The sequence below is a fragment of the Blastocatellia bacterium genome (assembly GCA_025054955.1).
In the GTDB taxonomy this organism is placed as follows: domain Bacteria; phylum Acidobacteriota; class Blastocatellia; order HR10; family J050; genus JANWZE01.
In genome coordinates, this window is the sequence record JANWZE010000030.1 from 1 (window position 1) to 115,343 (window position 115,343).

Genomic DNA, 115,343 nt, shown 5'->3' on the forward strand with positions numbered 1-115,343 from the left:
CTCATCGTCTTGACCACCGCGCGCGTCTCAGCGACGAATTTGCTCCACACGTCGTCTACTACCTTAACGGCCAGCGGATCGGGAATCACTGAGAAATAGGTCTCCGCCGGGTTAGGAAAGCTCACCCAATCGCGCATCGGCGCGTTCAAGTCCTGTTGAACGGCGCGGGGGAAATCGTCTGCGTCCAGATGGTGTCGCTTCAAGAAAGCAATGTATTCGGTGCCGGCCATGAACGTGACTGGCCCTTGCAGTGGGTGAGCCGGTGGACCAGGCACGTAAATCATCACGGCATCGTCGGCGTGAAACTCGCGGTGAAGGCGGTCGGATTGACGCGCCGGTTTCTGATAGAGCACCTCGTTGATCACCAGTTTGTAGACCGTGCCCGTCGTATAGCGCGACCGCCGGCGCGGATCATAGCCGCCGCGCTCTTCGCGTTCGAGACGGTACTTCTCGATGTCAATGATCGGATAGGTGGCCTGCGCTGTGGCCACCACAACCAGATCGCTTTTTTTGAGCAAATCCTCGATCTGCTCCTGCCGCTTCTTGCTCTGCGCGGCGACGGAAGCGGTCAGTGCCGCGATCAACACGGTGAGCCACGCTCTCTTCATGCGCGTCCCCTCAATCTACAATTTTGCCGTGTAGTGTTCCGTGTCGTAGTATCGCTCGACATCAACCAGCTTCAATTGACCGACTGCCTCTGCCAGCGGCACCATCGAAATCTCGCATGCCGGCGCAATGCCGCGACTGCTGACCATCATATCGAATCGGCCTTCCATGACGGCTTGCACGGCCGCCGCGCCGAACAATCGCCCCATTAATCGGTCTACTGCGCTGGGCATACCCCCGCGTTGCGCGTGACCGGGAATGACGGCGCGCGATTCATAAGGCGTATTCTCGCGGATGCGTTTGGAGAGGACTTCGCCGATGCCACCCAAATGAACGTGACCAAAGGCGTCGCGTTCTTTGTCAATGGTGACGACTTCCTCGTCAACGGCTGTAGAGCCTTCGGCGACGACAACGACCGCGTAGCGGGGGTAACGCCGGTCGCGCGCGCCAAGGCGCAGCCGCGTGTCGAGCAATTCGTAGACACGTTCATAGCGGAACGGACATTCCGGGATGAGCGTCATCATTGCGCCGCCGGCCATGCCGCTCCACAAGGCCAGATGGCCAGTGTGCCGGCCCATCACTTCGACGACCTGGACCCAATGATGCGACCCAGCCGGCGTGCGAACGCGTTCGATGATGTCCACACAATTTCGTATCGCCGTATCAAAGCCCAATGAGTAGTCGGTCGCTGACAGATCATTATCAATCGTCTTGGGCACGCCCACGATCGGCGCGCCTCGCCCACACAGCGTGTGAGCAACGCCGAGCGTGTCCTCACCGCCCATCGCAATGAGCGCATCCAGGCCGAGTCGCTCAATGTTGCGCAGCACTTCATCGGAACGGTCCGTCGGCTTGCCGCCGCCCGGCGGCTTGACGCGAAACGGATTGGTCCGTGAAGAGCCGATATTGGTTCCACCGTCTCGGTCCCATCGCCTGACCATGTATGGCTCCAGCACCAACGTCTCTTCACAGTAACCATCCAGCAGACCTTGCCAGCCGTCGTAAATGCCCACGACCTGAACATTCACTTCGGCTGCCTTGTAAACGACCGCTTTGAGCGCCGGATTCAATCCGGGCGCATCGCCACCACCTGTGAGAACTCCTATTGTTCGAATCGCCATAGCCCTTCCAAAGGTGCACAGTATAAACCAAAATCCTACACAGAGACACGGTCGGCGCGGAGATTTTTCCGCCGGTCGCTTTCCCGGACCACCGACAGCTCACCGTTGAGGACGCCAAACCACCGACAGCTCACCGCTGTGGATGCTGGCCTGCGCATCGTTTGTTATACTCTGGCGCGAGCATGTCCGAACTGACTCTCCAATTTGACGCAGGAACGCTCGTGCTGGATGGAGCTGAGCAAACCAGCTCTCTGCCAACGCCGTTTCACTGGGATGAGCGTGCGCGCTGCTGGCGCGCGCCGGCAATGGCGTATCGTCAAATCATTGAAGAATTGATCCGCCAAAAAACGGCCTATTGTGATCAAGCTCGTTGCTACCAGACGTTCCAGTTCCGCGTCACGCTCGACATTGAGCCGCGCCCCTATCAAACCGAAGCAATAGCCCGCTGGCAGCAGAGCGGGCGACGGGGTGTCGTCATATTACCGACCGGCGCTGGCAAAAGTCTGGTGGCGCAGATGGCCATTGAACGCGTCGGGCGCTCAACGCTCATCGTCGTGCCAACAATTGACCTGATGAACCAGTGGTATGACTTGCTGCTTGCCACATTCCAAGCAGAAGTCGGCTTGATCGGCGGCGGCTACTTTGAACTCGGCGCGTTGACGGTCACGACGTATGCTTCAGCCTTTCGCATCATGGAGCGGATGGGCAATCAATTTGGCTTGATCATTTTCGATGAATGCCATCACTTGCCCGGCAGCGTCTACCGGTATGCTGCCGAGATGGCCATCGCGCCATTTCGACTCGGATTGACGGCGACGCCGGAGCGTTCCGATGGCGCCGATGCCTTGCTTGAGCAGTTGATCGGCCCGATTGTCTATCGGAGCACAGCCCGCGAGCTGGCCGGCGAATACTTGGCCGATTATCTGGTTGAGCGTATCCACGTGCATCTGAGCGCCCAGGAACGCGCGGCCTACGAACGCGAGCGGGCGATCTTGCACGCCTTCTTAGACCAACACGGCATCCGTTTGAGCAGCCTCCAGGGATGGCAAGCATTCGTCGGCGCCAGCGCCCGCAGCGAAGCCGGTCGCCGCGCCATGATGGCCTATCGTGAATCGAAGCGAATTGCGCTGGGCACGAACGCTAAGCTGCGGGTGCTGGCTAAGCTGTTGCAGCGGCATCGGCGAGACCGGGTGCTGATTTTCACCGCCGAAAATGAAATGGTCTATCGCATTGCCGAGCAGTTTCTGATCCCGGCGATCACTCATCAGACGCCCATTAAAGAACGTCGTCATTGGTTACACGCGTTCAACCAAGGCGACGTGCTGGCGTTGGTCACGTCGAAAGTCCTTAACGAAGGTGTGAACATCCCTGATGCCTCTGTGGCTGTCATCTTGTCAGGTTCCGGCTCATCGCGCGAACACATTCAACGACTCGGACGCATTTTGCGCAAACGTCCTGACAAGCACGCCGTCATGTATGAAGTGGTGACGGCGAACACAACAGAGGAGCGCATCAGCGAGCGCCGCAGCAGCAGTGTGTAACGCTCAGGCAACTCACCGAGCTCCTAGTCCAGCATCCATCTCTAGCGGGTTAGGCGCAGCAGCGCGTGTAACGCTCGTGCGACTCACCGACGGCTTGGAAGGGACATCTTCTCGACGGCCCATGAACGATGAGATGCCAGCGGCCTGCAAATGAGCAACGTGCGTCGCCCTCGTCGTTGGCGGTTCCATAAGAGCTTGCTTTGACAAATCGCGCAGGTCAAGCCATACTACTTGTCCACTCAGTTCCCAAGGAGGCTCCATGAAGAAATCAATTGTGTTGGCAGCGATGGTGGTTGTTGGTTTCTGGATGACCGAATCACGTCCATTGATTGGACGAAGTGCAGCGCCAAGTCAGGCGACACCGACATTCAACAAAGAGGTCATACGAATTTTGCAAAACAACTGTCAGGTATGTCATCGCCCCGGTGATATTGCGCCGTTCTCGCTGATGACCTACGAAGAAACGTGGCCGTGGGCTGAACGCATCCGCGAGGTTACCGAGTCACGCTATATGCCGCCGTGGAAACCGGCCGATGGATGTGGCGATTTTCAATTTGAGCGTAAGCTGACCCAGCAAGAGATTGACACGCTGGCACGATGGGTCGAAGTCGGCGCGCCGGAAGGCGATCCGGCAGACTTGCCGCCGCCGCTTGAATTTCCTGACCAGTGGCGGCTGGGCCAGCCTAATGTGGTGTTGGAGCTGCCAACAGACTTCATGCCTGATCCCTACGGACAGGACGTCTACCGCTGCTTCAGCTTGCCCACGCCGTTCACCCGCGATCAATGGATCAGCGCCGTTGACATTCAGCCCGGCAATCGCGCGATTGTGCATCATGTGCTGCTGTTTGTGGATCGGCGTGGACAATCCGCCGCGTTGGATGAGCAAGATGTCGGGCCAGGCTATTCCTGCTTCGGCGGACCGGGCGTCGAGCCGGCGAATGAAACTGAAGGCGTAGAATTTCTGCTCGGCGCGTGGGCACCGGGCGCGCAACCGCTCGTAGCCCCTGATCAGGTGGCCTTCAAAGTCCCAGCAGGCGCGCGCATTGTCATTCAGATGCACTATCGCCCCAACGGCCGACCGGAAAGCGACCGCACCAAAGTCGGATTGTATTTCCCCACCACGCCTATCAAGAAGCAATTTCGCACGCTTCCTATTCTCAATCGCAATTTCACCATTCCGGCCGGCGCTGAACGACATCGCGTGACCGCCACATTCCGTATCCCGTCGTTCATTGATTTCCACGGCTGGCTGATCGCGCCACACATGCATTTACTGGGCCGAGAAATCAAAGTGACCGCCAAGCCGCTCAATCGCCCGCTTCAATGCCTGATCCATATCAAAGATTGGGATTTCAACTGGCAAGACGGCTATTGGTTTGAGAAACCGGTGCCGCTGCCGAGGAATACCACGATTACTGTTGAAGCCTACTATGACAACTCGGCTAACAATCCGCTCAATCCGAATTCGCCGCCGCAGCCCGTCAGTTGGGGCGAGCGAACCGTTGACGAAATGTGTCTTGTCTTTTTGGGCTTTACGGTGGATGCCGAGCAATTAGGCCCAAATGGCGAATCGAATCTCAGTGAAGATGCCAAGCAATTTCTTAAAGCGATTGAGGAACAATCGGTGTTTTGCCGTCCACAGTGAAAGAGCATGACGCTGCGCAACGAGGCGCCCGCCAGCTTGCACATCAGCCGAGGCGCCTCGTTGCCAACGCCATTGTTGATAGGTATGGCGCGCGTTGACTCAATCGAATCAGTTAAGCACGCCGCTTAGGAAGGCTCACACACGCGAGCCAGGCCATGACCGACTCTTGATCGGTGGATTGGCATGTTGGCATGCACAGTGACCAGTGAAAAATCCGTTGATACGACCAATCAATTTGGGTACGGGCGCAGCGATGCACGCACAGCGCGCCCTTGACATTTGTCAACAGGGAGGAAGCACCTTATGCAACTGAACAAAATCGCTTCAGCGATCATCATGAGTTTGATGTGGACCGGCGTCGCCTGGGGCGCCGACAACTATGTCATTGACCCTGTGCACAGCACTGTTGGGTTTGCCGTCCGGCATTTGGTCATTAGCAACGTCAAGGGCAAGTTCAAAGAGTTCTCAGGAACGATTGCTTATGATCCGCAAGACATCACCAAATCATCTGTCACGGTGACCATCAAAGCTGCCAGCATTGATACCGGTGATAATGAGCGAGACAAGCACCTGCGCAGCGCCGATTTTCTCGCGGCTGATCAATATCCAGAGATCAAATTCGTCAGCAAACGGATTCAAAAAAAGGGCAGTGGCTATATCTGCGTGGGTGACTTGACAATTCGCGGGGTGACCAAAGAAGTCGCCATTCCGTTCAAGATCACCGGCACGATTAAAGACCCATGGGGAAATACCCGCTTAGGCGCAGAAGGCAGTTTGTCTATCAACCGTCAGCATTACGGCGTCTCGTGGAATAGGAATTTAGACGCCGGCGGGGTGGTCGTTGGCGATACAGTCAATATCGAACTGATCGTCGAGGCGATCAAGAAAAAATAGCCGGAAAAGATCACACAACCAACATCACGGACCGTGCTGAAGCGGGCAGGTCGTGGAGCCTCTCTCAGCCTTAGAAGGATTTTCACTGGCCTTTACTCGGGCAGCGCCCGCTTTGCTGGCTCATGCACGCTGGAAGTGCGCACCCCAGGGTAGATTGATTCGGAAACCGCTCTAGAGCGATTTTCACTTGGCCTAGTGGCCGTGCATCTTGCTGGGTAGTGCGCGCTGCAAGCGTGCGCTCCCAGCGTCAACCCGTTCACAAACCGATCTAAGTAGGTGGACAAAAGTTCTGGGACACGTTGGGGGGACGGGAGATTTTGGCGTACGGTGACGTGTCACCGCTTTCCGGCCAAAGCTGCGACACGTCGCGCCACCCCAAAAACGCCCCAAACTTTTGTCACATCACTTAGCATCTGCTTCAGAACCCACCACCGAGGCACGGCCAATGCCGAGGGTGACGGTTTACTGCCGGTGTTGCTCTGTGTTCTACATCTCTCGGTGGTGAAAAAGAGGCTTTGAAGAAGCCCGCAGTGAGCTCCGACCATTAGCCGAAATAGACTAACGGTCGGAGTCTATATGACTGCACCTTCGGGGCGTCAATGAACACGCTCAGGCCGGCCACTCAACGCGACGAAGGCTCGCTGCGCTTGAACACCAACGTTGATGTGTGCGTTCCTCTGGGGGTCTCGCTGGTGCGGTGAACCGTCAAGGTTTGGCCATCGGCAGATAGCTCCCATCGCTCCACTGTGGTGAATGTAAACTCACCGTCCGGAGTGCTCATCTGCCGAATTTGAGATAGTTCCAAGACCGTTTGGTTTTGTTTCCACTCGGCCTTCAACAGGACGCGGCCACGCCCATTGTGCTCAACAGTGGTAGTTGTACCGTCGAGTTTGTATGTAGCCGTCGGAAGCGCCATGCCGAACGGTCCTGGCCCGCCGCGTGGTCTGCCCGGCGGACCAGGTCGCGGCGATTGATCAACATCGGCTGGATGACGTCGCTGCGCGGGTTTCCGACCGCCTGTGAGAGTGACTTGCAATTGTTCGCCGTCTTGAGTGACGACCATCGTGTAGCCTTCCAGGCGGAGTGGCCGATCCGCAGTTTTCTCTTTGTCTAAAACCCATGTGCCGGAATAATTCGTTTGAGTAGTTGCCGCGCTGCCAATGTAGACAACGAGGGCGGGCAAGGTCACCGACAGGTAAATAAGCCATAATCGTTTCATAAGTTTGTTTCCTCCGAAAAGGTAGGCACAGATGCTTGATCAACAGATTTTCAATCGGTCAATCAGTGGGTCTGTGCTTGTTTTTCATCGTTTCTCCCGCGTCGCCACGGGCGACATGAATAACTCCTGTCAACGTTCCGAGTGTTGTTCCATCAGGCGGTTGGTCCCGCTAGGAACCGCTATGGCGATTCTGCTCAGCGGAGCCGAACCCAATGGGTGTTTAGCTCATTCTGAGACCAATATCGAACGTCGCCACATAACCTTCAACGCACTTGTTCAGATTAAGCAGCAACTGGGCCCCAGAATTGTTCTGCGTATAGATGCCATCTCGATTATTTCGTGTGTCGCGCGGGCCTTTGGTGTTATACGGAGGCTGCGCATGGACCACATCGGTGATGGCATCGTCAAAGTAGAGCTGTGAAGTAAACTCAAAGGTTCGTTGTGTGCCTGCAAACAACCGAACTTTGAAGTGAATGTGAACAGTCCGACCGCTGTACCATCCTGGATAAATGGTGATGAATTCCACGTGGCCATTTTGGTCGGTGATTTGATAACCGCGCAAGAACATCTGACCTCTGGTATCAAACGAGCGATCGCGTACGTCCGAATAAAGACCTAACGCATCGCAGTGCCAAACATCCACGTAAGCGCCCGTCAGCGGCGTGCACGCACTGCCGTCCACTCGATAGACGGTCATCGCCAGCCGCAGCGGCACGCCAGGTTTCACCATGTTGGTCATGGGGTCCGTCCGGATGTCAGAGCGCTCAAGCCGCTCATCAACGAAGAATGGCCCTTCGGTTTGCGAAGGTCGCACCACGCAGGGAATCTGGGCAGGGGTGAGAAGAGCAGCGGCATGGGCATCGTCTCCCAATCGGCCCTTGCCTGAATCGCTCAGCCCGACCAAGGCAGTGGCGCCCGCTCCCCCAATGAGGCGCAGCGTCGCCCGTCGGTTCAGCAACCGCTCAGTCTTTGAAGGCGCTACAATCCGATTGCCAGAGTGATCAGTTTGTGTCATAGCTATGCTCCTTGATGATAAATCTGCTCCTTAGTTCTAAAGATTGAGTCGGCGAAACTCGAACATCGCTCTCGCCGTCCGCGTCTATAGATGAGCAATATGGTGAGCTCAGACGTAAAGTCTGTGTAAATTGTGAAGCCCAGTGCTGGTCATGCTGTCCCTTGTTATTTTTCAACAGGCTCTCGCCCATGGCTCGATTTACCGTTTCATAACCAAGCTGGCCGCGCTTACCAAAATATGACCGTCATTTTCCCCTCTCTTATGACTTCGCCCTCCGATTCACGTTATATCTCATGCCGTCATGAATGAATGTGAATGAATGAATGAATGAATTGATAAGCCTCGGCGAACGAGTCCACAGGCTGAACGTCTGGCTATCTGCTGCTGCGGCGTTTGCCGACGCCGCAGAACGAAATTCATCCCGCACACCGTGAGACTCCATACCCAGATTGTAAAAACCCGGTAAACTTTGCCTGCCTCCGATTGAGCCAACATGCCAACAGGGCGCGTGATCATTTATAATACAAGCGATGCAACGCATACGATGGAGACCAAACCTACTAGGAATTCTGTTTGGCATCTTACTTGCCCTGCTGATCGTTTCTGGGTGGTTGGTCTATCGCTGGGTTAATCGCGTGAGCGTGGCGGATCGCCTCCAGCAGAAAGAGCTTGTGGAGACGGCGCTCCACAATGTTGATCGTGAATTTTCTGGGGCGCTTCAGGAGGCGCTCTCAATGTTTCGGCCCGTTTCTCGGCAGCGGACCATGAGCGATGTAGAGTCGGTGGTTGCCGAAGCGTATGCCCAATGGCGCAGCACGGCCGCGCATCCGCAACTGATCAAACAAATCAGCGTGGTCACCATTGAGCCAGATGATAGCCTCACCTATCGCCGCTTCGAGCTTGAAGGGCGTCAGTTCAACCCGCAACCGTGGCCTGAGCCGCTGAATGATCTTCGCCATCAGTTGCAGGAAATACAGCAGAGGCGCGTGCCGCCTCGACCGGTTCGCTCGCCTCATCCCCCGCTTATGTTTTCTCAGGACACGCCGGTGATGGTGTTTCCGCTGCTGACCGTTGCAACCGGCACGGCGCGGCCACTGACGCATCGCAATGAACGAGTGGATTCGCCAGCTTCTATCAGAGTAGCGCATCGTCACGGCTTGGGCTCGCCTCGTCAAGAGCAGTCAGGGCCGCCGGCGGCGGCAAGGCAAACTCAGCATGAACGACGGCAAGACGGTGAACGAGAACGACCGGGCGGGCCCCCACCGCCACGAGCAGGCCACCCACCGCCGGCTATTGAATTGATGGGGTGGTGCCTTGTTGAACTGGACGCCGCCTTCCTGCAACAGCAATTTCTCCCAGAGCTGGTCAAACGACATTTCAGCAGCGCCGAGCTGTCGAAGTATCGGCTGGCTGTGGTCACTGGCAATTCGCCGCGCCTGCTTTACACTTCAGACACGGCGCTGACCTCCGACGAGCTACTCTCGGTAGATGCTGCTACCATCTTGATGAAGCCGATGTCACCAGTGGCGACGAACCAGCCCGATGCACGGCGCGAAAACGAGACAGCGGCAGCCGCCAATGCGCCAGCCGATGCTTGGCAACTGGTCGCCAAGCACACGGCCGGTTCGATTGACGCGGCCGTGAACGCGACCCGGCGTCGCAATCTAGGCATCGGCTTTGGACTGCTCGGTCTTGTTGGCAGCGGCACAGCGTTGCTGATGTGGACAGCGCACCGCGCGCGGGCCTTAGCACAACGCGAAATGGAATTGGTGGCCGGCGTCTCGCACGAGCTGCGCACGCCGTTGTCGGCCATTCAGTCGGCTGGATTCAACCTGTCGAGCGGGCGCGTCAAAGATGCTGACCGCGTCCAGCAGTACGGCATGATGATTCAGACGGAAAGCCGCCGACTCTCAGGGATGATCGAGCAAATGCTGAGCTACGCCGGTATTCAATCAGGCCGTAAGCAGTACGAATTTGTCCCGACATCGGTCGCCGAGCTGATCCGTCGTCTGCTGGCCGAGTACGCACCGGTCTTTGAGGACGCTGGCTGGCACGTTGAGACGCAGATTCAGGAGCCGCTGCCGCTCATTGAGGCTGATCCGCCAGCGTTGGAAAGCGCGATTAAGAATTTGCTTGAAAATGCCCTGAAGTATGCCGCCGAAGGAAAGTGGCTTCGCTTGAGCGCCCGCGCCGTGTCAAAGGCGAATCGGCCGGAGATCGAAATCAGCGTTGAAGATCGTGGCCCGGGCATTGACCCGCAAGATAAGCCTCACCTGTTCGACCCGTTCTATCGTGGTCGAGGATTGGCTGCATCGGCCATTCCCGGCGTTGGCCTGGGGTTGAGCCTCGTGCAACGCCACGTGCAAGCGCATCGCGGGCGGCTCAGCGTCAAAACTGCGCCCGGACATGGAACCACATTCACGATCCATCTGCCGGCTCTACCGGATTCAGGTGAATGAGAACGCATCATGAATAAGACGTCACGTCGCCTGTTGCTGGTTGAAGACGAATTGGGACTGGTCATGACGTTGACCGATCTGTTGACCAGCGAAGCGTATCAGGTCGAAACGGCGCATGATGGGCAGAAAGCCCTCGACATGGCCTTGGATGGGCGATTTGATCTGATCATTCTCGATATCATGTTGCCGGGAAAAAACGGATTTGATGTATGCCGTGATTTGCGTCAGCGCGGCGTGCAAACGCCGATTCTGATGCTGACCGCGCGTGGGCAGATTGTAGACAAGGTGCTGGGATTCAAACTGGGGGCTGACGATTACCTGACCAAACCGTTTGATCCTTCGGAACTGCTGGCCCGCATCGAGGCGCTGTTGCGCCGAGCGCCGGCAGCCGATACAGCCAAGATGCCTGAGACATTTCAATTCGGGTCTGTGGTGGTGGATGTGCCTCGCACCAGCGTGCAGCGGAACGGTCAACCGGTAGAACTCTCGGCGCGCGAGTTTGAGCTTCTCTGTTATTTCATTCAACATCGCGGCCTCACGGTCTCGCGCGAGCAATTATTGCGGGACGTGTGGGGCTACGACGCGGCTGTCGTGACGCGCACGGTAGATGTTCACGTCGGCTTGCTGCGTCAAAAGCTCGAAGATGATCCCAAAAATCCTCGTCATTTCTTGACCGTGCGCGGGTTCGGCTACAAGTTCGTGGACGAAAATCCATAGCAAGACCGGTGTGACATCCGCGCGCCGTATGACGCGCCAGAGAAACGTTGTCATACCGATAGACTGGAGAAAGGCCCATGTTTGATGAGCGGCATGGAGAGCAGCAGCAGGACGCCCCAAGCGGCCGTCTCCGATTTTCTGCGCGCGTTTTATCACATCGTCATGATGATGGGTCAGCATCCAGAGGCCGCACAAGCGGTCTGTGACAACGTAGGCAGACGCGCAACGTCTGGAAGGCAGAGGTCCCAGCTCAGCTCGTGCCGGAGGCGCAAACAGCGGGTAGCCAGACGTGCAACGTCTGGAACAGCAGAGCTCCCAGCTCAGCTCGCGCCGGAGGCGCAAACAGCAGGTAGCCAGACGTGCAACGTCTGGAACAGTAGACCGAACAATCGTGGCGCGTTGGAGACGCGCCGAGATGTGCGCGCGCGTGGCCAGCGACCAGACAGCATAAACGAGCCGATGGTAGAGCGAAGTGGCGCCCCTTCAGGGCGCGAGCTTAACCAGACGTTTCACGTCTGGCTCCCCTCTGATGGGCGGCTGCTGCCGCCGCTGCTCGGAGCTCGGTCGGTTGCACCACACCTCAGCGGGCACCCACACGGCGACGAGCTACAAAGAACATGGTTTTTTCCGCAATTGGCATACCCGTGCATGGAGCCGTGCGAGACTTGCCGATTATGCTATGATTGCGCCTTGTGAAATACATTGCTTATGGAGGAGACACTCATGACTGAACAAAACGGGCATGCGTCGCCCGCGCCAGATCTTTCTGCGTTCGCTGCCATTGATTTTTCTGCTGCTGAACATCGCACGGTGATCATCATCGGCACCGGCCCAGCCGGACTGACGGCGGCGCTTTACGCAGCGCGAGCGAATTTGAACCCGCTGGTCCTGAGAGGCCCGGAGCCGGGCGGGCAATTGATCACCACGACCGAGGTGGAAAACTACCCTGGATTTCCCAACGGGATACTGGGGCCGGAGTTAATGCAGTTGTTTGAGCAACAGGCCGCGCGCTTTGGCGCTGACCTGCGCTTCGGAACGATTACGGCTGTGGACTTCTCACAGCGGCCATTCCGCTTGTTGCAAGACGGCAAGAAGCCGCTGCTGGCCGATGCCGTGATCATTGCCACCGGCGCGTCAGCCAAGTATATCGGCTTAGAAAATGAGAAACGGCTGATCGGTCGTGGCGTCTCAGCGTGTGCCACATGCGACGGCGCATTCTTCAAAGGATTGGAGCTGGCCGTCGTCGGCGGCGGAGATACGGCGATGGAAGAGTCGCTCTTCCTGACCCGATTCTCGCCCAGAGTCTACGTCATCCATCGGCGTGACCAATTGCGTGCGTCAAAGATCATGCAGGAGCGCGCGCGGGCTAACGAGAAAATCACGTTCATCTGGAACACCGTCGTTGAGGACGTATTGGGAGATACGCAGGTCGAAGGAGTGGTCTTGAGGAACGTCAAAACAGGCGACATCTCGACGCTGCCTGTGAAAGGCTTATTCGTCGCCATCGGGCACAAGCCCAACACCGATATTTTCCGCGGCTGGCTTGACATGGATGAGATCGGATATATTCGGACCCGTCCCGGCTCCACATACACCACTATCCCCGGTGTCTTCGCCTGTGGCGATGCGCAAGATCGAGTGTATCGCCAAGCCGTCACCGCGGCGGGGAGCGGCTGCATGGCTGCTATTGATGCGGAGCGATGGTTGGCCGAGCACTTGAACGCATAGTTCAAGCGTAGTTGATGGGGCGTTGATGGGGCAGCGACGCGCTGAATTTTTTCCCGTCCCACTCACCTGAACCGGCGTCTTTAATAGTGTGAGAACACAGACGGCACAGCGCACCGGTGAGAACCGGTGCACAATGGAAAATGAAGGAGGACTTATTATGAAGAACAAGATCATGATTGCCCTGAGCTCGATCCTGTTGCTCACTTCCGGCGTAGTCTATGCGGCAACGGACGTGACTCAAACGAGCGTCGTCAAGCCGGCTACCGTTCAGGATGAACATGCGCCTGGCTATGGCCCCGGTGGACGGCGTCACCGGCGCCTGGCAGCTCGCATTGCTCGCCGGTTGGACCTGACGGAGGCGCAAAAAGAACAAATCAAGGCTATCCATCAAGCGGAAAAGCAGACCATCAAACCGTTGCTCGACCAGCTTCAGGCGATTCACCGTCAACTGCGCGCTATGACCGGCAGCGAGCCGTTCAATGAAGCGCAGGTCCGCGCACTGGCCGAGCAGAAGGCGAAAGTCATCGCTGAGCTGACGGTCGCACGCGAGCGCATCAAATCAAAAGTGATGGCCGTTTTGACGCCGGAGCAACGAGCCAAACTCAACCAAATGCGCGAGCGGGCACGTGAGCGCTTCCTCAGACACCTGTCTAATTGAAGGTTCAGGTTCACCCTGCATCATCAGTGATCAGGACGAGCGACACCCGCTCGTCCTTTCTTTTTCCACAAGAGCCGAAACAGACCTGCCAGACCCGCTGACGAGACAACCCGGTTCATACATCCTTGGTGACGAGCGTGGGAGCAGAGAGAAAAATCCAAACTCCTCAGAAAAAGTGGCACGCATTCCTGCCTGTGGCGTTTTTCATCGTTTCTGGGCGTCGTCCGGACGGCATGCAGAACTTCTCTGAAAAATGCAGGCACAGATTCACTGACGAACAGACTTTTCAATCAATCAACCAGTGAATCTGGTGCTTGTTCTCTATTATCTCCGGGTATCGTTGCTAACGACAGAGACCTCTGCTCAAACAGCTCGCATCGTAGACAGGCCGTCGAGCGCTTGCTACACTACCCGCTCAATCTGATGGCGAGTAGAACCCATGATGAAGCAAGCTTTGGAAGGAATTTGCATCGTTGATCTATCGCGGCTGCTGCCCGGTCCCTATTGCTCGATGCTCTTGGCCGACCTGGGCGCTGAGGTGATTAAAGTGGAAGACCCGCATCTGGGCGACCCAACACGTTGGACACCGCCTCAGACGCACGACACCGGCATTGTATTTCTCAATCTCAATCGCAATAAGCGCAGCTTGACGCTCAATCTGAAAGACCCGCGTGGCGTCGCCATTTTTCATCGGCTCGCCGAGCGGGCTGATGTCATCCTGGAAACATTTCGGCCGGGCGTCATGGATCGTCTGGGCATCGGCTACAAGGCGATTGCGGCCATCAATCCACAGATCGTCTATTGTTCGCTCACCGGTTATGGGCAAAGCGGGCCGTACCGTGACCGGAGCGGCCACGACCTGAATTACATTAGTCTGGCCGGTATTCTGGGACTCACCACCGATCAAGAAGGCCGACCCACGATTCCGGGAACACAGATCGCTGACCTGGCCGGCGCGATGGCGGCTACGATTGCCATCCTGGCCGCTCTGCTGGCACGCCAGCGATTAGGTCATGGGCAGTACATTGACGTGGCCATGACTGACGTGGCCGTCAGCCTGCTGACTGTCGCAGCGGCCAGCGCGTTTGCCGGCCACCCGTTACCGGTCGGCGGACGCTTTGAGCTGAACGGACGATTCCCCTTCTTCAACATCTACGAGACAAGCGACGGAGGCTTTGTGTCGCTGGGCGCGCTCGAACCTAAATTCTGGCAGGAGTTCTGCCGCGTCGTTGGGCGAGCGGACTGGCTGGACAAGCAATTTGTTTCTGATCAAGAGCGCGAGCACTTGTTCGCCGAGCTGCGTCAGCTCTTCCGCTCCAAGTCGCGCCGCGAGTGGCAAGAGATTTTCGCCGACGCCGATGCTTGCTGTGAACCGGTTCTCTCACTCGATGAGGCCTTCTCGCACCCACAGGTACAACATCGTCAGATGATCGTTGACGTGCCGGAGCCGGGACGTGGCACCGTTCGACATTTAGCCTCGCCGTTGAAATTGTCCGAGACACCACCCTCAATACGAACGCCAGCGCCTCAGCTTGGTCAGCACACGCTCACGATCCTACACGAGCTCGGTTATACGGAGGCTGAATGTCAGGAATTGAAGCAGGCCGGCGTCATTTGAATTTCCGATGCCCCTGCTGTCAATGGTTAAAGCCTCTTGTGGTAGCATCAACGTGCAATTGTGAAGGTCACCACAAATGCATGATGCACCTCAGCTCGGAAAAAGGCTGAAGCCGCGGTTCAGGGGAATCTTTTCAAATGTTCGATCAAGAACATTGGCACGGCTGCAGCCGCACTATGCTGAGTGCCGGTCGGAGACGCAACTCTTACACACGTTCGATCAGGCAACTCTTACACACGTTCGATCAGAAACATTGGCACGGCCGAGCCGCCGCCAGCGCTGACATTGAGCAGGGCGGCCGCCGAAAGTCGGATGCCGCAGCCTTCAGCTCGGCGCCCATGCCAGACATAGGGATCAACATCGAAGTAACGATCCGCTAGCAGCACCTGTCCATCATGGTAGGTTGGATACGGTTCCGAGCCGATGCCGACCCGCTCCTGCACAACAAACGAACCAGCCAACGCCTCAGCCATCGCCTGTTCCCAGACGGTTTGATCGCACTCCCAACCAAGCGTCACGCCGCGACCGCCATATTCTCCATTTGGTTTAAGCACCAAGCGATCTTTGTTGCGCTGGACAAACGGTATGAGGTCAATTCTCTCTCCCCGATAGCTCGTATACCCTTGCTGGAACTTGCGCGTCCAGGGAATGTGTTCAGCAAGCGCGGCTTGCTCTTCGGCGTCGTATAGATGCGCATAGGCCGGATCACTCAACAAAACGAACGTCATCTTCTTGTAGAGCATCTGTACCTGAAACGCATTGACGACACAGACCGCTCCATCACGAGCCGCATGGAAGAGCGGATGATCCAGTCCGTATTTGTCGAGCAATTCGCCGGTCACCACGCGCTTGTACACTATGTCAATCTCCATATCACCAGCTCGCAGCTTACCATGACTGTAGCTGAGCTCATCAGGATCAACAATGACAGACTCGTAGCCTTCCGCGCGGAGATGGTCTTGATAGATCAAGAACTCGTTGTAAGTTTTGACTGTCCGCCAATCCACAATGGCAATGCGCGGCTCACGCCGTCCACCCCATTGCACGTAACTGTCCAGCAATGCGTCAAGATGAAAATCGCGGATGGGAAAGCTGGCCAGCGAATATCGCCGAGAAAATTGCTGCATGACCGGTGAGTAAAGAAACACCTCGCTCAACACATCGCCGTAAAACAGGCCACCAGGACTTTCAGCGTTGTATTCAACAAACTGGAACCGGCCATCTTCGTCGAGAAATGCGTCCAACCGTGCGCTCACATCGGGCGCAGGGAATCCGGCTGGAATCATCACGACCTGCTCTTCTAACGGCGTCAAGTCCATCTGCGCGCGCAATTGATCGTCAGCCATCAGCGCCTGATAGAGTTTGCTGATCGCCCGCAGCACAAGCTCGGTTTTCGCTTTGATCCGGTCATACACAGTCGCTTCAATGAAAAATGGCCGCAGCACGTGGCAGACCGGCCTCTCGCCAAATGAGAGACGGCGTTGCTCGGTCGCTTCGACCAACATCGCGTGCATCCGCGCCGCCATGTCACCGGCGGCCAGTAAATCGTGATAATAAGAAATTGCTTCGTTGATCATACTCCCCTACCGGAGGCGCGGAGCCGGTAACGACCGAGCTATTGCCACCGACCGGCGCTTGCTGGATGATGGTCAGCTCTCCTGCGCGGCGCGCAGCCGGTAACGACCGGGCTGTTGCCAGCGGAGGCAGCTCTCAAAGAAATGAGCCAATTGGTCATCGGCGACGCCGCTCATTTAGAATTTTGCGTGAGGACCAACTCGCGGGCGCGTTCAGCCGCTTTGACCACAGCTTTAATCAGCGTCACCCGCAGTTTGCCTTCCTCCAATTCCAACAAGCCATCAATCGTACAGCCGGCAGGCGTCGTCACCATATCCTTCAGCAAAGCCGGGTGGGCTTTCGATTCCAATACCATGCGAGCCGCGCCCAGCATCGTTTGCGCAGCCAGCAGCGTCGAGACATCACGCGGAATGCCCAGTTTGACGCCGGCTTCAGCCAGTGATTCGATGACGACATACACGTAAGCCGGCCCGCTGGCCGACAAGCCGGTGACGCCATCCATCAATGTTTCATCAACCAAGACCGTCTCGCCGACCGAGCGAAATATCTCTTCAGCAACACGTAGGTGTTCCGCGCGCGCGTAGAGACCGGCGCACAGCGCCGTCATCCCGGCATTGAGCACACAGGGCGTGTTGGGCATCGCGCGCACAACTGGCACAGGATTTTCCATGCGTTGTTCAACAAAGGTCGTGGTCACCGATGCCGCCACCGTGATGATCAATTGCTGTGAGGTGACGACCTCGCCAATGTCGCGGGCGACCTTATCCATATTCTGCGGCTTGACGGCCAACAGAACAATATCACGATCTCGAACCAACTCGCGATTGTCCAGCGTTACGTGAATGCCCAGTCGCTGGCGCACCCGCTCAACCGATGACTCGTGTGCGACGCTGCCGGCAATATCCTCACGTCGCAGATCACCTTGCTTGAGCAAGCCTGTGACCAGCGCCTCACCCAGCTTACCAACGCCAACAACCGCCATTGTTTTTCCTCTCAACATATCCAAAGCTCCTCATCAGTGGGCAGAGGTCAACGAACAAGTATTCTGCTTAGCTCCTGGCTTCCGCTTCTTCCTGTCCATGCTCTGCCGTTCACATTCCACTTAAAAATGCATCCCAGCGATACGCCGGCGGCTGCGAATTGGATCGCAGCGCCCGCGCAATCACCAGATCAGCCATCGCATTGACCACCCACTGAAAGTAAACCGGCTGCAACGAGGTGATGTCAAAATCCGGCGCCGAATTCATGAAATCAATCGCATAAGGCACGCCGTCACGAATCGCAAATTCGACTGTATTCATGTCGTAGCCCAGCGCCCGATTGAGCTTGATTGCATCGCTGATGACCCGCTCTTGCAACGCCGGATCGAGCGGCGGATCGTCAGGGCGGTATCGCTCAAAGTGTGGCCGGCGCGGGTCCCACATCGTCACTAGGACGTTTTCTTGGCCAATACAGATGCAGCGCACATAGTGCTGCCAATCAATCATCTCTTGCACCATCATCGTGAGTGTGCCGGTCTGGTTGTAGCAGGCAATCAGCGCCTCAAGCGAATCTACGCGGTAAATATGTTTCCACCCACCACCCCAGTGCGGCTTGAGAATCGCCGGCAATCCGGTATAGGCAACAATGGCCTCCCAGTCTAATGGAAAGATCAAATTGCTCAGGCTCTCAGCCGTCGTATCCGGCGAGTAGTCCTTCGACGGCAACACCACCGTTTTGGGACAGGCAATACCCAATTTCACGGCTAAGGCGGTGCCGAAGAATTTATCATCAGCAATTCGCCAAAACGGATTGTTGATGACGACAGTGCCAGACAGGACAGCGTTCTTCAAATAAGGTTGATAGCAGGTCACATCGTGCGAGATGCGATCCACAATCACATCGTAAGGACATGGCTCGGCCATCCGGGCGCCACCAAGCTTGACGTATTCAGCAACTACACCGGCGTTGCGGGCATTCACCTCGCGGATAAGCGCGTCAGGAAATGAGCGCTCGCGTCCGACCAGTAATCCAACTCTTCGGACTGCGGATTGAGCGTGCCGCTCATTGACCATCACTCCGATTCCTCCACAAACAATTTCATGAAGTCCTCCAAAGGAGCCGGCGCGACTTGAGCCGTCCTGAGATTTTCCTGAACATGCGCCACGCGGCTCATGCCAACCAGCGCCGTTGTTACACCCGGCGTTGAGCGAACGAATTGAATCGCCCGCTGCGCATCCGTCTCCAATGAGGGCAGCGCCCGCTGAAGGTCAGCCGGCAACTGGCGCGTCAACCGTCCTTGCAAAATCGAAGCGCTGGCCATGACGATCATCCCATGCCGAGCCGCCAATTCCAATGTTGAACAGAAGTCGCCATTGCACGGCTGATTGCGCCAGCCAAATGCCTCCGTCATGCCCAAATTGTACGGCAATTGAATGACGCGAAAGTGATGGTCAACGCCGGCCACATCGCGGGCAATTTTCAATAATTGATCGAGCGAGAGAAAATCCGGCGCTGTCGGCGGCTGGCGATACCCATTCCACGTAGCTGTGCCATACAAGCGGATTTTTCCTTCGTTGACACATTGTTCTAGCAACTCGAACGCAGCACGCATGCGAGTGTGAAATTCATCGCGCGAGACGTCGCCAAGCTGCTGTTCAGGGTTGTGCAGATAATAAATGTCAATGCACGCAAGCCCCAGATTGCGCCGGCTCGCTTCGAGCTGATGTTGCAAGTAGGCCGGCGCCAAACAATGCCAGCCGCCGCCGGCTAAATCGCTCGGCGTGATGATCCCCGTGTCAAAAAAGGTCTCTTGAAAATAGCGTCGCAGGTCGGGCGGCGGCGCGCCGTCAAACGGAATGTACCCGCCCTTCGTCGAGATGATGAGCTCGTCTCGTTTTGCCTGCCCTTGACTAAACAATGTTCGCAGTGCTTGACCGATCGCGCGCTCGCTGCGTTGGAACCGGTAATTGATCGCCGAGTCAATCACGTTACAACCTAACTGCACAGCGTGCACAACCGCGTCATGATAGCGCGCATCCGTAGCTTCATCCGCCTCGCCAAGATACGTCCCCAGACCAATGGATGAAAGCCACAGCCCACGCTGACGACGAAAGTGGCCATCGGCAACAAGCCCATCGAACCGCGCCCGATAGCGGGCTGTGCCGACTTCTGTCGCATATAATTCGGTCATAGATCCTCCGAAACATGCAGGCACAGCTTCACTGATGAACAGAGTTTCACCCAGATTTTCAATCCGTCAATCAGTGAATCTATGCTTATTCTGCATCATTTCTCCCGCGTCGTCACAGACAAGATGAACAACTCCTCCCTGTCGCAAAGACGATTTATTGTAGCAGACGCGGCCACATTCGTCGTGAATTGGACAGCCTGTGACCACTCAAGGCCGCTGTTGCTTGATTGTTGAACCGGCCCGACGCGCTTCCGCAGACGGCCGGACCAACGCTTGCTTGATACCGCGCACCGCCTGACGGATGCGCTGTTCGTTCTCGATCAACGCGAACCGCACGTAGGCGTCGCCATAGGCGCCAAAGCCGATGCCAGGCGAGACGGCCACCTTCGCTTCGCGTAAAAGGAATTTGGCAAATTCTAATGATCCCATATCGGCGAACGCCGGCGGAATCTTGCCCCAGGCAAACATGGTGGCGCGCGGCTTGGCAATCGGCCAGCCGATGCGCTCGAGGCCTTCAACTAGCACATCGCGACGACGCTGATACATGGCGCAAATCTCCTGAACAACCTGTTGCGGCCCGTTCAACGCATGTATCGCCGCAATCTGAATCGGTTGAAAGAGGCCATAATCCAGATAGCTCTTGATCCGCGCCAAGGCAGCGATCATCTCTCGGTTGCCGACGCAAAATCCAACACGCCAGCCGGGCATATTGTAGCTTTTAGAGAGCGAAAAGAACTCCACGCCGATGTGCCGCGCTTCGGGAATCTGCATCATGCTTGGCGCGCGATAGCCATCGAAGCATAAGTCGGCATACGCCAGATCGTGAATCACCAGCAACTCATACTGCTTGGCAAAATCCACCACGCGGCGGAAGAAATCGAGCTCAACCACCTCGGTTGTCGGATTATGAGGAAAATTGATAATGAGGAGCTTCGGTTTGGGCCACGTCTGCCGGTAGGCCTCTTCCAGATTGGCGAAGAAATCCACGCCCGGCAATAATGGCACGCTGCGCAAATCGCCACCAGCGATGACGACCGAATACTGATGAATCGGATACGTTGGGTCCGGACACAGCACAACATCACCTCGATCAATCATGGCCAGCACTAGGTGGGCGATGCCTTCCTTGGAACCAAGCGTCACAATCGCTTCGGTTTCAGGGTCCAACTCGACCTGAAACCGTCGGCGATACCAATCAGTAATGGCCAGCCGAAGTTTGTAAATGCCACGCGAGGCTGAGTACCGATGATTGCGTGGATTGGTGGCTGCCTTGATCAGTTTGTCCACAATCGGCGCTGGCGTTGGTTGATCAGGATTGCCCATGCTCAAGTCAATAATGTCTTCACCGGCATGCCGCGCCTGCATTTTCAGTTCATTCATCACAGCAAAAACATACGGGGGTAGCCGTTTTATACGATTGAATTCCATCACAGTCCTCTCTGCGTAACTCAATCAAAGAGCTTAGCGACAAATGAGGGATGGGTCGTCATATCGAATGGCGAGTGAAGATCACCGATTGCCGCTTACTCAGTTCCGGTCCCGCTATGCTTTTTGGTTCCATGAACGGGTCTTTTCCTCCGCAATCGGTATTAGCACACGCTGCCTGATTGAACCGAGACTGGCTCCGCCAGTGACTAGGCCGAACCAAGCATCTCTCGAATGACATCTACCATCCTGGCTCGCGGCACAGTGACCTGACCGAAGCGAGCCTTCAACCATTGGCTGCGGTCCGACGCTTCGTGCTGGCGACGCAGGCCTTCCATCAAATCCTTAATGGAGACCTCGTCACGCGCGAATTCATCAGGCCCGATGATGACCGCCACAGGAATCTTCTGCCGATCAGCATACTGCAATTGCTTGCGAATGCTGCGTTCCTCACCCAGATATAATTCGGCATTGAGACCGGCCAGCCGCAATTGGCGCGTGATTTGCTGATACTCAACCAAACGCGCTGGGTCAAAGACCGTCACCAGCACCTGCGCTGTCGAAGGCTTCAGCTCCAGCACGTTCAGTTTCAGCAGCGCGGCCAGCAAGCGGTCAACACCAATCGAGGCGCCGGTGGCCGGAATCGGTTCGCCGAGGAATCGCTGCACCAACCCATCATAGCGCCCGCCGCTGAATACGGCGCCGAACTCCGGAGCGTCCAGCAACTGCGTTTCAAAGATCGGCCCTGTGTAGTAATCAAGGCCTCGGGCAATCGTCACATCAAACACCACCTTGTCCGAGCCAATGCCAAGCGCCGACAGGTACTCATCAATCTGTCGTAATTCACCAATCCCTTGCCCGGCGTCAGGCACATGACGGAACAATTCACTCACTGCATCCAAGACCTGCGCGCGGTTTCCTGCCGGTAGTTGCAGAAATTCGTCAATGCGCGTGACCGCGTCCACATCCAACCCCAACCCAGGAATCACGTCACCCGACGCATCTTCGCGGCCCGTCGTCAATTCTTCCCATACGCCTTGACGGCCAATCCGATCCAGCTTGTCCAACACGCGAAACAGTTGCGTAGCCCGCTCCGGTTCGATGCCAGCAAATGTGAGCAGCGCGTTGAGGATTTTCCGATTGCTGCACCGCACGCGGAAACGGTTGATGCCGAGAGCTTCCATCGTGTCGCATATTCCTACGAGAATCTCGGCGTCCGCAGCCATGGACGGCGATCCAACCGTGTCGAGGTCAAACTGAATGAACTCGCGGAAGCGGCCCGGATCGGGCTTGTCAAACCGCCACACCGGCCCAACCTGATAGCGACGGAATGGCCGAGGCAGGTCCCGGTATTGAGCTACGACGCGCGCCAGCGGCACTGTCAGATCAAACCGCATGGCCACATCATTATCTTCCAGATCAGTGAATCGGAAAATCTGCTTGCTGCCTTCGCCGTAGTGCCCCAGCAGCGTCTCAGTGTACTCCAGCGCCGGCGTCTCCAGCGGCACGAAGCCATAGCGCTCGTACACCTGTCGAATCGTCGTTATCATCTTCTGTCGAGCAATCACCTGCTCCGGCAAATAATCGCGAAAACCCCGCAGTAACCGAGGTTCGACTAACCTTGCTCGTTGCGTGCTCATAGGGCAGCCATCATAGCACAGCCGTGAGAGAGCCTAAAAGGACCGCGCCTTCTTTACCAATGTTTTTGCTGCTTGATGATGATTGAACCAAACGACTTCACCGCTGCGTGGTGCTATTGGCTCGCCATGAAGGTGTGGATGGTGCGCCATCAGACTCACTCGGCGCAGCGGCTGCAATAGCGTCACAGGTAGACTCAGTATCTACTGCCGATTCAACAATCGAATAGTCCCGCTCGCGGCGATAAGTCGCAGCAATCATCTCTCCTAGTAATCCGAAGAAGACAAATTGCACTCCAATAATCAGCAGCAACGTGCCTAGCAGCAGCAGCGGACGATCACTCAGCCATTTCCTGAACAACAACCGCTCCAGAGCCAAATAGCCGTTAATCAACAACCCAACGGAGGCCGTCACAAGACCAACGATGCCGAAGAAATGAAGCGGCCGATTTGTATAGCGGGTCAGCAAAATCACCGTCAGTAACGAAAAGAAGCCACCGAAGAACCGGTCCCATCCGAACTTTGAACGACCATAGCGGCGCGGCGCATGCTCAACCTTGACTTCGCCATTGCGGAAGCCGCGATAGCTGGCCAAAACCGGTATATAGCGGTGCTGCTCGCCATAAACGCGCAATTCGTCCAATACCGCCCGCCGATATGCCTTGAAGCCACAATTGAAATCATGCAATCGCACGCCGGTCATGAATGCTGTCGTCAGGTTATAGATTTTCGAGGCCAAGCGCTTGGACCACGGATCATGACGCTGATAACGCCAGCCGGAAACTAAATCATAGCCCTCTTCCAATCGCGCTAAGAGCTTTGGAATCTCTTCCGGCAGGTCCTGCAAATCCGCATCCAGCGTAATGACGATCTCGTAACGCGCTACTGCGAATCCAGCAGCCAGCGCCGCCGATTTACCGAAATTCCGCCGAAACCGTATCAACCGAACACCGGGATGCTCACGACGGATGTTTTGTAGGACTTGATATGAGCGGTCACGACTGCCGTCATCCACGTAAATGCATTCGTAGCCGGAGCTAACTTGCTCCAAGATCGAACGAAGCCGCCGATGCAACTCTTCGAGGCTTTCTTGCTCGTTATAGACAGGGATAACAGTCGAAACGCTCGGCTTTTTCATCAGGCCCGGATTATATCACACTCAACTTGACAGGCCTATAAAATAATGATTGACTGCCTCACGGCTCAATGATAAAATCCCAGCCGTCCCATACGGTTGAAGTTGTTTTATAAGAACCTGCGTGGGGCCGTTGTCTTTGAGGTTGTGCACAAAGCTCGTCGGCGTTTTTGCTCAGCCGGGGAGAAATGGATTTGAGGTTGTAACGATGCAAAACAAGCAATCCTGCAAGATTTCAGGAGGGTTGGATTGCTGGTTTATCTTTTGATTGAGTTTGATCCGGATCAAATTTCACTCGTAGACTAAGGAGGAACGTTATGCGCAAATCAACACTCCTGCTCAGTGTCCTAGCCGTCCTGGCCCTGTGTATGTTGGCAGCGAACTTTCCGATGCCGGTGTCGGCTCAGCGCGGCGCGCCGCCAGCGCCCAATAATGCGTGTCCTGGCATTGCCGTTGGAAATGCCATTGGAACGGTGTCGCGGACGCGGTTCAATACCACAGGAGCGACGCGAGCAACAAATGATCCTTGCATTTCTTGCTGCTTCTTCGGCGTGGGTCAGAATGACAAGAGCATTTGGTATTCTACAACCCCCCCTGCAAACGCCGTCGTTCGGGTGAGCACACAGGGGAGTGATTATGACACAGTGGTGGCAGTGTATCGTCGCACTGGTAACACCTGCCCAACAGGCGGTCCTAACACAAGTGCCTGCACGAACGCTGCTGGCGTCACAGAAGTCGTTTGCAACGATGACTCTGGCGGCACGCTTCAGTCAGATGTGGCGTTCGTCGCCAATGGCACTTCCACCTACTTCATTGAAGTGGCCGAGTGCACCGGCACGGCCAATGGGTTTGGTGGGACGGCCGTTGTGAACATCTCTATCAATCCGCGGTAAGACGGTTCAATCGCCTCCTTCACGAAGGCGAAGGGAAACCAAATTCTTAAGAATCATCGCAGGGGCCTCTTGCAACCCTGCGATGATTTTTGGTCTTACCCAGCATCCACAAGAAAATTGAACAACCAGGCTGTTGGCATCAAGCCGATTCCCTTTGATCAAGCAGTTGCTTTTCATCAAATCGTTGCACAGTAAAGCGAAAGTACTTAACCGGGGCGCCTTCGGGAATCTTGGCTTTTCTCATGGCGATGGTTACCTGCTGTTGCGCTGTCTCAATTCCCTTTAACCGAGGAAGGAGTAGTCCCCTGCGCCCACCTTCACCTTCAACCACCACGCCATACACAGCCGGGTCGAGTTGACCTATATCGGAAACTGGCTCCAGCTCAGAGAGTATGTCAACTGAATAAACCAAATCGGCGAGCTCCTGCGATTGTATCGGAGCAAATCGTGGGTCTTGCGTAGCGGCTGCAATGGCATTGTGAATGGTTTCTTCAGCGATATTGTCTTGTTCAGGAGCAATTGTTCCGATACATCCTCTGAGCTCACCGTTGCGCGTCTTGATAGAAACAAACACGCCGGCGCGCTCGGCCAGTTGGCCAACGACTGGAGATGGCGGGCTGACGACTCGTCGCTCCTTGACATAAAGTTCAACCGCCCGGCGGGCCAATTCGACAATGCTTATCGGCTCAGCTTGCTGACTCAATTGGATTCCTCCGTTTTCGACCAGTCGGCTAACACAGCCGTCAAATAACCAACACCAAACGGATACTCGTAGGAATAAACCTGCGGCTGATGAAATCGCTGCCCCAACGCGCCGAGCGCCACCAATAAGGATTGGTAAGTATCTTCACCGGCCACATGACGCAATTCGGCTGATATATTCATAACATCCGTGACCGACCCTGCAGCGATGGCGGCCACCAGTTGCTCATCGTAGAGATGCGCATCGGGATGATATTCATACGGCGCATCAGGCGTGAGTCGGTGGCTCATGTCGCCGCTGGCAATAATGGCGAGCCGCCTGTTCATCTGAGCAGCAGCCTCGGCCAAACACGAACCAAACCCTAGATGATCGGGTTTAAGATCATACGACAATCCCAACACGATAACCGATGCTGCCCAACCCGCCTGCTCAAGATAGTACAACGGGACTAATGCACCGTGATCGAGTTGCCGCCCAGCCGGAATCATCCAGAGAGGTATACCGGCGGTTTCGCACAGTGCCGCAATTCGCGAAAGTAACGTCAGATCATTGGGCACATCCAGACTCACCTTGGGAAAACCGAATGGGGCAAAGCCTCCTCTCAATCTGGGACCACTGTATGCCGTGAATCCTCTTTGATCACGAGGCGCATGCGGGCTGATGATCGCAACCACATCAGGCGCCGCCGCCATCAGGCGTTGCATGACGCGCCGGAGCCCTTCGACGGTTTTCGCCACCTGGCTGAGCCGCTCACCGCCAATCTCAGGAATGATGACCGGTGGATGAGGCGAGAGACCAACAAATACGACGGCTTGTTCCATGACATGCCTCCTCTACATGCTGGAGTTGACCGGCGCTCCGTTGTGAGCTTCTGGGCCGCACTCGGCAACGAACGAGCCGATGAGCGGATGCCCATCAACAATGACCAGCTATGCCGCTTGGGCTAATTCCGACAAGCCAATCAACTCAGCCTGACTGATCTCTCGACCCGTTTGCAGATTCGGGTCACGGCTATCAATCAAAAAGAACGAAGGGGAGCTAATCCGCTGTTGGACCCATTGAAGATCAAGCACAGCCGGCACGTAGACAAGCAGGGCGGGATTGGCCAGCTTGCTCCGCCGGACTGCGCCCGGATGATCCCAAACGGCGACATAGGTCTTGCCGGCAACATCTATTGTCAAAACCTCTCCATTAGCCTTTCGCAAAATGTAATAAGTACTCATGTGCCTATCAGTCGAAGTTGCCTAAACCGCTCGCCGGTCGCTTGTCTTGATGTTGACAAGCAACCGGCAAACGGCGATTACTGACGCGGTTTCAACACAACGTACCGCGAAACGGTCGAACGGGGATCATAAACCAAAACCAACACATTTTTATTGCCAGCTTGCGCTGCCGCAGCTTGGAAATCAGCGACGCTGCGAATCGGCCGGCGGTTGATTTCCTGAATAATGTGGCCTCGCACGATCTCTTCATCCGCCGCACTGCTTTCAGGGTCAACGTCCGTTACAACCACACCGTTGACGCTGGCTGGCAGATTCAATTGTCGGCGCAGCGTCGGTGTCAACTCTTCGACCCGGATGCCGCTGAGCGCATTCTCGCGGTTCAGGTCTTGACCGGTCCGCGCTTGTTGTTGACCCGGACGTGTCCCGACTTTGACGGTGACAGTCCGCTCACTGCCATCTCTGAGCAGCTTAATCTTGACGCTGGTGCCAGGAGCCGTTTCGGCCACCATGTTGCGCAACGAGTTGGCGTCCTCGACGGGACGACCGTTGTACTCAACAATGACGTCGCCATTCTGGATGCCACTCTGGGCAGCCGGCGTGCCCTCGGTGACACTGGCCACCAACGCTCCCTTGGGACTCTTCAACCCAAACTGCTCAGCGATGGCCGGCGTCACGTCTTGAGGCAATAACCCTAGGTAACCGCGAACTACGCTGCCCGTTCGCAAGAGCTGGTCCATAATGTCACGCGCCATGTGAATCGGGATGGCAAAACCGATGCCGATATTGCCCTGCGCAAATCCGCTGGTCTTAATCGCCGTGTTGATACCGATCAATTGTCCACGCATATTTACCAGCGCGCCGCCGGAGTTGCCGGGATTGATCGCTGCATCCGTCTGAATGAAGTCGCCATAATCAGCAATATTCAGGTTGCCACGACCTGTCGCGCTGATAATGCCGAATGTAACCGTATGGCCAAGGCCAAAGGGATTGCCGACCGCCAATACAAACTCGCCGACCTGCAAATTTCGCGAATCTCCCAACGGCATCGCTGGTAAATCCTTGGCATCAATTTTGATCACAGCCACATCGGTAGGCGCATCGGTGCCGATGATCTTAGCAGTCATCTCACGCTTGTCGGCAAGGGTTACTTTGACTTCGCTGGCGCCCTCGACAACGTGGTTATTCGTTAAGATGTAGCCATCTGGGCTAATAATAACACCGGAGCCAAGCCCAGCTTCTCGTCGTTGGCGTGGCTGAAATGGTTCAAAATCGTCGCCAAAAAAACGCCGGAAGAATGGATCATCCATGAACGGATGGATCGGTTGTCCTCTGACCACCTTTGTCAAAGAGATGCTGACAACGCTCTGGCGCACGGCGCGAGCCAGCGGCGCCAGTCCCTCTTCAAGCGAAAGGTTACCAACTAAGCCAGGCGTGTTGGTCGCCACATAAATGGGCACTTTTTGCTCGTCCTTTTGATGGAACGGATTCCATGATGTATAAGCTGTCATCACTGTGCCGGCCAAAATCCCCACGGCCAACATCACCGCGCCGCCAAGGGCTATCGCCCACCGACGCGAACGAAAACCAATTGATCCCATAGTGTCACCTCCAATGCAACCCAGAGCAGCCGCGCCCAAGCTGACCGCCCAGTCAGATGATCAGATTTCCCTACTAACTACTAACGGCTGCCGTCTTCGCCTCAGGCTTGAAGACGAGTTTTCCGTCCTCAGCATCTACCACGACTGTCGAATGGTCCTGAATCTGACCTTGCAAAATCAACCGAGCAAGCGGCGTCTCGATTTCTCGTTGGATCGCTCGCTTGAGCGGCCGGGCGCCGTAAACCGGGTCATAGCCAACCCGCGCGACATGCGCTTTGGCCGCATCCGTCAAGACTAACTCAATGTGTCGTTCATTCAGTCGCAACTGCAACCGCTGTAGTTGAATCTCGACAATCTGCTTCAAATGCACTTCGCTCAGCGCATGAAACACAACGATCTCGTCAACACGATTGAGGAACTCCGGTCGAAAATAATGACGCAATTCACCGAGCACGGTTTCCTTCATCCGCTGATAACTGGCTTCATCAACGCCGCCACGATACTCCAAAATCAGGTGGCTACCGATGTTGGACGTCATGATAATGATCGTGTTCTTGAAATCAACTGTCCGACCGTGACTGTCAGTGAGCCGACCGTCGTCTAAAATCTGCAACAGGATATTGAACACGTCCGCATGAGCCTTTTCGATTTCGTCAAACAAAATGACCGAATATGGCTTTCGCCGTACAGCTTCCGTCAACTGCCCGCCCTCCTCGTAACCGACATAACCGGGCGGCGCGCCGATGAGCCGAGCGACCGTGTGCTTCTCCATATACTCAGACATGTCAAGCCGAACCATCGCCCGCTCGTCGTCAAACAGCGCCTCGGCCAGGGCGCGGCCTAACTCGGTTTTGCCAACGCCGGTCGGCCCAAGAAATATGAAACTGCCAATCGGACGATTCGGGTCTTTCAATCCAGACCGTGCACGCAAGACGGCCTCCGCTACCGCCTGAACGGCTTCGTCCTGCCCGACGACCCGCCGGTGTAATTGCTCATCCAAGTGCAACAGCTTTTGTAATTCACCTTCCAGTAATTTACTGACCGGCACGCCCGTCCACCGACTGACCACCTGCGCAATGTCTTCCTCGTCCACTTCCTCTTTAATCAATCGCGCGCGGCCACGCTGACGAGCCAGTTCATCCAGTTGCTGCTGAACACGCTTCATTTGATTTGTCAACTCAACCAGCTTGCCATACTTCAACTCAGCCGCTCGACTCAAATCATACTCTCGCTCTGCCTGCTCAATTAAAATCTTTGTCTCTTCAATCTGCTGCTGGGTCTCCCGCAGTTGCGCGATGATCTTTTTCTCCTCTTCCCATTGGGCCTTGATGTCGTCGGCTTGCAGGCGAAGCTCGGCCAGTTCCTCTTCCAACTTGCGCAGCCGCTCACGCGACACCTCGTCAGTTTCCTTCCGCAATCCCTGACGCTCGATTTCCAATTGCATGATGCGCCGCGTCGCTTCATCCAGTTCAAGCGGCATTGAATCAATCTCGGTGCGCAACCGCGCCGCCGCCTCATCAACTAAATCAATGGCCTTGTCCGGCAAGAAACGGTCGGTGATGTACCGATGACTTAACACCGCTGCCGCCACCAACGCGGCATCTTTGATGCGAACGCCATGATGCACTTCGTACCGTTCGCGCAAGCCGCGCAGAATCGAAATCGTGTCCTCGACCGAAGGCTCATCAACCAAGATCGGTTGGAACCGGCGCTCCAACGCTTTGTCTTTTTCGATATACTTCCGGTACTCATCCAACGTGGTCGCGCCGATGCAATGCAATTCGCCCCGCGCCAGCATCGGCTTGAGCAGATTACTGGCGTCGGTGTTAGAACCCTCGGCGCGGCCTGCCCCGACCACTGTGTGTAGCTCGTCAATGAACAGGATAATGTCGCCTTGCGACTCTTGAATCTCTTTGAGCACGGCTTTCAACCGCTCTTCAAACTCGCCTCGATATTTGGCGCCGGCAATGAGCGCCCCCATATCAAGGGCTACCACGCGCCGATTCTTCAAGCCTTCAGGCACATCACCGCGAATGATGCGCTGCGCCAGCCCTTCAACAATCGCCGTTTTCCCGACACCCGGATCGCCAATCAAGACCGGGTTGTTCTTAGTTCGCCGAGACAGAACCTGAATGACCCGACGAATTTCCTCATCACGACCGATCACCGGATCAACTTTGCCCTGCGCAGCTAACCTAGTCAGGTCGCGTCCATAACGCTCAAGGGCTTGATACGTGGCTTCCGGCGTGGGACTGGTCACACGCTGGGAACCGCGAACCTCGCGCAACACATTCATCAGCTTGTCCCGCGTCAATCCCAATTCCAGCAAAATCCTTCCAGCCGTCCCTTTCCGCCCCTCTTCAAGAATCCTCAACAGCACATGCTCAATGCTGACGTACTCATCATTGAGCCGCTTGGCTTCATCCTCAGCCTCGGCCATCATGCGATTTAGCCGCGATGTGATATAAATTTGCTCCGGTCCAGCAGCAGGCCCGCTGACCTTAGGTAACCGAGCTAATGCTTGCTCCAACGCCTGGCTCACAACCGCCGGCCTGATGCCTGTCCTCTCCAAGAGGATTGAGGCCAGCCCTCCCTCCTGCTGAAGTAAAGCCAGTAATAAATGTTCAACGTCAATCTGCTGGTGGCTGTAACGAGCTGCAATGGCTTGCGCCCTGCCAAACGCCTCCTGAAGTTTCTCTGTAAACCGATTGATGTCCATACTTGTCTGCTCGTTGGTCAATGAGCCATCGCCGAAGACGAATGGCGCATCGCTAAATGATTATCTTTGTGCCCAACCATTGCGCGGGTTGAAACGCGACTCCTTGGCGAGTTGTTCAAACAATTTCTTTTCAGCAGGGCTCACCTGGGTCGGGACGACGATTTTCAGCCGAACGTATTGGTCACCCCGACCACCACCGCGCCGCATCAAGCCCTGACCACGAAGCCGTAGCTTTTGCCCATTTTGAGAATTCGGGGGAATCTTCACATCGGCAAAGCCGTCCAACGTAGGAACGACAACAGTCGCTCCGAGGACGGCTTCCCATGGAGTAATGGGAATCTCCACCGTCACATCATCGCCAGAAACCTGGAACACAGAATGGGGCTGCAACTTCACACGCAAATAAACGTCTCCAGGCCGCCCACCACCGTGAGCCTGTCCCGCCAACCGGATCAATGAACCCTCTCTCACCCCCGCAGGAATCTTCACATCCAAAGCCCTGCCATCGGCCAGTACAACACGCCGTGAGCCGCCCCGATGGGCTTCTTCAATGGTCAGCGGTAATTCCATTTCGGTATCGGCTCTGGGCATACCCCACGAACTAGGTCCCGCCTTCGCCTGCGTCCGTCCACCCCGCCAGGCATCGCCAAACAGCATCTCAAAAAAATCACTGAAACCACTTGGTGACCCACCACCGAAGCCGAAATCACCAAAATTAATGCGGATATTTTCCCACCCAGGAGGCGGCGTAAAATCAGCGCCTCCCTTCCAGTTGGTGCCGAGGCGGTCGTACATCTGTCGCTTTTGCGGATCACTCAGGACCTCGTAAGCTTCGTTGATCTCTTTGAACTTCTCTTCTGCCGCCTTGTCTCCCGGATTGACGTCCGGGTGATACTTGCGAGCCAGTTTACGAAACGCCGCTTTAATCTGATCCTGCGTCGCCGAGCGACTGACTCCCAAAATCTCGTAATAATCTTTGTACTTAACGGCCATGTTCCTTTCACCGGCGCTCGCTCACGGGAGCCGCCGCTGGCCATTTTTGCCAGCAACCAGCGCCCGCAGCAAGCGACCGCGGTTCATCCTCGCCAATTTAATACTTGCATGAGTTCCGCCCGAGCAAAATTTTCTTCACGACGGGCCCGGCTCAACTCAGCAATAGCTTTTTGGTACGCCTCCTTCAACCTCTCAGGGGGTCGAGGCCCAGCTTCGCGCAATTGCGTGTTCAGGTCGCGAACCCGCTCTAGCGCGATATGAACTCGCTCGCGATCCGCCAGCAACCGCGACATCAACCGACCGAGCATCTCCTGGCGCGTTTCTCGCCGTGGCGGCGCTTCAGGTACTTCAGTGACTTCCTCTTCATCCTCCTCATCCCCGTTTCCATACTCGTCATACGACGAGCGCATTGGCCGTTGCTCTACCTCTCTTGATGTCTCCACCCGATCTCTGGCAACCGATGCGACTGGTTCTACTTCGACCTGCTCACGAGCAGCAGCCATTTGATCTACTTCATGAGCATCAAGATTGGTCAACACTTCTTCTTCCGAAAACTCTTCCTCCAAAGACTCCAGCTCCTCAAGAGCCAGTTCATCTTCAAGCTCAACGACACTTTCATCTATGGCATCTTGAGCCATCTCTTTCACTTCGTTATCTCGATCCGCTTTTGTACGCTTCCGTGGCATATCAATGACTCCCTACAAAATAACATCTTTGTTACTTGGCGCTCCCTTGTGACCTTGCGCCAGTGCGTGTACTACCCCAGGACGAATTCTGCTCTAACCACCGTTGAAGCTCAGGCACCTCAGGCTGAATTCGTCCATCAACCAATTCTCTGAGAGCCTGGTTCACCGCCCATGCAATGCCCTGACTCTCACTGTGTTTAATGTATTGGTTTGCTCGCTTGGCTACAAGCGCACAAACCAAGTAACGGCTTCCGACCTTTCCTAATGCTTCCTCAACAAATTTCTTTCTCGACCCGCTCATATTAGTCCCCCAAGAATTGTTATCTTATTAGTCCACGACAAGAATAAAATATGAGTCAAATTTTGTCAACGTAGTCTTATTTTTCGCCAAAAACCAAACGACAAACTAAAACGATTTCAAGGGTTAGGAAGGGAGCTAGCTACCTGCTCAAGGCCCCTCAGAAACAGTCAAAACTTGACAAATGCGTACTCATATATTAGGATTGCGTCGGCTTGCTATTATAGCCCTTGTAGTATGGTGCTGAAGCAGCGAAGAAAACGAGGCTACACAATCAGCGCTGTCGCTGAAGCCTATGATATCCATCCCCAAACCCTGCGTCTGTATGAGCGTCAAGGCCTTCTCACTCCATCGCGCTCTCAAGGTAACACGCGCTACTATACGGAAGAAGACCTTGGACGGCTCGAGCTGATTCTTACGCTGACACGCGATTTAGGTGTGAATTTAGCCGGCGTCGAAGTCATCCTGAACATGCGTGAGAAGATGGATGCGATGCAGCGTGACTTTGAGCGGCTAATAGAATCCATCCGTCGCGAAGTGAGCGAGCAGTTTGCCCATCAGGTTGCTGAGCGGTTCCCTATCGTACCCGTTTCTCCGGCGGCAATCGTTCGACTCCAGACTGACTCGCCACTGGAGGACGGCGCCCATGCCTCGGACGGCATGACGCGTCGGAAAAAGAAATAACATATCGGAGGTGAAAGACTATTCCTAAGGAAGAAACCATTCCAGTTGAAGGGACTGTCGTGGAAGCGTTGCCCAACACGACGTTTCGTGTGAAGCTTGACGGAAATGGCCATGAAGTCTTGGCCCACTTGTCCGGCAAAATGAGAAAGAATTACATCCGCGTCCTGCCAGGGGACCGTGTGCGCGTGGAATTATCCCCCTATGACTTAACCCGGGGACGCGTTACCTATCGCTACAACAAGTGAGCTAATACCGAGAAGAAGGACTTTCCCCACACCGTCCAATGTTGGCAAGCGCGAAGTAGGGGCCTTTGGCCTGTTAGTGCCGTTCACCTTGCCGTGGTTCGTTTGGCGCGCCGGCAAGCGAACAACGCCGAGAAGAAGTTGAGGTGTCCAAGAGGGCCGAGCAAGCGGCTATGCGGTGGTGGTCTTCTCTCATTGAAATCTAAAGCTCGGCTTCAATCTCCACGACCTGACGAACAAGCGGCTACGCAGTGGTGGTTTGCTCTCATTAATAATTCTAAAAGTTGCGCCGGATCAATCGGCTCATCGTTTCCAATCGTCCATGCCAGTGCCCTCAAACGGCCAGTCGGCTAACAGGTGAAGCGAGTTCAATTGGTTGGAGAAGGCTGTGTGTGTAATGCCGCATTCAGGGCACTTCACGTCATCCCCTTTCTGCGGCTGAATGTAAGCCGGCTGCGTAGGAACAAAGTAGCTCGCTTTGAAGCTGACTTTGTCCTCCGGCCCGTAATAATCATAAATGTGGGTATTGCAATAGGTGCAAATCACGCGCTTCATAACTTTTCTTCTCCTGGTGCTGAGCGGCCTATTATAACGGAATAGACCACTGATACAAGTCCTTCAAACTAGCGAGCAGGCATCGGATTCGTCTGGGCAATCAGACCTGAGTGTTCCTATGCCCATTCTGCCGGCGGTCTGTGGGTTGCTGCGTCTGAGGTTTCATGAGGGTTGCACAATTCGTAGACTAAAAATTCTAGCTGTAACGCAGCCGCGCCAAGCGAACTCTTGATAGCTCGATCAACGGCGGCGATCTGTCCGATGCCTCGCAGGATTTCATGCATCTGGATACGTCGCACGTGCTTATTGAACTCGCCGGCGGCATAGGGCGACATGCCAATGGCTTTGGCCAGCTCGGCAGCCGGCGCACCTTGAGCCATCAAATCTTTAGCCAATGCCATTTGACGATAGAGCCGCGCAATCGCGCCTAAAATCATGACAGGCTCCTCGCGGTTCGCAAGCAAGTGTCTGAGCAGTTTCAGGGCGGCGACGGTATCTCTCGCCAGGATCTTATCATTCAGTTCAAAATTCGTATGGCGCTTCCACTGCGGCACCAGCGCATCAACCTCAGCCCGGCCGATCAGCCCACGTCGAACATACGTTGTCAACTTGTCCAACTCGTGAGCCAGCAAAGTGAGGTTTGTTCCTGTGCGTCCAATGAGCAGACCCAACGTGGCATCATCCGCCGCACAGTCACGCTGCCGAAGGTATTGCTTAGCCCAGGCTCGCGCCTCCATCTCGCTTAACGGCGCAAACTCAACGACGGTACAACCTTTGAACAATGCCGTTGTCAGATTCAGGCGTCTATCCGGCCGGTCATAAAAGAAAACCATTGTCGTGGTTGGCTGAGGCCGCTTCAGATACTCAATCAATTGCTGAACGCCAGGTGAATCGGCCACCGGTTTGACTTCAGCCAGCTCCGAATCGCTGCCAGACTTCAAAGCTCGATCCAGATCATAGACCAATACGAGCCGACGCGAAGAGAACGCCGGTAGCTGCCGAGCGGCGTCAACAATTTCTGACAATGTCGCCTCTGCCGCAGAGAACACCGACAGATTAAACGCCTCAAGATGTGGATCAAGCGTCTGCCGCTTCAGTGCACGAACAGCCTGCCGCTGCAAATAGACTTCCGGCCCGTCCCGTCCGTATGATTTTCGAGGCTGTGAGATGGGACCTGTGAACAAGTAAAGCGGATCAATCTGACCGCCAGCGACGGCCTGCATGAATGCTTCTGGCGTCAGTGGCTTCATAATCCTTCCAGAATGGTGGAGATCAAGCTTTGAGCAAATTCCTTAGCGATTCGATCAACGGCCGGGTCCTCTTCGTCAAACAGGCTAGCGGGGTCCTCGGCCAATTCATATTCGCCGCGGAACACATAGTTTGGCTGATTGAATATCACCTGCTGTGAGGTTTGATCACGCAGCGTCACGCTCACGGTGATGGTCACCTGAAAGACACGTGTGCGACCTGAGTTATCCAGCAACACGCCGGCGACGTGAAAGCCTTTGATATTACCCTGGAGCACGGCGTCCGCGTGCTGCGGCTCCGACACAACGGCCAGCCGGCGGCTACGTTTGAGAATCTCTTCCATGACTGCCTGAGTGAACCGTTGCTCAACTTTGTAGCGCGCGCTTGCATTCTGAAATGCAGGGACAGCGATGGTCTGAATGTGTCGCGGGAGGCTTTCGCCATGACCCGACCGGCGATACCCACAGGGCCCGGCCGCCAGACTCATCACAGCTAACAGAACTATCAACGCTCTGGGCATACCGTCATCAGTTTGGAATCCGAAATGAGAAATTGCAAACTGAGATCAGGGCACTTTGAAGTTTTGAAAGATTTGAAAGTTTTGAACGCTCATCAGGCTGCAAGTCCGTTGCTCAACGACCGCAAATGCAAAGAAAAACTACATTGTCACACCATTGCTTTTTGAGAACGCCATGTTCAGTTGCCCGTGGTGCTTGCCAATCTGAAGCTTTATCAACCTGCATTTCACAGTCGGCATTCTCCACCGGCTGTGGATCATAACATTCAAGCATTGTAGTAAGCCGTGATCCGCATGAATGCACCTCGACCACATTCGCTCGCTCTGCTGCGCTCAGTTTCGTCCCTTTGCAACACGAATGAGTTCGACCTTAACCACTCGCTTCACGATTTCTCGTCCCTTTGCAACGAGCGTCGGCAGGCTGGTGTGATCCAAGCTTCCGGCTGCTCATCCTCCTACTTGACGACGACGTTGACCATGCGCTGCGGGACGACAATGACTTTAATCACGCTCTTGCCGTCCAGATATGATTGGATTTTGGCATCGCTCAGAGCAGCCTGTTCATAGTGCTGTGGCGTGGCATCAGGCGAGACGAAAATGCGACCTCGGAGCTTGCCGTTGATCTGCACAGGAATCTCCAACACATCCTCTTGGGCTAATGCTTCGTTATAGGTGGGCCAGCGAGCTTGGACTAAGCCGCCCGTATGCCCCAGTCCTTCCCACATCTCTTCGGCCACATGTGGGGCAAAAGGCGTCAGCAATCGCACCAGTACGCTGAGCGCTTCGTTGAACACAGTCACATCAGTCTCGGTGGCCGAGGCAGCGCCACCGACTGAGGCATCGAAGTCATACATGGCGTTGACCAGTTCCATCAACTTCGCAATGGCCGTATTGAATTGCATGCGATCTTCGATGTCGTGGGTCACGCCGAGAATTGTTTGGTGGGTTTTCCTGAGCAATTGACGTTGCGCTTGAGTGAGCTGATTTGTCTCCTGGAGCTGGGCTGGGGTGCTTTGACGAATGACCTGATGCCATCGCGCAACCAGTGTGTAGACGCGGCGCAGGAAGCGAGCGGCTCCTTCCACGCCCTCTTCTTGCCATCGCAGCTCTGCTTCAGGCGGCGCGGCAAATAGCATGAAGACGCGCACCGTGTCAGCGCCATAGATGTCAATCATCTCGTCAGGATCAACGCCGTTGCCCAGCGACTTGGACATTTTTTTCCACTGTCCTTTGTCCGGTCCTTCCGTCACTATGTTTGTCACCATACCCTGTGTCAATAGACGGGTGACCGGTTCGGAGAATTCAATCAAGCCGAGGTCGCGCATCAATTTTGTCCAGAAACGAGTGTAGAGCAGGTGCATCACGGCGTGTTCGACGCCGCCGATGTACTGCTCAACAGGCATCCAGTGGCGGATGAGGGCCGGATCAAACGGCGCCCGATCATTGCTCGGGTCACAGTAGCGGTAGTAATACCAGTTTGAGTCCACGAACGTATCCATCGTATCGGTATCGCGTCGTGCTGGTCCCTGGCACTGCGGGCATGTCGTGTTGACGAACTCCGGCACATGATCCAGTGGCGAGCCGCTTTCGCCGGTGAACGGCGCTGTCGGCGGCAAGAGCACTGGCAGTTGATCTTCAGGCACGGGCACAATGCCGCAGTTCGGGCAGTGAATCATCGGAACCGGCGTTCCCCAATAACGCTGCCGTGACAAGCCCCAGTCGCGCAGTTTGTATTGAACCGTTCCTTTACCGAAGCCATTCTCTTCGGCGTGCTGCGTCATGCGTCGGATCGCTTCTTGATTGGGCAGCCCGTCAAACGCGCCGGAATTGATCAGCACGCCATCGCCCTCGTATGCTGCTTTGAGCTCGCTAAATTCGATTGGCTGGCCGCGCTCATCCAGCGGGGCAATCACCTGACGGATCGGCAACCCGTATTTCTTAGCAAAATCGTAATCGCGCTGATCGTGCGCCGGCACCGACATGATCGCGCCGGTGCCATAGTCCATCAGGATGAAATTGGCGATCCAGACCGGTAGCCGCTCCCCGTTAAACGGATTGATCGCACGGAGCCCTGTATCAATACCTTGTTTGTCAGTGTCATCAAGCGAACGAACGCGCCGATCCTGCTTGATTAAGCGCTGGATGAACGCCAAGACCTCTTGGCGATTGGGCGCTCGCTCACCAAGTCGCTGCGACAGCGGGTGCTCCGGAGCCAGCAGCACCGCGTTGGCGCCAAAGATCGTGTCAATGCGCGTGGTGAAGATGGCGATCTTGTCATCCAACTCTTCGACGGCAAAATCCACCAACGCGCCTTCGCTGCGACCGATCCAGTTGCGTTGCATGGTCAGGACCTTTTCCGGCCAACCATCTTGCAACTGATCCAGTCCGTTGAGTAGCTCTTCGGCGTAATGGGTGATGCGGGCGAACCATTGCTCTAACTCACGCTGTTCGACCGCGGAGCCGCAGCGCCAGCACCCGCCTTGAGCTTGCTCATTGGAAAGCACTGTCTGGCACTGAGGGCACCAATTGACAGGCGAACTCTTGCGGTAAATCAAACCGCGCTCATACATCTTGAGGAAAAACCACTGATTCCACCGGTAGTAGTCAGGCCGATGCGCCGCCACTTCGCGCCGCCAGTCATAGCTAATGCCGAGACGTTTCAGTTGCTGACGCATGTGGACGATGTTCTGCTCGGTCCACGTGGCTGGATGGACACCATGTTTGATCGCAGCTTGTTCGGCCGGCTGCCCGAATGAATCCCAACCGATCGGATGCAGCACATTATAACCTTGCAACCGCTTGTACCAGGATAAAGCATCGCCAATAGCATAATTGCGCACATGCCCCATGTGAATCCGGCCTGACGGGTAAGGAAGCATCTCCAGGCAGTAGAATTTCGGCTTGCAGGGGTCCGGCTCCACTTCAAAAGCATGGGTTTCAGCCCAGCGTTGTTGCCATTTGGCTTCGATCTCTTGGGCAAAATACTTTTCTTTCATATTCACCAACAATTCTTAGCTACATGTTTGAAAAGGGTTCTCAACCCAGCTCTCACACAGCAGCGAGAACCAACGCGCAGATTATACGGTTGTTCATTGAAGTTGTCACCTGTGCGAGCGGATTGTATCGCTGGCTTGGTTCTTTGCTCACGAGCCGTTATGATAAGGCATCTGAACCAACCCAAACGAGGAGGTAGAGCATGATTGGCCAGTACGACACCACGCGGAAGCTCAGCGCATGGATCGGCTTGTTGCTCATTGCAACGATGAGCCTCAGCGTTGGCGCTGAACAAATCAACGAAGCAGCCAGAAAAGATGTCCAGAAAGACGACAAGCCATGGGATGTCAGCGCTCCGCCGGGACCACAAGAGGAGATTACAATTGACACAGACGAAGGCACTTGGATGAGCCTCGATGTCAGCCCCGACGGACGCGAGATCGTCTTTGATTTACTCGGCGACATCTACACGATTCCCATCACGGGCGGCGAAGCGAAATCCTTGACCAGCGGCATCGCCTGGGACATGCAACCGCGTTACAGTCCGAACGGAAAATACATCGCGTTCACCAGCGACCGCGCCGGCGGCGACAATATCTGGATCATGAATCGTGACGGGTCTGACCCCAAGCAGGTGACCAAAGAAAACTTTCGCCTGCTCAATAGTCCAGCCTGGACGCCGGACAGCGAGTACTTGGTCGCACGTAAGCACTTCACGTCTCGACGCTCGCTCGGCTCAGGCGAGATGTGGCTCTATCACCGCACGGGCGGCGACGGTTTGCAAATGACCAAGAGACCGAATGATCAGAAAGACGTTGGCGAGCCGGCGTTTTCGCCTGACGGCCGTTACCTCTACTTCAGTCAGGACGTGACGCCCGGCGACGTCTTCGAGTACAACAAAGACTCAAACGGGCTGATCTACGCTATCAATCGGCTTGATCGCCAAACCGGCGAAATAGAACGGTTCATCAGTGATGCTGGTGGCGCATGCCGCCCAACGCCCTCGCCCGATGGTAAATGGCTCGCATTCGTGCGCCGTGTGCGTTTCAAGAGTGTATTGTTCATTCACGACCTGCAATCGGGCGCGGAGTGGCCTCTTTACGAAGACCTCGAACGCGACATGCAGGAAACGTGGGCGATTCATGGTGTCTATCCAGCTATGGCTTGGACGCCTGATAGTCAGTCGGTGGTGTTTTGGGCGCGTGGCAAAATTCGTCGCGTCCATCTCAAGACCAAAGAGTCAAGCGTCATTCCATTTCGCGTCCGCGCCACCCGACGCATCATCAAAGCGCTTCGCTTTCCCGTGCAGGTCGCGCCTGAGCGGTTTGATGTGAAGATGCTACGTTGGGTCGAGGTCTCACCTAACGGTGACAAGGTCGTTTACCAGGCATTGGGCTACTTGTACGTGCGTGATTTGCCTGAGGGCACACCAAGACGATTGACCTCCCAGACGGAACACTACGAAGGCTATCCCTCATTCTCGCGTGACGGCCGGTGGATCGTCTACACAACGTGGAACGATGAAACGCTAGGCAGTGTGCGCGTGATGGCTGTTGATGGCGGCGAGAGTCGCGTCCTGACCACTGAGCCGGGTTATTACGTTGAACCGACATTCACGCCTGATGGAAGCAAAATCGTATATCGCAAGATGGCTGGCGGATTCTTGACAAGCCCGACGTGGTCGCGTGGCAGTGGCCTCTACTGGGTTTCCGTTAACGGCGGCGATTCGACGCTCATCACCAAAACGGGCATCAGGCCACAATTCGGCGCTGAAAATGACCGCGTTTATTTCATGACGTTCGAGCCGGAAGATAAGCGCGCGCTCAGGAGCGTCGAACTGGATGGCAGTGATCCACGCTCACATCTGCTGAGTGAGGCAGCGACTGAGTTTAGGATTTCGCCGGACGGGCGGTGGCTGGCCTTCACTGAGCGATTCAATGCCTACATCATGCCGTTTCCACACGTCGGCAAGCAATATGACATTGGGCCGAAGGCGAAAGCGATTCCAGTCAAGCGGGTCTCGCGTGATGCTGGCGAGTATCTGCGCTGGTCAGGCGATAGCACCAGGTTATACTGGTCGTTAGGACCGGAGCTGTTCACCCGCGATGTGAAAGAGGCCTTCTCGTTTGTTGAAGGTGCGCCGAGTGAGTTACCCAGTCCTCCTGAGACCGGCTTGAATATCAGCTTTCAAGCCCCGAGCGATGTGCCAACCGGCAGTGTGGCCATTGTCGGAGCTCGCCTGATCACCATGCGCGGGGACGAGGTGATCGAAGATGGCACTGTGGTCGTCCACCAGAATCGCATCACGGCTGTTGGCCGTCGAAAAGACGTCAGAGTGCCGCCGGGCGCGTATGTCGTTGACGGGCGCGGGATGACGGTCATACCCGGCCTGATTGATGTGCACGCGCACGGACCACAAGCGACTACGCATGATTTCGTGCCGCAGCAGAACTGGAAGAATTATGCTGGGCTGGCGTTCGGTGTGACGACGATTCATGACCCGTCCAACGACACGGCGACTGTCTTTGCCGCCAGCGAGATGGCGCGCGCCGGCTTGGTCGTCGGGCCGCGCATATACTCAACCGGCACGATCTTGTACGGTGCAGCGGGGTCGTTCAAGGCAGAGATTGATAGCCTGGACGACGCGCGATCTCATCTGCGACGCATGAAAGCCGTAGGCGCTATCAGCGTCAAGAGCTATAACCAGCCGCGCCGCGATCAGCGCCAGCAGATATTAGCTGCAGCGCGTGAGCTGGGCATGATGGTCGTGCCAGAAGGCGGCTCGTTGTTTCAACACAACATGACGATGGTCGTTGATGGCCACACGGGCATCGAGCACGCGCTTCCTGTCGAGGCTGCTTACAAGGATGTCCTTCAACTGTGGGGCAAAACAGATGTCGGTTACACGCCGACGCTTGTCGTTGGCTATGGCGGCATCTGGGGTGAGAACTACTGGTATCACCATACGAAGGTCTGGGAGAATGCGCGTCTGCTGACATTCGTGCCGCGACAGTTCATTGATCCGCGCGCGCGACGGCGCGTGATTGCCCCTGAGGAAGAGTACAACCATATCAACATTGCCCGGACGTGCAAAAACCTATTGGATGCCGGTGTGCGCGTTCAACTGGGCGCGCACGGTCAGCGCGAAGGTTTGGCTGCCCATTGGGAGTTGTGGATGTTGGCGCAAGGCGGCATGACGCCGATGCAGGCGTTACGGGCCGGCACGCTCGACGCCGCGCGTTATCTCGGTATGGACAAAGACCTCGGTTCGCTCGAACCAGGCAAACTGGCCGACTTACTCGTGCTAGAAAAGAACCCGTTGCAAAACATCCGCGATTCGGAGGCGATTCGCTACACAATGGTGAACGGACGACTCTACGATGCCCGCACGATGGACGAAATCGGCAATCATCCTCGTCGGCGGAAACCTTTCTATTGGGAGAAAGCGCGGTTGTAGTCAGACTTGATGAAGATGAACACTTGATGCAGGAATCGTCCATGAGCTCCGCGCTCGCCATGAAGCATGAAAATGGTTATTTTCGAAGGAGGAGTCGGCACAGATTGCACCGATTGTCACCGAGAGAACCATAGGTGTGAATCTGTGAAATCTGTGGCTATTTTCAAGGGAATCGCTCCTATGCAACAGCACGCCACGAACGATAAAAATACAATTCTTTCGTGAGGTTCGTGTGTTTCGTGGGCGATTTTCAGAGGAATTCCTAAAGTGGTTTGCGAGTGAGCTTATCCTGGAGCGCCCGCTCCAGCATGTATGAGCCGGTAAGATGTGGGGCCCCAGGCCAAAGGCAATTGAAAATTGCTCTAGAGACGGATGCGCGTCCGTTTAGAAAGCCAGCCGTTTTTAGCTTTAGAGCGGTTTGCGAATCAAGCTACCCTGGGGCGCGCACTTGCAGCGTGCATGAGCCCGCAGGCGAGCGCTGCCCGGGTAAAGACAATGGAAAATCGCTATGAGTTAATAAGAAGCTCATGGAACACGGATGACACGGATTGGGCTGATCAACGCAGATCAATCGGCGAAAATCCGCCACATCCGCCTCATCCGCGTTCTACCCAATACTCCACGAATAATGCCATTCATGGAACACGGATGACACGGATTCGGCTGATCAACGCGGATCAATCCGTGAAAATCCGCCGCATCCGTCTCATCAGCGCTCTATCCAAACTCCACGAGCTTAGAGCGGTTTGCGAATGAGTTTACCCTGGGAACGCACGGTTCCAGCATGCATTAGTCCGCAAGATGTGGGGCCCCAGCTAAACGCAACTGAAAATCGCCTTATACCATTTTAGAACCCCAGCCGTTTTAGCTTTATACCATTTGCGGATTGAAGATCGCAGATTCCCGCTTGGTCATTCAGGTCCCGCTATACTTTTGGGGCCCATGAATGCGGTCTTTCTCTTCCCAATGGGTATCAGGTTTGCTCATTCTTGTCGAAACGGTGATCACCGCGCGCCGAGTGGTTTTCTTCTGGTACGACTCACGCTATACTGCGCGACGATTCATTGACGCGCTTCAGGAGATTAACGGCATGAAGAGACGAGCCAGCATTCGATTGATCATTGGTTTCATGACGGTGAGTTTGATACTGCCGGCGTTTGGTGCGAGCGCTCAACGGCCCTCGGCAGATGTGGTCCTGCACAACGCGAAGATCATTACCATGAATCGGGCACAACCGCAGGCGCAAGCCATTGCCATCGTGGGCGACCGAATCGTCGCAATAGGCAGTAACCGGCAGATTAAAAGATGGATCGGTCCGGCCACTCGCATCATAGATGTACAAGGCAAGCTCGTCATTCCTGGATTGATTGAGTCGCACGGTCACATGCTCGGCATCGGACAAGCCAAGCTGGCACTCGATTTGGTCGGCACAACCAGCGAAGCGCAGATCGCAGAGATGGTCGCCGCGCGAGCAGCGCAGACACCACCGGGTGAATGGGTGCTGGGACGTGGCTGGGATCAGAATGATTGGCCGCAGAAGCAATTTCCTACGTTTCATTCCCTTTCCCGTGCCGCTCCCGATCATCCGGTCTATTTGACCCGCATTGATGGTCACGCCGGCTGGGCTAATGAACGCGCCATGCAGTTGGCCGGACTGAATCGCAATACGCCTGATCCGCCCGGCGGACGTATCATCCGTGATGAGCAAGGCAATCCCACCGGTGTGTTGATTGATCGCGCGCAAGGGCTGGTCACAAGCAAAATCCCACCACCGAGCCGCGAGCGACAAAAACAGGCGCTATTACTCGCCATGCAGGAGTGCGTGGCGGCGGGGCTGACCAGCTTTCATGATGCCGGCACGAGCCGCGAGGTGATTGATCTTTATAAAGAGTTGCTGAGCGAAAACCGGCTTGCTATTCGAGTCTACGTCATGCTGGCCGGCGCCGACCGGTCATTACTGGCCGATTACTTCAAGCGCGGCCCGGAAATTGGTCTGGGCGATCGTCGGCTGACGATCCGCGCGATCAAGCTCATCGCTGATGGCGCGCTTGGCTCGCGTGGAGCCGCCTTGCTGGAAGACTATGCGGATGAACCGGGCAATCAAGGATTATTGATTCTCTCTGAAGATCAGGTGTTCGAGGTGGCCACGCAAGCGTTGTCTCATGGATTTCAAGTCTGCACACATGCCATTGGTGACCGCGCCAATCGGGTCGTGTTGAATGCCTACGAACGCGCGTTCAACGCTCATGCCGACATCAAGGACCCGCGATTTCGTATCGAACATGCGCAGATACTGGACGCGGCTGACATTCCGCGGTTTGCCCGATTACGGGTCATTGCCTCTATGCAAGCGATCCATTGCACCTCGGATATGCCGTGGGTGCCGGATCGAATCGGTCTCGGACGCGCGCAGGAAGGCGCTTACGTCTGGCAAAAACTACTCAAATCAGGCGCCCGTATTGCCAATGGCTCTGACGCACCGGTCGAATCCTTGAATCCGCTCTGGGGATTCTACGCCGCCGTGACGCGGCAGGATCATCACGGCAAACCCGCTGGCGGCTGGATGCCCGATCAACGCATGACACGAGAAGAAGCACTACGCTCATTCACGCTGGACGCAGCCTACGCTGCATTTGACGAGGAGTTCACTGGTTCATTGCAAGTCGGCAAGCTGGCCGATCTCGTGGTTCTTTCTCAGGACATCATGACGGTAGCGCCCCGCCAGATACTGCAAACGGTTGTCGTGATGACGATGGTGGCAGGCAAGATCGTCTACCAACGACCATGAGCCAAGGGCTTACCGGTAACGGAGGAATTTCATGGATTGGAAAACATTGGTCTCGACATTTGCTCTGATTTTTCTTGCAGAGATGGGCGACAAAACACAGTTAGCGGCCATTACGATGGTCGCGAAAACTAACGCGCCTTGGGCGGTGTTTATCGGCGCAGCATTGGCGTTATGCCTCGTCTCATTGATCGGCGTCTTTGCCGGGACGATTCTTGTTCGTTACGTGCCGGAAGAGCAACTAGAGAAAGTTGCTGCCTTAGCGTTCATTGCCATTGGCCTGTTGATGCTATGGGGAAAGCTGTGACATGCGGTGTGTGAGAATGTGGTACAGGCGTTCCCGCCTGTGCGTCATTTTCATGTTTTGTGGCGTGCTCTCGCATAGGGACGATTCCCTTGAAGGAGATGCGGGTACCCTCGAATGAGGCCTGTGTGGAAGCGCTGTTTGTGGTAATGGTGCAGCCGGTAGATCATGTTCGCGTGGCGGCCAGTTGCGTCGGTCAACAGCACATGGTTGGCAGGCACGTCAGGGCCAAGCAAGATGTGTAGCCGTCCGTGAAGTGCTCTGCCCCCAAAGAGAATGGTCACTATTGAAAATTACTGAACATTGAGTGATGCACCTGCAGATCATACACCACATCGAATGCGGTATTATGGTCACCATTGAAAACTACTGAACATTGACTAATGCGCCCTCCGCTCGGTCACACGAGGCAGGTATGTTTTCATCAGGTTGCTCATCATGCTGGGAAACATTGAACCAGTCAGACCAGCAAAATTGCAGATAACGGGTCAGAATGCTAGAATGAGCAGCCATTTGGCTGAGTCCGCAAAGGAGATGAATGACCCTAGCCGAAACCACTAGATCAAACGGAGGAGTTCACATGAACAGCTTCAGGCACCAGCACATTGTTTCACGGATGCGGCGAAAAGCTCTCGACCTTGTGGCCGTCGCTCTCATTGGTGCGGTCGGCAGCCTAGTAATAATCACTCGGTTCTCCCCTGCTCCATCTACTCAAAAGACCAGTGATGCAAGCCTCTCATCGCCAGCTTGCGCCTCACAGGCGCGAATTGTTGAAGCATACGGAAAACTGCCGTTACGATTTGAGGCAAATCACGGCCAGTATGGTGAAGATGTTCAGTTTTCTGCTCAGGCGAATGGTTACGTGATGCTATTGACGGCGACGGAAGCAGTGTTTGAACTCAGCAGGCGACATCATCTTACATCCATCGCTGAAACTCACCGTTCCACCGGTCAATCTGTTGATAGCTCCGCGCGGCAGTTGCAAAGCCGACAAATCAAGTCGGAGCCTCTCCGTATGAAACTGGTTGGTGCCAACCCAGCGCCGGCTATTACCGGCCATGATGCGCTGGGTGGGACGAGCAATTATCTGATCGGCAACGATCCAACACGTTGGATTACCGGTGTGCCTCACTACGGCCGCGTCCAATACAAGCAGGTCTATCAAGGGATTGATCTAGTCTACTACGGCAACCAACGAGAATTAGAATATGATTTCATCGTCCAGCCAGGCGCTGACCCCGGTGTGATTGCGCTCTCGTTTGAAGGATGTGATCAAGCCGAAATTGATGAGCGCGGCGACCTGCTGCTGCACACCGCCGTTGGACTCGTCCGACAGCGGCGCCCCGTGATCTACCAGGAAGTTGCTGGAACTCGGATTGAGGTCGAAGGGCGCTACAAGCTCTTGAATGCGCCAACAGCGGCTGGCTGCCGTGAGCCAGTCATCGGGTTTGAGCTTGGTTCCTATGATGCCACCCAGCCGCTGGTCATTGACCCGACGCTCGTCTATGCCAGCTACCTGGGTAGCACGGAATATGACGAAGGGAACGATGTGGCGGTTGATAGTAACGGCAACGCTTACATCGTGGGCGCAACGGCGTCTGCAACGTTTCCTCGCGCTAATCCGTTGCAACCCAACTATGGCGGCGGCTCGACCGATCTGTACGTCATCAAGTTGAATCCGGCTGGCAATCGCTTGGTCTATTCGACGTTCATCGGGGGCGTCTCCGGCGATGATGGCAATGGCGTGACGGTTGATGCTGAGGGCAACGTGTATGTGACCGGCGCAACGGCCTCGCCTGATTTCCCTGTGGTCGGCCCGGCGCAACGGGCGCTGAACGGCGGGATAGACGCATTCGTGTTGAAGCTCAATCCTGATGGCAATCGCCTTCTCTTTTCGACGTACCTCGGCGGCAGCCGTGATGATAATGGCTTGAACATCGCCATTGATTCGGCTCGAAACGTTTACGTGACCGGCAACACGCTCTCGGTGGATTTTCCAACGGTCAATCCGATTCAGCGTCTCTTTCAAGGAGGCCAGCGGTTGCCTTTTGGCGGTGACGCGTTCGTCACCAAGCTCAGCGCGACAGGCTCCAGCCTCGTCTATTCCACCTATCTTGGCGGCAGCAGTGAGGAGACTGGTTTGGATATCGCCGTCAACGCAGCCGGAGAAGCCTATGTCGTAGGTGATACCTATTCATCCGATTTCCCGACGGCAAATCCGCTGCAAGCTAGCAACGCTGGTGAACAAGACGCCTTTGTCGCCAAACTGACGGCGGCCGGTTCGGCGTTTGTTTTCTCAACGTATCTGGGCGGTAACCGATTTGATCGCGGCTTAGCTATAGCCTTAGATGATCAGGGGTCCGCTTATGTGGCTGGTTTCACCAATTCGCCGAACTGGGTCACGACACCCCGTCCATTCCAAGAGACGCTGCGTGGACCTCAAGACGCATACGTGGTCAAGTTGAATGCGAGCGGCACAACGCGACTTTATTCCACCTACCTTGGCGGCAGTCAATCCGACCAAGCGCTGGGCATAGCGGTTGATCGCAACCGTTTTGCCTATGTCACCGGTAGCACGATCTCCAACGATTTTCCACGCGCCCGCGACTTGCAACGAACATTGGAAGGCGACCGTGATGCGTTCATCAGCAAATTGGCTGAAGATGGACGCGAGCTGCTCTATTCAACCTATTTCGGTGGCGGCGGCTTTGATCAAGGATTCGCCATCGCCGTAGACAGAGCGGGTAGCGTGTACATCACAGGCGTGACCAACTCGCTCACGTTTCCCCAAACCAACCCTGTGCAAAACAATTTCGGCGGCGGCACAAGCGACGCATTCATTGCCAAAGTCTCTGATCCGTAACGCTGAATCAGACAGCTCACAGGGGCCGGGGTCAGCCTCGGCTACCCTGTGATCGCTTCTTCATCGCGTCGCCGTATCGGCTGTTGGCTTATCAGTGAGTTTGACATCCACCCAGATGGGGCGATGATCAGATGCAGTCACTTCTGTTTCGACAGCGGCTTTGGTGGCATTCACGTGGCGGACCCAGATCCAATCAAGTTTGAGGCGTAATATCTGCAATCGTTGAAACGTCGCCTTATTGCCAGGCATCGGGCAAGAGAATCCGGCAGCCTGCATCAGCTCGAACATCTTTTTTCGCGCCCCTTCTGTAATCGTGTTGAAATCGCCGAGCACGAGGGTCGGCATGCCACGATACCGTTCAAGTTGGTCAATGATCGCTTTGATTTGTTGGGCGCGCTGCTCGACAGAAATGCGCGTCTCCAGATGGGTCGTATAGACCCGCAGTCGCTCTGTTCCCAGATGCACCGTCGCGCCCAGCAGAATGCGCCGCCGCCCGCCTGGGCCTGGAACCGGCAGCAGTGTGCGCTCTACATCGCTCATCGGGTAACGGCTCAACAAGGCCAGGCCGCGCACGCCGCCGCCGTCCTTGTCTGGATAGGAGTTTTCTACAGCAAACGCATAATGAACGTCTAGCATCTCGGCCAGCTCACGCGCCATGTCGCGGTAGGCTGTCTCTTTACGCTGACGATTCACCTCCTGCAAAGCAAAGACAGCCGCATGTGTGAGCGCAGGATGGGTGGTCAAGACTTGCTTGATGTCGTCAATACGTTTGGCAAATGGGCCGTGAAGATTGTAGCTCACGATACGAATTTGCTCACTGAGCGGCGGCGGTGAACCGGTGGCAAACGTCCCGACCTCTACCAGCGGATCGGTCGGCGCCATAATCCAACCAAAGCCGATCACCAAAGCGAGTATGACCTTCATACGTCAACCACCATGAACAACCGGACGAACGACAATTCACCCTGTGGGCTGATCATCGTCCATCGGCCTTCTGCAAGGCGCGCGTCACTTGTTGGTCTGCTGTGTCAGTCCGCCATAGATCAATCGTGCGTCCAGGAAACGGATGGAACGTCCGCTCAGGGATGGAAGCCGGATCGCGAATCACGCGATTCTTGTCGTCCAGCATCCCGATGGCGCGAAACAGTGTCGGCGCGACATCGAGCGTTGTCAGCACATCCCGATTGGTGCGACCTCGCGCGATGGCGGTGCGCTCTCCGCCCCAGGCGACGAACGTCACTCGCGTGACGATTGGCTTGAGCCCAGCGTGACTGCCTCCTGACGTGCGCGCCTTGGAATTGAAGTTCCACAGGTCATTCGACCAGACAATGAAGTCAGCAAGATGATTGGCATATTTGCGCTTCAGGCCGCGCAGGTAACGTTGCTTGAGTTGATCGGAGCTGAAATAAATCAGGTATTGTTGAAACTCTGGCGAGTCAATGAACGTCGGCGCCGGATCATTAAGGATGTCCAGCAGCGAATAGATCGCGATGCCATATTCCGTGCGATACGTGGCGTTCAACCACGGCTCCAACGGATGAAACTGGCGCATCCACGCGAGCGGTGATGCTGCCGCGCCCGGCGCAAACCCAGCCCCTTTTAAGAAACCGAGCGGATCAACGTCATCGGCTAACGAAAACGTGATGCGGCCGTCAGCCTGCTGTTGCAGGTGATTGATAGGAACATAGGCAATCGTCCCATCCTGCGCTTGCAGGATTAACGCCTCGCCGCCCTTATGAGGGTGGCGTCGCGCCGTTGATTTGAGCCAGACAACTTCCCGCAAGGCCCGCTCGGCATCAAGCAGGCCATGCGCGCGCAGCGCCGATTCGATCTCAGGCACGGGCGCTTTGACGGCGATTAGATCGAACGGATTATACAATCCGGCAGCAGGCGCATTGGCCGCTTTGTAATCGCTCAGGATTTGAAAATAGTTCATCGGCACGGGTCGGCCTTGCGGGTCCACCGTTGTTTCGATCCACTGTAGGTTCTCATCCAAGCCGATAGTGTAATGCGACAGTTGATAGATGGTGTTGCGAACGCCAAAGTATTTCTTGGGAATGAAGTCCGAAATGCGGAATGGCTTAGAAAACACTTCGTCAAACAACAGGCCGGGCTGGCCTGGCTCGAATCGGATGCTCAACAACCGGCGCAGTGTTTGAATCTGGCCAGCGTCACGTTCAGCTTCGGTCGTTAACCGCCAGGCAATATCCTTGGAATAGTTGTCGGCCTTGCCGCCGAGCTGTCGAGCGAAATCCTTGGCGCCCGCGTGGTAATCTTCAAACAACGCCAGGTCCGGCTCTAACCACCGGCGCGTTTCTTCCAACGTCTGTTGAAACAGGCGACGCAACGCAGCGAAACGCTGCGGCGGCACCGGCTGCTTTTGTAGCTCCAGCAAGATCAGGTGCAATCGGTTCAGATCGTTATTGCGCAAATTGACATCGGCGCGCCCGTTGCCGAAGTTGTCAATGAACGCCGTGACATACCCGTCTTCGCCGCCACGCGCATTTCGTTTTCGACCATAGGGTGAGGTGTCGCTTTCATAGACGCGCGGAAAATCAACACCCGGCACCGGCGTCGTGAGCGCGCGGTAGGCATCTTCGACGAGCAACGTGGTGACCGTATGACTGCCAAATAGCGGCGTGCGAAACAGCCGCGTGATCGGCAACGAGAAGGCGACCTGCCCCGGCTTGATGTCAGAGCCATGATCGGAGATCATAGCCACGACGGTCTCATCGCGTCGTTGACTGCGTTCGACCGCTTCAAAAATCCGCCCGATGAGTCCATCCAGCTTGACCAACCAGTGGATCAGGTTGTCCGGGTGTGGGTCCACGTGCTGCTGATGATCCATCAATGTGAAGTAAGGGCTCAGGTAATCATACCGCTCCTGACCCGTCAGGTCTCGTTCTAACACTTTGATGGCCGTCATCTCGGCGGCCACTTCTTGATTGAACTCGGTGTAGTCTATGCCGGTGGCCAAACGCGACAAGTGCGAGCGAACGATGTCTTTCACGCCGCGCTGATCATTCGTCAGCCACTTCTTTCCCATGAGAAAAAGCTGCTCGCTGTTACCCAAGCGTTGGTAGATTTGCGGACTTGTCCACGTCCGTTGAAAATCGAAGGCATCCAACATCAGGCTCACACCGATTTGGTCTAACATCCAGACGGCGGATGTCTTTTCGCCGCGATAGCGCAATGCGTCCCAGGTGTCACGAAATCCATCCAGGTGCGAGCGCAGGTAACCGGTGTCCCGGCTAAATGTGCCGTGCTTTTTGATGACGCTTGGTTGCCCCGTATCAATCACTGACCAAGAAGCTGCTGACAAGGTCAGCGTTGAAGCAAACATGTTTTCACAGACAACGCCTTGCTCGAAGAAGTAGCGCCGTGCATTGGGCATGATGCTCTCACGCCCAGTTTGTTGATAAAAGAGGTGAACGGCGCGACGAAATTCCTCAGCATAGGGCAACCGCTTGAGCAGGTCGTCGCGTTCAGGAAACGCGGCTGCCGCCAACAAATCAGGCGGCAGTCCATCCACTTTGATCACGATCAGACGGTTGGGCCGTTGTCTGGAAGCAGATGCGCCGGTCGCCGGCCAGAGGGCCACCAGCAGCAGAAGCGCAACGACCCAAACACCTGCAAAGGCGTGCAATCGCACACAGCGGTTGATGGCTCGTGATCTCATCGGCGTCACTCCTTTGAGAATGTGGCACAGGCATTCCTGCCTGTACTCCATTTTCTTCGTGACGTGCTGTTGCACATGGGCGATGCCGCTGACAATAGGTGTAGCGCAAGTTGCCAACTCACGCTGCGCCATTTTCCGTCTTCGGAGCGTGCAATAGCGCATGGACGATTCCTCACGGCTGGCCAGCCGTACTGGCGTGCGCCCTCGGTTGCTCGTCCAACGTGGAGGCGCGCTGCTCGCTCGTCGCCAGCAGCAGCGCCTGTACCTGCCGGAGTGACTCCTGACAGGTCAACTTGTGTTCCTGGAGCCACGCCGGTTCTGCCGGCGGTTGATAAGCTTCCAACCGTTGCGCCACCTGATTTAATAACTGCTGAATGCTGCCTTCCCACTGCCGATACGCTTTTGCGATAGCCGGATTGCTGTCCGACATTTGCGGCACATCGCGCAGAAAATTGAGCGCGCGCATCACGTACCAGGGGGAGAACTTTGTTAGGTTTGCTCCGCTCTGAGCAAAACGTTGCAGAAAATCCATGTTCTGTTTCAGCTCACGGGCAAACTTCTCCGCCTGCTTTTTCTGCTGCCGGGCGAAGGCCGCCGCGTCTTCTTTTCGCCATTGCTGGGTCATCCGAGCGATCTCGTAGCGAGCATCAGCGTCCGTTTTTCCAGCAGCCTGATAGAGCCGTGTCAGTGTAGCGTCTGTTTGCGCGATCAAGCCATTCAAATCCCAATCAATCGGGCGGCCCGCCTGCTCTCGCTCGCGGAACTGCTTCTCCAGGTGCTGGCGAAACTGCCACAGCACTGTCATCACCGGTTGATCATATCTATCAGCTTCGTGAGCAAGCACACTGAGCGCCTCGCGCAGATGTTCAGTCAACACGCCGGCAGCATGGGTATCGTTCAAGTAAGTTTGCAGCCGACGTAGATATGGCCGCTTGCGCAGCCACCGCCTGTATGCATCATAATCTGAAGCTGTCAGCGCGCCTTGCCGCTTGTTGACGAGGGCGCGAATCAACTCTTCCCGAACACGGCGCGCCGTCTGGACAACCGCCCGGCCACCATCGGCGAGCAACGCTTGATAGTGCAATTCAGCGCGGGCGCGTTGCACTCGAGCCGGCTGCACCAATGGATTCACCACGCGCCGATCAATCTGATCCAATAATGAATCGGCCATGTCCGGTTCAAAGTAGAGATACCCTTGCAGCGATAATCGCAATTCTTCGATCCCTAAGGCCGGACCTTTCTCGCTATACCGGGAGGACGTTTTGCGATTCGCGGCAAAATTGGCTACGCGATTGGCCGTCGTGTAGAAAAATCCTATGTCACTGGCGGCGATCGCTTCGTTGGTCAACCGGCGCCAGTAGCGACCTGACTCGCGCGCGCGCGGATTATCAGGCCTGAAGAAATCCACAACAATAATCGGCTTCAACGCATGATTGCTTTGATAAACATACAAAGCCAGCGGCACGCGACCGTCGGGCTGCTGCTGAGCTGCGCGCTGCACCTCAGGATCAGTGAACGGATTATAGGTCAAATCAAACGGATTCGATCGTGACCATTTCACCTGCTCCGGAGCAGGGGCGAGCTTGGCATCGTAGTAGAGAATGCCACCTAGGGCTAGCGGGACGCCGCTTGTGGTGATCCGTTGGATTTCCTCGTACCCCAGATGATACTCATTAGCCGCGCCGGCTAAAAAACACGACGTGCCCCAGAGATGATCGCGCATCTGATTCTCAAACGCGAAAACCAATTCATCACGCATCTGCTCATCTACCCACCGACCGAGTGCCTTGCGATTGGCCAACAGGCGGAATTTGATCTCTTGAATAGCATCGGCTGACAGTTGTTCGGTTTCTGGCGTCGTTTGACTCAGGTCGTTATACCAGCTCAACCCGACATAGGTTTGCTGAAACGCACGCTCATGATAGTCGTGCCGGTGGATCAAAAAATTGCGAAACATGAGCTGAGCCGGATAAAGCACGTTGACCATATCCAGCGCGCGCGCAATGCCTCCTAAGACCAGGTTTATGGTCGAACGCCGATACAGATGAGTCGCATCAAGATACGGCGACGGGACTTTCACGCGCCCCTGCGCCCACGCGGACGTGAAGTCCTCAACCTGTTCTTCGATGCGCTCCAGCTCTTTTTCCTGAACGCGCTTGCTGGCGCGGAATCCTGGAATCGTGGCACGCAAACGACTCAACCAGCCGGGCGGTTTTCTCCCCAAGTTCCACACGGCTAACCATTGCCCTTGGCCGGCATCCGTGAACGTTTGATCAATAGCGATGCTGACGAACGGCTGGAAAACATTCTCCTGGTCTTCCGTCCGCTCGATGCCAACAGTGGTCAGCACAATCCGCTCGCCGGCAACAACCGGATCATCAATCAAACACTCATCGTCTTTGATCACGATTCGGGGCGGCTGTGGCGTGTCGGGCAACAGGCGACCCAGCGGATGGCTCCTGGCTCGTGGTTTTGTTAACTCACTCTCCGGTTCGCCTCGCGCCCAGCCCGTTGTCACCGAAACGAGCGTGATGATGGTGATAAGAACGATGGCCCTCGTGCACACAGTGTGACGCATAACGTTGTTTGATATTGCGGTTACGCGGCCATTTTGTCAACTCCCAGAAAAACCCCTCGGTGCGCACGCCGCCGGCGTGTCCTGGCGTCCGGAGATTTAGAGCGGCTTGCGAATGAGTCTGCCTTGGGAGCGCACGCCGCCGGCGCGCATCAGCCCACTAGATGCGGAGCCCCAGGCTAAAGGTGATTGAAAATCGCTCTAGCGGTTCGCCGGCGATCTCCCGTCATCACAAGAGAGGCGTCTTCAGGTGAAATTAGGCGGCGCGCTCGCGCTGGAAGAAATGATTTGAGTAGAGCGAAACCATCCAGGCAATGTTGGCGGCAATGGCGCTGGTCACCAAAATGAATTCCAAGAAATTGATCAACGCAAATGCCATTACAGCATACGGCACGAAGGCGCGACGCAACAGGAAATAGAGATGTCGCGCCATTCGCAAGATCGGATTCGTCGCTTGGTGCGCTTCCATCTTCTCTTCCCATTGCTTGCCGAACTTCTCCGGCCGATCTTTGGCCACGCGACGCCGTTGATAGCCAATGGTCAGACTACTGAGCACAACGCCAAACAACAAGAATCCACCCGTGATTGGGTAGAACAAACTCTCAGAATGTCGCATCATGCCGATGACCATACCGCTGAACAGAAACACGTAGTAGAGGTAATCACAGACTGTCTCCAGCCAGCAGCCAAACTCAGATTCCTGAAATGTCAATCGCGCGACTTCGCCATCCGTTCCATCCAGAATGCACGTCAGGTGTGAGAGCGCCGCGCCAATCAGATTATTGACGTAGCCGCCCATGGCGAAAAACAACCCTGAAGCCATGCTGACCAGCAGCGCAAACACAGAAACCATGTTGGGCGTGATGCGTGTGCGGATCAAGAGCCGACTGATCGGTATCGAGACTTTTCGATTGAGTCGCGCATAAATCCCGTCCGTCTCTTTGAACAACCACCGATCGAGCTTCGCCTCAGCTTGCGGCACGTCGGATGGACTGTTGATCGGCTGCCAGAATGTAGCGTCAGCGTCGGTGCGCTTCAGTAAGCGCCGCTGCTCGAGCCAGGACTCCAAATCATTCAACGAGTAGAGTGGCGGCGCCTGTTGGGCAACGACCATCGCAGCGCGACGAGAAAACCGGTAAATGCCGGTCGGCTGATCGGCCACACGCAACGCCAGCGCGCTATCCCCGTCGGGCGACTTGATGACATCCAGCAAGCGCGCGTCAAATGTGGCTGTGCCCGGCAGCAACAGAAATTGATTATCCACCAACCCGACAATCTTCTGCAAAATGGCGTTCAGTGAACGGTCATCCTCGGCGAGCGTCAGCCATTGCACGCCCTGTGGCCATCGGCGATGTTGCTCCACCACGTGACGAAACTGGGCGACGCGGTGCTGGTCGGCTACCACTAAGAATTTGCTTGCGCCGATCTTCTGAGCCGTCAGTATCGAACGCAATAGGATGGGCATCGTGGCGACCCGCAGCAACGGCGCCTCGGCGGCGCTTGGGCCACGAAAACTCTCCGTCAGAATGACCGCTTGCTCAATCATCGCCGGTGGTCGCTTCTGATGAGACATCGAGCTGTCACTCCATGACCAGATGTGGGCCAGGTGGATTCAGGCTGACGTCCGACGTCGCAGCCACGGAGCGTCGTCCCAACCCGTGAAAAAACAAGACCGTCAGTCCAACAGCAGCCCAGCACAAGCCGCGCAAACGGCGCGTCAAGCCCAGCGTCAAACCGGTCTCAGCGCCCAAACCAAGCGCACTCAGGATCAGCATATTGCCGCCTTCGTAAGCGCCATAGTTACCCGGAATGAGAGCGCCCGCAGCATTCACCAACTTGGTCAGCACTTCGATGAAAAACGCAGCAAGCCATGTCGGTTGAGCGCCCAGCAACCACAAAATCAAATAAACTTCCAAAATGCTATGCGCATGACCGACAAGGTTCAGCAGCAGACTGCACCAAAAATCGCGCCGCCGTTGATGATAAAACGAATAGATATGAGCTTCGACTGCCTGTACGCCGGCTTTCCGACGCTCTGCCCAGGATTTCAGATGGGGAATTCGCCCGACTACTCCTACTATTGCCGAGAGCGCCGGCCAACGATGATGAATAGCCCGATTCATGGCGACAATCAGACTCAGTAGCGCAAGCGCCGCGATGGTGTCCACGCGCTGCACCGTTTCGGACAACGGCAGCGCCATTAACGAGACCAGTGCTCCAACGATAATCAGCAGCACACCGGTGAAGATATACATGCCACGATCGAGCACGACCGACGAAATCCCGCTGACCATCGGCATCTGTGACCGTAACATGAGCGCGCGCGTCGTCTCACCAAAGACCTGACCGGCGAACGAAAGTTGACTCACGGCCTCACCGGCCAGCCGGACGCGCAGCGTCCAGAGAAACGAGACCCGGCGATGCTCCGGCGGCAATGTGAACCGCCATGCCCATGTCTTCACCGTATGCGACATGCCGCCGACAGCAACAATCGCCACGAATCCCCAACCAATCCGCGCAATGTTGCTCACCACTTGCGTCAGGCCAACGCTGCGCACTAAAAGCACGAATAATCCAATGCCCAGCGCCGCCATCAAAACTCTGAGAATACGATGCATCGCCATGGTGTGTTATTGAGCGGCACGGGTTGCTGCCGAGGGCGCGCCACAGGCGCTATCCGCCGAATGGCGCGATTGAATCGGGCGAACAGCCAAGCCATTCAGATGAGCTTCGGCATGTTGAATCGCCTCTGGCGTATCAATGTCAAACCACTGAGCGTCCTGAATGTCGAATGCACGAGCGCGACGTTGCGCCGCGAGGTAGCGAATCCCGTCGGACAACGAGCAATCGCCATCCCTCAAACTGGCCTGTAGCGCCTCAAACAGCGCCGGATGACAAAGAAACAAGCCTGTGTCAATCGCATCATACTCGGTCAGCGATTTGCCAATGTCAACAATCCACTCGCCGGACAAGCGAACCTTGGTCGCATCATCTATGTCAAAAATGCAATGCAATTTCCTATCAACGCCTAGCACAACGTCGCCGGCGCCGACGGGGTACTGCAATAACTGATACGCTGTCTGTGCGTCAAAAATGTGATCGGCCATTGTCAGCAAAAACGGCTCGCTCAATGTGTGGCGGGCCTTGAGCGCTGAGACGCCATTGGCCTTTTCGTACTCATCATTGACGACCCATTCAAAGGTGACCCCAGCAATCGCGTGCTGAGCGAAATGGTCCTGCACCATCTGCCCCAAGTGCCCGACGACCACGACAAAATGAGTGATCCCAGCCTGATGAGCATTGAGCACCACGCGCCGCAGCAACGGCATCCCACCGACTGAGACCAACGGCTTAGGCAGGTGTGATGACTCGCGTTGCAGACGGGTTCCATTGCCGGCTGCCAATATCAACGCTTTGGTTATGTTCATTTGAATTCTTTGCCTCGACTTGTGCGCAGGCTCTGCCTACTGCTTCGGCCATAACTGCCATGCGATCTTTGAGAACAAACGAATCGTTGCTCCTTGTTCTGCTCCCACAGGGAGCCTGAGCGTATCAAATCCCTCCCTGTTACGTCAAGTGAACGCTCCGAGCGAGCCATCTGATGAGCGGTGCGGCTGTGAGTCAGCGACGCGTTCGCAGAACTACTAGTAGAGGCGCACCTGCTCGATGTAACCTTGATAATTGCGCATCATCTCGCCGAGCGAATCGCCGCCAAACTTTTCCAACATCGCCTGCGCCAGCACAATCGCCACCATCGCTTCGCCGACCACGCCGGCTGCCGGCACAGAGGTGACATCCGATCGCTCGAAGTGGCCTCGCTCCGGTTCTTTGGTCGTGATATTGACGCTCATGAGCGGCTGCCGCAGCGTGGAAAGGGGCTTCAAGTGACCGCGCACGCGAACCTCTGAGCCGGTGCTGATGCCGCCTTCTATGCCACCCGAACGGTTGGTTGTGCGATAGAATTTCCGCTCACTTGAATCATAGAAAATTTCGTCCTGCGCCTGCGAGCCAGGCCAGCCGCTGATGGTCGCGCCAAGCCCGATTTCGACCGCTTTGACCGCTTGAATGGACATGACCGCTTGCGCGAGGCGTCCATCCAGTTTCACATCCCATTGCGTGTGGCTGCCCAAGCCGACCGGCACGTTCCGGGCCACGACCTCAAAGACACCGCCGAGCGTGTCGCCCGCCTTCCACGCTTCATCAATCTTAGCGATCATTCGCTGCTCGGCCTCTCGGTCAGCGCAGCGCAACGGAGAGTCTTCCGGGATGGCAACAATGACATCCCAAGGGACTTCTTGCGGCGCTGCCTGGGGGATACCGCCGAGCTGAAGCGTATGACTGGCCACCGCGATGCCGAATTGCCTGAGTAACAGTTGCGCCAGCGCGCCAACGGCGACTCGCGCCGCTGTTTCGCGAGCGCTGGCTCGCTCCAAAATGTCGCGTAGATCACGCCGATCATATTTCAATCCGCCGGCCAAGTCAGCATGGCCCGGACGCGGACGAATCAGACGTCGCGCTTTGGATTCATCTAACTGGCGCGGCACAGTGGCCATCACATCTTCCCAATTGGCAAAATCCTTATTCTCAATCATCAGCGCGATGGGCGAGCCAAGCGTCTGGCCATGACGCACCCCTGAAAGAATCTGAACCTCATCCGATTCAATCTTCTGCCGTCCGCCACGCCCATAGCCGTGTTGTCGGCGACGCAGTTGATGGTTGATAAAATCAAAATCAATCGGCAGGCCTGCCGGGATGCCTTCAACAATTGCCACCAACGCTCGACCGTGCGATTCACCAGCAGTGAAAAACCGAAATAGGGACATGCAATGCTCCTCCGAGTGACCGACACCCGCTCACATATTTGATGAGCTACCTCGCTGGCCCAATAGACTTGTTCATTAGCTATATCATCACTTCTCAAGAGATGATCGGAAAAACAGCAAGCAAGTATGTCACTTCCCCGACAGGCCAGGCAAGGATTACGCCGATTGCGAAATGCGGATTGATCAGACTCATACCAGATGCCGAGTAAAGATCGCACATTCTCGCTCAGTCAGTTCATGTCTCACCATGCTTTTTGGCTCCATGACGGGCTTTTGCTGCGCAATTGGCATAAGCTGTAAAGAGAATCGCTCATGTGCAACAGCACCTCACGAAGCATGCAATGGAGCACAGGCGGAACGCCTGCGCCACATGCTCACAGGAATCGTCCATGAGCTCCGCGCTCGCCACGAAGAACGAAAATGGCCACAGGCAGGAATGCCTGTGCCACTTTTTCTGAGGATAAAGCGCCGTCGCCGCTTCGCTCTGCCGGCGCACTCCAAGATAAAGTCAGCAACGCATGAGCATGCGCTTTGGAGTGCGGCGGCAAGCCCCAAGGGCGCGACGCCGCTTTGGCCTGGTGCGGAGTGGCGGAACAGAAAGCGCCGTCGCCGCTTCGCTCTGCCGGCGCACTCCAAGATAAAGTCAGCAACGCATGAGCATGCGCTTCGGAGTGCGGCGGCAAGCCCCAAGGGCGCGACGCTGCTTTGGCCATGAGCTCCGCGTTCACCACGAAGGATGAAAATGTTATTTTTTAGAGGAGTTGTTCATGTCGTCTGGGACGACGCCCAGAAACGATGAAAAACGCGACAGGCGGGAACGCCTGCGCCACTTTTTCTGAGGAGACAGCAGACGGCGTAAACGGTCCGGCTCGCTTGCTGCTAAAGCGCAGACCGACAGCGCAGCGCGAAGCGCCCGCCCCCTCACGATGTTGAACCTGTGCTGTCATGCCTTGATGGCGCGGCTTCAATCGGGTAAGCTTGGAAAGCATAAACATGACACCACGCGAATTGGTTCAGTCCTGGGTAGAAGCGTTCAATCGCGCTGATGCTGACGCGCTAGCAAATTTCTATAGCGATGACGCGGTCAATCATCAGGTCGCCGAGCAGCCGGTGGTTGGCCGCGAAGCCATCCGCGAAATGTTTGTGGCCGAGTTCGCACGGGCCAAGATGGTTTGCATCGTCGAGCACATCTTTGAAGACGGTGAGTGGGCTATCCTTGAGTGGCGCGATCCTCTTGGTCTGCGGGGCTGCGGCTTCTTTCACGTCGTCAACGGAAAGATCGTCTTTCAACGCGGTTACTGGGACAAGCTAACCTTCCTGCGCATGCATGGCCTTCCGCTTCCCACTCAATAGAACCTAATTCCTAATGCGCGCAGAAAATCGTAGAGTGCTGCGTGGGACGTTCCGCACCTGCTATTCATTTCGCTTTAACAAACGTGGGCTCTCCCCGGATTATTGGTATGAGACGCATCGCCCGGATGGGTCTGGGCTTGACAACTCGACTCCGGACAGCCTTAATTGTGTCGAACTTTAATAACGAATCATCAGGAGTTGCTATGTACAAACTTCGTTTCTGGGTTGTCGCGTCTATGATCCTCGTGGCAGCCGCATCTCGACTGATTCCGCATCCACCCAACTTCACCCCCATTGGAGCGATGGCGCTGTTTGGTGGAGCGTGTTTGGCCAACTGGCGGCTGGCGCTGCTGGTGCCGTTGGCAGCGATGTTTCTCAGCGATGTGGCAATTGGTTTGCTCAGCGGCAACTGGGCAGTAGGATTGCATCGGTCGCTGCCGGTCGTTTACGGTAGCTTCGTGGCGATTGTGTTCCTAGGATTTTGGCTGCGCACGCGCCGGCGCCTTCTGCCGATTATGGGGGCTACGCTGGCTGCGTCATCGCTCTTCTTCCTGCTGACCAATTTTGGCGTGTGGGCGCTCGGCTCGATGTATCCCAAAACGTGGCAAGGGTTGGTTGCCTGCTATGTAGCGGCGATTCCATTTTTCGGCAATACGTTGATGGGTGATGCCGTCTACGTTGCGGCATTGTTTGGCGGTCTGGCATTGGCCGAGAAAAAGTTTTTGGCATTGCGGCAGCCCGAGCCACTGCCGGTTCAATAGGAGCCGATCATGAGGATTGTTTCGTTATTGCCCAGCGCGACCGAGATCATTTGCGCGCTGGGACTGGACGATCACCTGGTCGGCGTCACACACGAGTGTGACTATCCGCCCTGGGTCTGTCGGTTGCCGAAGGTCACGCACACGTTGATTCCCACCGACGCCTCAAGCAGTGAGATTGATCGCTTGGTACGAGAGCGATTGCGGACCAATCGAGCGTTGTACACGCTTGACCTGCCGACACTGGAAGCGTTGCGACCGGACTTGATCGTCACGCAGGCGTTGTGCGATGTCTGCGCCGTTGCCGAAGAAGAAGTTCAGGCAGCCGCCTGTACGCTTCCCGGCAATCCACAGGTTGTGAATTTGGAGCCGCAGACACTGTGGCAGGTGATGGAATCCATTCGGCAGGTTGCCCATGTCGTGGGGCTGGAGTCACGAGCTGAATCGGTCATTGCCGGCTTGCAAGCTCGGATTGAGGCAGTGGCCGCACGGAGCGCCGAACTCGATGACCGGCCACGAGTCGCCTTGCTGGAATGGCTTGATCCACCGTTTTGTTGCGGCCATTGGAATCCAGAATTGGTTCGACTCGCCGGCGGCATTGAAGGACTCGGTCAGGAGGGACAACCTTCAAGAACGCTTGATTGGGAGCAGGTGTTGGCATGGCAACCTGAGGTTGTTTTCATTGCCTGTTGTGGCTTCAGTGTTGAGCGCACTCTGCGTGATCTTCCACTGCTTTCATTGATCCCCGGTTGGCAGCAACTGCCGGCTGTGCGCGCCGGTCGCGTTTATGTCACTGATGGCTCTCATTATTTTAGTCGGCCTGGCCCTCGCCTCGTAGACAGTTTGGAGATCCTGGCCCATGCGCTACACCCTGAGGTTCATCCATTACCCAACGGTCTGTCTCCGGCCATCTGCGTGAACACTGTTGCTGCAAGCGGCGCGGAGAGCGCCTGTATGGAGCGCCATGACACCCTCCCGCGTGTTGCTCTCATGGAGTTCGGGAAAAGATAGCGCGTGGGCGCTTCACCGACTGCGTCAGACGCCGCAGGTGGAGCTCGTCGGCCTGTTGACCACTTTCAATGAAGCAGCCGACCGCGTCGCCATGCACGCTGTTCGCCGCAGCCTGGTCCAAGCGCAAGCCGCGGCGGCAAGATTGCCACTGTGGCCAGTCTCGTTGCCGTTTCCTTGCTCCAATGCAGAGTATGAAGAACGGATGCGCGCGGTCGTAACACGCGCGCGCCAACAAGGCATTACGCACATCGCATTTGGCGACCTGTTCCTGGAAGACGTGCGCGCGTATCGTGTCGGCATGTTGGCTGGGAGCGGCATCGAACCGTTGTTTCCTTTGTGGTGCTCGCCTGCCGACACACCGGCGCTTGCCCGCGCCATGTTGCAGAGTGGTCTACGGGCGGTGCTGACCTGCGTTGATCCCAAACAACTGCCCGAACGGTTCGTTGGACGAGCCTACGACGAGGCGCTGCTCACCGAGCTGCCACCGACGGTTGATCCTTGTGGAGAACGCGGAGAATTTCACACATTCTGCTTTGCCGGTCCGATGTTTGACCGCGAGATTTCTATAGAGCTTGGGCAAACGGTCGCTCGTGATGGATTCTACTTTGCCGACGTGCTGCCTGCCGGCATGTCGTCGTCCGCCTGACGCGCCCAGATCGCACGGCTGCAACCTCAACAAGCGCACGAAAGAGGACCGCACACATGCCCGAATTGCCGGAAATCGAACATGTGGTGGAAACATTGCGCCGTTATGTGTGTGGGGATGTGATTGAGCGAGTCAGCATCTTGCGGCCAGCCTTGATCCGGCCGCTCAGCCCGGCCAGATTCCGCGCCTGTGTTTGCCGACGAACCATCGAGCATATTCGCCGACGCGGTAAATTCATTTTGATGGACCTGTCCGGGGGATCGTCTTTGCTGATTCACTTACGAATGACTGGCGGATTCGCTTATGGGGATCCTCGGTTGCGATGGCCGAAGACGACGCGGCTCATTTTCCATCTGCGCAGCGGCCGTCAACTTGGTTTCACTGACACGCGGAATTTAGGGACTCTGGCGGTCGTTCAACGCAACGATGTGGATCAGATCGAGCCGCTAGATAAGCTGGGAGTGGAACCGCTGGCGCCGGACTTCACTGCCGACTGCTTGAAAACGCTGCTCCGTAGCAGTGGTCGCTCGATCAAAGAATTTTTGCTGGACCAAACTAAGGTTGTTGGATTAGGCAACATTTATGCAGCCGAAGTGTTGCATCGCGCCGGTCTGAGCCCCATTCGCTCGGCTCGGTCGGTGGCGCGCTCCGCAGGGCGATTGGTGAGATTACACCAGTGCATTGTTGAAACACTTCGGGAAGCACTTCACGCTCAAGCCGCCGGTCAACCGCTCCACCTGGAGCTGATCGGTGAGCCAGCAGCAATGAACCAACCGCGTTGCGACGTGGTCTTTCAGGTCTACAATCGCGAAGGCCAACCGTGCTTCACATGCGGTCAATCAATCCGACGGCTTGTCCAGAGTGGACGCTCAACCTATTATTGTCCTCGATGTCAAACGTAGCAGAGATGAGAGAAGCGCGAAATCTGAAACGCGCGCTCAACGCAGACGTGGCCCGTAGGAGGCACGTCACACAGCTTGGTCGTTGCCTTGGAAAGGCTCGGATGTTGGCGCCGGAACGTTTTGGGAGGCCGCGCTTGAGATGTGGCAATTGCGCGGGTTGCATTCAGACAATATGAACCGCAAGTTTCTTGATCTGCTGGATCAGCAAATCGTCTTAGCCGACGGCGCGATGGGAACGCTGCTGATCAATCGCGGCGCCGACCCACAGGCGTTGGCCGAGCAAAATCTTATCAATCCTGATTTGGTGCGTGCGATTCACCTGGATTACATCCGGGCCGGCGCGCGATTGATTGAGACCAATACGTTTCTCGGCAATCGGATGAAGCTGCGGGAATACGGCGTTGAAGACAAACTGGAAGCGATCAACCGCGCCGGTGTGCGATTGGCTCGTGAAGCTGTTCAACAAAGCGGTCAACAAGTGTTCATTGCTGGCGCTGTCGGTCCGCTGGGCGCGTTGGTCAAACCTTATGGCAATTTGACGCTGGCCGATTTAGCCAGAGCCTACCAGGAACAGATCGCCATTCTGATTGAAGAAGGCGTTGATCTGATCATCATTGAAACGCATCCGAGCCTGCTGGAAGCTCATGAAGCCGTGCGGGCTGCTCGCACGGTTGCGCCCACTACGCCGATCATCGCGCAGATGACATTTTTGGAAGATGGCCGATCCAAATTCGGCGACGAGCTACGACGCTCGCTGGAATCGCTGGCTGCCGCTGATGTGGACGTTGTTGGCGTCAATTGCAGCGGTCCGCAGATGATGTTTGACATCATCGAGCGATTTTTGCAGGAGACCGAGCTGCGCGTCTCCGTGATGCCCAACGCCGGGTTGCCACAATTGATCGGCGGGCGGCAGATTTACTTGTCATCGCCGGAGTACTTGCAGATTTATGCGCGCCGGTTCGCCGAGGCGGGCGCCAATATCATTGGCGGGTGCTGTGGCACGACGCCCGAACATATTCGCGCGATGGGAGAGGTCTTTGTCGGGCAAGCGCCGCGCCGCGTTCGTGAGCGCAAGGTCATATCCGTGTCGGTGGTGGAACCGGCCGCGGCGGTCGCTCCCAAGGCGACGATGCCATTGGCTACCCACTTTCAACAAAAACTCGGCCAGCAATGGGTAACCACCGTCGAGGTTGTCGCGCCACGCGGACTAGACCATGGTGAGACCATCGAACGCTGCCGCGCCTTTGCGCAGGCTGGCGTTGATGCCATTAGCGTCAGCGAGCATACGGGCGCGCGCGTGCGGTTGTCGGGTCTGGCGCTGGCCTACCTGATTCAGTCGCAAACGGGTGTTGAAACGATCCTCCATTTCAGTTGCCGCGAGCGCACGCTGGGCTTGATTCAGTCCGAGCTGCTGGGAGCAGCGGCGTTGGGCATCCGCAACGTGCTGGCCCTGACCGGCGAAAGCGGCATAGCCGGCGAGCTGCCCTCTGTGGCCTCGGTCTTTGAAGTCAATGCCACCGGTGTGGTGGAAATTCTTCACGACTTCAATCAAGGTCATACCGTCTCCGGTCATTCGATTGGTCAAGCTGCCGGATTTCGCATCGGCGTGGCTGTGAATCTGGCCGCTGAAGACATGCACGCAGAAATCGCCCAACTTGAAGAACGGATCAAAGCCGGCGCCCACTTTGCGCAAACGCAGCCGATCTTTGACCTGACGCTGATTGACCGATTCCTGCAACACGTCGGCTCGTTCCCTATTCCGACGTTGGTGAGCATCATGCCACTGACCAGCGCGCGGCAGGCAGAGTTTTTGCATCATGAAGTGCCGGGCATCATCATTCCCGAATCGTTCCGCCGACGCATGCACCAGGCTGCTGACCCGAAACAGGAAGGGTTGAGCATCGCGCAGGAATTGACCAGCGCGCTGCGCGGACAAGTTGCCGGGATTCACATCATGGCTCAAGTTGACCCTGTCGTAACAGTAGGCGAAATCCTAAAAGTCACGCCACGCGATGAAGCGTGAATGAGGCTTCTGATAGCGTGACGGCCAATGACCGACGTAGGCCCTTTTGACCGGCCTATTCCGATGCAGTGACCTTCATTCTGATTTAAGCAAGCAGCAACTTGGCGATCGTCTGAAGCTGCATGTTCGACGTGCCTTCATAAATCTTGCCGATCTTGGCATCGCGATAGTATTTCTCCACCGGATAATCTTTGGTGTAGCCATAGCCGCCGTAAATCTCAATGGCCAGCGATGCAACGCGCTCGGCGACGACCGAGGTGAAGTACTTGGTCATGGCAGCTTCTTTGACAAAATTGACGCCAGCATCCTTGAGCCGGGCGACGTTGTACGTCATCAGCCGGGCTGCCTCGATCTCTGTAGCCATCTCAGCCAGTTGAAACTGCACAGCCTGGAACTCCGAAATTGGCTGGCCAAATTGCCGGCGCTCTTTGGAGTAGGCCAACGCGCATTCAAACGCTCCCTGCGCCAAACCAACCATCTGCGCGCCAATTCCGATGCGTCCTTCATTCAGCGTTTCGATGGCGACCTTGTAGCCTTTGCCGACTTCGCCGAGCACGTTCTCTTTGGGCACGCGGCAATCTTCGAGGATCAATTCGCATGTGCTGGAAGCGCGGATGCCCAGCTTGTTCTCTTTCTTCCCAATTGAAAAACCTGGCGTGTCGCGTTCCACCAAAAAGGCTGTAATGCCCTTGTAGCCGAGCTTCGCGTCAATGGTAGCGAAGATGATGAACAAGCCAGCTTCCTGGGCATTGGTGATCCAGAGCTTGCGCCCGTTGAGCAAGAAGTGATCGCCCTGGTCGTCTGCCTTGGTCTGCAGGGCGAAAGCGTCGCTGCCAGAACCGGCCTCAGACAACGCATACGCGCCGACGGTGTCGTGACTCAGTCTGGTTAAATATCGCTGCTTCTGTTGCTCTGTTCCCCACCGACCGATGGCATTAGCCACCAGTGTGTTTTGAACATCCACAATCACGCCGGCGGAAGGATCAACCCGTGAAAGTTCTTCGACGGCCAGACAGGCCATGAAAAAGCTGCCGCCCGCGCCACCGTACTCCGAGGGAATATGAATGCCCATCAATCCGAGATCAAAAAATTGTTGGATCAGTCCCTTATCAAACACGCCGTCATGATCCATTTTTTCCACCAGTGGGCGAATCTGCTCTTCAGCAAATTGGCGGACGGTTTGTCGAAAAAGCTGTTCGTCTTCGGAAAGTCTGGTCAAGGGCACGCCCGCGACGAGTTCTTGCGCTGTCGCTTGTTGACTCATAGCCACCTCCATATCTTGATAAAATGAGCCGGGAGATAGTACCTACAATGAACCAGCCCGGTCAACACAGAGGTTGTCGGAGCTGAACCGGTTATGTTATAGTCCTGGCCTGATTGAGAACCAAAACTTTTCAATTGAGGCAATGCTATCTTGAGCATATTGGTTGATCAGAACACCCGCTTGTTGGTGCAGGGTATCACTGGGAAAGAAGGGACCTTTCACACACAACAAATGAAAGCCTACGGCACGAATGTCGTGGCTGGCGTCACGCCCGGTCGCGGCGGCACGACCCACGAAGGCATTCCCGTGTTCAACACGGTTGATCAAGCCGTTCGCCAGACCGGCGCCAATGTCAGCGTGATTTACGTTCCGGCGGCATTCGCTGCCGACGCGATCATGGAAGCGGCCGATGCCGGATTGCCGCTCGTGGTGTGTATTACCGAAGGCATTCCGGTGCTCGACATGATCAAGGTCGTCACGTTTCTCAAAGGCCGTCCGACGCGCCTGATCGGGCCTAATTGTCCTGGCATTATCTCGCCCGGCAAATGCAAGGTCGGCATCATGCCCGGACAAATTCATCAGGAAGGGTGCATCGGCGTCGTCTCACGCAGCGGCACGTTGACCTATGAAGCCGTCTGGCAACTGACCGAACTTGGCTTGGGACAATCCACCTGCATCGGCATCGGCGGTGATCCCATCCATGGGACCAACTTCATTGATGCGTTGACCCTGTTTGAACAGGATGATCAAACGGAAGCCATTGTGATGATCGGCGAGATCGGCGGCACAGCCGAAGAAGAAGCCGCGCAAGTGGTCAAAGAACGAATCACCAAGCCTGTGTTCGGATTCATCGCCGGTCGAACTGCGCCGCCCGGACGACGCATGGGACACGCTGGCGCCATCATTGCTGGCGGCAAAGGCACAGCGCAAGAAAAGATCGCCGCCATGCAGGCCGCCGGCATTCACGTGATTGAGAATCCTGCCGACATCGGTCAAACCGTCGCCCGCACCTTGGGCAAGTAACCCAGACCGGCCATGACGCAACAGCACAGGCTACACCCAGCCATCGGCGCGAATCTCTGCTCGCCGACGATTCATTCATTCTGAGAGGATACGAGAACCATGACGGAACAAACGCTGGCCATCATCAAGCCCGACGCTGTCGCGGCTCATCATATCGGCGAGATCATTCACCGGATCGAAGCCGAGCAATTCACCATCCGCGCCATGAAGATGGTCCATCTGAGCAAAAGGCAGGCCGAAGGTTTCTATGCTGTGCATCGCCACCGGCCATTCTTTGACAGCCTGACGACGTTCATGTCCAGCGGCCCATGCGTGGTGCTCTTGCTGGAGCGCGAATCGGCCATTGCCCACTGGCGACAGACGATGGGCGCGACCGATCCAGCTCAGGCTGAAGAGGGCACGCTGCGCAAACGTTTCGGCTCATCCATCGAGCGCAACGCGACACACGGGTCAGACGCGCCGGATACGGCCGCATTCGAAATTGCTTACTTCTTCAACGGTCTGGAACGTCACTCATGATCGTATGGACATTGGCGTGACAACGCTTGGCAAGACGCTCATGCTGATCGGCCTCGCGCTGGTCATGATCGGCGGACTTGTCTGGTTGATCGGGCGATTCCCTACACTGGGACTTGGACGCTTGCCCGGCGATATTCTCATCAAGCGAGAGAATTTCACGTTCTATTTTCCGCTGGGCACGAGTATCCTGATCAGTGTGATTATCTCGCTCGTCTGGTGGCTCATTTCATGGGCGCGGCGCTGAAGGATTTCACACCACCGCCCAATCTCAGACAGGACGCTCTCCGCAAAGCACGCTGCGAAAGCTTATACCAATAGTCCGCAGAAAGGTCACGTGTGAGAAGCCAAATGCAGAACAGGAGCAGAACCCTCCCAATAGAGCGATTTTCAATTGCATTTAGCCTGAGGGCCTTGAATCCCACAGGCTGATGCACGTTGGAAGCGTGCGCTCCCAAGATCAACTCATTCACAAACCGCGCTCATCTGTGCGCCGATCCATGCGACCGTAGTGCGATGCTACATACTCATCCAGAAGCTTGATGAAGTCGGTCACAATCGTTGACCCCTTGAGCGTGGTCAGCAACCGACCATCGGCGTAGACTGGGGCTTTGGGTTCCTCGCCCGTTCCCGGTAGTGAAATGCCGATGTTGGCATGTTTGGATTCACCGGGGCCGTTCACGACGCAGCCCATCACTGCGACTTTCAATTCTTCGACGCCGCGATACTGCTCGCGCCAACGAGGCATCTGATCACGCAGATAGGCTTGAATCTGCTCGGCCATCTCCTGAAAGAACGTGCTGGTCGTGCGCCCGCAGCCAGGGCATGCCGAGACCTGCGGGGCAAAGCTGCGAAGACCGAGCGATTGCAAAATCTGCTGAGCAACCACGACTTCTTCAGTTCGATCGCCGCCTGGCGGCGGCGTCAGGCTCACACGAATGGTATCGCCGATGCCCTCTTGCAGCAACACGGCCAACGCCGCCGTGCTGGCCACGATCCCTTTTGTACCCATGCCAGCTTCGGTCAACCCCAGATGCAACGGATAATCGCACCGCGCGGCTAGATCACGATAAACCGCGATCAGGTCTTGAACCTGAGAAACTTTTGCGCTGAGGATGATGCGATCATGCGGCAGTCCGTAGTGCTCGGCGAGCGCAGCCGAGCGCAAGGCGCTTTCGACCATTGCCTCCATTGTCACCACGCGCGCATCTCTCGGCTCAGGGCGACGCGCGTTCTGCTCCATCAATTCGGTCAACAAGGCTTGATCGAGCGAGCCCCAATTGACGCCGATGCGCACCGGTTTCTCATGCTCAATGGCGATTTCAATAATGCGGCGGAAGTTTTCATCGTGCTTCTCTCGGACGCCGACGTTGCCCGGATTGATTCGATACTTGGCCAGCGCGCGGGCGCACTCGTTGAACTGGCTGAGTAGAATGTGGCCGTTGTAATGAAAGTCGCCGATGATCGGCACATGCACTCCTTGATCGCGCAAACGCGCAACGATCGCCGGAACGGCCGCAGCGGCTTCCTTCGTATTGACCGTCACCCGCACCAGCTCTGATCCGGCGCGCGCCAACGCCGCGACTTGCGCCACCGTTGCATTGACGTCAGCCGTGTCCGTGTTCGTCATGGATTGCACAACAATCGGATGACAACTGCCAATCATCACCCCACCGACGGCGACTGTCGTTGTTTGTCTGCGTTGAATGGCTCTCATGATAGATCGTTCATTTTACTCGCTGCCGCCAGACAAATCTACTCACATGCTAATTGTTCAAACAAGCGTCAATGCCTATAATGACCGCCGGCATGAGTGACACAGTCAGGGAGGCGGAGCGCCGATGAAATCAACCAGCATGGCCGTTTACTCGCTGCTGGCGCTGCTGGCGCTGGCGGCAACGGATGCGAACGGGCCGACACTTCAACAACGACATGCACAGATTCGCCGAGCCGTTGAGGCGGCAGAGTGGCATCAAGCCGAAAAAGCGTTGCTCGAACTGCGACGCGCCATGCCAGCGGCATTCACTGCGAACAATTATGACTACTTGCTCGGACGTGTGCGACACAAGCAAGGCAAGCTCGATGCAGCCCGCCAAGAGTATGCGAGCGTGGTCGAGCGAAAAGCACTGCTGAGCGACTACGCGCTGTGGCATCTGGCTGAGATTGCCCGTTCCAGTGGCCAACCGGAAGCTCACCGGCATTACCTGGAAACGCTCATCCGCTCGTATCCGACCAGCTTGCTGGCTGAGCCAAGCCGTTGGCGGCTGGCCGATAGTTTCCTTGCGAGCAAGGATTATGCAAAGGCGCTCGCCATCTACAACGAACTGGCGAAAGGGCAGGGCCCGCAGGCGCGAAAAGCGCAACTCAGAATCGGGCAGACCGAATTTGAAGCCGGACGACTCGCGGCGGCGCGCGCCGCGCTCAATGCCTTGTTGAGCAGCCGAACGCGGGACGACTATGCGCTGGCAGCCGTCCACTTGTTGGACGAGCTGGACAGCCGTGCTAACGCCACGCCGGATGTCACCACCCGTCTGCGACGCGCGCGGATTTACCAATTCAACCGCGACTATGATCAGGCACGCCGCCATTTTCTAGCGATTGTGAATGAAGCGCCGACGCATCCATCGGTCCCTGAAGTCCTCTACGAAATCGGACGCGGCTATTATCAACAGGAGCTTTTCGAGCAGGCCATCGAATGGTACGAGCGCGTCTACAAGCAATTTCCTAAAACCAAGTACGGCGAGCAAGGCTTCTATCAAGCCGGCCACGCGCACGCGCGCATGCAACGATGGTCGCAGGCTGTCGAACGTTATGAAGCCTATCTGGCCGCGTATCCCAAGGGCGAAACGGTGACGGGGGCGCACTTGAATGCTATTGACGCTTTGCGGTCTGCCGGCCAGGCGCAGGAAGCGCTTGCGTGGTGTCAGCGAACGATGGAGCGTTTTCCCGGCGAGCTGGCGGCCACCACAGCGTTGTTTTCGCAGGCGCGCATTCATCTGGCGCAACAGCAGTACGAAGCGGCGCTCGCCGATTTCGACGCGCTGCTCAAGCACAATCTGAATCGTCCAGGCCCGCGCGCGCCGAATCGCCCGGAAGTCACGTTCATGCGCGGCTATTGCCTAGAACAATTGGGACGCTACAGCGACGCGGTGGCCGTTTATCTGAGTCTGCCTGATGAACGAGATCACTACTACGGCCATCGAGCCACAGCGCGACTGCGTGAGCTAGCGCGGCATCCTCAAGCCGGCGCGTTGATGCGCGCGCGAGTGAAAATGTTGCGGCAACGTGTGCAATCGGAGCAAGCCGCCGGTCGCTACCAGCAAGCCTTTGACGCCGCGCTTGAGGCGTGGCGACTCTGTCGGGACGACGATGAGCAGAAGCACTGGATTGAGCAACTGCGGCAATTGGTCGTGCGCCTTCCCGATGCGCGTTCGTGGGTCAACCTGCAGGTCATGAACATGGCACGCCCGATACGCAGCGAGGCAATCACGGTGGAACGGTCGGCTCGCGCGCTGGCCAGCGAATTACTCTTCCTCGGCCTGCCTGATGAAGGCGCGCCCGAACTATCAGCCTCCTTTGGTCCCAACCGCGCGCAACTGAGCTCCTCACAGTTATACACGTTGGCCGTGTATCTGCTTCAGGGCGGCTATCCGGCCGAGGCGTTGGACATTGGCGAAATCTACTTGGCGCCGTTGATACAGCAACGTATTCAACCCCGCTTATTACCGGCGAGGCTGGCCCAGACGCTCTATCCGGTGGCCTACAAAGACCTGTTGCAGCGATATGCCAGTGAGCGCAAGCTCGACCCGCGATTCGTGCTGTCTGTTATCCGTCAAGAGAGCCGCTTTCGCGTGGAGGCGAAATCCATCGCGGCGGCGCGTGGGCTGCTGCAACTGATTCCTTCAACAGCGGAGCGACTGGCGCAGGAAGCCGGCAGGCGAAACTTTCAACTGGAACAACTCTATGAGCCGGAGATAGCCATCGAACTGGGCGTCCGGCATCTGGACGAGCTGCGACGCCAATTCTCCAACAACTGGCCGGCAGTGGCCGCCGCTTACAATGCAGGCGCCGAGAGCGTTCAGCGATGGCTCGCTCGCGCGCAGCATCCGGACCCCGACCGATTCGTCATAGAAATTGCTTTTCAGGAAACGAAGGATTACGTCTACCGCGTCATGAGCAACTACAACGCCTATCAACAGATTGTCTCAGAACGGTTGAAATAAGCGGTCGTTTGACTTCGCTTGCGCCACCTTCGTACAATCCCCGCCGTCGTGAAGAATCAACAACGTCACTATCACCTCATTGGAATTTGCGGCACAGCAATGGCTGGACTAGCCGGATTACTGAAGGCTCAAGGCCATCACGTGACCGGCTCGGATGAGAACGTCTATCCGCCGATGTCCACGCTGCTTGAACAACTCGGTGTGACCGTCTTGCAGGGCTATCGCCCGGAGCATCTGCAACCGCCTCCGGATGTCGTGGTCATCGGCAATGCGCTCTCGCGCGGCAATCCAGAGATCGAAGAAACGCTCAACGCAAAACTCTATTACACGTCCATGCCGCAGGTCATCAAGGAGCAATTCATTCGCGGGCGCCACTCCATTGTTGTTGCTGGCACACATGGCAAGACGACGACGACATCGCTGGTGACATGGCTGCTGGAAGCGGGCGGCTTGAGTCCAAGCTTTCTCATCGGCGGCGTCGCCGAAAACTTCGGCAGCAGCTTTCGCCTCACTGATAGCCCCTACTTCGTCATCGAAGGCGATGAATACGATACGGCCTATTTTGACAAAGGACCGAAATTCATGCACTACTTGCCGGACACCGCAATTCTCAATTGCATTGAATTCGATCACGCTGACATCTATGACAATTTGGAAGCTGTCAAGCTGGCATTTCGTCGGTTCGTCAATCTGATTCCTGGCAACGGCGCGCTCATTGCCGACTTCGATTCGCCGCATGTGCGCGATGTGTCAACCATCGCGCGCTGTTCGCTGCACACGTTCGGACTCGGCGATCAGGCCGAGTGGCGGGCGACCGACATCAGCGCATCGGCTGAGGGCATGCGCTTTCGTGTCGTTCGCAACGGTCAAGAGTGGGGCGAGGTGAGCACGCCGTTGATCGGTGAGATGAACGCGCGCAACGTACTGGCTGCCATTGCTGCGGCTACGCTGTTGGGTGTTGAACGTCGCATCATCGCCCAGGCGCTGCCTCAATTCAAAAGCGTCAAGCGACGGTTAGAAGTGCTGGGCGAAGTTGACGGCGTTACGGTGATTGACGATTTTGCTCACCATCCGACAGCCGTTCGTAGCACGCTTGAGGCGCTGCGCGACAAGTATCCCGGACGGCGGTTGATTGCTGTCTTCGAGCCGCGCTCACGAACGTCCCGATTGAAAATCTTTCAGCAGGAATTTGAGGAGGCGCTCTCAGGAGCCGACATGGCCGTGATCGCGCCATTGTACAATCCCGGCGTCGCGCCTCAAGACGACTGGCTCTCAGTTGACATGTTGGTCGAACAGCTCAACCGGCGCGGCACGCGGGCACACGCGCCGGGAAGCGTAGATGAGATTGTCGCGTATCTCACTGAGGAAACTCGTCGCGGTGATGTCGTGGCCATCATGTCGAATGGCGCTTTTGGTGGCATTCATCAAAAGCTAATGGCGGCGCTGGCCAACCGCTCGCGTCGCCGGCGCATTGTGTCAGACACATAACATGTGAGACCACACCAACGCACAGAAGGAGTGCTGCTGAGCTGAAGCAGCATATTTGTCAGAAGCATCGAGGACGCAACCTCAAGACAGCCCAAGCCGAACAATCCAAGCCAAACGAGATTTGCTCTAAGTAGGTGGACAAAAGTTCTGGGAATTTTGGGGGAGGGGACGTTTCGGAGTGCGGTGCCGTCTCACCGCTTTCCGGCCAAAGCTGCGACAGGTCGCAGCACTCCAAAAACGTCACGAACGTTTGTCACGTTACTTAGAGCGATTTCCAATTGCCTTTAGCCTGGAGGCCCCGCATCGTGCGGGCGAATGCACGCCGCAAGCGTGCGCTCCCAAGATAAACTCATTCGCAAATCGCTCTAGTCAGCCGAGCGCTTGCGAATGAAGGTCGGCATGTCGAGCGTTGAGGCCGAGCTGAGCGGGTCACTGCCGCCAATTCCACTCAGTGGCCCAAGGCCAGGCCGCAACCCCGCATGAGGTATTGGCTGCTGGACCTGTCGGATAGCTGACTTGTCGAACCCGGTAGCGATGACGGTCACTTTCATGCCGTTTCGCATCGAATCGTTGATGACCGCGCCAAACAGGATGTTGGCATCTTCATGGGCTGCCTCGCGCACGAGCGAAATAGCCTGATTGACCTCAAACAGCGTCAGGTCGGAGCCACCCGTCACATTGATGAGCACGCCACGCGCGCCTTCAATCGAGCCTTCTTCCAACAACGGACTGGAAATCGCGCGTTGCGTCGCTTCCAGTGCGCGATTATCGCCGGTGGCCTCTCCCATTCCCATGAGCGCCATGCCCATGCCGGCCATGATTGTTTTCACATCGGCAAAATCGAGGTTAATCAGGCCGGGCACTTTGATTAAATCTGAGATGCCCTGCACGGCTTGGCGTAATACGTCATCAACCAGCTTGAATGCGTTCAGCAGCGTCACCGTTTTATCCACCACGCTGAGCAATCGCTCGTTGGGAATGGTGATGAGCGTATCAACACATTCCTTGAGGTCTCTCAGTCCTTGTTCGGCTTGCTCCATGCGCTTGCGGCCTTCAAAGGCAAACGGCTTGGTCACCACGGCGACGGTCAACGCATTCAGCTCCGCGGCTAAGCTGGCGATGATGGGCGCTGCGCCTGTTCCCGTGCCGCCACCCAGGCCGGCTGTGATAAACACCATGTCAGCGCCTTCCAGGGCTTCCAGGATTTTCTCCGTGTCTTCCAACGCTGCATCCCGACCGATGTTGGGATTGGCTCCAGCTCCCAATCCCTTGGTCAGTTTCTCACCCATTTGCAGTTTGATTTGAGCTTGGGATAGTTTCAAAGCTTGGGCATCTGTATTGGCAACGATGAACTGAACCCCTTCGATGCGTTCATTGATCATGTGATTGACTGCGTTGCCACCTCCACCGCCGACGCCGATCACTTTAATGACTGCCCCTTCACGCTGACTCTCAACAAAATCTATATTGAGCTTGCCCAAGGCCGACGATTCAATTGTCATTTCTACCTCCCCAAAATGTCTGGTGCTATTATAACCACAAAGCCGGCAAAGAAAAGTGAGAAGACGTCAAGGGTCATCGTTCTCGAAAAATATTTTTTCGTCTGACAACCTGCTTTGACTTTCATGCTCACCATTCTGTCAGCCGGTGTAGTTATTGGTTGAACTTAAAACCAATGAGTAAACCAATGTTTGACGGCTGAGGCAGCGCGCGCCACCATCGGCGCATCCGCTGGCCAGGCCGTTTGATTATGCAGTGCGCCGCCACGCGCCGCGATGTGCAGCAGTCCAATGGCTGTGGCGCGCATTGGCGAATAGATTTCCTCAGTCATGCTGCTGACGTTCAGCGGCAATCCCATCCGCGCCGGATAGTCAAAAATTTGCTCGGCCAGCTCCGGCAAACCTGCCAGCAATGCGCCGCCGCCGGTGAAGACGACGCCGCTGCCTAGCTCTCGCTCCCAGCCAAACCGACGCAGCTCATCACGCACCCCGTGCAGGATTTCTTCGGCGCGCGCTTGCAGGATGTCACACAACACCTCGACGGAGAGGCTGCGCGACGGACGCTGATTGAAACTCGGCACGGGAATCGTGGCGCCGGCGTGGCCTGCGCTGATGTTGCTGAGCACGCAGCCAAACTCTCGCTTGATGCGTTCAGCCTCAGGAATCGGCGTGCGCACACCGATGGCAATATCGCTGGTGAAGTGCGCGCCGCCCAGTGGAAAGATGGCCGTGTGTTGCACAGCGCCGCGTTTATACACAGCCAGCGACGTTGTTTCGCTGCCGATATTGATGGCGACCGAGCCATATTCCCGCTCGTCGGCGGTGAGCACGGCTTCGGCCGCAGCAATCGGTTCTGAGACGACGCCGGCCACATAGAGCCCAGCTTTATTGACGGCGGTCACCACATTCTGCCGAATCGTCGCTGGACCCGTAATCAAGTGCACCAGCGCCTCTAATCGGCTGCCGAGCATGCCCAACGGATCAGTGATGCCATCTTGTCCGTCAATGAGATACTCCTGTGGTTGCATGTCAACAATTTCATGTCCGCCGGGCAATGTCACCAAACAAGCGGCATCAATCACGCGTTGAATATCTGCCGCTGTGATGCGGCGGTCGCGTCCGGCAATGGCAATCACGCCGCGATGATTCGATCCGCGCAGCAGCGTGCCAGACATGCTGACATAGACTGACTCGATGTCCAGCCCGGAGATGCGTTCGGCATCTTCGACCGCCCGGCGGATCGGTTCGACAGCGGCATCAGGATTGACCACAACGCCCTTGCGCAATCCACGCGCCGGCGCCTGGCCCAAACCCAGAATCTCCAGAGAACCGGTCGGGCCTATCTGACCGACCACAACCGTGACCTGACTTGTACCCAGATCAAGCCCAACAATATGCGTCGCCTTCGTCATAGTTACCTCGCTTGTCTCACGTGAGCATTTTCAGCAGCTCGACGGCTTGATAAGGAATCGGGTTGTGATTGTCCGACAATCATCCGCGATGGATCAGAAACATCAATGTGACTGGCTTTGAGTTTGCCATGATGGACATCATCCAGAATTCTCAGCGCCTGACTCAACCGACGGGCAAAATCCTGATGGCCAAGATGAATCGGCACCATCGGCGTTGCGTTCAACCGAATCACAACGTTGCGCACATCGTGAATATCCACTTCGCTGACCTCGTTCCAGTAGTTGCGTTTCATGCCACTCAAGGCCTGTTTTAGTTCCAGGTAGAGCCGCAGTCGGTTCAGATTGGCGAGCCGACTTGCCGTCGTGTTTGCGGCAGTCCATCCGAGCAACGGCGGGTGCGACTCCATCAGATGATATTCGCCGATGACGTGGCCATTTTTGTCCACGCAAACAAGCTGATCGCCCAGTTTCACAACAGCCACCGGCTGACGCTCGATCACCGTCACGCGGATTGTATCGGGCAGCAATCGCGCCACAATGACGTCCTCTACCAGCGGCTGCTGCTTCAACGTTTGGCGCAGCTCGTCTAAGTCAGCGCCATAGACGCTGGCGCCCATCTGCCGCCGGACAAGCGCCTCGATCTGATCGGCACGCACTCGTTGACCGGTCACGACACGCACATGCTTCAGCTCAAAGACGGAGCTGGTCACCACCGGCTTATAAGCTGCCACCACCAAAACCGCCATCGTGACCAGACCAACGAGTCGGCCCATCGAGCGCAGGCTCAGATGCAACTTCAGCGGACGACGGGCCATAACCCGCTCTTGCGGCCGCGCGCGCGGACGTTTGCGCCGCGCCGACTTCTGCACTACTTGTGCCGGTAGCTGAATCATCGTGACAGCTCCTCAGCTCCAAATGGTCACGCCTAGTTGCAAATCAATGCGCCGCAAACTCATCACGGCGTAGCGCACAGCTTCGATCAATTCCAACACATCAGCCGCGGTCGCCTGACCACGATTGACAATGTAATTGGCATGTTTTTCGGAGATCACTGCGCCGCCGCGCGACAATCCTTTCAGTTGCAACTCGTCAATCAATCGCCCGGCCGATTGCAACGGCGGATTTTTGAAGACGCCACCCAGACAACGCTCGGTCAGCGGACGATGATCCAGATGCGCTTTCCGATAGCGCGCAATCGTCCGTGTCATACGCGCTCGATCACCACGGACGAGCTGAAACGCCGCCGTTAACACCATCTGCTGATCGCCCAAAGCAGAGTGTCCGTGCTCGAAGCCAACTTCCTCCTGTCGCAGCGTATGCACGCCATCATTGCACAGCACGGTCACGCTGCGCGTCACCGCGCCGATTTCACAGCCGTAGGCGCTGACGTTGCGCTTGATTGCGCCGCCAACGCTGCCCGATAGCCCGCTTAATCCTTCCAGTCCGGATAATCCCAACTCGGCAGTGACCGACACCAATGCCGGCAAACTCAACCCTGCCGGAACCTGCACGACCGGACCTTCAATGCTGGGCGTCCCGTAGAATTGCCGGAGGCTAATGGCCACCCGTCGTTGCGGCTTGTCCATCGCTAACAGATTCGTGCCCATGCCCAGCGGCGACCATGCAATCTCTTCCTGATTGAGCCGCTGCACCAGTTGCAAAGCCGACCGCGCATTCTTCGGGAAGGCAATAGCGAGAATCGGGCCGCCAACACCAATGGTTGTCACATCCTTCATCCAACTATCCAGTGAACATGGAATGCCCAGATGTCGGCAAATCAACGCGACGGTCTCGGCCATCCGCTGAAACTCCATCTGTTCGCTTGACCACTCTGCTGCGTGCGCATTCACCGATTTGTCCGCTTTCGCTGTCTGCATCATGTTCCGCGTCTCTCCTTCAGATGCTCCATCAACTGTTCGCCTGCGCGATAGACATTGCCGGCTCCGAGCGTCAGCACCATATCGCCGGGCCTGACAACCGAGGCCAGCCGCTCAACAGCATGCTCCAGCTCGCCAACGTAATCTGCTTGCTTGTGACCAAACTGCTTGATGCGCTCGACCAGTGCCGCCGCGGTGACGCCTTCAATCGGGTCTTCGCTGGCCGGGTAAATGTCGGTCACTAGCAGCAGATCGGCATCATTGAACGCCACGGCGAATTCATCCATCAAATACTTCGTTCGCGTGTAACGATGCGGCTGAAATAACACCACCAGCCGATGCCCCGCCGACTTGGCTGCCGAGAGCGTCGCTTTGATCTCCGTTGGATGATGACCATAATCATCATAGAGCTGCACACCGGCAATCTGCCCCTTGAACTCAAACCGGCGCGCCACGCCACTGAACTGAGCTAACCCGGCAGCAATGCTGGGAAAATCAATCTCCAAATCCAATCCGACGGCCACCGCCGCCAGCGCGTTGTAGATATTATGGCCGCCAGGCACACGCAGGTGGATAGGACCAAGCGCCTGCCCACGATGTTTCACCACAAATTGCGAACTCAGTTGCGGCGATAACTCAACGTCGGTCGCTTCCACATCGGCCTGCGATGACAATCCATAGGTGATGATTCGTCGCTCAATGCGCGGAATGATCGCTTGCGCACCGGGATCATCCAGACACAGCACCACTAAGCCGTAAAACGGAACCTTATTGACGAATTGGACGAAGCAGTCACGAATCTCGTCCAGGTCACGATAAACATCCAGATGCTCGCGGTCAATGTTGGTCACCACCGCGAACGTGGGCGTCAATTTCAGAAACGATTTGTCGCTTTCATCGGCCTCGGCTACCAGATACTGGCCACTGCCCAACCGCGCTCCGCTGCCCAGCGCGTGCAATCGTCCTCCGACAATGATCGTTGGATCAAGGCCGGCATGCGCCAGCACGGTGCCAATCATGGAGGTCGTCGTTGTTTTGCCGTGCGCGCCAGCCACGGCGATGCTGTATTTCAACCGCATCAATTCAGCCAGCATCTCAGCGCGTGGGATCACCGGGATTTGATGGCGTCGCGCATACTGCACTTCCGGGTTGTCGGCCCGCACGGCTGTTGAGACAACGACTACATCCGCTCCGGCAACGTGCTCGGCGCGATGGCCCTCAAACACGCGCGCGCCTAATTGCTGCAAGCGATCGGTCACAGGCGAAAACTTCAGATCAGACCCCGACACTTTGTAACCTTGATTGAGCAACAACTCGGCTATGCCGCTCATGCCTGAGCCGCCGACGCCAACAAAATGAATATGTCGAATCTTGCCCAACATCGTTCAGTTCACCACCGCCGCCGGCGCAACAGAGTGCGCATCATTGCCGTCATCGCTTAATCCTGTGTCACCGTCAACAGCCGAGTGGCTCTCCGTGTCCGATTTGCTCACTTGCAGCCTCGATGCCGGGTTGGCCGACCGCTGCTGCATCAGCTCATAGCCGAGCGCGACGATCTTCTGCGCCGCGTCAGGACGCGCGAACCGCCGCATCGCCGCTGCCATGGCAGCCAATTGATGGCGGTCTTCAATGACCCGCGCAACTTCTGCCACCATGCGCTCTGGCGTCAGCTCAGATTGCAACACACAGCGCGCAGCGCCCTGTCGAGCCATCGCTTCGGCATTTTTGCGTTGATGATCGTTGGCCGCTGTTGGCAGTGGCACCAGCAGCGCCGGTTTCCCAAGGGCGGCCAATTCAGCCAGCGTGATCGCGCCGGCGCGACACACGACAAAGTGAGCGCGCGCCAACTCATCAGCCACTGGATGAATGAACGGACGCACGTGCACCCGCTCACGCTGCGCCAGTGACTCATAAGCGGCGCGCGCCAAAGCTAGATCACGCTCCCCCGTCTGGTGGGTCACGGTGAGCTGATCATAGTTGAGGAGGAGGACAGGGACCGCTGCCATAGCAGCCGTGTTTAGCGCATGGGCGCCCTGACTGCCGCCGACAATGAGCAAATGAAAAGGAGCGGTAGCCGCTTCAGCAATGGCCGGCGACGCGCTGGCTATTTGGAAAAATTCCGGGCGAACCGGATTGCCTGTGACCACGGCTTTGCCATGAAAGTACGGAGCGGCCTCGGCAAAACCTACAGCCGCGGCGCGCACCCAACGTGCCAGCACACGATTGGTGAAGCCCGGATAGGCATTCGGCTCGATAATCAATGTAGGAATTCGCTTGAGCGCAGCCATCAACATGATCGGCCCTGCTGCATAGCCACCCACGCCAATGACCAGATCAGGCCGGAATCGCCGCAACACGCCAAGGGACTGCATGAAACCGCGCGGCAACATCGCCAAGCTACGCAGCATTGGCCCAAGGCCGACGCGGTTCAAACCGCTCACTTCGATCAGCTCCAGCTCGAATCCTTCTTGCGGAATGACCCGCGTCTCCAGACCGCGCGCCGTGCCGACAAACAGCACCTTCACCTGCGGGTCGTGCCGTTGCCACTCGCGCGCCACGGCCACGCCCGGAAAGATATGACCGCCAGTTCCCCCGGCTGCAATCAACACTCTAGGCGACACGCGTTCCTCCTGACGCCTGCGCGATATTGAGCAAAATTCCTATCTGCGCCAATGTCAGCACCAACGACGAACCGCCATAGCTGACCAACGGCAGCGGCAGCCCTTTGACCGGAGCGAGTCCCAACGTCACGCTCATGTTAAACAGCGCTTGGCCAACCAGCGCCACGGTGATACAAACGCCCAACAACATCCCAAACGAATCAGGCGCGCGCAACGCCGCTCGTATGCCACGCCATAAGACGATCGTGTACGCGCCTACCAGCATGGTCAATCCAATCATCCCTAGCTCTTCGCCAATATGGGCGAAGACGAAATCCGTATGCGGTTCGGGTAAATAAAACAGCTTCTGTTTGCCCTGAGCCAATCCAGCACCCCACACGCCGCCGCTGCCGATGGCCGTCATGGACTGAATCGTTTGGAAGCCGCGCCCTTGTGGGTCACGCCACGGGTCGAGAAACACCAGCAGACGCTCCAACCGCCAACTGACACGAAAGAGCAAGTAGTAAAGCGCCGGCAACGCTGCCACGGCCAACCAGAGCAAATGGCGCCACGGCACGCCGGCCACAAACAAGGCCGTCACCAGGATGCACCCCAACGCCACCGCCATGCCCAAATCTGGCTCAATCACCACCAACCCGATCAACACAGCGGCCACTCCAGCGCAGGGAGCGACGGTTCTGCTGAACAGGACTGTGTCATGCGGCAGCCGCTTGCTCAGGTAATAGGCGACAAACACGATCAAGACGAGCTTGGCTGCCTCCGCCGGTTGAAACGAGAGCCACTTCCACCGATACCAACGATGAGCTTGATTCACCGACGGCGCAAACAATACACCCACCAGCAGGCCGATACAGATCAACAACAGCGAATACACGACCCAGGGCTTCTGGTAAATACGATAATTGATCCGCATCATCGCCATCATCGCCGCCACGCCCACCACCGCGTAAATGGCCTGCCGGATGAGAAAGTAGCGGTGATCGCCGAACTTCTCAGCCGCTATCACCGACGAGGCGCTATAGACCATAATCACGCCAAACGCCACCAGCAGCAGCGTCGTCGTAAACAGCCAGACATCGGCAACGGCCGGCAGTGATCTGTGGTGTGCGCTCGACATACGCATCTTGCTCCCCGCGCTCTATTCAATCCGCAAATCCAATCGCGACGAACTCGGTCCGAGCACCTTCAATCGTCGTACCTGTTCTTTGAAGACGTCGCCACGATGTTCGAAATTCTCAAACATATCGAAGCTGGCGCAGGCCGGCGCTAGCAAGACAACATCGCCCGGCTGAGCCAGTCGGTGCGCCTGCTCGACGGCTTCGGCCATCGAACCGACCAACGTCAACGGCGCTGTCCCGGCCAGCGCCGTTGCCATCTCGGGCGCGGCTTCTCCCAACAACAGCAGATGCTTGACACGCGCCTGGACCAACGGCCGCAGCGGCTCATACGAGCTGCCCTTGCTGCGACCGCCCATGATGACCACCAGCGGCTCAGTGAATGCCTCCAGCGCCTTCACAGCCGAATCCACATTCGTAGCTTTGGAATCGTTGTAATACATCACGCCGTCCACTTCGCCCACCCATTCCAGCCGATGCGGCACGCCGGGAAACTTCAGCACCGCCTGCCTGACCATCTCAACCGGCGCTCCCATCACCATACTGGCGGCCACCGCAGCCATCACGTTCTCGACGTTATGCCAGCCACGCAGCGGAATCTCCTTGACCTTCATCACCTCGTGCTGCTGCCCACCGAACCGGTAGACGAGACGCTCGTCCATGAGAAAGACCCCTTCATCCAATTCACGACGCCGACTGAACACAATCGGCTGCGCCTGTGTGTCATACATCATCTTCAAGACAATCGGATCATCGGCGTTCAACACGGCCCAATCGTCGCGCGTCTGGTTTAAGAAAATACGGCGCTTGGCGTTGATGTAGGCGCTCAGTGAGCCGTGCCGGTCCAGATGATCGGGCGAGATGTTGGTCATCACGGCTACGTGCGGACGCAACGTCTCAGCCGTCTCCAATTGAAAACTGCTCAACTCCACAACCAGTACACTCTCATCAGTGGCGCGATCAATGAGCGCGGTCAGCGGCAGGCCGATATTGCCACCCACCAAGGTGTCAAAGCCGGCCTGTGACAGGATCGCGCCGATCAAACTCGTCACCGTCGTTTTTCCATTCGATCCGGTCACGCCAACCATTCGCCCTTTCAAAAATCGCCATGCCCACTCGACTTCGCCAAGCAGCGGAATCCCGGCGTCCCGCGCGCGCCGGATTGGTTCAATTCCTGGCGGGACGCCGGGACTGAGCAAAATCATATCGGCGCTCAACAATGTCTCCATGCGATGTCCACCCAGCTCCAACTGTACTCCTAAGCGACGAAGAGCTTCTAACTGACTTGGCTCAAACGCGACCTCCGACTTTTGATCGGTCACCACTACGAGCGCGCCTCGACGGATGAGAAACTGAGCCAGCGCCTGGCCGCTCCGCCCAAGACCGACGACGACGATCCTCTTGCCCGTTACCTCGGTCACCGTAGTTTCAACGTCGAAAGACTCAGCAATGCAAACAAAATGGCCACGATCAGAAAGCGAAACACCACCTTCGTCTCCTTCCACCCCAGTAACTCAAAATGGTGATGTAACGGAGACATGCGAAATACACGATAACCGTGGCCGCGCCAGCGCTTGGTCACCTTAAACGTCACGACCTGAATCATCACCGACAACGCCTCAATCACAAATACACCGCCGATCATGAGCAACAACAGCTCCTGCTTAATCATCACGGCGATTAACCCAATTGTCCCGCCTAACGCCAGGCTCCCGACGTCGCCCATAAACACGTCGGCAGGCGGCGCATTGAACCAAAGAAATCCTAAACACGCGCCGGCCAACGCGCCGCAAAATACGGTCAGCTCGCCCACTTCAGCCATGTGCTCAATCAGCAAGTAACCAGCGAACGCATGATGGCTCGTCACATAGGTGAATGCTGTGAGCGCCGAAATGGTGATGAATGAGATGCCAACGGCCAACCCATCCAGCCCATCCGTCAGATTCACCGCATTGGACGCGCCAACTACCACAAACAACAAAAACAACAAGTAGACGACCTTCGGCAACTCTGGGCGAAACGTCTTAAAGAACGGCACGCTCAACACGGTTGAATACTCCAACCAGTAAATCAGCGTCGCGCCCAGCGCCAGACTGATCGCCACTTGAGCGATGATCTTCTGCCAGCCGGTCCAGCCCAGCGATTGCTTTTTGACGACCTTGGTGTAATCATCGGCAAAACCGACGGCGCCAAACAACAGCAGTGAAGCCATTGCCAACCAGACACGCGAGTTGGTCAAATCACCCCACAACAGCGTGGAGACCACAACCGCGAAGATCATCAACACGCCACCCATCGTCGGCGTGCCACGCTTGGCTTGATGTGACTCTGGCCCTTCGGACCGAATCTGCTGACCAATCTGCCAGCGACGCAACACCCCAACAAACCACGAGCCGACCAACAGCGTGATCACCACAGCAGTGGCCGAAGCCATCGCCGTGCGAAACGTGATGTAGCGGAAGACGTTCAGCGGATCGAGAACCGGGTACTGTTCACGAAAACTGAGATAAAGCCATTCGTAAAGCAAATATCTCAGCATGCCGCCTCATTCGGCTTCAGCACTCAACCGTTCCCATTCGGCGATCACCCGCTCCAGTTGAACAGCGCGCGATCCCTTGACAAGCACCAGATCGCCTTCACGCAACTTGTCAAACAACCAACGAGCCGCCGCTTCAGGCGTCTCGTAAAACACGGCCGCCTCATCGGGCATGGAGGCGTCGCGCGCGCCGTTGACGATCTCTGCGGCTAATCCGCGCACGCCCACAACAATGTCTATCCCCTGATGAGCCATCTGGCGGCCACATTCACGGTGCATCGCTGGCGCGCTCTCACCCAGTTCGAGCATTTCGCCAGCCACCACAATGCGTCGGTTAACACTATTGGTCGCGCACAGCAGCGCGACCATCTCATTCAACGCGCGTGGATTTGAATTGTACGCATCATTGATGACGGTAAACCCGCGAGGAAACCGTAGGACTTCGCCTCGCTTCGAAATAGGCGCAGCCTGCGCCAGCGCCGCGGCGATCTGCGCGAGTGGAACGCCAAAATAATCGGCCACCGTCGCCGCTGCCAATGCGTTATAGATGCTGTGTCGTCCCATCAAGGGCGACTCAATGGCCACTTGCCCGCGCGGCGTATCCAGCGTGAAGCGAACGCCATCCAGTCCACGCAGCTCGATCTCGCGCGCCATCACATCTGCGTCATGCTCAATCCCAAACGTGCGCGTGGCAATCAGTCGCCGAAAGCGCATCCGCGCCACACGCACATCATCAATGTTCAAGACGGCCAACCCGCCCTCTTTGACATTGTCCACCATCTCTGCCTTGGCCTCGGCAATCTCATCCACGCTGGAGAAAAATTCTAAATGAACCGCTGCTACCAACGTTACAACCCCAACATCCGGCTGAGCAATGGAACACAACTGCTGAATCTCCCCGCGGTGGTTCATGCCCATTTCCAGAACCAGATAGTCAACATCCGCCGGATGCCTGCCATGTGAAATCAGTTGAAGCACCGAAAGGGGCAGGCCGACCAGATTGTTAAAATTTCCGATGGTCTTGATCACGCGCGCGCCGCCGGCGGCCAGCATCAACGCGGTTAACTCTTTGGTCGCCGTCTTACCGGCGCTGCCGGTGATGCCGATTACCGGGCCGCCCCATGCCTGACGAACGGCTCGCGCTAGCCCCTGAAGCGCCGCCAACGTATCCTTCACGCGCAACAATGGCGCAGCACCCGCGCCAGCTTCAGGCGTCGGCGCTTCCTCAGAGACCACCGCCGCGCAAGCGCCACGCGCCAGCGCGTCGGCAACAAACGCGTGCCCATCATGTGTCGAGCCTCGCAACGCAAAGAACAACTGGCCCGGCTCAATCGTGCGCGAATCAATCGAAAAACCTTGCGGCTCGATGCCAGCCGAAACCGCATCAAGCTCAACGCTCGCCTCGATGATCTGGGCAATTTCGCTCAACTTCATAATCCTTCTCCGAGCTGCGCACCTGCACTAGCGCTCCGTCGCCGATGCCGGTTGCGTGCTACTCGTTCCAAGCCGTTGCCGGATCGCTTCCCTGGCTACTTCACGATCATCAAACGGAATCGTCTGATCCTTGATGAGCTGATATGTTTCATGCCCCTTGCCTGCGATCAATACCAAGTCCCCTGAACGAGCCTGCTCAATGGCGTGATAGATCGCTTGGCGCCGATCAACGATTTTGCTATAAGGCTTGCCAACGCGCTGCAATCCCACTTCGATGTCTCGAATGATGGCTTCAGGGTCTTCCGACCGCGGATTATCTGAGGTCACAATCACCATGTCAGACAATTGCGCCGCCACTTCACCCATTGGGGCGCGTTTGGTGAGATCGCGGTCGCCGCCGCAACCGAAGAGGGTGATGATTCGGTAGGGGGTAAGTACTCGCGCTGTCTCAAGTACGTTCTTCAACGCATCATGAGTGTGAGCGTAGTCGACGACGACCGCGAAGTCTTGTCCTTCATCCACAACTTCAAATCGGCCAGGAACCGGCCCGCATTGACGTATACCATCCACGATGACTTCCTCATCCAGATCCAGCAACAATCCCACGGTGATCGCGGCCAACACGTTATATACATGTGGTCGCCCGACCAGCGCCGATTTGATTGCCAACTGCCCAAGCGGTGTCCGAGCCTCAAACTCCAGGCCGGTCAATCCGCATTGGAAGGATGACGCCGATACATCAGCGTTTTCACTTAATCCATAGGTCAAGACTCGTTGAGAACGACTGGAGGCGAACTCGAATAGCCGCATGGCCCACGGATCGTCAGCGTTCAATGCCACACATCGGGGCGGCGCCCCGCCGACCCCTTCAAATAGCCGACGCTTGGCGGCAAAGTACCGCTCCATCGTCCCGTGATAATCCAAATGCTCCGGCGTCAGATTCGTAAACACCGCCACAGCAAACTCACTGCCATGCACACGCTTGAGCTCCAACGCATGAGAGGAGACCTCCATGACGGCATATCGAGCGCCGCGCAGACAGGCCTCGCGGAGGAATCGTTGAATGTCCGGCGCTTCCGGCGTCGTTCGATCAGCCGGGCGCTGTTCATCGCCCAGCCGATAATGGATCGTGCCCAGCATCGCTGAAGGGGCGCCGGTCGCTCTGAAAATCGAATCAATCAGATGCGTCGTTGTTGTTTTCCCGTTCGTGCCCGTCACGCCCACCAACTGCAATTGTCGTGATGGGTGGCCAAAGACTTCTGCGGCGGCGAAGGCCAAGGCCAGCCGAACATCATCCACATGCAACCATGAGCCGGAGAAATCGGCTGGGCAGGGTCGTTCCGATATGACGGCCACAGCGCCACGCTCCATGGCTTGCGCAATGTAGTCATGTCCATCAAAGCGCGCGCCACAGATGGCTGCAAACACACTGCCGGGGATGCACCGACGCGAGTCATGCGTCACGTCGGTCACCTGGACGTCGAGCTCTCCTGAAGCTTCCGCTCCAATGGCGTTGGCTAGTTCCCTCAGCGTCATGTCTGCTCTCCACGCGCGAGCATCATCAGGCAAACTCAACATGACAGATTTATCTCGGCACGACCATCATTGCGCAAACTCAACTTGACAGGTCTGTCCGATGGCTATTGGCGTGCCCGGCGCCGGCGTTTGATTGACGGCGCGCCCCGATCCAACAACAACTAAGCGAAGTCCTAAACGAGCGCACGTGTCGGCCACTGATCGTAGAGTGTGCCCATGGAAACTCGGCATCACGGGGGCAGCCTCGTGCCCTTGTGCGGGCTGCGCAGTTGCCAAGCCATTGCTCCAGCGCGTCAGTCCAACCTCCATCGTTGCTTCGCGCGAGTGCGCCTGCACGGGCTGTTGGAGCGGCTCATCGGACTGGCTCGTCGGCGTTGTCTCGGCGATGGCGCCTCCCGTTTCCTCCGAGGCAAAGGCTTGTCTCCATGCCGCAAATTCTACGTTGGGCTTGGCCGAGTCAGGCACCACGTTTAGATACTGTAAGGCCATCTCAGCAATTCGTTGGAACACCGGCGCCGCCACTTGACCGCCATGATACGCGCCACGTGGCCCGTCAATGACAACGATGACGGCGACCTGAGGATGATTGACCGGAGCGAACCCAGCAAACGAAGCAACATACCGATGCGTGGAATAACGTCCAGTCGCCGGATCAAATTGCTGCGCCGTGCCGGTCTTGCCGGCTGCTGAATAGCCATTGAGTCGCGCCCGTTTGCCCGTTCCGCGCAGGACAACTCCTTCCAACATCCTGGCCACCGTGCGCGCCACTTGTGGACTAATCACGCGCCGCGTGTGCGCCTCAGGCTCAGTGATCACGTCCCCTGCTCGCGAATGCACAGCGCGTACCAGACGAGGTTGCACCCATACGCCATCATTGGCCACCACCGCCACCGCAGCTAACATCTGCAACGGCGTCACGCCGATTTCTTGTCCAATTGAGATCGCGCCAATCGAAGGCGCGCTCCATTGCTGAACCGGACGAACCAGGCCAGCCGCTTCGCCCGATAGCTCGACCCCTGTGCGCTGACCAAAACCAAACTGGTGAATATATCGGCCCAGCCGCTGTTGACCGAGGCGAAGTCCTAGACGAATCGCGCCTACATTGCTGGAATTTTCCAGCGCCTCTTGCACACTCAACACGGAAAACGTCTTGTGATCGCGGATCACGTGTCCGGCCAACACCACCCGGCCACCAGAACAATCCAGCATGTCTTCAGAACCGACCAATCGCTCCTGCAACGCCGCCGCATAGGTGACGATCTTGAAGACCGACCCAGGCTCATAGAGGTCGCGCACTGCGCGGTTACGACGTTGTTGTTCTGATGAGCCAGCAAACTCATTTGGATCAAATCTCGGCATGCTCGCCATCGCGAGAATTTCGCCAGTTCTCGGCTGCATGACAATAGCGACGCCGCTCTGCGCGCTGGAGTGCCGCACAGCTTGTTCCAACGCCTGCTCGGTCTCTTGCTGAATCACGGCGTCAATCGTCAGTGTCACATCTTGACCTTTGTGAACGGGCGGCTGCGCCAACCCATAGGATCGCCCGCGCGCATCGCGTTGCACTAACACGTATCCTTCCTGACCGCGCAAGTGCTCATCATAGGCCAGCTCAACACCATCAAGCCCAACTTCATCAATCCCCACGTAACCCAGCACGTGCGCAGCCAACTGCCGATTCGGGTAGTACCGCTTGTTCTCACTCACAAAGTGAATGCCGGACAGACCTAAGGATTTGACAGCGGCCACCTCCTCGTCACTGAGCTTGCGCTTGATCCACACAAACTCGCGTTCGCTGGATAACTTCTGCAAAAGCTCTGATCGGTTCAGCCCCAAAACCCGCGCCAACTCAGTCGCCGCTTGTGCCACCGAAGCAAGCTCCGCCGGCACAGCAAACACGGACTGCACCTCCACGCTGCGGGCTAACTCACGACCGAGCCGATCATAGATCATGCCTCGCAATGGACTAATCCGAACGACCCGCTGACGCTGCCGCTCGGCGCGGGCTGCCAATGCCTCGTGCTGAACGATCTGCAGACAGATCAATCGCCCGATGATGAGCAGAATCCATCCCACCATGAAAATGACCACCAGCAGGCTGCGTTGCCGCAGCTTGGATTGTCCACCTCTGCTCTTCATCACACCCCCTCTGTTCTGCCGACGCCGCAGTCGCTATCGTTGCTCCGCCGTTGAGGCGTGCCCGACACGCTCCGCCGACGGATGCGACTCACTCCGGCTCCATCCCGTCGCGGGCAATAGCTCGGTCTGTGCGCTCGTTCGGCTCTCTGGCGCCAGCTCTGAAATCGTTCCTCGACCACCAACGGAATCAACCCACCGCGGCCGTTTCAATGGTGCGGACACCACCGGCTTACTCTCGGCGCCGGCTCGGACCGTCCTAGACTGCTTTGAACGCCGATGCGCGTTCTGCATTCGGGTCAACTCATCTACTGCCTTGATCGGCGCCCCTTGCGAACCACTGGACATCGCCGGCGAGCGCTGTGGAAAACCTCCATCAGCACCGGCCACGATAATCTGAGAGGCACTGGGCCGAACCAGACCCAAGCGTCGCGCTAACGGCTCCAGCACATGAGGAGAACGATAGTAAGCTCTCTCCTGCTCGAGTCGCTGCCGCTCCCGTTGCAACTGCTGGCGCAACCGCATCAACTGTTGAACACGATACTGGTCTTGCACCGTCTCAGCGCGTAGCGCGACGGCATAGATCAATCCGCCCACCAGCAGCGCACTGACAACAACCATCGGTAAAATACGGCCTGTGTGCAGCGTGGTCAGGTGGCGAGCACGCGGCGTATTTTCGATTCTCGGCATGTAGTAGTTGTTTTTCATGGTCAGCTTTGCCAGGATGAAGAGCAAGCTAATGCTCTGCTCCGCTCAACTTGCAACAGGCGCGCAACTTGGCGCTGCGCGCGCGTGGATTCAGGCTGATTTCCGCTGCTGACGGAACGACTGGCTTGCGCGTCAGAATCTGAACGCGACGCCCAGCGCCACAGCCGGGGCACTGAGCTCCACTCAGCGCAATCGGCGGTCGGCATTGACATTGCCCAGCATGAAACCGCAATGACTGCTTGATGATTCGATCCTCTAAAGAATGGAATGTAATGGCCACAAAGCGCCCACCTGGTTTGAGCTGTCGGATAGCCGTTGCCACAAACGTATCCAACCCACTGAGCTCATCATTGACGGCTATGCGCAATGCTTGGAATGTCCTGGTCGCAGGATGAATCCGCCAACGCCCTCGTCCCCCACTCGCCTTCAATATAATAGAGGCAAGCTGCGTGGTGGTTTCAATGCGGCCGTGTTGCCGTTGCCTGACAATAGCACGAGCTAGACGACGAGCCAACGGGTCTTCCCCGTACTGAAAGATCAAGTTGGCCAACTCGACTTCAGAAAGCGAGTTGACCAAGTCGGCGGCTGTCAGTTGCTGCCGCCGGTCCATTCGCATATCCAGCGGTCCCTCCTGCTGAAAGCTGAATCCACGACTCGCATCATCCAGTTGGTGCGAAGAAATGCCCAGGTCAACCAAAATGCCATCCGCAGGAGGAATCATCCCAGCCTCAGACAAAGCGGCCAGCTCCTTAAAATTCGCGTGAATCGCAGAAAATCGTGAACCAAATTGACTGAGTCGCTCAACGGCCATCCGCAGCGCTGATTCGTCTCGGTCCAAACCAATCACCCGGCAATGGGGCGAAGCGACCAACATAGCCCACGAATGACCACCAACGCCCACTGTCCCATCAATAAAGACACCGCCTCGCTCGGGCTGCAAGAAATTGATGACCTCCCGAACAAGCACGGGCTGGTGTCGGGAGCTGGCACTCATATCCGGGTCTGCACTATATGCCAAATTTTGCAATTGCCGCTGCATCTTCCGATATGTAAGGCTTTTCCTCCAACCGCCTCTCAAAAATTTCTGTATTCCAAACATCCAGGTGATGGAGGTAACCAAGGACCGAAACCTCGCCCGCCAACTGGGCTTTCTCTCGTAACAGAGGATGAATCAAAATACGGCCTTGAGGGTCCATCGAAGCCTGCTGGCCGTAATAACTCGTTCTATCCATGAACTTTAACTTGGCCGGGTCCATAATCGGCGGCTCTGCCAACCGAGCCTCAATCTTTTCCCACTCCGGCAACGGATAAATCAACGCCGACTCGCCTGTGATGCTGGTCACAAAGAACTCTGTGCCGTACTTTTCCTGAATGATGTTACGAAACGCAGCAGGAATTTTGAGACGGCCTTTATCGTCAATACTGGCTTTATAATGGCCACGTAACATGCAGATTTCTATCTCCTTTCCTACTGCAACCTAATGTATAACTTTAGACCCGCTCTGTCTCTTTACCACACCACCCTGTACCCAACCACTTTTGACCACTTTTGGCCACTGCTGTATGGTACGCCAGTTGAACGTTTTCTGTCAAGTGAAAAATTTTTCCAGCCCAAATCAAAAATTGCTAATTATTAGTGGGTTAGGCCAATATATTAAGGTTAAACTTTAACCAATGCTCACAATTATTCAAAAATGGGGCTGTTGGCTGTTGCCTGAGTGCCAATTGTTGTATTGAGGGGAACGAATCGGTATACTTGTGGACCACAACTATCCAACTGAGGTCCAACGCCAAAGGAAGGTCATGACTTATCTACTGATTTTCGGATTCATCGCCGCGTTGGCCAATATCGCTGGTGGGTATTGGCTTACGTCACGGCGACGCATAAGCGCGGCGTTTCTGGCCAGCATCGTAGCTCTGGGGTCAGGATTCATGCTGGCGGCTGTATTTTTGGAGATCATCCCGGCGGCCGTTGATCTCTGGCCGCAGATGCCCCAGGTTCCCATGGCTTTAATCCTCTTGGGATATCTATTACTACAGCTTTTTGAGCATACTGTGGTTCCCCACTTCCATCTTGGAGAAGAAACCCACACCGACGCCATTCTGTCAAAGAACGCGATGATTGCAGCTCTTAGTGGGCTGGCTATGCACACATTTTTCGATGGCGTCTCGATTGCGGCTGGACTGTTGGTTGAGTTTCGATTGGGGCTGCTGATCTTTCTTGCCGTAGTAGCGCACAAGATTCCCGACGGTGTGACTGTTGCCTCCATTGTATTGGCGTCAGGGCAATCGCGACGGCTGGCGCAACAGGCCACGTTGTTTGTGGCGGGCAGCACACTGGCCGGCGTGGTGGCTGTGGGTTTGCTGGAAAGCTCAGTCAGGTATGCTTTGCCTATTTCGGCTGGCGTTACACTCTACGTAGCGGCTTCTGACTTGATTCCAGAAGTCAACAAAGAGGGCCGCTTTACTTCGTTCATCGTGTTTGCTGGTGTGGCATTGTTTTACTTGACAGATCAACTGCTGGAGCAGATAGGATTATAAACGCGATGGAGTTGAACCAGGTGCTAAATACACTGCCCGATCAACCGGGGTGTTATCTGTACAAGAACGCCGATGGCGAGATTATCTACATCGGCAAGGCCAAGAGCCTGCGTCACCGGGTGCGTCAGTACTTTCAACAATCACGCACGCAGGACGTGAAAACGCTCGAACTCGTCGCGCAGATTGCCGACCTGGAATTCATCATCACAGACAATGAAATAGAAGCGCTGATCCTGGAAAGCAATTTGATTAAGCAATACAAACCGCGGTTCAACATTCTCCTGAAAGATGACAAGCACTACCCCCACTTAAAACTGACCATTCAGGAGCCATACCCTCGCGTGGTGAAGGTGCGGCGGATTGAGAAAGATGGCGCACTCTACTTCGGACCATACTTGCCGTCGTCGCTGGCCGACCGCATTGCTGAGCTGGTGAATCGGCAATTCCAGCTCCGTCCCTGTTCGGACGAGGTCTTCCAGATGTATCAACGGCGGCAGCGCCCCTGTTTGCAATACCAGATCAAGCGGTGCATGGCGCCGTGCGTCCGCGAATTATGCCGCGAAGAGACCTACCAAGAGGCGGTCCGCGATGTTAGGAAATTGCTAGAGGGAAAAAACCAAGACCTTGCCGACGAACTGAAAGCGCGTATGGAGAGGGCTGCTGAAGAGCTTCGCTTTGAAGCTGCCGCGCGCTATCGTGACCTGATCGGCGTGGTCGAGCAATTGAGCGTCGTGCAAAAGATGGCGCAAGCATCCGATTCCGACGTGGACACGTTCGGTTATTACCGTGAAGGACCCAGACTGGCGCTCTACGTGTTTACGATGCGCCAGGGACGGATCATCGGCAAGCGGGAATTTTTCTGGGAAGACGTCGCCGACGATTTTGATCCTCGTCATTTCCTTTCAACGGTGATCACGCAGTATTATGCCAATACCGAATTCGTACCGGCCCAAGTGCACCTTCCCGTCGAAGTCAGCGATGGCGCGCTCATTGAGCAGTGGCTGAGTCAAAAGCGAGGCCGACGTGTTTACCTGAAAGACCCGCAGCGTGGGCGTCAACGCGAGCTCGTTGAGCTGGCCAGCCAAAACGCCCGTCAGGCCTTTAACCAACGGTTCCGCGTGCAGCAGCCGGACCGGCGCAAATCTCTTGAAGAACTAGCCGAATACATAGGATTAGCCGCGCCGCCCCGGCGCATCGAGGCGTTTGACATCTCCAACATTCAAGGGACTGATTCTGTCGCTTCAATGGTGGTGTGTGACAACGGTCAGATGGTCAAACGCGAGTACCGCCGCTTCATCATCAAGACTGTGGAAGGAGCAAATGATTTTGCTTCGATGCGAGAAGTCATCCACCGCCGCTACAGTCGCCTGCTGAGGGAGAACAAAGAGCTGCCCGACTTAATTCTGGTTGATGGCGGCAAAGGGCAGCTTTCATCAGCCGCTGACGCCTTGGATGCGCTCGGTCTGGTCAACCAGCCGCTGGCGGCCATTGCCAAGCGCGAAGAGATCATCTACGTCCGCGGCCGCACTGATGAACCGATCGTGTTGGATCATCACTGTCCGGCATTACATCTGATCCAGATGATTCGTGATGAAGCCCACCGATTTGCCATCACCTATCACCGACTGCGTCGCAAGAAACGGCACATGACCTCGGAACTGCTGAGCATTCCCGGCATCGGCCAACGACGCACCATGCGATTGCTGCGCAACTTTGGCAGCGTTGAACGGATCAAGCGAGCCAGCGTGGCTGAACTGCGTCCGTTTGTCGGCGACCAACTGGCGCAGCGTATATGCCAACACTTTGCCGAGCGACAATCATGAACGAAACAATCATTCCGACCACCTGCGTGATGGATTGCCCGGACACCTGCGCGCTGGAAGTCGTTGTACGCGACGGCACGATTCATCGCATTAGAGGCTCGAAAGCACATCCCACAACGAACGGCTTCATTTGTGACAAAGTAGCCCGCTTTGCTCGTCGTGTTTACCATCAACGCCGGTTGCTGTATCCAATGCGACGAGTCGGTCCTAAGGGCACTGGCCAGTTCCAACGTATCGGCTGGGACGAAGCCATTGCCGAGATCACAACACGCTTGCGCGATATCATCCAGCGATGGGGCGGCGAGGCGATTTTGCCTTACCATTATGGCGGCTCGAACGGATTCCTCACCGAAGAGTTTCTGGATGACTACTACTTTGCCAAACTGGGCGCGTCGCGATTGGCCAAAACGCTCTGCGCCGGCCCGGCCACGGCCGTTGCTCAAGGGATGTACGGTAAGATGCCCGGCGTGGCATTTGAAGATTTTTCCGTGGCTCGTTTCATCCTGATTTGGGGCGCCAATCCCAAAGTATCGAACATTCATCTGATGCCACTGATCAAGCAGGCGAAGCAAAACGGCGCGTTTGTGGCCGTCATTGATCCGGTCAACAATTTCTCGGATCGAGAGATTGACCTGCATCTGCCGATTTTGCCAGGCACGGACTTGCCGGTCGCCCTAGCAATGATTCGGTTGTGGAAAGAAGCTGGCCGGCTCGATTACACATTTTTGCGTAATCACGCGGATGGCGTGGAGCCGCTGCTGCGCGCCGCTGATGCGTGGCCTCTGGAGCGAGCGGCGCGTGAAGCCGACGTGACGCCTGAAGCCATACAAACGCTGGCCGAGGTCTATGCTGCGTCCACGCCGGCTGTCATTCGCTGTGGCTGGGGCACAGAGCGCAATCGCAACGGCGGTCAGGCCATTGCTGCCATCTTGGCGATGCCGGCGTTGCTGGGCAAATTCGGCGTGCGTGGCGGCGGGTATACGTTGAGCAACAGCGGCGCGGCCCGATTGGACATCAGTCAAATCTTCGGCCCGCTCGATTGGCACACGCGTATCATCAACATGTCACAGTTAGGGCGCGTTCTCACCGGCGATTTGCAGCCGCCGATCAAGGCGCTGTTTGTCTACAACTGTAATCCGGCTGTGACGGTCCCTGATCAAAATCTCGTGTTGCGTGGCCTGGCGCGTGAAGACTTATTCACGGTCGTGTTCGAGCAGGTGATGACCGACACGGCTCTGTATGCTGACATCCTGCTGCCGGCCACGACTTTTCTCGAACATCATGACATCAAGCGAGCCTACGGCAACTATGTCGTCGGCGGCGTGCAACCCGCCATTGCGCCGCGCGGCCAAGCAAAATCCAATCTTGAAGTGTTTGCCCTGCTGGGCCGTGCGATGGGCTGGACCGATCAGCCGTTTCATCTGGATGCGCAAGCCTCTCTGCATCGCGTGGCAGCGGCGTTGTCGCTGCACGGCAAACCGGCGGAGGCCGCCACGCTCAGCTCAGGGCGACCGCATGATTTCGACTTTCCTGGACGCACGCCGATTCAATTTCAAACAGTTTTTCCGCTCACGCCGGACGGAAAAATCCATCTCACGCCGGCCTGTTTGGGAGATCATCCGTTTCATTATCAGCCGGTGCGCAACGAACGATTCCCGCTCGCCATGATCAGTCCGGCAACGTCCAAGATGATCACGAGCACGATGGGGGAGTATAACTACCCGACGCTCTGGCTCACGATGCACCCAACGGACGCGGCTGCCAGAGCCATTTCTGACGGTGATCAGCTTCGTGTGTTCAACGAACTCGGTGAAGTGATTTGTCGCGCGAGGGTAAGCGACAAAATCCGACCGGGCGTCGTTAGCATGCCGAAAGGCGCCTGGCGTCACAGTAGCGGTAATGGATTGACGGCGACGGCGCTGGCGCCAGCGCACGTCAACGAGGTTGGCGGCGGCGCCTGCTACAACGACGCACGCGTCCAAGTCGAAAAGTGGGCCGGCTGATGCTGTAGCCATGCCGTATTGGAAGCCGGCTACAACGACGCACGCGTCCAAGTCGAAAAGCGGGCCGACGCCGATGACCGACGGGCGTTGCCGAGTGGCGATTCCACGCCGGACGACGGGTCCAGTTTCAGCGAACCGAATTGAACGAGCCGCACATGCGGCAATGCCCTGTCATCCAGCGGCGTGAGGACATATAGGATCTTGTTTGGCCAATCCACAGCTTGAAGCACGCCGAGCGCCAATAGATCACTCTGTTCATCACTCAGTCCAATCAACCGATTTTCAAAGTCTGACAGCGGCATGATGAAAACGCGCGGCACTTCAAACTGCTCCGGCACGCTTGCAAGAGCATCGTCATGCCAATACCCGTCAGCGACCAGAAAGAGTCCATCGGCACATCGTTCGCCATAGATGATGCGAGTATCAAGCCTGGCAGAAGCCTTGCCCAGTTCGGTTACCGACAGCGGGACGCCGGACTGTATGAACATGTTCTGCACGCCGACTTGCGCGATGGCGATGGATTGAAGCCGCGCCCCCTGCAAATAGGCCTGAAAGCGCTGGCGACGAAATTGCTGTCGAACCTCGCGGGAGCGTGGGGAGGCTCTCGCCGAAACCGGAAGGCGAACAACCTGGCAGCGCCGTTGTCGCTCGATGGGACGCAGCAAATGTTCGACCTCTGATTGTCGCTGCAACGCGAGCACGACATCCGGCTTGAGCGCATCCATCAGATGGGCATGCAGCGTCCGCGCCGGACCGCCGAAAACCATCCCGCTGGTATTTATCACCAGCGCCGCAGCGCCACGTTCACGCGCCAGTTGCGCCAACCGATGCAGCCCGACGACAACAGGTAACAAGTGACCAGCAGGCGAGGTTGACCCGACAAACCTCATGGCATCGGGGCGCAGCGGCGTGGTCAGATTGGTTGACGGTTCAATGAGTTGCAACGCCAGCGTGGTTGGCGGACCAAGATCAGATTGGCCCACATCGCCATCAATCCAACCAATCCTAAGCCCTGCGTGCTGCCATGCTTGAATAACCACTTGCGTGAGCGTGCTCTTGCCCGTGTCCACTGCGCCGAGAATGGTCACACATCCCGGCTGCGCGCACAGCCCGTCAACTGCACGCTGCCAAGCCTCCGGCAGATCAATCTCAGCGTGATTCACATTCATGAATGATGTTCGCTTACCAACTGGCCGAAATCGTCACAGTGATTTGGTTCCGTCCGGCAATCCCGCCGACCTGACCTTGAATGTCAGTGACCCGGTAGGTGACCAAGTGATCACAGCAGCCTGCGGCATCTTGGGCTTTGGCCAGCGCATCATTGAGCGCCTTTTGGAAATCGCCCTGCTGATTGATGCCGACGAATACTCGCTGCTCAGTCGGCGCAGCCTGCGGCCACGAGCCCGCGCTCCCCACGAGCAACGAGGCGATGATCGCCACACCGATCACCGCACAGATTAAGCAAAATCCTAAACGTCTACCAAAATCTCTACCAATCATACCCCCTCCTCAGGCCATCGCTGCCTGTTCAATCGGTTTGTCCGCTCCAGCCCAGCGCATTCACCGAAACAGCCGCGCGCGTTCTAAACATCTGGTGTAATATCAGCACGCCGACGGCAGCCAGGACCACTCCCATCGCGTTGAACCAGGCGGGATGAAATTCGACCTGATCGAGATTCCCACTGGTGTAACCAGGAATATCCAGCTTGAGCACCCGTCCATAGATGATCGGCAGCGCGTTGTTCAACGCATGCCCGAACAGAGCCGGTATCAATGACCGCGTTTGCACTGTCCACCAGGCAAACAGAATGCCAAGCATGGTGGCACCGATAAATTGGAAGATATTGAAGTGAAACACACCAAACAAAATCGCCGAAACGATGATCGAGCGGGTCACCGAATACTGCTTCAAATAACCGCGCAGGATCAACCCGCGAAAGAGAAATTCCTCCGTCAACGGTGCAATGATCACAGCAACCAGCACGATGCCCCACACGCTGTTTTGCTCGCTGAGAGCCTTTTCCATAAACTTCTTGAGCCATTCAGGCATGGAAAAAACGGTCTGCAGCAGATTCCCAATTTCGGACACCACAATGCTCATGCCCATCACAGTCAGTGCAATCGGCAGAAACAAAGACCATGAGACCCGCTTGAGCGGAAAGACTTCACGGAACGGCGCGCCTGTCTTGCGCAAGCCCCATGCGATCAGGATGCCCATGACACTGACGTTCATCACAGCCAGCACCACCGGATGCATCTCCGGAAACCTAAAGATGAGACTGAGAATCGCCACAGGCACGGCTATCACCAGTTGTAACCCAATGTAGAGCAGAAGCAGCAGCAGTGATTGGGAGATATTCGGATAGCACTTGTTCGGTTCCATATCGCTCCTTTATGTCCAGTAATTCCGGTCGAGACTGCGGTATTGGATGGCTTCTGAGATGTGCTCCGGCCGGATGCGCTCGCATCCAGCCATATCGGCGATTGTCCGGCTCACCTTAAGGATACGGTCATAGGCTCGCGCTGACAAGCCCAATCGAGCAATGGCATGCTCCAGTATCTGCCGCGAGTCATCGTCAATCTGACAATACTGACGCAGCAGCCGTGATGGCATCTGTGAGTTGGCGTAAATGCCCTGGCCGGCGAATCGCTTCATTTGCACCTGCCGAGCCTGCACCACGCGCTGACGAATCACGTCGGATGTTTCGCCTTTGACGTTTGAAGAGAGCTCTTTGAATTTAACAGCAGGCACGTCAATATGAATGTCAATGCGATCCAGCAAGGGCCCGGAAATTTTTGCGACGTATCGCTCGATCTTGAGCGGCGAGCAGGTGCACTCCCTGACTGATGAACCCCAGTAGCCGCACGGACACGGATTCATCGCCGCAGCCAACATGAAACAAGATGGGAACGTCAACGACACAGCAGCCCGACTGATGGTGACCCGGCCATCTTCCATCGGTTGACGCAGCACTTCCAGCACGTTTCGATCAAATTCAGGCAGTTCATCCAGGAAGAGCACGCCGTTATGCGCTAAGCTGACTTCACCCGGTCGTGGCACAGCGCCGCCGCCGATCAAACCGGCGTCGCTGATGGTATGGTGAGGCGCGCGAAATGGGCGTGTGGTGACCAATCCCTTACGGTCGGTCAAGCCGGCGACGCTGTGAATCTTGGTGACGGTGATCGCTTCTTCAAACGAGAGCGGCGGCAAAATGGTAGGAATTCGCTTAGCCAGCATCGTTTTGCCGCTGCCCGGTGGACCGATCATCAGGATGTTGTGAGCGCCGGCGCAAGCAATTTCCAATGCCCGCTTGGCGTGTAACTGGCCTTTGACATCGCTAAAGTCCACGCTGTAGCGATTGATGTCGGCCAGCAGTTGGTCAACGTTGACGCGCAACGGCGGCGGTGGCTCGCTCGCTGTGATGATGTCAACAACCTGCTGCAACGTCGCTACAGGATAGATGGCCAGGCCAGTCACCACGGCCGCTTCAGAAGCGTTTTCTTCAGGTAGAATCATACGGCGCAGACCACGTTCCTGAGCAGCGACTGCCATCGGCAACGCCCCTTTGATCGGGCGGACCCGTCCATCGAGCGACAATTCCCCAACCAGGAGCGTATCCTCCAACCGCTGTTGATCGAATTCTCCGTTCGCGCCGAGGATACTCATGGCGATCGGCAGGTCGAAGCTGGACCCTTCTTTTTTCATGTCGGCAGGCGCCAGATTGACGGTCACGCGATGAATCGGAAAACAGTAGCCGCAGTTATTGATGGCTGCGCGAATTCGTTCGCGGCTCTCGCGCACCGCTGCGTCCGGCAAGCCGACCATGATGAAGACGGAACTTTGATCGCCAGCTTGCGGTGACAAGTCAACCTCAACATCAACCAGATAAGCATCTATGCCGTAGAGAGCGGCACTCAATGATTTGCATAGCATCGAACTCCTCCATTCGTTTCATCCGGCCATATACGCTCGTCATGATACTGCGCCGGCCTTCAGGACTATCAACGCGCCTTGGCGATAAGGTAACCATAGGGCGGCAGGTCCACTTGGCCACCTTGATATGAGCCGTTTCCGAATACTTTCTCGACGGCTGGTGGCGACATCGGCCAGCGCACCTGCTGCGCCGTTCCCTTCAGGTTAACGGCGACCAGCACATCGCCCTGCGCGTGCCGACGATAGAATGCCACGACGGCATCCTCGGCGCCGGCGCTCACCCATTCCATTTCTCCTTCAATCAGAGCAGGCGTGTCACGCCGCGCCCGCAGTAGTTCCCGGTAAAACGGTCGCATGGCGAAACGATCCTCGTGCCACTGAATCGGCGCTTTTTCAAAGAGCGGCAGCGGTTCATCGTGGCCGACCTCTTGACCGTTGTAGAGCAGTGGCACGCCCGGCAAGCACACGGTCAACACAGCCGCCGCCTTGGCGCCTTCAGGCCCAAACAATTTGATCGCCGGAGCGCGCCAGGCATTCTCATCGTGATTACAAGTAAACCGTAATCGCAAGCTGTTTCGCGGAAAATTCCATGCTTCATCACGCAACGCATCGTGAATGAGTCGCGCTGAGCCGTTTTTCTCAAAGATATTGACCAGCGCCTTATAGACATTCCAGGCATAGGTCAGATCAAATCCGTTCACATGCAGTTCAGGCTTTTCGCCCTCGGCCAGCATGAGCAACGGCTTGAGCTTGTTTAACTCTGAGCGCGCGGTCTGCCAAAAATCGAGCGGCACCAATTCGGCGACATCGCAGCGAAAGCCATCCACATCGGTTTCTCGCACCCAGTAGCGCATGATCTGGTTCATCGCTCGGCGCACATTGGGATTGTCATAGTTCAGGTCTGCCACGTCACTCCAATCCTCGACCGGCGAGACAACCCGTCCGCGCTCGTCCCGCGTGTACCATTCGGGATGCTGCTGCAACCACGGATGATCCCACGCGGTGTGATTGGCTACCATGTCAAGGATGATTCTTAACTCTAGGGCGTGAGCGGCCCGAACCAAATTCTTAAAGTCCTCGAACGTGCCGAACTCTGGATTGACTTTGTAGTAATCACTCACCGAATAAGGACTGCCTAATCGGCCTTTGCGTTTCTCTTTGCCGATGGGATGAATCGGCATCAGCCAGATGACGGTGACACCCAGCTCTTTCAGCTCCGGCAGTCGCGCTTGTAATCCGGCAAACGAGCCGTCCGCCGAGAAATTTCGCACATAGACTTCGTAGATGACAGCTCGCCTGACCCAATCGGGACTGTCTGGCGCTGGCAGCGCGGCCAATGGTCCGCGTTGCACCTCCTCAAACCGGTTGAACTGGCGCAGGCTGACTGTTCCGTTCAATCCGCCCGGCCCGCCCGTATCGGTCACGCGCACGACGAGCCAATTATCGCCCTGTCGCGTGTGGCCGGTGATATTGATCACGAACCGCATATTGGCGCCGGCGTGACTTCCGACAGCGCGACCATTGACCCAGACATCGGCATTGTCATCCACGCCGGAAAAGATCAGCGCCATCTCCGGCCGCCCGAGCGGCGGCAACTCGAACAGACACGCATACCAACCAGAGCCGTCATAATTCTGCAAATTGTAGTGATCCCAGAGGCCGAGTTGTGGAATGCGTCGCCAGCGACTTCGATCAAACGTTGGCATAAACCAACGGTCGGCGATGCCCTGATCATGAGGATCAACGGCAAAATACCACGGCCCGGTCAACTCTTGTTGATAGAGCGGCTCGCGAGACCGGCATGCGCCGAGCAACGCGGCGACAGTCATCGCCAGCAACCAGACGATCCATCGGGGCGCAGGTTGCTGCTTCATCGGCTCCTCTCATGTGGACAGGTGCTCAGCCACAATGGCTTGACGCGAGCGAGCACGACAGCAGCTTCCCCTGTGCCTGCCTCATGTGGACGGGCGCTCAGCCACAATGGCTTGACGGGCCACTCTGCCGGTTGAGGCTGCCTCTGAGCGGTGAAGCAAAAACGTATGAATAGGAAATTGCGATGACCCATATTGACTTGCTTTAGAGGTCGTCAAGGTGATTAAAACCACAACGTTGTTACTCAACCTGCGACGATTGAAATATGCTGAGTCGCCCGATGAAAGTCAAGCCGAAAGCGATGCTGGATCGAAGCAACCACCAAGCCTGCTTGAACAAGCTGAACGGGAGGTGATACAATCCCGCTTCGTTTGGAAGCTGATGAAGTCAGCATGAAGAGTCGGTGTGGAGGGCTAGTCTAATTGGTAAGGCACCGGATTCGAAATCCGGCGGGCTTCACGGCCCTTGGGAGTTCGAGTCTCCCGCCCTCCGCCATGACTGCATGCGCAATGAAGCAAAACGAACGGATGCGGTGAGGTGCGAGAGTGGACGATTCGGCACGGCTGGAAACCGTGTGTGGGGGAAACCTCACCGTGGGTTCGAATCCCACCCTCACCGCCAGCCTTTATCAGGCTTCGGGCCTCGTGCGACGGACGGGCTGTGAACCCCGCCAGGGCCGGAAGGCAGCAACGGTAGCAGTTGACGGACGGGTGCTGCGGGTCAACCCGAAGCCTGGCCAGAACCACCATGAGACGATAAACACCTTTTGAGTGCGGGAGTGAAATGGGCTATCAAGTCATTGCCAGAAAGTGGCGACCGCAAACCTTTGAGGATGTTGTCGGCCAGGAACCAATCACCCGCACTCTCTACAATGCGGTTGCCGATCAGCGATTGCACCATGCCTACATCTTTGCTGGACCACGAGGCGTCGGCAAAACAACGACTGCTCGGATATTAGCCCGCGCGCTCAATTGCGTCAACGGACCGACGCCCCATCCGTGCGGCCAGTGCGCCGCCTGTGTGGAGATCGCCCAGGGGCATTCGATTGACGTGCTGGAAATTGATGCGGCCACGCACACACAAGTTGACAACGTTCGCGAAGTGATCATCAACACGATCGCCACGACGCCGGCGCGAGACCGATACAAAATCTTCATCATTGATGAAGTGCATCAGCTCTCCAATCACGCATTCAACGCGTTGCTCAAAACGTTGGAAGAGCCGCCGCCGCACGTGCTCTTCATCATGGCGACGACCGAACGACACAAGGTTCCCGAAACGATCCTCTCCCGCTGCCAATTCTTTGAATTCCGGCTCATCCCTGAAAACAAAATCTACGAGCGGCTCCGCCTGATCGCCGAGCAAGAGCGCATCAGCATTAGCGAGACAGCCTTGCGCAGAATCGCTCGCGCTGGCGAAGGCAGCTTGCGCGACGCGCAATCGGCCTTTGACCAAGTGATCAGCTTTGCCGGCACGACGATTCACGATGACGATGTCGCCAGTGCATTAGGCCTCATTGGCCCAGAATGGCTCGCCCAGGCGGCCACAGCCATTGCCGATGGTGACAGTCCCAAGGTGTTGCAGGTGGTTCAATCGCTGGTTGAGCATGGTCATGATGTGCGTTACTTCTGTCGTGAGCTGATGGTGTGGTTTCGCCATCTGCTGGTACTGAACTCGGTCGGGTATGACAGCGAACTGCTGCCATTGAGCACTGCCGAGCTGAACGCGCTGCAGCCGCTCGCGCAACGCTTCTCACCAGCGGAACTGATCCGTGCCTTTCACCTGCTGACCGAGATTGAGCAAACGTTGAGATACACAACAGAGCCGCGATTTCAATTGGAAATCGGCTTGATCAAACTGGCGCAAGCAGGACGATTACGGTCGGTGGCCGAGCTGGTTGCTCGGTTGGAAGCTCTGGAGAAACGCGTGCGAAGCAGCGTCGGCGATGAGCGCGGCTCCGGTGGCAGTGATCGCCTTGCTTCAGCATCAGGCGTGGTGGCGCCGTCGCCAGCAGCGCCGGCCGGAGAGAAGCCGGAGCCCGCGACAGAGCGTTTGTTAAAGCCGAGACAATCGGAAGGAAGCAAACAGACGGCCACGGCTGTGGCGCCGGCGCTTCGGGCTGATGGCCTCCGAGCGCAGCTTCAAGCGGCGTTGAATGATCGCCGCAAGATGCTCCTGGCGGCCATGCTCGATGACGCTGCGAAGATCGAATTGGTAGGAGAGACACTGCGCGTGGTGTGTCGGGGAAGTGGCGGATTGCTGAAAGAGACATTGAGCCAGCGAGACCAGATTCGACTGATCGAAGCGACGGCCAGCGAGCTGGTCGGTCATCCCGTCAAGCTGCTGCTGGTGGTGGAAGATGAATCCCCTGCACCGACCCCACTGACGTCTTGGCGGCAAATGGCTGAGCAGGACCCAACCGTGCAAGCATTGATCAAAACATTCAAAGGGGAGCTGACCAATGTCAAGCCGAAAGCATAGAGCGCGGCAAGGGCAGTGGTGAGTTCGTTAATCGTGATCATGTTACAGCGGTTTTCAGACGGATGTTCAGGATCGGATGGGATGTTCAAGATCAAAGGCCCATCGGCACTGGGCAGCATGCCCGTCACGGATGAACACCCAAGCGAAATCCATTGTAGAGGACATCAACGCAGGTTGGAGGATAGCGCGTCGGCTGTTCTTTGACCGAGGAGGAGCAGATGAAATTTCCCGGTGGCATGAATATGAAAAAGTTGATGCAGGAAGCCCAACGCATCCAGGAAGACTTGCAGCGGGCGCTCGAAGAGATGCGGATTGAAGCGACAGCCGGCGGCGGCATGGTGACGGTAGTGATGTCGGGGCACAAACAGATTGTCTCACTGAAGATTGATCCGGAAGTGATGACCGATGCCGACATGCTACATGATTTGCTCATCGCGGCATTCAATGAGTGTAGTCGCAAGGTGGACGAAGCGGTGCAGCAACAGACGATGAAGAATTTGAATCTGCCTGGCCTTGGCGGTTTCTTCTCCTAGCGGGCCAGACAAGACCGGTGAGCGTTGCCGCTGTTGCCGCAATCAATGGAGAACCGCGCGTCGGCACGGCTCCCGGTGATTGAGCTTGTACTCAGGGATCAGAGAATAGGTCATGGTGGATTATGCCGAACCAATCCGTCGGTTGATTGACGAGCTGCGGCGATTGCCGGGCATCGGGCACAAGTCTGCACAGCGGATTGCGGCCTATCTGTTGCGCGTTCCGCCAGCGGATATTCGCCGATTGGTGGCCGCCATCGAGGCAGTTCGCGAGCAAATTGTGCTGTGTTCGAGTTGCCACAACTTCACCGATGTGGACCCATGTCGTTATTGCGCCAATGCGAACCGTGACCGTAGCGTGATTTGTGTTGTCGAGGAACCAACCAATCTCGTCACCATCGAGAAGACACGCCAATATCATGGGCTGTATCATGTGCTGCACGGCGCGCTGTCGCCGATTCGCGGTATTGGTCCAGACCAGTTGAAGATTCGCAGCCTGCTGGAGCGGCTGCGCGATGGGCAGGTCAAAGAGATCATCATTGCCACCAATCCAAACATGGAAGGCGAAGCGACGGCTCATTATTTGGCCCGCTTGTTAAAACCGTTAGGTCTGACCGTGACACGGATCGCTATGGGATTGCCGGTGGGCAGTGACTTAGAATTTGCCGATGAAGTCACGATGAACAAAGCGTTAGCTAATCGCCGCGAGATGTGACCAATTGCCATGATTGCCATGAAGACAACGTAGCAGGAGAGCACACGTATGGCGACTGATGTAGAAACAGCGCAACCGACTGAAGCACAACCGGAGCCAAAGCCGATGAAAGGCTATCAGACCAATTGCGACGAGAAAGATGCGAAAGGCAAACCTTGCTGGGGGCCATTGAAGATGTGGAATACAGCGCCCGATCAGATTCGGCAACGGATTCCCGCCGGCCATGTTGTCTACCGCTGTCAAGCATGCTGGCGTGTCTATCACGGCCCCGCGCACAATCACATGAGCCGTGGCGCTCAATCCCGTTAGAGCGGTCTGCGAATGAGTTTACTTCGGAAGCGCACGCTTACAACGTGCATGAACCCGCAAGACGGGGAGCCTCCAGGCGAAAGGCAATTGAAAATCGCTTTAATCAGCGTTGATGATCGCCCATGCGCTGTTCAGGATGTGGTCATCTGAATCCTGCCGGCAGCCGATTTTGTAACGCCTGTGGCGCGGGCTTGTCGGCGTCGCCATCGCTGGCCAAAGAGCTGAACGATGAAGAACAGGTCGTACTCGTGCTCCGGCCAAGCCTGATATTTGTCGTCTGCCGTTATCTGATTGCGCTGATGCTTATCGGAGCGGCCGGCGCAGCGTATTGGTTTGCCCAGCAATATCGTCCGGGCATTGTGCCGTGGTGGAGCTTGCTGATTGTCGGTGTGCTGTTGCTTCTGCCAGCGGTCTACCATCACATTTTGCGGCAGCGCGAGGTTTATACGCTGACCAACCGCAAAATCGAATTGACATACGGACTGATTGCCAAGCTGCGACGCAATATCCCACTGAGCAAAGTTCAGGATGTAACCGTCACGCAGACGGTCATGGAGCGGTTGCTCGGCATTGGCGACATCGTCATTGACAGTGCCGCGCAAGGGGGTAAAATTCCGTTGAGGAATATCCCGAGTCCGAGCCGATATGCTGACGTGATTTTGCACCAGGTTCAAGAATACCAACGATGAGCGCGAGACGAATTCAATTAGTCACTCCGCGGCGGTTGTTAGCTGCCGGTCTGTGCTGCTGGGTGTTGATGAAAGGCGGCGCGGTTTGCGCACAATCGCAAGGGTCTCGGATTATCGAAGTGCAGCCCGTCAGTATGACCGCTCGATTGTTGCCGGCGCGGCTGGGCCAGTGGCAGTTGAACGGTTCGGTGTTGCCGCTGAGCCATGCGGCGTTTGTGAGCAGTCATCCCGAACGCGGTCAATTGCTCGGCGAATACGGCTTGCGCGATGTAGCGATTGCCGACTACCAGCGGGCTGATGGTCGCTCGGTGCGTGTGGAGATTTTTCGCCTGATTCACTTTGTCGCTGCCTATGGCGCCTATTCACTCGAACGGAGTATTCAGGCTCAACCGATCAACATCGGCACTGAAGGAGCGGTAGAATCGAACCGGCTGAGCTTTTTCAAAGGCGAATACTATGTCTGCTTGACTGCGCGATCCGATGCGATTGACAGCGCGACGTTGATTGAGCTGGCGCGGCGCCTCGATGAGCGCATCGCGCCACGGCACTCGGAAATTCCTATTCTCATGCAGCACATCCCATCGGAGAGTCTCTTGCCGGGCACGCAACGCTTCATTGCCGGGCCGTTGGCGCTGAACCGATTGCTCGGACCGCAGGAGCCGTATGACCCGTTCATGCTGGCCAGCGAAGCCGTTGAAGCGGCATTGGCGGAGTATCAGGTGGGGGGTGTTCAATCACCGTTGCTGATTGTGGAGTATCACACACCGCAACTGGCGGCGGCGGCCTATCCGCAAGTGCAACGCGCCATCGAGGCCTTGCCGGAAGCTGAGCGCAGCCGTCGGCTGCTCAAACGCGAAGGCAATTACATCATCGTCGCGTTCAACGTCAACGACCGTCAGGCCATGCAAGCGATCGTGGACCAAGTTGACTATACGCCGACGATTCATTGGCTGAAAAAGAGTCCATTGGAAATGCTGCGCGAGTTGCAGCCTGATCCCGAACAAATATCGTTGATTGATACGTATCTGGCTGCTTTTGCTTTCATCGGGTTATCACTACTGGTGACGATTACCGGCGGTGTGCTCCTGGGGACTGCTATTTTCTTCTGGCGACGGTGGCGGCGGCGCAATTGGGAAGGATTCACCGACGCCGGCGGCATGATGCGCCTCAATTTGGATAATCTGTTGCCACCGATTGATGAGGACGCGGTTAAACGCTTGCCGGGAAAGTAGACCCGTTGTTCGCGTCGCCGATGCTTCGTCCCGGTGTTTTTTGGCTCGGCGCTTGATTGCTTTGGCAACTTGCTCAAATGCGAGTTGAGCCGGCGCTCAACCTCAATCGTCTTGTCCTTCGTTGATCCACATGAACCGGAGCCATGTGACGCTGGTGGCTTGCTTGGTTTATCGGTTCAGGCCTATGATTCCCGTTGGGAGAGATATTAACGTGAAACGATTTCTGATCATATTTGCCCTTGTGGTGGGGCTGCACGCAGTCGCGGTTGGTCAAGACCCGCGTCAGCCGCCACCAAGTCCCGGAGCGCCCAAGCCGGGCGGCCGTAGTGGCATTGATTTTGGCGGCAAAGTGCGCGACGAGCTGTTGCCGAATCCCTATCGTTTCAATGCTGCATTGAGCGTGGTCATGCAGGCCGTGCCCGAAGTCATCAAGCAACAGAAGCTCACGCTTGATCAGGAAAAAAGCCGGCCTCACGAGGGATTGTTCATCACCACGCCTTACGTTTTCACTCGTGGCAATGTTGTGAGCCGAGCTGAATTGGAGCGCGTGTCACAGTTGCCGGTCGCTGAGGCGCGGTCGTGGGCCAGCGGCCGGTATCGGCTGGAGATCCGCGTCAGTCCGGTTGAGGCGACCACCACGCAAGTGCTCGTGACGGCGGTGATCGAAGGACTGGCTCAGGACACGCTGTCGAGTAAATGGGTCCCCTGTGTCTCGTTGGGTGTGCTGGAGAATGATCTGCTCAAGGCACTGCGCAACTACATTGACTTGCAGTAACGAGTCAGCACCTTCCGCCGCAGCACCGAATCAGAGTAACGAGTGAAACAGGAAACACAATTCGAAGATTGTCCACTGCCGCCAACAGAGCTGCAGATCCGCGACAACACCCTATGAACGCAGTCTCAAGATGTACAGGCCGGTGTTAATATCGCTAATGAAGATCAACTCATTCTGCGCGTAGACGCCCCAAACGAGCGATTTGCCGCCCTGCGGCCCGCGCCCATCCGTTCGATCAGGCGGCACGAAAAATCCTATCTCGCGGGGCGTGGTCGGATCAGCAATATCCAGCACGCGCACGCCATCGGAGTACCACGAAACATAAGCCGTGCGTCCGATGACAAATGGATTGTGAATGGTATACCAGCCGCTATCCGGCGGAGGGCATCGGCGTGTGTTCGGTGTCGCAAACGAGCTGATCTGCTGAGGGCGAGTTGGATCGGAAATATCAAAGATGCGCAAGAAGCCCCAGGTCGCATTGGGATCGCCCCGGAGCGTGGCGCGTACTGCCTGACCGCTAGCCAGAGCAGCTTTGAGGCGGTTGCCATCCTCCAGTGAAATCATGGCGCTCGGAATGGTGATGCCCGTGCTATCGCCGCCCGGCGCAATTGGGCTACCAGGAACATTGTTCACGATAAGCGCCGCAATAGCTCCGGCCTGTTGCGCACGCAAAATCTTATCGCGGAACGTACACGTGCCGCGATCAATCAGCGCAATTCTTCCGCTTGGAGAACTGAGCAACATGTCACCATCGCAACCACGGCCCACATAAGCGAGCGCGCCACTCAATGGGTTCAGCCCGCAGAGTTGAGGGCCGAGGCTGCCTTCAGCTGCCGAAATTAAGCTAGCTAGCGGCAGCGGCTCAGTGATCTCTAGTTGGATGCCGCCGGGGCTGAAGTCTTCGTCGGCAGCCAGCAACAGGGCGCCGCCGTTGGCCGGCCATACTGAATGGGCATTGCCTTCTTCATTGGGCGCATAGAGAGTGCGTCCCAGATACCGCGGACTGGCTGGATCGGAAATATCCAACAAGATGAACCCGGCATCCCAGTAAGACAAATAAGCGATCCTGCCATCAGGACTCGGCGCTGCGCTGTGACAGAACACGTTGCCGCCTAGAGGCAATCCCAGCCCGGCTTGCACGCCCCAGTCGGCCACTTGTCTAGGACGGCGTGGATCGGTTGCTTCGACAATCCGGAAATCGCCACCCGCGCCGGCAGCCTCTGAACCTGGCACGGCCAACAACGCAAAGACACGGCCGCCGCGCTGAAACAGTGATAGCTCGTGCACGCCGCTGCTCATGGCGCCGGTACTCAAAAAGCCTAGTTGTTGCGCTCGTCGCGGATTGGTGACATCCCAGAATTGCACGCCACGCACGCCGCCGGCCCCCAACGGCTGCAAACCGGCAGCCAGCAGTGTCCCGCGAAAATCGGCTGTATTGACCTCAATCGCGACGACATCTTCATAGGAACTGCTCGAATTGGTGACGAGTGTAGCGATTAACTGCGGATTGGTCGGGTTGGACACATCCACGATTTTGACGCCAGCGCCTGCATCTCGTGTGCCCAGGTAGACGAACGAGCCGTGAACCCAGATGTCGGCCAGCATCACGCCACCGACGGCATGGTGACTGATCAGTTCCACTCCATGAGCCTGTTGAACGATGGCTGACCTCACACCTGCCAGCGGCATCAGCCATGACACGGCGCTCAGCATCAATGCAACACTGATAAGCAGCAAGCGTTGTTTCACGGTTGATGACTCCGGTTAACGCGTTCGTCGGCTGACGATGATGTTGTCAATGAACCAACCTTCAGCATCGTTGGTATTGGCATCAATCGTGTCAAAGTAAAACTGAATTTGAATCGTCTTGCCGGCGAATGCCGACAGATTGATCTCTTCGCGTTGGAACGATTCGCTGCCTAGAGCGCCGATGGTGTTGTTATTGATGAAAGCGACTTGCCAGACCTGGCCGGTCGCCGTCTCAATCACGCGCACGTAACCATTATCGCGAACCGTGGAGAAAACATCCTGCGCACGGAGGAAATGATCGAACGTGAGCACAATGGCGCTGTTGGGTGGAATCGTGGGCAAGTGGATCACAGGCGAGGTCAACGCACCGAAATTGCGTTGTCCGGTATTGTAAGTGCGCGTGTCTTGACGCCCGTAGTACCAGGCAGTTCCCCGTCGGAATGAGATATGCCAGAGCGCCGGCGCGCCGTTGCCGCTATCGCCAGTGACCGTCCATTCGCTTGCGCTCGATGAGACTGTGTCGGAGAAAATGATCTCGCGACCGGCTGGCAGCCGTGCCCATGGCGTGTCAAAAGCGTGAAAGACAACCGTATCATCCCCGTTATCCGCGCGAGCGGATACGCCCATGCCGCGCGCGGCAAACACGCTCCAGATGGCTGCTTGATGACGAGCGCCGTTGGCGACATCGGCAATCAAGATCGCATCACGGGCATCGAGCATGGAGGGATTGGACGGCGTGAATTTCAGGCCGTCGGTCATCAGTTGTTCGGCCACTTCCTTGCCCAGAGCTTCTCGCAAGTCCCACATGACGGTGGCCCAGATTTCACCGTCTTGATGCACCTGGGCGATGAACGTGCGCTCCAGCGCGAGGCCGCCGGTGATGGGTTGGCCAGCCAGCGTCAATCGAGTGAGCGGACCGCGCCGATTGCCAAAATCGCCGTAGGTAAGCGAATTGGCTGCATAGTTGACACTGCGAATTCCAATGTGATCGCGGCCCGTGCTGTATTCGCCGGTAACTGGATCATTGGTCAGAGTGTTGGCATAAGCATCGCTCCAGCCTTCACCCATGGCGCCACTTTGAAAGCTGGAGAGCGAGCTGGCATCGTAGGCATTGCCGACCATCCGCGTCGTCAAGCCATGCGTTGCTTCATGGTAGATGACGTCCGCATCAAGCGCCGAATCAGCCTGACGGAACGGCGGCGAGGTGAACAAGTAAAAGCCAGAGAAGCCGGGTCGGCCATCTTCCGCCGTGCCGAAAAAGGCATTGTTAACGCCTGTGTGCTGCGGCCAGATCATGATGGGATCGTTGCCCACGCCGCCACGCCCGAAGTTATCAGCTTGAAAATTGCCGGCAGCTTCATCAAAGCCGAGCTTGTACAGATAATCGTGATACAGGTTGAAGTGATAAAACACGTTGGTGGCAACAGCGTCCAGTTCGATCGAGGGGAATTTCTCAGCCAGGCCATCGCGCCAGCCGGTGAGCGAAGTGATCGCGCTGAAGTCCACAGCTCGTAAGTTGAAGTCGTTGGCGCCACGGCTGACGCCGACGAGCGCATCGGTCGCGCGGATACCATTATACGAGAGCTCAATCACGCCATCTGCGAGCAACGTGATCTGGAAGGTATTGGCATCGGCAGCGCCAAATTGTGGCACTCTGTTCCAGGTGATCACCAGACGGTCGGCATCACGTCGAACGAACAAGCCGCTGCCCTGAGGCAGCGCGCTCAGGTCCAGATCGTCCCACAGCGCAGCAATGCGCGGCGAGGCCATGATCATGTCGGCGAATGATTCCGTCGCATCAGAGTTGGCGCCAGTCCAGGTGATGTTCCCATTGGCGTTGATGAATACGGTGTTACGCACCGTGCCGAAAAACGGAAAGGAAAATCCTAAAGCCTGGCTGACCGAGCCATCGTCTCGGTCAGGCCGCAAACGCGACGTTATATCCGTTCCCAGGTTCGCGTCGAATCGCAATGGCTCGATGCGCACGTCATAACCGCCGGCGGCATTCGGCGTGAAGCGCAGCGTCGTCCTATCCAGATCAAATGCGTTCAATCCCTCTGTGGCATAGACGTTGGCGAACGGGAAGTGAAACCGCTGCTCGGCATTGAAGGCCAGCGGCAACGTCAGCGCGTTGTTGCCTTGTGTGCCTGTATTCGGCCAGGGTGACACCCATGAATTGGGCGAAGCAATCGGATCGCCGGCAAACGAGCGTAGCACTTGAGGTCCCCGATCAGGGTGAACGTCAAAGACCAGTCCGTCAGGTTCACTGAATTTTATCAGGTTGTGATGGAATAAGATTTCGCCTGTCTCAGCGTCAACTAATATGTCGTACCAAGCTAGCTCGTCCATCAAGTGGAGGCGCACTTTCCAAGCGAGGCGGGCGCGGTCGGCAGCCGGGAAAATGGTCAGCTTGGCTGTCGGTTCGCTGGTAAACGGACCCTGTTCAAACGTCGTGGCCTGCTCGACGCTGGTGGCGACAGCCGTGATCCGTGGTGTGAATGCCAGATGCGGCGCCATGTAATCGGCTGCGCGTTGCACCGCCTCCGTGGCCGACAGCCGCGGCGTCATCGAGGCAACTATGTCGGGGAAGTAATTGGCATTGACCGAA

At 56.5% G+C, this 115,343-nt stretch carries 90 protein-coding genes, 2 tRNA genes and 1 other RNA gene (1 of these 93 running past the window's edge); 40 read left to right on the forward strand and 53 right to left on the reverse strand.

Going from position 1 to position 115,343, the window contains the following annotated elements; translation table 11 throughout:
* Positions 1-608: hypothetical protein (locus NZ823_03190; GenBank protein ID MCS6804132.1), on the reverse strand; the 608-nt coding region annotated here is incomplete at its 3' end.
* Between the two features lie 15 nt (positions 609-623).
* Positions 624-1,727 (reverse strand): ATP-dependent 6-phosphofructokinase, encoded by a 1,104-nt coding sequence (locus NZ823_03195; protein ID MCS6804133.1) that lies wholly within the window; start codon positions 1,725-1,727, stop codon positions 624-626.
* A 182-nt stretch (positions 1,728-1,909) separates the two neighbouring features.
* Between NZ823_03195 and NZ823_03200 the strand changes: the two genes are divergently transcribed.
* From NZ823_03200 to NZ823_03210, 3 genes are all read left to right on the forward strand, one after another.
* A complete protein-coding gene (locus tag NZ823_03200; protein MCS6804134.1) occupies positions 1,910-3,268 on the forward strand; it encodes a DEAD/DEAH box helicase family protein in 1,359 nt (452 codons plus the stop codon).
* Between the two features lie 259 nt (positions 3,269-3,527).
* A complete protein-coding gene (locus NZ823_03205) occupies positions 3,528-4,913 on the forward strand; it encodes an ascorbate-dependent monooxygenase (GenBank protein MCS6804135.1) in 1,386 nt (461 codons plus the stop codon).
* 303 nt (positions 4,914-5,216) lie between these two features.
* Positions 5,217-5,807 (forward strand): YceI family protein, encoded by a 591-nt coding sequence (locus tag NZ823_03210; protein ID MCS6804136.1) that lies wholly within the window; start codon positions 5,217-5,219, stop codon positions 5,805-5,807.
* 622 nt (positions 5,808-6,429) lie between these two features.
* Here NZ823_03210 and NZ823_03215 read toward each other — a convergent pair.
* Both NZ823_03215 and NZ823_03220 read right to left on the reverse strand, forming a co-directional pair.
* Entirely contained in the window at positions 6,430-7,026 is a 597-nt protein-coding gene (locus NZ823_03215; protein ID MCS6804137.1) for a hypothetical protein, read from the reverse strand.
* A 220-nt stretch (positions 7,027-7,246) separates the two neighbouring features.
* The gene (locus NZ823_03220) at positions 7,247-8,041 is read right to left on the reverse strand and encodes an intradiol ring-cleavage dioxygenase (GenBank protein MCS6804138.1); all 795 of its coding nucleotides are present in this window, start codon (positions 8,039-8,041) and stop codon (positions 7,247-7,249) included.
* Positions 8,042-8,571: 530 nt separating this feature from the next.
* Here NZ823_03220 and NZ823_03225 point away from each other — a divergent pair.
* The 5 genes from NZ823_03225 to NZ823_03245 all read left to right on the forward strand — a co-directional run bounded on the left by NZ823_03225 (position 8,572) and on the right by NZ823_03245 (position 15,221).
* Positions 8,572-10,500: a HAMP domain-containing histidine kinase gene (locus tag NZ823_03225; GenBank protein MCS6804139.1), complete on the forward strand. Its 1,929-nt coding sequence runs from the start codon at positions 8,572-8,574 to the stop codon at positions 10,498-10,500.
* Between the two features lie 9 nt (positions 10,501-10,509).
* On the forward strand, positions 10,510-11,217 hold the full coding sequence (locus NZ823_03230) for a response regulator transcription factor (protein MCS6804140.1): 708 nt from the start codon (positions 10,510-10,512) through the stop codon (positions 11,215-11,217).
* 723 nt (positions 11,218-11,940) lie between these two features.
* On the forward strand, positions 11,941-12,945 hold the full coding sequence (gene trxB / locus NZ823_03235; GenBank protein ID MCS6804141.1) for a thioredoxin-disulfide reductase: 1,005 nt from the start codon (positions 11,941-11,943) through the stop codon (positions 12,943-12,945).
* A gap of 157 nt (positions 12,946-13,102) precedes the next feature.
* Positions 13,103-13,603 (forward strand): Spy/CpxP family protein refolding chaperone, encoded by a 501-nt coding sequence (locus tag NZ823_03240; protein ID MCS6804142.1) that lies wholly within the window; start codon positions 13,103-13,105, stop codon positions 13,601-13,603.
* Between the two features lie 439 nt (positions 13,604-14,042).
* Positions 14,043-15,221: a CoA transferase gene (locus tag NZ823_03245; protein ID MCS6804143.1), complete on the forward strand. Its 1,179-nt coding sequence runs from the start codon at positions 14,043-14,045 to the stop codon at positions 15,219-15,221.
* A 230-nt stretch (positions 15,222-15,451) separates the two neighbouring features.
* Here NZ823_03245 and NZ823_03250 read toward each other — a convergent pair whose 3' ends face one another.
* The 7 genes from NZ823_03250 to NZ823_03280 all read right to left on the reverse strand — a co-directional run bounded on the left by NZ823_03250 (position 15,452) and on the right by NZ823_03280 (position 24,168).
* The gene (locus tag NZ823_03250; protein MCS6804144.1) at positions 15,452-16,798 is read right to left on the reverse strand and encodes a hypothetical protein; all 1,347 of its coding nucleotides are present in this window, start codon (positions 16,796-16,798) and stop codon (positions 15,452-15,454) included.
* A gap of 170 nt (positions 16,799-16,968) precedes the next feature.
* The gene (proC, locus tag NZ823_03255) at positions 16,969-17,796 is read right to left on the reverse strand and encodes a pyrroline-5-carboxylate reductase (GenBank protein ID MCS6804145.1); all 828 of its coding nucleotides are present in this window, start codon (positions 17,794-17,796) and stop codon (positions 16,969-16,971) included.
* Positions 17,797-17,887: 91 nt separating this feature from the next.
* A complete protein-coding gene (locus tag NZ823_03260; GenBank protein MCS6804146.1) occupies positions 17,888-18,850 on the reverse strand; it encodes a hypothetical protein in 963 nt (320 codons plus the stop codon).
* Complete coding sequence (locus NZ823_03265; GenBank protein MCS6804147.1) at positions 18,850-19,968, reverse strand: aldo/keto reductase; 1,119 nt, start codon at positions 19,966-19,968, stop codon at positions 18,850-18,852. The genes NZ823_03260 and NZ823_03265 overlap by 1 nt, the downstream gene beginning before the upstream one ends.
* A 207-nt stretch (positions 19,969-20,175) precedes the next feature.
* Positions 20,176-21,399: an alanine transaminase gene (gene alaC / locus NZ823_03270; protein MCS6804148.1), complete on the reverse strand. Its 1,224-nt coding sequence runs from the start codon at positions 21,397-21,399 to the stop codon at positions 20,176-20,178.
* Positions 21,400-21,602: 203 nt separating this feature from the next.
* Positions 21,603-23,033, reverse strand: a complete 1,431-nt coding sequence (hisS, locus tag NZ823_03275) for a histidine--tRNA ligase (GenBank protein MCS6804149.1) — start codon at positions 23,031-23,033, stop codon at positions 21,603-21,605.
* A 97-nt stretch (positions 23,034-23,130) separates the two neighbouring features.
* A complete protein-coding gene (locus tag NZ823_03280; protein ID MCS6804150.1) occupies positions 23,131-24,168 on the reverse strand; it encodes a glycosyltransferase family 2 protein in 1,038 nt (345 codons plus the stop codon).
* A gap of 314 nt (positions 24,169-24,482) precedes the next feature.
* Here NZ823_03280 and NZ823_03285 point away from each other — a divergent pair, with 314 nt between their 5' ends.
* Complete coding sequence (locus NZ823_03285; protein ID MCS6804151.1) at positions 24,483-25,058, forward strand: hypothetical protein; 576 nt, start codon at positions 24,483-24,485, stop codon at positions 25,056-25,058.
* 139 nt (positions 25,059-25,197) lie between these two features.
* Here the strand turns inward: NZ823_03285 and amrA are convergent, their stop codons facing one another.
* The 7 genes from amrA to NZ823_03320 form a co-directional block, all read right to left on the reverse strand.
* A complete protein-coding gene (amrA, locus tag NZ823_03290) occupies positions 25,198-25,761 on the reverse strand; it encodes an AmmeMemoRadiSam system protein A (GenBank protein MCS6804152.1) in 564 nt (187 codons plus the stop codon).
* Positions 25,758-26,582, reverse strand: a complete 825-nt coding sequence (locus NZ823_03295; GenBank protein MCS6804153.1) for a hypothetical protein — start codon at positions 26,580-26,582, stop codon at positions 25,758-25,760. Before NZ823_03295 ends, amrA begins: the two co-directional genes overlap by 4 nt.
* A 108-nt stretch (positions 26,583-26,690) precedes the next feature.
* A complete protein-coding gene (locus tag NZ823_03300) occupies positions 26,691-26,942 on the reverse strand; it encodes a hypothetical protein (GenBank protein ID MCS6804154.1) in 252 nt (83 codons plus the stop codon).
* 119 nt (positions 26,943-27,061) lie between these two features.
* Positions 27,062-28,582, reverse strand: coding sequence for a DegQ family serine endoprotease (locus NZ823_03305; GenBank protein ID MCS6804155.1), 1,521 nt, complete (start codon positions 28,580-28,582; stop codon positions 27,062-27,064).
* Between the two features lie 73 nt (positions 28,583-28,655).
* Positions 28,656-31,301: an ATP-dependent chaperone ClpB gene (gene clpB, locus NZ823_03310; protein MCS6804156.1), complete on the reverse strand. Its 2,646-nt coding sequence runs from the start codon at positions 31,299-31,301 to the stop codon at positions 28,656-28,658.
* A 60-nt stretch (positions 31,302-31,361) separates the two neighbouring features.
* Positions 31,362-32,294 carry a DnaJ domain-containing protein gene (locus NZ823_03315; GenBank protein ID MCS6804157.1) on the reverse strand — a complete coding sequence of 311 codons (933 nt, stop codon included), beginning with the start codon at positions 32,292-32,294 and terminating at the stop codon, positions 31,362-31,364.
* Between the two features lie 83 nt (positions 32,295-32,377).
* On the reverse strand, positions 32,378-32,980 hold the full coding sequence (locus NZ823_03320; protein ID MCS6804158.1) for a hypothetical protein: 603 nt from the start codon (positions 32,978-32,980) through the stop codon (positions 32,378-32,380).
* A gap of 535 nt (positions 32,981-33,515) precedes the next feature.
* On the opposite strand from NZ823_03320, the gene NZ823_03325 reads away from it, so the two are divergent.
* Both NZ823_03325 and infA read left to right on the forward strand, forming a co-directional pair.
* Positions 33,516-33,962: a helix-turn-helix transcriptional regulator gene (locus tag NZ823_03325; GenBank protein MCS6804159.1), complete on the forward strand. Its 447-nt coding sequence runs from the start codon at positions 33,516-33,518 to the stop codon at positions 33,960-33,962.
* Positions 33,963-33,982: 20 nt separating this feature from the next.
* A complete protein-coding gene (gene infA, locus NZ823_03330; GenBank protein ID MCS6804160.1) occupies positions 33,983-34,207 on the forward strand; it encodes a translation initiation factor IF-1 in 225 nt (74 codons plus the stop codon).
* Positions 34,208-34,507: 300 nt separating this feature from the next.
* On the opposite strand, the gene NZ823_03335 is transcribed toward infA, so the two are convergent.
* The 4 genes from NZ823_03335 to leuS all read right to left on the reverse strand — a co-directional run bounded on the left by NZ823_03335 (position 34,508) and on the right by leuS (position 39,520).
* Positions 34,508-34,759 (reverse strand): hypothetical protein, encoded by a 252-nt coding sequence (locus tag NZ823_03335; GenBank protein MCS6804161.1) that lies wholly within the window; start codon positions 34,757-34,759, stop codon positions 34,508-34,510.
* 116 nt (positions 34,760-34,875) lie between these two features.
* Entirely contained in the window at positions 34,876-36,009 is a 1,134-nt protein-coding gene (holA, locus tag NZ823_03340) for a DNA polymerase III subunit delta (protein ID MCS6804162.1), read from the reverse strand.
* Entirely contained in the window at positions 36,006-36,527 is a 522-nt protein-coding gene (gene lptE, locus NZ823_03345) for an LPS assembly lipoprotein LptE (protein ID MCS6804163.1), read from the reverse strand. The genes holA and lptE overlap by 4 nt, the downstream gene beginning before the upstream one ends.
* 452 nt (positions 36,528-36,979) lie before the next feature.
* Positions 36,980-39,520, reverse strand: a complete 2,541-nt coding sequence (leuS, locus tag NZ823_03350; protein MCS6804164.1) for a leucine--tRNA ligase — start codon at positions 39,518-39,520, stop codon at positions 36,980-36,982.
* Positions 39,521-39,720: 200 nt separating this feature from the next.
* Between leuS and NZ823_03355 the strand changes: the two genes are divergently transcribed.
* From NZ823_03355 to NZ823_03370, 4 genes are all read left to right on the forward strand, one after another.
* Positions 39,721-42,975, forward strand: coding sequence for an amidohydrolase family protein (locus tag NZ823_03355; protein ID MCS6804165.1), 3,255 nt, complete (start codon positions 39,721-39,723; stop codon positions 42,973-42,975).
* A 1,090-nt stretch (positions 42,976-44,065) separates the two neighbouring features.
* Complete coding sequence (locus NZ823_03360; protein ID MCS6804166.1) at positions 44,066-45,763, forward strand: amidohydrolase; 1,698 nt, start codon at positions 44,066-44,068, stop codon at positions 45,761-45,763.
* A gap of 31 nt (positions 45,764-45,794) precedes the next feature.
* Positions 45,795-46,067: a TMEM165/GDT1 family protein gene (locus NZ823_03365; GenBank protein ID MCS6804167.1), complete on the forward strand. Its 273-nt coding sequence runs from the start codon at positions 45,795-45,797 to the stop codon at positions 46,065-46,067.
* 1,012 nt (positions 46,068-47,079) lie between these two features.
* A complete protein-coding gene (locus NZ823_03370) occupies positions 47,080-48,927 on the forward strand; it encodes an SBBP repeat-containing protein (protein ID MCS6804168.1) in 1,848 nt (615 codons plus the stop codon).
* Positions 48,928-48,987: 60 nt separating this feature from the next.
* Here NZ823_03370 and NZ823_03375 read toward each other — a convergent pair whose 3' ends face one another.
* From NZ823_03375 to aroC, 7 genes are all read right to left on the reverse strand, one after another.
* Positions 48,988-49,851, reverse strand: a complete 864-nt coding sequence (locus tag NZ823_03375; GenBank protein ID MCS6804169.1) for an endonuclease/exonuclease/phosphatase family protein — start codon at positions 49,849-49,851, stop codon at positions 48,988-48,990.
* A gap of 52 nt (positions 49,852-49,903) precedes the next feature.
* Positions 49,904-52,606, reverse strand: coding sequence for an alkaline phosphatase family protein (locus NZ823_03380; protein ID MCS6804170.1), 2,703 nt, complete (start codon positions 52,604-52,606; stop codon positions 49,904-49,906).
* Between the two features lie 172 nt (positions 52,607-52,778).
* A complete protein-coding gene (locus NZ823_03385) occupies positions 52,779-55,184 on the reverse strand; it encodes a hypothetical protein (protein ID MCS6804171.1) in 2,406 nt (801 codons plus the stop codon).
* A gap of 253 nt (positions 55,185-55,437) precedes the next feature.
* Entirely contained in the window at positions 55,438-56,754 is a 1,317-nt protein-coding gene (locus NZ823_03390) for a CDP-alcohol phosphatidyltransferase family protein (GenBank protein ID MCS6804172.1), read from the reverse strand.
* 7 nt (positions 56,755-56,761) lie between these two features.
* Entirely contained in the window at positions 56,762-57,805 is a 1,044-nt protein-coding gene (locus NZ823_03395) for a flippase-like domain-containing protein (protein MCS6804173.1), read from the reverse strand.
* 6 nt (positions 57,806-57,811) lie between these two features.
* Positions 57,812-58,609: a phosphocholine cytidylyltransferase family protein gene (locus NZ823_03400; GenBank protein ID MCS6804174.1), complete on the reverse strand. Its 798-nt coding sequence runs from the start codon at positions 58,607-58,609 to the stop codon at positions 57,812-57,814.
* Between the two features lie 216 nt (positions 58,610-58,825).
* Positions 58,826-60,004, reverse strand: a complete 1,179-nt coding sequence (aroC, locus tag NZ823_03405) for a chorismate synthase (protein MCS6804175.1) — start codon at positions 60,002-60,004, stop codon at positions 58,826-58,828.
* A 993-nt stretch (positions 60,005-60,997) separates the two neighbouring features.
* Here aroC and NZ823_03410 point away from each other — a divergent pair.
* The 6 genes from NZ823_03410 to NZ823_03435 all read left to right on the forward strand — a co-directional run bounded on the left by NZ823_03410 (position 60,998) and on the right by NZ823_03435 (position 66,697).
* Positions 60,998-61,357, forward strand: a complete 360-nt coding sequence (locus NZ823_03410) for a nuclear transport factor 2 family protein (protein ID MCS6804176.1) — start codon at positions 60,998-61,000, stop codon at positions 61,355-61,357.
* Between the two features lie 203 nt (positions 61,358-61,560).
* Positions 61,561-62,118, forward strand: coding sequence for a hypothetical protein (locus tag NZ823_03415; GenBank protein ID MCS6804177.1), 558 nt, complete (start codon positions 61,561-61,563; stop codon positions 62,116-62,118).
* 9 nt (positions 62,119-62,127) lie between these two features.
* Positions 62,128-63,126 carry a cobalamin-binding protein gene (locus NZ823_03420; GenBank protein MCS6804178.1) on the forward strand — a complete coding sequence of 333 codons (999 nt, stop codon included), beginning with the start codon at positions 62,128-62,130 and terminating at the stop codon, positions 63,124-63,126.
* On the forward strand, positions 63,080-63,772 hold the full coding sequence (locus tag NZ823_03425; GenBank protein ID MCS6804179.1) for an adenine nucleotide alpha hydrolase: 693 nt from the start codon (positions 63,080-63,082) through the stop codon (positions 63,770-63,772). The genes NZ823_03420 and NZ823_03425 overlap by 47 nt, the downstream gene beginning before the upstream one ends.
* 56 nt (positions 63,773-63,828) lie before the next feature.
* Positions 63,829-64,674, forward strand: coding sequence for a bifunctional DNA-formamidopyrimidine glycosylase/DNA-(apurinic or apyrimidinic site) lyase (mutM, locus tag NZ823_03430; GenBank protein ID MCS6804180.1), 846 nt, complete (start codon positions 63,829-63,831; stop codon positions 64,672-64,674).
* 172 nt (positions 64,675-64,846) lie between these two features.
* A complete protein-coding gene (locus NZ823_03435; protein ID MCS6804181.1) occupies positions 64,847-66,697 on the forward strand; it encodes a bifunctional homocysteine S-methyltransferase/methylenetetrahydrofolate reductase in 1,851 nt (616 codons plus the stop codon).
* Between the two features lie 85 nt (positions 66,698-66,782).
* On the opposite strand, the gene NZ823_03440 is transcribed toward NZ823_03435, so the two are convergent.
* A complete protein-coding gene (locus NZ823_03440; GenBank protein ID MCS6804182.1) occupies positions 66,783-67,961 on the reverse strand; it encodes an acyl-CoA dehydrogenase in 1,179 nt (392 codons plus the stop codon).
* Between the two features lie 150 nt (positions 67,962-68,111).
* Here NZ823_03440 and sucD point away from each other — a divergent pair, with 150 nt between their 5' ends.
* From sucD to NZ823_03455, 3 genes are all read left to right on the forward strand, one after another.
* On the forward strand, positions 68,112-68,984 hold the full coding sequence (gene sucD / locus NZ823_03445; protein ID MCS6804183.1) for a succinate--CoA ligase subunit alpha: 873 nt from the start codon (positions 68,112-68,114) through the stop codon (positions 68,982-68,984).
* A 99-nt stretch (positions 68,985-69,083) separates the two neighbouring features.
* Positions 69,084-69,503: a nucleoside-diphosphate kinase gene (gene ndk, locus NZ823_03450; GenBank protein ID MCS6804184.1), complete on the forward strand. Its 420-nt coding sequence runs from the start codon at positions 69,084-69,086 to the stop codon at positions 69,501-69,503.
* A 16-nt stretch (positions 69,504-69,519) separates the two neighbouring features.
* Positions 69,520-69,747 (forward strand): DUF2905 domain-containing protein, encoded by a 228-nt coding sequence (locus NZ823_03455; protein MCS6804185.1) that lies wholly within the window; start codon positions 69,520-69,522, stop codon positions 69,745-69,747.
* Between the two features lie 222 nt (positions 69,748-69,969).
* On the opposite strand, the gene ispG is transcribed toward NZ823_03455, so the two are convergent.
* Positions 69,970-71,217 carry a flavodoxin-dependent (E)-4-hydroxy-3-methylbut-2-enyl-diphosphate synthase gene (gene ispG, locus NZ823_03460; GenBank protein ID MCS6804186.1) on the reverse strand — a complete coding sequence of 416 codons (1,248 nt, stop codon included), beginning with the start codon at positions 71,215-71,217 and terminating at the stop codon, positions 69,970-69,972.
* A gap of 124 nt (positions 71,218-71,341) precedes the next feature.
* Here ispG and NZ823_03465 point away from each other — a divergent pair, with 124 nt between their 5' ends.
* The gene (locus NZ823_03465; protein ID MCS6804187.1) at positions 71,342-73,723 is read left to right on the forward strand and encodes a tetratricopeptide repeat protein; all 2,382 of its coding nucleotides are present in this window, start codon (positions 71,342-71,344) and stop codon (positions 73,721-73,723) included.
* Positions 73,724-73,822: 99 nt separating this feature from the next.
* Positions 73,823-75,211, forward strand: a complete 1,389-nt coding sequence (mpl, locus tag NZ823_03470; GenBank protein ID MCS6804188.1) for a UDP-N-acetylmuramate:L-alanyl-gamma-D-glutamyl-meso-diaminopimelate ligase — start codon at positions 73,823-73,825, stop codon at positions 75,209-75,211.
* 365 nt (positions 75,212-75,576) lie between these two features.
* On the opposite strand, the gene ftsZ is transcribed toward mpl, so the two are convergent.
* The 15 genes from ftsZ to NZ823_03545 form a co-directional block, all read right to left on the reverse strand.
* Positions 75,577-76,713, reverse strand: coding sequence for a cell division protein FtsZ (ftsZ, locus tag NZ823_03475; GenBank protein MCS6804189.1), 1,137 nt, complete (start codon positions 76,711-76,713; stop codon positions 75,577-75,579).
* 164 nt (positions 76,714-76,877) lie between these two features.
* Positions 76,878-78,122 (reverse strand): cell division protein FtsA, encoded by a 1,245-nt coding sequence (gene ftsA, locus NZ823_03480; protein ID MCS6804190.1) that lies wholly within the window; start codon positions 78,120-78,122, stop codon positions 76,878-76,880.
* A 2-nt stretch (positions 78,123-78,124) separates the two neighbouring features.
* Positions 78,125-79,015, reverse strand: a complete 891-nt coding sequence (locus NZ823_03485; GenBank protein ID MCS6804191.1) for an FtsQ-type POTRA domain-containing protein — start codon at positions 79,013-79,015, stop codon at positions 78,125-78,127.
* Positions 79,016-79,027: 12 nt separating this feature from the next.
* A complete protein-coding gene (murB, locus tag NZ823_03490; GenBank protein MCS6804192.1) occupies positions 79,028-80,002 on the reverse strand; it encodes a UDP-N-acetylmuramate dehydrogenase in 975 nt (324 codons plus the stop codon).
* Positions 79,999-81,381 (reverse strand): UDP-N-acetylmuramate--L-alanine ligase, encoded by a 1,383-nt coding sequence (gene murC / locus NZ823_03495; GenBank protein ID MCS6804193.1) that lies wholly within the window; start codon positions 81,379-81,381, stop codon positions 79,999-80,001. The genes murB and murC overlap by 4 nt, the downstream gene beginning before the upstream one ends.
* A gap of 3 nt (positions 81,382-81,384) precedes the next feature.
* Positions 81,385-82,620 (reverse strand): undecaprenyldiphospho-muramoylpentapeptide beta-N-acetylglucosaminyltransferase, encoded by a 1,236-nt coding sequence (murG, locus tag NZ823_03500; protein ID MCS6804194.1) that lies wholly within the window; start codon positions 82,618-82,620, stop codon positions 81,385-81,387.
* Complete coding sequence (gene ftsW / locus NZ823_03505; protein MCS6804195.1) at positions 82,610-83,737, reverse strand: putative lipid II flippase FtsW; 1,128 nt, start codon at positions 83,735-83,737, stop codon at positions 82,610-82,612. Before ftsW ends, murG begins: the two co-directional genes overlap by 11 nt.
* A 21-nt stretch (positions 83,738-83,758) precedes the next feature.
* Positions 83,759-85,156, reverse strand: a complete 1,398-nt coding sequence (murD, locus tag NZ823_03510) for a UDP-N-acetylmuramoyl-L-alanine--D-glutamate ligase (protein ID MCS6804196.1) — start codon at positions 85,154-85,156, stop codon at positions 83,759-83,761.
* Positions 85,153-86,274 (reverse strand): phospho-N-acetylmuramoyl-pentapeptide-transferase, encoded by a 1,122-nt coding sequence (gene mraY / locus NZ823_03515; protein MCS6804197.1) that lies wholly within the window; start codon positions 86,272-86,274, stop codon positions 85,153-85,155. Before mraY ends, murD begins: the two co-directional genes overlap by 4 nt.
* Before the next feature lie 6 nt (positions 86,275-86,280).
* Positions 86,281-87,705, reverse strand: coding sequence for a UDP-N-acetylmuramoyl-tripeptide--D-alanyl-D-alanine ligase (gene murF / locus NZ823_03520; GenBank protein MCS6804198.1), 1,425 nt, complete (start codon positions 87,703-87,705; stop codon positions 86,281-86,283).
* A 27-nt stretch (positions 87,706-87,732) separates the two neighbouring features.
* On the reverse strand, positions 87,733-89,241 hold the full coding sequence (locus NZ823_03525; GenBank protein MCS6804199.1) for a UDP-N-acetylmuramoyl-L-alanyl-D-glutamate--2,6-diaminopimelate ligase: 1,509 nt from the start codon (positions 89,239-89,241) through the stop codon (positions 87,733-87,735).
* A 66-nt stretch (positions 89,242-89,307) separates the two neighbouring features.
* The gene (locus NZ823_03530) at positions 89,308-91,377 is read right to left on the reverse strand and encodes a transpeptidase family protein (GenBank protein ID MCS6804200.1); all 2,070 of its coding nucleotides are present in this window, start codon (positions 91,375-91,377) and stop codon (positions 89,308-89,310) included.
* Positions 91,378-91,410: 33 nt separating this feature from the next.
* On the reverse strand, positions 91,411-92,082 hold the full coding sequence (locus NZ823_03535; GenBank protein ID MCS6804201.1) for a hypothetical protein: 672 nt from the start codon (positions 92,080-92,082) through the stop codon (positions 91,411-91,413).
* A gap of 28 nt (positions 92,083-92,110) precedes the next feature.
* Positions 92,111-93,076 (reverse strand): 16S rRNA (cytosine(1402)-N(4))-methyltransferase RsmH, encoded by a 966-nt coding sequence (gene rsmH / locus NZ823_03540; GenBank protein MCS6804202.1) that lies wholly within the window; start codon positions 93,074-93,076, stop codon positions 92,111-92,113.
* Between the two features lie 13 nt (positions 93,077-93,089).
* On the reverse strand, positions 93,090-93,530 hold the full coding sequence (locus NZ823_03545; GenBank protein MCS6804203.1) for a division/cell wall cluster transcriptional repressor MraZ: 441 nt from the start codon (positions 93,528-93,530) through the stop codon (positions 93,090-93,092).
* 355 nt (positions 93,531-93,885) lie between these two features.
* On the opposite strand from NZ823_03545, the gene NZ823_03550 reads away from it, so the two are divergent.
* Genes NZ823_03550 through NZ823_03560 form a run of 3 tightly spaced genes read left to right on the forward strand, consistent with a single transcriptional unit; the run spans position 93,886 to position 98,449 of the window.
* Positions 93,886-94,623, forward strand: coding sequence for a ZIP family metal transporter (locus tag NZ823_03550; protein MCS6804204.1), 738 nt, complete (start codon positions 93,886-93,888; stop codon positions 94,621-94,623).
* A gap of 20 nt (positions 94,624-94,643) precedes the next feature.
* Positions 94,644-96,446, forward strand: a complete 1,803-nt coding sequence (uvrC, locus tag NZ823_03555) for an excinuclease ABC subunit UvrC (protein ID MCS6804205.1) — start codon at positions 94,644-94,646, stop codon at positions 96,444-96,446.
* Positions 96,443-98,449: a molybdopterin-dependent oxidoreductase gene (locus NZ823_03560; protein ID MCS6804206.1), complete on the forward strand. Its 2,007-nt coding sequence runs from the start codon at positions 96,443-96,445 to the stop codon at positions 98,447-98,449. The genes uvrC and NZ823_03560 overlap by 4 nt, the downstream gene beginning before the upstream one ends.
* Positions 98,450-98,478: 29 nt before the next feature.
* Here NZ823_03560 and NZ823_03565 read toward each other — a convergent pair whose 3' ends face one another.
* From NZ823_03565 to NZ823_03585, 5 genes are all read right to left on the reverse strand, one after another.
* Positions 98,479-99,618 carry a Clp1/GlmU family protein gene (locus NZ823_03565; GenBank protein ID MCS6804207.1) on the reverse strand — a complete coding sequence of 380 codons (1,140 nt, stop codon included), beginning with the start codon at positions 99,616-99,618 and terminating at the stop codon, positions 98,479-98,481.
* A 13-nt stretch (positions 99,619-99,631) separates the two neighbouring features.
* Positions 99,632-99,949: a hypothetical protein gene (locus tag NZ823_03570; protein ID MCS6804208.1), complete on the reverse strand. Its 318-nt coding sequence runs from the start codon at positions 99,947-99,949 to the stop codon at positions 99,632-99,634.
* A gap of 28 nt (positions 99,950-99,977) precedes the next feature.
* Positions 99,978-100,832 (reverse strand): CPBP family intramembrane metalloprotease, encoded by an 855-nt coding sequence (locus tag NZ823_03575; protein ID MCS6804209.1) that lies wholly within the window; start codon positions 100,830-100,832, stop codon positions 99,978-99,980.
* Positions 100,833-100,841: 9 nt separating this feature from the next.
* The gene (locus NZ823_03580; GenBank protein ID MCS6804210.1) at positions 100,842-102,383 is read right to left on the reverse strand and encodes a YifB family Mg chelatase-like AAA ATPase; all 1,542 of its coding nucleotides are present in this window, start codon (positions 102,381-102,383) and stop codon (positions 100,842-100,844) included.
* 68 nt (positions 102,384-102,451) lie between these two features.
* Entirely contained in the window at positions 102,452-104,257 is a 1,806-nt protein-coding gene (locus tag NZ823_03585) for an alpha-amylase family glycosyl hydrolase (GenBank protein MCS6804211.1), read from the reverse strand.
* 217 nt (positions 104,258-104,474) lie between these two features.
* Here NZ823_03585 and NZ823_03590 point away from each other — a divergent pair, with 217 nt between their 5' ends.
* The 11 genes from NZ823_03590 (at position 104,475) to NZ823_03640 (ending at position 110,986) form a co-directional block, all read left to right on the forward strand.
* Positions 104,475-104,651 (forward strand): hypothetical protein, encoded by a 177-nt coding sequence (locus NZ823_03590; GenBank protein ID MCS6804212.1) that lies wholly within the window; start codon positions 104,475-104,477, stop codon positions 104,649-104,651.
* A gap of 11 nt (positions 104,652-104,662) precedes the next feature.
* Positions 104,663-104,750, forward strand: a tRNA-Ser gene (locus NZ823_03595).
* 36 nt (positions 104,751-104,786) lie between these two features.
* Positions 104,787-104,876, forward strand: a tRNA-Ser gene (locus NZ823_03600).
* Between the two features lie 12 nt (positions 104,877-104,888).
* Positions 104,889-104,989, forward strand: an RNA gene (ffs, locus tag NZ823_03605) — signal recognition particle sRNA small type.
* Between the two features lie 49 nt (positions 104,990-105,038).
* Complete coding sequence (gene dnaX / locus NZ823_03610; GenBank protein ID MCS6804213.1) at positions 105,039-106,736, forward strand: DNA polymerase III subunit gamma/tau; 1,698 nt, start codon at positions 105,039-105,041, stop codon at positions 106,734-106,736.
* Positions 106,737-106,954: 218 nt separating this feature from the next.
* Positions 106,955-107,269: a YbaB/EbfC family nucleoid-associated protein gene (locus NZ823_03615; GenBank protein ID MCS6804214.1), complete on the forward strand. Its 315-nt coding sequence runs from the start codon at positions 106,955-106,957 to the stop codon at positions 107,267-107,269.
* A 115-nt stretch (positions 107,270-107,384) separates the two neighbouring features.
* On the forward strand, positions 107,385-107,981 hold the full coding sequence (gene recR, locus NZ823_03620) for a recombination mediator RecR (GenBank protein MCS6804215.1): 597 nt from the start codon (positions 107,385-107,387) through the stop codon (positions 107,979-107,981).
* A gap of 48 nt (positions 107,982-108,029) precedes the next feature.
* Positions 108,030-108,290 carry a hypothetical protein gene (locus NZ823_03625; protein ID MCS6804216.1) on the forward strand — a complete coding sequence of 87 codons (261 nt, stop codon included), beginning with the start codon at positions 108,030-108,032 and terminating at the stop codon, positions 108,288-108,290.
* Positions 108,291-108,412: 122 nt separating this feature from the next.
* On the forward strand, positions 108,413-108,979 hold the full coding sequence (locus NZ823_03630) for a PH domain-containing protein (protein ID MCS6804217.1): 567 nt from the start codon (positions 108,413-108,415) through the stop codon (positions 108,977-108,979).
* Positions 108,976-110,211 (forward strand): hypothetical protein, encoded by a 1,236-nt coding sequence (locus NZ823_03635; GenBank protein ID MCS6804218.1) that lies wholly within the window; start codon positions 108,976-108,978, stop codon positions 110,209-110,211. Before NZ823_03630 ends, NZ823_03635 begins: the two co-directional genes overlap by 4 nt.
* A gap of 211 nt (positions 110,212-110,422) precedes the next feature.
* Positions 110,423-110,986: a hypothetical protein gene (locus NZ823_03640; GenBank protein ID MCS6804219.1), complete on the forward strand. Its 564-nt coding sequence runs from the start codon at positions 110,423-110,425 to the stop codon at positions 110,984-110,986.
* Positions 110,987-111,097: 111 nt separating this feature from the next.
* Here NZ823_03640 and NZ823_03645 read toward each other — a convergent pair whose 3' ends face one another.
* Entirely contained in the window at positions 111,098-112,735 is a 1,638-nt protein-coding gene (locus NZ823_03645) for a hypothetical protein (GenBank protein MCS6804220.1), read from the reverse strand.
* Positions 112,736-112,750: 15 nt separating this feature from the next.
* Positions 112,751-115,343: the 3' portion of a M36 family metallopeptidase gene (locus NZ823_03650; GenBank protein ID MCS6804221.1), read on the reverse strand. Its footprint extends 545 nt past the window's final position; the window shows 2,593 of its 3,138 coding nt (coding positions 546-3,138); its start codon lies beyond the right edge, outside the window — the gene reads right to left on this strand; its stop codon occupies positions 112,751-112,753.

Coding starts and splice junctions, on each gene's coding strand:
- NZ823_03195 (MCS6804133.1), bottom strand. CDS start 1,727: ATGGCGATTCGAACAATAGGAGTTCTCACAGGTGGTGGCGATGCGCCC.
- NZ823_03200 (MCS6804134.1), top strand. CDS start 1,910: ATGTCCGAACTGACTCTCCAATTTGACGCAGGAACGCTCGTGCTGGAT.
- NZ823_03205 (MCS6804135.1), top strand. CDS start 3,528: ATGAAGAAATCAATTGTGTTGGCAGCGATGGTGGTTGTTGGTTTCTGG.
- NZ823_03210 (MCS6804136.1), top strand. CDS start 5,217: ATGCAACTGAACAAAATCGCTTCAGCGATCATCATGAGTTTGATGTGG.
- NZ823_03215 (MCS6804137.1), bottom strand. CDS start 7,026: ATGAAACGATTATGGCTTATTTACCTGTCGGTGACCTTGCCCGCCCTC.
- NZ823_03220 (MCS6804138.1), bottom strand. CDS start 8,041: ATGACACAAACTGATCACTCTGGCAATCGGATTGTAGCGCCTTCAAAG.
- NZ823_03225 (MCS6804139.1), top strand. CDS start 8,572: ATGCAACGCATACGATGGAGACCAAACCTACTAGGAATTCTGTTTGGC.
- NZ823_03230 (MCS6804140.1), top strand. CDS start 10,510: ATGAATAAGACGTCACGTCGCCTGTTGCTGGTTGAAGACGAATTGGGA.
- trxB (MCS6804141.1), top strand. CDS start 11,941: ATGACTGAACAAAACGGGCATGCGTCGCCCGCGCCAGATCTTTCTGCG.
- NZ823_03240 (MCS6804142.1), top strand. CDS start 13,103: ATGAAGAACAAGATCATGATTGCCCTGAGCTCGATCCTGTTGCTCACT.
- NZ823_03245 (MCS6804143.1), top strand. CDS start 14,043: ATGATGAAGCAAGCTTTGGAAGGAATTTGCATCGTTGATCTATCGCGG.
- NZ823_03250 (MCS6804144.1), bottom strand. CDS start 16,798: ATGATCAACGAAGCAATTTCTTATTATCACGATTTACTGGCCGCCGGT.
- proC (MCS6804145.1), bottom strand. CDS start 17,796: ATGTTGAGAGGAAAAACAATGGCGGTTGTTGGCGTTGGTAAGCTGGGT.
- NZ823_03260 (MCS6804146.1), bottom strand. CDS start 18,850: ATGGTCAATGAGCGGCACGCTCAATCCGCAGTCCGAAGAGTTGGATTA.
- NZ823_03265 (MCS6804147.1), bottom strand. CDS start 19,968: ATGACCGAATTATATGCGACAGAAGTCGGCACAGCCCGCTATCGGGCG.
- hisS (MCS6804149.1), bottom strand. CDS start 23,033: ATGAGCACGCAACGAGCAAGGTTAGTCGAACCTCGGTTACTGCGGGGT.
- NZ823_03280 (MCS6804150.1), bottom strand. CDS start 24,168: ATGAAAAAGCCGAGCGTTTCGACTGTTATCCCTGTCTATAACGAGCAA.
- NZ823_03285 (MCS6804151.1), top strand. CDS start 24,483: ATGCGCAAATCAACACTCCTGCTCAGTGTCCTAGCCGTCCTGGCCCTG.
- NZ823_03295 (MCS6804153.1), bottom strand. CDS start 26,582: ATGGAACAAGCCGTCGTATTTGTTGGTCTCTCGCCTCATCCACCGGTC.
- NZ823_03305 (MCS6804155.1), bottom strand. CDS start 28,582: ATGGGATCAATTGGTTTTCGTTCGCGTCGGTGGGCGATAGCCCTTGGC.
- clpB (MCS6804156.1), bottom strand. CDS start 31,301: ATGGACATCAATCGGTTTACAGAGAAACTTCAGGAGGCGTTTGGCAGG.
- NZ823_03315 (MCS6804157.1), bottom strand. CDS start 32,294: ATGGCCGTTAAGTACAAAGATTATTACGAGATTTTGGGAGTCAGTCGC.
- NZ823_03320 (MCS6804158.1), bottom strand. CDS start 32,980: ATGCCACGGAAGCGTACAAAAGCGGATCGAGATAACGAAGTGAAAGAG.
- NZ823_03325 (MCS6804159.1), top strand. CDS start 33,516: ATGGTGCTGAAGCAGCGAAGAAAACGAGGCTACACAATCAGCGCTGTC.
- NZ823_03335 (MCS6804161.1), bottom strand. CDS start 34,759: ATGAAGCGCGTGATTTGCACCTATTGCAATACCCACATTTATGATTAT.
- holA (MCS6804162.1), bottom strand. CDS start 36,009: ATGAAGCCACTGACGCCAGAAGCATTCATGCAGGCCGTCGCTGGCGGT.
- lptE (MCS6804163.1), bottom strand. CDS start 36,527: ATGCCCAGAGCGTTGATAGTTCTGTTAGCTGTGATGAGTCTGGCGGCC.
- leuS (MCS6804164.1), bottom strand. CDS start 39,520: ATGAAAGAAAAGTATTTTGCCCAAGAGATCGAAGCCAAATGGCAACAA.
- NZ823_03355 (MCS6804165.1), top strand. CDS start 39,721: ATGATTGGCCAGTACGACACCACGCGGAAGCTCAGCGCATGGATCGGC.
- NZ823_03360 (MCS6804166.1), top strand. CDS start 44,066: ATGAAGAGACGAGCCAGCATTCGATTGATCATTGGTTTCATGACGGTG.
- NZ823_03365 (MCS6804167.1), top strand. CDS start 45,795: ATGGATTGGAAAACATTGGTCTCGACATTTGCTCTGATTTTTCTTGCA.
- NZ823_03370 (MCS6804168.1), top strand. CDS start 47,080: ATGAAACTGGTTGGTGCCAACCCAGCGCCGGCTATTACCGGCCATGAT.
- NZ823_03375 (MCS6804169.1), bottom strand. CDS start 49,851: ATGAAGGTCATACTCGCTTTGGTGATCGGCTTTGGTTGGATTATGGCG.
- NZ823_03380 (MCS6804170.1), bottom strand. CDS start 52,606: ATGAGATCACGAGCCATCAACCGCTGTGTGCGATTGCACGCCTTTGCA.
- NZ823_03385 (MCS6804171.1), bottom strand. CDS start 55,184: ATGCGTCACACTGTGTGCACGAGGGCCATCGTTCTTATCACCATCATC.
- NZ823_03390 (MCS6804172.1), bottom strand. CDS start 56,754: ATGTCTCATCAGAAGCGACCACCGGCGATGATTGAGCAAGCGGTCATT.
- NZ823_03395 (MCS6804173.1), bottom strand. CDS start 57,805: ATGGCGATGCATCGTATTCTCAGAGTTTTGATGGCGGCGCTGGGCATT.
- NZ823_03400 (MCS6804174.1), bottom strand. CDS start 58,609: ATGAACATAACCAAAGCGTTGATATTGGCAGCCGGCAATGGAACCCGT.
- aroC (MCS6804175.1), bottom strand. CDS start 60,004: ATGTCCCTATTTCGGTTTTTCACTGCTGGTGAATCGCACGGTCGAGCG.
- NZ823_03410 (MCS6804176.1), top strand. CDS start 60,998: ATGACACCACGCGAATTGGTTCAGTCCTGGGTAGAAGCGTTCAATCGC.
- NZ823_03415 (MCS6804177.1), top strand. CDS start 61,561: ATGTACAAACTTCGTTTCTGGGTTGTCGCGTCTATGATCCTCGTGGCA.
- NZ823_03420 (MCS6804178.1), top strand. CDS start 62,128: ATGAGGATTGTTTCGTTATTGCCCAGCGCGACCGAGATCATTTGCGCG.
- NZ823_03425 (MCS6804179.1), top strand. CDS start 63,080: ATGACACCCTCCCGCGTGTTGCTCTCATGGAGTTCGGGAAAAGATAGC.
- mutM (MCS6804180.1), top strand. CDS start 63,829: ATGCCCGAATTGCCGGAAATCGAACATGTGGTGGAAACATTGCGCCGT.
- NZ823_03435 (MCS6804181.1), top strand. CDS start 64,847: ATGAACCGCAAGTTTCTTGATCTGCTGGATCAGCAAATCGTCTTAGCC.
- NZ823_03440 (MCS6804182.1), bottom strand. CDS start 67,961: ATGAGTCAACAAGCGACAGCGCAAGAACTCGTCGCGGGCGTGCCCTTG.
- ndk (MCS6804184.1), top strand. CDS start 69,084: ATGACGGAACAAACGCTGGCCATCATCAAGCCCGACGCTGTCGCGGCT.
- ispG (MCS6804186.1), bottom strand. CDS start 71,217: ATGAGAGCCATTCAACGCAGACAAACAACGACAGTCGCCGTCGGTGGG.
- NZ823_03465 (MCS6804187.1), top strand. CDS start 71,342: ATGAAATCAACCAGCATGGCCGTTTACTCGCTGCTGGCGCTGCTGGCG.
- mpl (MCS6804188.1), top strand. CDS start 73,823: ATGGCTGGACTAGCCGGATTACTGAAGGCTCAAGGCCATCACGTGACC.
- ftsZ (MCS6804189.1), bottom strand. CDS start 76,713: ATGACAATTGAATCGTCGGCCTTGGGCAAGCTCAATATAGATTTTGTT.
- ftsA (MCS6804190.1), bottom strand. CDS start 78,122: ATGACGAAGGCGACGCATATTGTTGGGCTTGATCTGGGTACAAGTCAG.
- NZ823_03485 (MCS6804191.1), bottom strand. CDS start 79,015: ATGATTCAGCTACCGGCACAAGTAGTGCAGAAGTCGGCGCGGCGCAAA.
- murB (MCS6804192.1), bottom strand. CDS start 80,002: ATGATGCAGACAGCGAAAGCGGACAAATCGGTGAATGCGCACGCAGCA.
- murC (MCS6804193.1), bottom strand. CDS start 81,381: ATGTTGGGCAAGATTCGACATATTCATTTTGTTGGCGTCGGCGGCTCA.
- ftsW (MCS6804195.1), bottom strand. CDS start 83,737: ATGTCGAGCGCACACCACAGATCACTGCCGGCCGTTGCCGATGTCTGG.
- mraY (MCS6804197.1), bottom strand. CDS start 86,274: ATGCTGAGATATTTGCTTTACGAATGGCTTTATCTCAGTTTTCGTGAA.
- murF (MCS6804198.1), bottom strand. CDS start 87,705: ATGAAGTTGAGCGAAATTGCCCAGATCATCGAGGCGAGCGTTGAGCTT.
- NZ823_03525 (MCS6804199.1), bottom strand. CDS start 89,241: ATGACGCTGAGGGAACTAGCCAACGCCATTGGAGCGGAAGCTTCAGGA.
- NZ823_03530 (MCS6804200.1), bottom strand. CDS start 91,377: ATGAAGAGCAGAGGTGGACAATCCAAGCTGCGGCAACGCAGCCTGCTG.
- NZ823_03535 (MCS6804201.1), bottom strand. CDS start 92,082: ATGAAAAACAACTACTACATGCCGAGAATCGAAAATACGCCGCGTGCT.
- rsmH (MCS6804202.1), bottom strand. CDS start 93,076: ATGAGTGCCAGCTCCCGACACCAGCCCGTGCTTGTTCGGGAGGTCATC.
- NZ823_03545 (MCS6804203.1), bottom strand. CDS start 93,530: ATGTTACGTGGCCATTATAAAGCCAGTATTGACGATAAAGGCCGTCTC.
- NZ823_03550 (MCS6804204.1), top strand. CDS start 93,886: ATGACTTATCTACTGATTTTCGGATTCATCGCCGCGTTGGCCAATATC.
- NZ823_03560 (MCS6804206.1), top strand. CDS start 96,443: ATGAACGAAACAATCATTCCGACCACCTGCGTGATGGATTGCCCGGAC.
- NZ823_03565 (MCS6804207.1), bottom strand. CDS start 99,618: ATGAATGTGAATCACGCTGAGATTGATCTGCCGGAGGCTTGGCAGCGT.
- NZ823_03570 (MCS6804208.1), bottom strand. CDS start 99,949: ATGATTGGTAGAGATTTTGGTAGACGTTTAGGATTTTGCTTAATCTGT.
- NZ823_03575 (MCS6804209.1), bottom strand. CDS start 100,832: ATGGAACCGAACAAGTGCTATCCGAATATCTCCCAATCACTGCTGCTG.
- NZ823_03580 (MCS6804210.1), bottom strand. CDS start 102,383: ATGCTATGCAAATCATTGAGTGCCGCTCTCTACGGCATAGATGCTTAT.
- NZ823_03585 (MCS6804211.1), bottom strand. CDS start 104,257: ATGAAGCAGCAACCTGCGCCCCGATGGATCGTCTGGTTGCTGGCGATG.
- dnaX (MCS6804213.1), top strand. CDS start 105,039: ATGGGCTATCAAGTCATTGCCAGAAAGTGGCGACCGCAAACCTTTGAG.
- NZ823_03615 (MCS6804214.1), top strand. CDS start 106,955: ATGAAATTTCCCGGTGGCATGAATATGAAAAAGTTGATGCAGGAAGCC.
- NZ823_03625 (MCS6804216.1), top strand. CDS start 108,030: ATGGCGACTGATGTAGAAACAGCGCAACCGACTGAAGCACAACCGGAG.
- NZ823_03630 (MCS6804217.1), top strand. CDS start 108,413: ATGCGCTGTTCAGGATGTGGTCATCTGAATCCTGCCGGCAGCCGATTT.
- NZ823_03635 (MCS6804218.1), top strand. CDS start 108,976: ATGAGCGCGAGACGAATTCAATTAGTCACTCCGCGGCGGTTGTTAGCT.